Genomic DNA, 111013 nt, shown 5'->3' with positions numbered 1-111013 from the left:
ACAGAGTGCTTGCACTCCACTGGCCCGTCCAAGAGTCTCCCATGGTTCTCCTGATCCTCGGGCTCGTGCTGTTCCTCGGCACGCACGCCTTCTCGATGGCCCGCACCCGGCGCGCCGCGATCGTCGGGCGGATCGGCGAGAACCGCTACAAGCTCGGCTACACCGCCCTCTCGTTGCTGGGCCTCGTGCTGATCGGCATCGGCTTCCACGATTACCGGCTGAACGGCTACATCCAGGTCTGGGATCCGCCGGTCTGGACGCGCCACCTCGCGCTGACGCTGGTGCTGCTGGCCTTCATCTGCCTCGCCGCCGCCTACCTGCCCGGCCATATCCGCGCCAAGGCCAAGCACCCGATGCTGCTCGCCGTGAAGATCTGGGCGACCGCCCATCTCCTGGCCAACGGCGACCTCGGTTCGATGCTGCTGTTCGGCGGCTTCCTGGCCTGGGCGGTGACGGCGCGGATCAGCGCCAAGCGCCGCGCCCTCGCGCCGGGAGCGGTGGCAGCTCAGCATGGCGGTCCCGCGGCGGCGCCCCATGGCTGGCGCAACGACATCCTGGCGGTGGTGATCGGCACCGCGGCGTGGTTCATCTTCGCCCGCTACCTGCACTACCCGGTGATCGGCGTGCCGGTCTGGCCGGGCACGACGGCCTGACTGTCGCCAACCCGGCGCCCGTGTGTTAGGCGCGGGGCCCGATCGCGCTACGAGGTGGGCCGCCGCATGGGCGGCCCGGGATTGAATGGCCGAGAACAACGAGTTCCTTCGCGAAGTCGACGAGGATTACCGCCGCGACCGGATTCTCCAGATCTGGAAGCGCTATAGCGGCGTGATCATCGCGCTCGCCGTGCTTCTCGTGGCGGGGGTCGCGGGCTGGCGCTACTGGCAGGCGCAGCAGCGCGCCGCCGCCGAGACCGCATCCGTCCAGTTTGACGACGCCAACCGCCTCGCCAAGGACGGCAAGGTCGCGGAGGCCGACAAGGCGTTCGACGCCATCGAGGCGCAGGCGCCCGCCGGCTACCGGCTGCTGGCCCGCTTCCGCGCGGCGGCCGAGACCGGCAAGCACGACTCGGCTGCGGGCGCGGCCGAGTTCGACAAGCTCGCCGACGATACCGGCCTCGGCGACGGCCTGCGCGACCTCGCGCGCCTCCGCGCGGCGCTCCTGCGCCTCGACGGGCCCAACCCGGACCCGGCGCTCGCCAACCTCCAGGGTCTGGCCGCCGGCACGCCGTTCCGCCACACCGCCCGCGAGATGCTGGGTCTGGCCGCCCTGAAGAAGGGCGACTACGAGGAGGCCGGCCGCTGGTTCGACCAGATCGTGGCCGATCCCGAGACCCCGCGGGCCCTGCGCGATCGGATCGAGGTCTACGCGGCACTCGTGGCGGGTGGTCCCGTCACGGTGACAGAGGCCAAGCCCGAGCCCGCCGCACCGCCCCCGCCAATCACGCGTTAATTTCCGCACGAACCGTCTAGAGAACCACCATGGACATGCCGACCGTCGCGATCGTCGGACGGCCGAACGTCGGCAAGTCGACCCTGTTCAACCGCCTCGTGGGCAAGAAGCTCGCGCTGGTCGATGACCGCCCGGGCGTCACCCGCGACCGGCGCGAGGGCGACGTGACCTTCGGCGGCCTCCAGTTCCGGGTGATCGACACCGCCGGGTTGGAAGAGGCGGACGAGAAGACCCTCACGGGCCGGATGCGGATGCAGACCGAGGCGGCGATCCTGGCCGCCGACGTGGTGCTGTTCGTGATCGATGCCCGCGCCGGCGTGCTGCCGGCCGACCAGCCCTTCGCCGAGCTGGTGCGCCGGGCCGGCTGCCCGGTGATCCTGATCGCCAACAAGGCCGAGGGCGGCACCGGCCTCGCCGGGGCCTACGAGGCCTTCACCCTCGGGCTCGGCGACCCGATCCCATTCTCGGCCGAGCACGGCGAGGGCCTGGGCGAGTTGCACGAGGCCCTGGTCACCGCCCTGCCCCAGCGCGACGACGAGGAGGACGACGACGCCGACGCCCCCGGCGGCCGCTCCCTCAAGGTCGCGATCGTCGGCCGGCCGAATGCCGGCAAGTCGACGCTGATCAACAACATGCTCGGCGAGGAGCGGCTGCTCGTCGGCCCCGAGGCCGGCATCACCCGCGACTCGATCTCCCTGGATTGGGAGTGGCGCGGGCGGCGGATCAAGCTGCACGACACCGCCGGCATGCGCCGCCGCGCCCGGATCGACGACAAGCTGGAAAAGCTCGCGGTCTCGGACGGGTTGCGCGCCGTGCGCTTCGCCGAGGTGGTGGTGGTGCTGCTCGACGCCACGATCCCGTTCGAGAAGCAGGATCTCACCATCGTCGACCTCGTGGAGAGCGAGGGCCGCGCTTTGGTGATCGGCCTCAACAAGTGGGACCTCGTGGCCGACCAGCCGGGCCTCCTGAAGCAGCTGCGCGAGGATTGCACCCGGCTGCTGCCGCAGGTGCGCGGCGTCTCCGTGGTGCCGCTCTCCGGACTGGCCGGCGACGGCATCGACAAGCTGATGCAGGCGGTGGTGCAGGCCTCGGAGGTCTGGGACACCCGTATCTCGACCTCGCGCATCAACGACTGGCTGAACGAGGCGACCTCGCGCAATCCGCCCCCGGCGGTGTCGGGCCGGCGGATCAAGATCCGCTACGCCACCCAGGTGAAGAGCCGGCCGCCGCATTTCGCGCTGTTCGGCAATCAGCTGAATGCGCTGCCGAAATCCTACACCCGCTACCTCGTGAACGGCCTGCGCGAGGCGTTCGACCTGCCGGGGACGCCGATCCGGCTATCCTTGCGGACCTCGCAGAACCCATTCGACAAGGGGTGATCCGGGATACCGGGCGAACCGCGCCGTCCTTGCGAGCGGAGCGACGCAACCCAGTCGGCGCTACACTCACGGATGTCGCGCAACCTCGGGTCCCTTCGCTGCGCGTGTGATGACGGTGCGGGTCTTCAGCCGAGGTTCCGCAAGCCCCTTCAGCGCGCCGCCCCAGCGATCCAGTCCACCGCCGCCGCCAGCGCGGCGCGCTCGTCCTTTCCATCGGCGAGCGCGCCTTCGTAGGCGGCGAGCTGGCCGTCCGCGCTCGTTCCCTCCGTGACGATGGTCCGGGCACGGGCAATGTCGGTCGCGCAGCCAAGGGCATCCGCATCCTCGGCCACCAGGGCGAGGACAGCCGCCAGCGCCTCCGCAAAGGGCACCGCCTCGCCCCGGGCCTCGTCGATCAGCGTCGCCTGCACGCCGCTATGCTGGGCGCGCCAGAGGTTCTCCGAGGCCAGCGCTCGCGAGACGCCGTCGAGCCCGGCATGCAGATCCGGCCGGCGCACGCACAGGCGCACGAGGCAGCGGAACAGGGCGGCGATGCAGAGCGAATCGTCGAGCCGTGTGCAGGCGTCGGCGATGCGCAGCTCCAGCGTCGGGAACTTGATCGAGGGGCGCAGGGACCACCACAGAAAGCTCGCATCCGCGATGGCACCCGAGCGGGTCATGATGTCGACGAACCGCGCATGGGCGGCGGCGTCCGAAAAAATCTCCGGCAGGCCGGTGCGGGGCAGCTCGCCGAACACGCTGAGCCGGTAGGCCCGCAAGCCCGTCGCCTCCCCCTGCCAGAACGGCGAGGAGGCCGAGAGGGCGAGCAGCACCGGCTGGAACGGCAGCAGCCGGTTCATCAGATCGATGCGGGCGTCCGGGTCCGGCACCTCGACATGGACATGCATGCCACAGATCAGCGCCCGCCGGGCCGCGATGCCGACATCCGACAGGATGCCTTGGTAGCGTTCCCCGTCGGTGGCGGTCTGGCGGGCCCAGCGCGCGAGGGGATGGGTGCCGCAGGCCAGAAGCAGCAGGCCGTTCTCGGCAGCGATCCCGGCGAGCTGCGCCCGCTGGCCGCCGAGATTGTCCCGGGCCGCCGCTGCGTCGGTGAGGGGCGGCGTGCAAACCTCGACCTGCGCGGCGACCAGCTCCCGCCCGGTCTCGGGCAGTTCGGCCTCCACCCGCGCGTGGAAGGTCGCGAGATCGCCGCGCGGCGTGCCGCGGGTCTCGGCATCGGCGAGGAAGTATTCCTCCTCGATGCCGAACCGGTAGCTGGGGGCGCTCATCGTGGTCTCCGCAAACGCGACGCGTGCGCCAACGCGCCGGCCCGCAGGAAGGTGCCGCTCAGCCCGCCCGCAGCGCCCCGCCGACCAGCCAAGCCGGATCGAACCAGCGATCGGCCTCGCCGTCATAGGGCAGGCGCGTGATGTCCCAGTTCTGGATGTACTTGGCGTAGACGTTCCACACCGCGATCCCGCCGCCGACGAAGATCCGCCGGCCCGGATAGCGCTTGAGCACCTGCTCCGGGTCCTCGTGGCTGCGGATCACGTCGATGGTGCGGTCTTGGAAGGCGAATTCGGGGACCGAGGCCACGGTCTTCGGCCCGGCGATCAGCACGTGGCCCATGGTCAGCGCGAAGAAGCGCGTCACGTCCTCAACGAAGAGCGGGTCGGTGTTGCCCTCCCAGGGGAGGTGGCCGTTCAGGCCGAGCTGGCCCCGCAGGCCGATCGCACAGATGCAGCGGACGTCGATCATCGCAAATCCCAAACCCGGCGGGCTCTGCCCGCCACCCGCCGGGGCCTCAGGCCCCGGCCCCCTTTACTCGGGCGCGCGGAAGCGCAGCACCCGGTCGGTGGGGAAATCGTAGAGCGCGCCGGTCTCGGTCCAGTCCGGGCTGGCGAAGCGCACGAAATGAGGCGCGAGGTCCTCCGGTGTCCGCAGCGTCTCCGGATCCTCGCCCGGCATGGCCGAGCGGCGCATCCCCGTGCGCAGGGGACCCGGATTGACGAGCATCGCCCGGATGGCCGTGCTCTCGTTCTCGGCCGCGTAGGTCCGCACCAATGCTTCCAGGGCCGCCTTGGAGACCGAGTAGGGTCCCCAATAGGGCCGGCACTTCGAGGCAGCCCCCGACGAGACGAAGATCGCCCGCCCGGCATCCGACATGCGCAGCAGCGGATCGAGCGAGCGGATCAGGCGCCAATTGGCGGTGACGTTCACGTCCATCACCTGCCCCCAGATCTTCGGGGTGATGTGGCCGATCGGCATGAGCGCGCCGAGGATGCCGGCATTGGCGATCAGGACGTCGAGGCGCTTCCACCGCTCGTTGATCGCCCCGCCGAGGCGGTCGATCGCCTCGTAATCGGCGAGGTCGAAGGGCACGAGGGTCGCGCTGGAGCCCGCGGCGCGGATCGCGTCGTCGAGCTCTTCCAGCGCGCCGACGGTCCGCGCCACTGCGATCACGTGCGCGCCGGCCCCGGCGAGCGCCAGGGCGGCGGCCCGACCGATGCCGCGGGATGCGCCGGTGACGACCGCGACGCGGCCTTCCAAGGGTCTCTGAGACTCAGCCATGCGCAGGACCTAGCGCATTCCGACCGGAAGGGTCGAGGAATCGGTTTCAAAAGGTCTGTGACCTTTTGCGGGTGCAGGGTGGAACCCTGCAAAGACCCAGAGGCGCCGCCCCTGGACCCCGCCAAAGGGCTCGCCCTTTGGAAACCAGGACGCGTCAGTCCGCCTCGGCCAGCATCGCGAAGCGCTTCGGGCCGGCGATGGAAAGGTCCGTCAGGCCGGTCGGGTACTCACCCGTGAAGCAGTGATCGGTGTATTGCGGGCAGGCCGCGTTCCGCTCGTCCTCGCCCATCGCCCGGTAGAGGCCGGGGATCGACAGGAAGGCCAGGGAATCCGCGCCGATATACTTGCGCATGCCCTCAAGGTCGTGGGTCGCAGCGAGCAGCTTCTCGCGCTCCGGCGTGTCGATCCCGTAGAAGTCCGGGTAGGTGATCGGCGGCGAGGCGATCCGGAAATGCACCTCCGCGGCGCCGGCCTCGCGCATCATCCGGACGATCTTCACCGAGGTGGTGCCGCGCACCAGGCTGTCGTCGACGAGGACGATGCTCTTGCCCTCGATCGCCGCGCGGTTGGCCGAGTGCTTCATCCGCACGCCGAGTTCCCGCACCGACTGGGTCGGCTGGATGAAGGTCCGGCCGACATAGTGGTTGCGGATGATCCCCATCTCGAAGGGAATCCCGGTCTCCTGCGCGAAGCCCAACGCGGCCGGCACGCCGGAATCAGGCACCGGCACCACGATGTCGGCGGCGACCCCGGCCTCGCGGGCCAGTTCTCGGCCGATTGCCTTGCGCACCCCGTAGACGCTCTTGCCGTTCACCACGGAATCGGGTCGGGCGAAATAGATGTACTCGAAGATGCAGGGCCGCATCGGCACGGCATCGGCGAAGCGGATCGACTCGATCCCCTCCTCGGAGATCACCACGATCTCGCCGTTCTCGATGTCGCGCACGAACCGGGCGCCGATGATGTCGAGCGCGCAGGTCTCGGAGGCCAGCATGTAGCGGCCGTCGAGTTCGCCCAGCACCAGCGGGCGGATGCCCATCGGGTCGCGGGCGCCGATCAGCTTCTTGTTGGTGAGTGCCACGATCGCGTAGGCGCCCTCGATCGCCTGCAGGGCGTCGATGAACCGCTCGATGATCCGCGGCTTCCGCGAGCGGGCCGCGAGGTGCAGGATCACCTCGGTGTCGGAGGTCGACTGGGTGATCGCGCCGTCGCGCACGAGGTCGCGGCGGATCGACAGGGCGTTGGTCAGGTTGCCGTTATGGGCGACCGCCAGCCCGCCGCTGGCGAGTTCCGCAAACAGCGGCTGCACGTTGCGCAGGATCGTCCCGCCGGTGGTCGAGTAGCGCACGTGGCCGATGGCGGCCCGGCCCTTCAACCGGGCGATGGTCTCGCCGTCCGAGAAGGAATCACCCACGAGGCCGGGGCGCCGCTCGGAATGGAACACCGCGCCGTCGAAGGACACGATACCGGCCGCCTCCTGGCCCCGGTGCTGCAGGGCGTGCAGGCCGAGCGCCACGATGGCCGAGGCCTCCGGATGCCCGAAGATGCCGAAGACGCCGCATTCCTCGCGGAGCGTATCGCCGTCGAGATCGAAATCGGCGCTGGGATTGGTGGCGTGTGACATGAGGCGGTCGATCACTCACGAGTCCCGGCGGCGACGGGCCGGCGCGCCGGTTGTCGCGGATACAATCCGTTCGCGACCGGACCCGCTATCTAGGCGTTCCGCGCGACAGAACCTACGGCGAATACCGCAGATCAGCGTCGCGTCGGGGTCGGCGCGGTCTCGGTACGGCGCTGGGGCGCCGGATCGGTCTCGGCGGGGGCGTCGGCCGCCTCGTTGGGCGGCGTGACGGCCTTCGGCTTCTTGAACTGCTTCAGGAAACCTTCGGGATTCTCGGGCAGCTGCGCCACCAGGGCGTCGCCGGATTTCTCCAGCATCGGCCGCGAGCGCGCCTGCGCGGCCCAGTCCGGCACCTTGCCCTGGACCAGCCAGGACAGGAACACCCAGCCGATCACGCAGATCAGGAAGCCGCGGGCCGCCCCGAACAGGAAGCCGAGCGAGCGGTCGACCGCGCCGATGCGCGAATCGAGCACGACATCCGAGATTTTCACCGTGATGATCGAAACGATGATCAGCGTGCCGAGGAAGATCGCGGCGATCGAGGCGACCAGCGCCACGGTATCGCTGTTCACGTGCTGCTTCACGATGGGAAGCAGCATCGGATAGAGCGTCCAGGCGACCGCGGCCGCCGCCACCCAGGCGACGATCGCCAGCACCTCGCGCGTGACGCCGCGCACGGCCGCCAGCAGCGCGGAAACCGCGACGATGCCGAGCACGACGAGATCCAGGACGGTAAACGGCATCGTTGAGCTTTTTGGTACCCGCGGGGATGGCGCGTCGGCCGTGCGGCTCCCCCGGACCGCGGTCGATTTATACCAAGCCCGACCTCGGCCGTCACCCTGGGCCTCGATCCTCGGCCGGACCCTGTGCCGTCCGTGCATCAGCGGCCGGCTTCAGCCCTGCCCAATCCTGCACGCAAACCAGCCCACAGGTGGCCCGGCTGCACGGAGAACCCGCCCCGGTGGTATGGGTCCGCCTTGTGCTTCCGGAATCCCGGCAGCAAGCGGCAGGAGGCGGTCGGCGTGGGCGAGGCCGGACCAGTGACAGACATCGCCACCCATGGGGCGAAGCTGACGATCGACCTCGGGGCGATCACCGCCAACTGGCGGCTCCTGGCGGACCGGGGGAGCGCCCCCTGCGCGGCCGTCGTGAAGGCCGACGCCTATGGCTGCGGCATCGGCCGGGTCGGGCCGGCCCTCCGGGCGGCGGGGTGCCGGACCTTCTTCGTCGCGCACCTGTCCGAAGGGATCGCGGCCCGCGCCGCCCTGCCCGAGGCGGAGATCTACATCCTGAACGGCCTGCCCCCAGGCGCAGCCGGAGCCTTCGCGGCGCATGGGCTGCGCCCCGTGCTCGGCAGCATCGAGGAGCTTTCGGAGTGGGCAGCCGTTTCGACCGGACGCCTGCCGGCGGCGCTCCACGTCGATACCGGCATGAACCGGCTGGGCCTGCCGGTGCCGGAGGCGTTGGACCTTGCCGGCGACGCACGGATCGCCGCGGCCGGGATCGACCTGATTCTCAGCCACTTCGTCAGCGCCGAGAAACCGGAGGATCCGGTCAACGCACGGCAGATCGCTGATTTCGCCCGCGTGCGGGCCGCTTACCCCGGCATCCGAGCCTCGCTCGCGAACTCCTCGGGCGTCTTTCTCGACGGCGCCCGGCACGACCTGCTGCGGCCGGGCTATGCCCTGTTCGGCGGCAACCCGACCCCGGGGGCGGCGAACCCGATGCGTCCGGTGGTGCGGCTGGAGGCGCTGATCGCACAGGTGCGTGACGTCGAGGCCGGGGCGACCGCGGGCTATAACGGCCGCTGGACCGCGCACCGGCCGAGCCGGCTGGCGACCCTCTCCCTCGGCTACGCCGACGGGTTCCCCCGGGCGATCAGCGGGCGGGGCCAGGCGCTCGTCGGCGGCGTGCCCTGCCCGATCCTGGGCCTCGTTTCGATGGACCTGATCATCCTCGACGTGACCGACGTCCCCGCGGCCCGGCGCGGCGCCGGTGCGGTGCTGATCGGCGACGGCCTCGATATCGATACGGTCGGCCGGTCCGCCGGCACGATCGGCTACGAGATCCTGACCGGGCTGGGTTCTCGTTATGTTCGAACCTATGTAGACTAACGCGATTCCCCCTGAAACGCCGGTCGGCGCCCGGACCCGTATGGCCAAGATTCACCAGACCTTCGTGTGCCAGTCCTGCGGGGCGGTCTACAACCGCTGGCGCGGGCGCTGCGAGGCCTGCAACGGCTGGAACACGATCGTCGAGGAGGCGCCCTCCGCCCCCGGTCAGTCGGGTCCCGCCGCGACGCGGCCGTCGCGCAACCGCGGCCGGGTTTTTCCCCTCGAAGGTCTGACCGGCGAGGCCAAGGAGGCGCCGCGACTGCCCTCGGGGATCGGCGAGCTCGACCGGGTGACCGGCGGGGGATTCGTGCGCGGCTCGGTGATCCTGCTCGGCGGCGATCCCGGCATCGGCAAGTCGACCCTGCTGATGCAGGCCTCGGCCGCCATGGCCGGCACGGGCGAGCGGGTCGCCTACATTTCCGGCGAGGAGGCGGTGGGGCAGGTGCGCCTGCGCGCCGAGCGCCTCGGCCTGAGCGACCGCCCGGTGCAGCTCGCCGCCGAGACCAATGTCGAGGACATCGTCGAGACCCTGAGCCAGGGCCGGCCTCCGGCGCTCGCCATCATCGACTCGATCCAGACGATGTGGACCGAGACGGTGGAATCGGCCCCCGGCACGGTCACGCAGGTGCGCTCCTCCGCCCAGGCCCTGATCCGCTTCGCCAAGACCACCGGCACGGCGGTGATCCTGGTGGGTCACGTCACCAAGGACGGGCAGATCGCCGGCCCCCGGGTGGTGGAGCACATGGTCGATGCGGTCGCCTCCTTCGAAGGCGACCAGGGCCACCATTTCCGCATCCTGCGGGCGGTGAAGAACCGGTTCGGGCCGACCGACGAGATCGGCGTGTTCGAGATGACCGATGCGGGCCTGAGCGAGGTGCCGAACCCCTCGGCTTTGTTCCTGGCGGGGCGCGACCAGCAGGCGGCCGGCACCGCGGTCTTCGCCGGCATGGAGGGCACCCGGCCGCTGCTCGTCGAGATCCAGGCCCTGGTGGCGCCCTCCTCGCTCGGCATGCCCCGCCGCGCGGTGGTGGGCTGGGACCCGAACCGGCTGTCGATGGTGCTGGCCGTGCTGGAGGCCCATGGCGGCATCCGCCTCGGGAGCCACGACGTCTATCTGAATGTCGCCGGCGGCCTGCGCATCACCGAGCCGGCGGCGGACCTCGCGGTGGCAGCCGCGCTGGTCTCGTCCCTGTCGGGGTCGGTGCTGCCGCCGGAGACCGTGTATTTCGGCGAAATCGGCCTGTCGGGGGCGATCCGGCCCGTGGCGCAGGCGGGATCCCGGCTGAAGGAGGCCCAAAAGCTCGGCTTCGCCAAGGCGTTGATCCCGCAGGGCCGCGGCGAGGGCGAGAAGGCGCTGTCCGTCGAGACGCTGCGCCATATCGCTGACCTCGTGGCGGGGATCAGCGCGGGGGCGCCGCGCCGGGGATCCGGCGGGCGCGGGCGGGCGCCGTCGCGCTACGCCGACGAGGAAGTCTAAGCGCCTCGCGGGAAAACCTCGCTCAATGGCACCCGCACGAGCCCGAGCCGCAGCCCCCGCCGCTGCCGCCGCCCTTGACCGGTGCTTGGCGCGCCGTGTCGCGGTCGAGGCCGCGCTCGGCGAGTTCGCTGAGGTAGGTGTTCCAGCGCGTCTCGTACTCGCGGCCCAGCGTGTGCAGGTAGCCCCAGCCGTAGATGCCGGTATCGTGCATGTCATCGAAGCCGAGCTTCACCGCGTAGTTGCCCACCGGCTCCACCGCCAGGATCGCCACGGCGCGCTTGCCGCCGATCACCTTGCGCTCCAGCGGCGAGTGCCCCTGCACCTCGGCCGATGGGCTCGACACCCGCAGGTACTCGGCTGGCAGGGCGTAGCGTACCCCGTCCTCGAAGGCGACGTTGAGACTCCGCCGGTCGGCCGACAGGCGGATCTCGGTCGGCCATAGATCCTCACTCACGAGTCACACTCCTCACGCAATCCGGGGCTGCGGCCAGGGCGCGCTTGCCCGCAACCCTTTGGGGCATCATATGCCGGACAATGCCCGATGACAGCTCCCTGACGCCGCAGACGATCGCCGGCCGCCCGCCCGCCGGGCCTGCGCCCCTGATCGACCCGTTCCAGCGGGCGATCTCGTACCTGCGCATCTCGGTGACGGATCGCTGCGACCTGCGCTGCGCCTACTGCATGTCCGAGCACATGGAGTTCCTGCCCAAGCGCGATCTGCTGACCCTGGAAGAGCTCGACCGGCTCTGCAGCGTGTTCATCGCCCGGGGCGTGCGCAAGCTCCGGATCACGGGCGGCGAGCCGCTGGTGCGCCGGGACATCATGCACCTGTTCCGTCGCCTCTCCCGCCACCTCGATTCGGGGGCGCTGGAGGAGCTGACGCTGACCACCAACGGCACGCAGCTCACCCGCTACGCCGACGAGTTGGCGAGTCTCGGCGTGCGCCGGATCAACGTCTCGCTCGACACGCTCGACCCGCAGAAGTTTCGCGCCATCACCCGCCGGGGCGACCTCAAGGTGGTGCTCGACGGCATCGCGGCGGCCCGGGCCGCCGGGATGAAGGTCAAGATCAACGCGGTGGCGCTGCGCGACCTCAACGCCGACGAGATTCCCGACATGATCGCCTGGGCCCACGGCCTCGCCATGGACATGACGCTGATCGAGGTGATGCCCCTCGGCGAGATCGAGGCGGATCGGACCGACCAGTTCCTGCCCCTCTCGGTCGCCCGGCAGCGGCTGGAAAGCCGCTACACGCTCACCCCCCTGCCCGACCGGACCGGCGGGCCGGCCCGCTACGTGCGCGTCGAGGAGACGGGCGGCCGCCTCGGCTTCATCACGCCGTTGACCCATAATTTCTGCGAGAGCTGCAACCGGGTCCGACTGACCTGCACCGGCCAGCTCTACCTATGCCTCGGCCAGGAGGATTCGGCCGATCTCCGGGCGGTCCTGCGCGCGTCCCAGGACGACGCCGTGCTGGCGGCGGCCGTGGTCGAGGCGATTACCCGCAAGCCCAAGGGGCACGACTTCGTCATCGAGCGCCAGCGCCCGGCTGCCGTGCCGCGGCACATGAGCGTCACGGGCGGGTAGCCGCTCCCCGGTTCCCGCCGGCGGCCCGAACAATGCGAGGCGGCCCTCGTCTGGCGAAGCCCCCGCACCCAGGTTAGGTGTGTGCGGCGCACGCGCCGTGCGGGATCAGCGCACGATAACCGGGAGCCGCCCTTGGCCACGATCATCCCCGTTGCTTCCTTCGACTGCGTCGTGTTCGGCGCGACCGGCGATCTGACCGCACGAAAGCTTCTGCCGGCCCTGTTCTACCGCTTCCGCGACGGCCAGATCCCGGATACCAGCCGAATCATCGGCGCCTCGCGCTCGGAACTGTCGCGCGATGCCTTCCACGAGCACGCCCGCGACGCCCTCAAGCGCTTCGTGCCGGCCTCCGACCTGACCGAGGCCATGCTCCAGCGCTTCCTCGACCACGTCGACTACGTGGCGGTCGACGGCGCCGGCGACAGCGGCTGGGACGACCTCGTGGCCAAGCTCGACGAGCGGCCTGACCAAGTGCGGCCCTACTATCTCGCCACCTCCCCCGACCTCTACGGCTCGATCTGCCGCAACCTCGCCGCCCACGGGCTGGTCGGCGAGAAGTCCCGAGTCGTGCTGGAGAAGCCGATCGGCAAGGATCTGAAATCGGCCCACGCCATCAATGACGCGGTCGGCGAGGTCTTCCCCGAATCGCAGATCTTCCGGATCGACCACTACCTCGGCAAGGAGACGGTCCAGAACCTGCTCAGCTTGCGCTTCGCCAACACCATCTTCGAGCGGCTCTGGACCTCGGACGTGATCGACCACGTCCAGATCACGGTCGCCGAGACCGTCGGTGTCGAGGGCCGGGCCGGCTATTACGACACGTCGGGTGCCATGCGCGACATGCTGCAGAACCACATCCTGCAGCTCCTCTGCCTCACCGCGATGGAGAGTCCGCTCAACCTCGAAGCCAATTCGGTCCGCGACGAGAAGCTGAAGGTGCTCCGCGCCCTCAAGCCGATCACGGCGCACGACATCCAGAGCGTGACGGTGCGCGGCCAGTATGTGGCGGGGGCCGTCGACGGCAAGCCGGTGGAGGGCTACCTCACCGAACTCGGCCACGACAGCCGCACCGAGACCTTCGTGGCCATGAAGGTCGAGATCCAGTCCGGGCGCTGGGCCGGGGTGCCGTTCTACCTGCGCACCGGCAAGCGCCTGCCGCAGAAGCTCTCGGAGATCGTGGTGCAGTTCCGCGCCTCGCCATTCTCGATCTTCCCCGAGGAAGCCTTCGGCCGTGAACCGAACCGCCTCGTGATCCGCCTGCAGCCGCAGGAGGGCATGAAGCTCGAGGTGATGACCAAGGATCCCGGCCCCGGCGGCCTGCGCCTGCGCCCGACCGACCTCGACATCTCCTTCGAGGAGACGTTCAAGCAGCGCTATCCGGATGCCTACGAGCGCCTGCTGATGGATGTGGTCCGCGGCAACGCCACCCTGTTCATGCGCCGCGACGAGGTCGAGGCCGCCTGGGCCTGGGCGGACGGCGTGCTCAAGGCCTGGGCCGACCGGCCGGAGGCACCCCGGCCCTACCCGGCCGGGAGCTGGGGCCCGACCGCCGCGATCGCGCTGATCGAACGCGACGGCCGGACCTGGCACGAGGAGCTGCGCTGAGGCGCCATCCCCAGCTTACGGCCAAGCTGCCATCATACCGTCAAGCGGGCGATGAACTCTGCCGCTGCTGCCGGTCACCGCCCCGCCAGAGGGTGGATACCGCTTTGCACAAGGGATCATCGCATGCTCGACACCTATCGGGACGCCGCCGCCCTGGCCGAGCGCCGCCTGGAGCGCTCGGTCGCCGCAACGCTCCGCATCATCGCGGCCGTCCATGACGAGCGGCAGGCCCCGCCGATCTCCGCGGCCCGGCGCCGCCTGAGCGAGATCTACGGCGCCACCCGCCTCGCCCGGCGCCGGGAGCAGGCGCAGCGTACCGCCTGAGGGCCTGGTCGATCCGGGTTTCCAAAGGGCTCGCCCTTTGGCGGGGTCTCGGGGCGGAGCCCTGAGAGCTTCACCAGGGCTCTGCCCTGGACCCGCGAAAGGTCCCGACCTTTCGAAACCCTGGCTCTACACGGCCGCGTCCCAGGTCTCGCTGAGCGGCACCCCGCCGCGCACGAGGCGGGCCCGGAGGACGACGTCGCCGGCCGGCATCGGCTCCGGCGGGCGCCACTCCACATAGATCCGCCAGCCGCCGGTCTGTGGCACGAAATTCGAGACCGGCTCGTGCAGCGTGCCGGCACTGGCCGAGACCTCGGCGGTCACCGCATCGTCCGGTCCCGCCGGCAGGCTCGGACCCGCGAAGTCGATCACGCAGAGCCGCCGCTCCGGGCGCGGCGGCGTCAGGGGGCGCAGGCGCTCCGCCGAGCCGAAGCGCGTGGAGATCACGCGGGCCAAAGCTGCCTCGGGAATCGCCGGAACCGGCTCGGCCCCGACGGTGGTCAGCCCGTAGGCGAGGTGCAGGGCCGTGCCCGGCTGCGCCGGCGTGTCCGGCACGAAGGCCGCCACGATGTTGTCCATGTACTCCTCGACGGAGGGGATCTCGTAGAGCTGCACCGCGCCCGCCGCGAAGGCCCCCCCGGTGGGATCCGGGCTCACCCACAGGCCGGGCCGTGCCTCCTGGCGGGCCTCGACGTCGAGATAGGCGGCAAAGTTCCGCTCCCGCTGCAGCAGCCCGAACCCCGCAAGCGGCTTGCCCGCGAAGGCCGAGATCTGCGGTTGCCGGCGGCCGTTGACCAGCGGCCGCCAGAGCCGGTCGCGCCGGGCCGGATCGGCGCCCGAGGCGACGCAGAGCCCGTCGGAATCGTGGACCTGCGGTCGGAAATCGTCGAACGGCTTGGCGCCCCGGGCACCGGGCCCGTTCTCGCCGTACAGGAACATGCTGGTGAGCGGCGCGAGCCCCATCCTGCCGATCGGAACCCGCGGATGGAGCGCGGCGGTGACCGCGATCCGGGCCGGGTCCCCGGGGCTGATCGCGAAGCGATAGGCGCCGGCGACGCTCGGGCTGTCGAGGAGCGAGAGCACCGTCAGGGTGTGCGCCCCGGGCTCGGGCTCGCAGAGCCAGTGGGCGACGAAATCGGGAAACTCCTCCCCTTCGGCTGCACCGGTGCCGATAGCGAGGCCCCGCGCCGAGAGCCCGTATTCCTGGCCCGCGGCCCGCAGCCGGAAATAGGAGGCGCCGAGAAAGACCAAAAACTCCTCCTGGAACCCTTTCGGGCGCCAGGCGGGCGTGTCGGGAAAGGCGTAGTGCAGGCGGAACCCCGCGAAGCCGAGATCCGGCGCAAAGCTCTGGCCGGCGAGCCGCGGGCCCAGATCGAACAGCCGGCTCTCGTAGGGGATCGGGCGGGCGGGCCCATCGAGGGGCTGGAGATGGAGGGCCACGCGCTTGCGCTGCAGGAAGCCGCGGTGGAAGAGCTGCGCGCTGAACAGCGGACCGAGGCGCAGGCTCTCGGCGGCCCGGAAGGTGATGGCCCGGTAGCCGTCATAGTCGAGGCCCGCGAGGGCGGGGGGCAGATCCTCGGGCGGGGCCACGTAGGGCGCGGCGGCCCGGCCTGCGGCCTCCGCGGCCAGCGCCTCGAAGGTCATCCGGCTCCCCTTTTGTACGCCCTGCGGCGGAAGCGCCGACCCGGCCCACGTTCTGGACCCATTCAGCTCGGCTACGCTAGGTAGAACCGTGCCGGCAGCTGCGGTCAGGACGGTTCGAAGAACGCGGCGCCGGGAGGGGGGATTGATCCGTTCGACTTCCGGCCCTCCATCGGGCCGGGTCGGCTCCGTGTCCTTGCCCCGTATATCGGTGTCCACGGTCATCGGCTCCCGGCCACAGACGGCGGGGCGGCCGGCGGCCTTCCACGGTCGAGTTCCTCGCGCCATGTCGTCACGCGCCCTTCCTCCTCGCGCCACATCCTCGGGGATCACGGCCTCCGCCGAGCCGTCGCACCGGAACGCGTGTCCGTCCATGCCCGATCCGTCGGAACCGACCATGCCGCGCGAGGTCTGGAGCGGCAGGCGCGCGACGCGGGTCCTGCGCGCCCGGCGCCTCGCCCTGACGGTGCCGAGCCTCGCCAGTGCGGGCGGGATCGCGTGGCTCGCCGCCCTCGCCTACCCGGCGGGCGTGAGCCCGCTCGCCTGGGCGGTGCTCGGGCTGTTCAGCGTCATCATGGCCTGGCAGGCCTATACCGCCTGCCAGTACGCCTACGGGCTCGTCGCCGCCCTCCTGGGGGACCGGGCGAAATCCGTACTGGAGCGCCGATCCGAGCCGGAGGCGGCCAAGGGCGGCCCCATCGGGGCCGGACGCACCGCCGCCGTCATGGCGATCCATGCCGAGGACGCCGTTGCGGTCTTCGCCCGGCTGCGGGTCATGGCCCGCTCGCTCGCCGAGGCGGGGACCGAGGATATCGACATCTTCGTCCTCTCGGACACGCGGGACGGCGCCATCGCCGCCGTGGAGGAGCACGAATACGCGCGGATCCAGGCCTGGGCGTCGGGCGACCCGGCCCTGCCGCGGATCCGCTACCGGCGCCGGACCGAGAATGTCGGCCGCAAGGCCGGCAATATCGGCGAGTTCTGCCGGACCTATGGCGGCGAGTACGCCTTCATGATCGTCCTCGACGCCGACAGCCTCATGACCGGCGCCACGATGGGCCGGCTCGTGCGGCTGATGCAGGAGAGCCCCCGCACCGGCCTGATCCAGACCGTCTCGTACGCCGCCGGCCGGGACACGCTGTTCGCCCGCATCCAGCAATTCGCCGTGCGGCTCTACGCGCCGCTCGCTTTGCGCTGCCTGGAGACCTGGCAGGGGCCGGAGGGCAGCTACTGGGGCCACAACGCGATCCTGCGGATCGAGTCCTTCGCCGCGCATGCGCAGCTCCCCCGGCTGCCGGGCCGGGAGCCGCTCGGCGGCGAGATCCTGTGCCACGACATCGTCGAGGGCGCCCTGATGGTGCGCGCCGGCTGGGAGGTGCGGCTGCTGCCGGAACTCGGCGGCACCTGGGAGGAGATGCCCACCAACCTCGTCGATCTCCTCGGCCGCGAGCGCCGCTGGTGCCAGGGCAACCTCCAGCACCTGCGGGTGCTGCCCTGGACCGGCCTGCACGCCGCGAGCCGCTGGCATCTGCTGGTCGGCATCCTCTCCTACGGGATGCTGCCGCTCTGGATCGCCTTCATCGGCGCCGCCGCGTGGCAGGCGGCCCGGACCGGGGATCTGGGTCTCCTGGCCTACGGGCTGACCGGGCACGGCGCCGCCGCCCACGCGCTCGCCGCCCTGAGCGTCACCGTGCTGGCCCTGCCGAAGCTCCTGAGCCTCGGCTACGTCCTCGCCGCCCCGGAGCGGCGCGCGTCCTTCGGCGGGACGCGTTCGCTGCTCACCAGCGCCGCCCTGGAACAGGCTGCCTGGGTCGTGCTCTGGCCGGTCCTCACCCTGTTCACCGCCGGCGCCGTGGTGGCCACCTTCTTCGGCCGGGTGGTGCGCTGGGAGACCCAGGATCGCGACGACCGGCAGGTCTCCTGGGGCGAGGCATTCCGGCTCCAGGCCGATGCCGTCGTGGTCGGCACGCTGATCGCCTTTGCGCTGGCCCTCGTCGGCAATGCGTGGCTCGCCCTCTGGCTGGCGCCGCTGGCGCTCGCCCTGCTCACCAGCCCGGCCCAGAGCGTCTGGACCAGCCGGGCCGATCTCGGCCGCCTCGCCCGGGCCCGCGGCCTGTTCCTGAACGCGGACGACACCGCGCAGGCGCTGGAACTCGCCGAGCTGGCCCAGATCCGCGGCCTGCCCGCCCCCCAGGCGATGACCCATGGGACAGTTCATGCCCCAACGCGGCCGGCCCCGCGGGAGCCCGCGATCTGGCTCGCCGCCGACGAGGCCTGAACGGGCACGCGGCGCCCGTCATCCCGGGCGCCACGGCCAAGCTGCCACAGTGTTGCCATCGAGTCACGGGTGGTCGGAACCGGCTTCATGAGCCGGTTTCAGACTTGGCTTTGGGGCGCGAGCGTTTACCCCTTGGCGAGGATCGGCACGGCATCGTGCCGCGGTATTCGCCGCGTTCCCGCCAGAGTCCGCGCCTGCCCCGAGAGGCTTTGATGCGTCGTTTCCTTCCCGCCCTGATCGGGTTTTTCGGCGTGGCCGCCTGCGCCGCGCCGGCCCTCGCCTACGAGATCGATCCGCTGACCCGCCAGCCGCTGAACGACGCGCTCACCGTGCGCGTACGTCCGCAGGCCATGGAGACCGTCACGGTGCCGGTGGCCAACGCCGCCCTCAACCCCGCCGACCCGCTGAGCGCCGACGCGGCCGTTCCGCAGATGTCGGCGATCCCGCGGGAAACCGTGGCGTATAACGGCCCGTACGGGGCCGGCACGATCGTCGTGTCCACCGCCGAGCGGCGGCTCTACTACGTGCTGGGCGGCGGTCAGGCCCTGCGCTACGGCGTCGGCGTCGGCCGCCCGGGCTTCACCTGGGGCGGCGTGCAGACCATCACGATGAAGCGCGAATGGCCGGATTGGCGCCCGCCGGCGACCATGCTGAAGCGCCGGCCCGACCTGCCGCGCTACATGAAGGGCGGCCTCGAGAACCCGCTCGGCGCCCGCGCCATGTATCTCGGCGGCTCGATCTACCGGATCCACGGCTCGAACGAGCCGGAGACCATCGGCACCGCCGTCTCCTCGGGCTGCATCCGCATGACCAACGAGGACGTGATGGACCTCTACACGCACGCCAAGGTCGGCACGAAGGTCATCGTCCAGCGCTGATTTTTTTCGCGACTTCTCGAGGAGGGCCGGCCGTCAGGTCGGCCCTTCTGCGTTCAAACCGCTGACAGCGTGACTAAGGCATCGGGGCGCTTCACCTCGATCTCGATGAACGCGATCGGGTGCTCGGACCCGTTCATCACGTCGTGTCGGATGCCCGCCGGGCGCATGTAGGACTGGCCGGCCGCGAGCGCCGTCTCGCTGACCTGCTCGCCGTCGTGGACGCGCAGGATGCCGTCCACCAGCATCACCACGAAATACGGCCAGCCGTGCTCGTGCCAGCCGGTCACCGCGCCCGGCGGGAAGTCCCAGCGGGTGATGCGCACGGTGGCGTCGTCCTGCTGGATTGTGGGCGTTGCGGGTATGGTGCAGGCGAAGGCCATGGCGTCTCCGGGATCACGGGCACACGGATGGTGCCCGCGCCGATCCGATGCAAGCCTCCGGCCGCCCCGTCGGATCAGTTCGCCACGCCGTCATCGCGGGGCGCCCCCCCACGGGGAACGACGACAGCGTGATGAGTGGCGCGAAGTGAGTGCCGCGGCTCACCCCTCCAGAGACCGCTTGAACGCCTCCGCATGATCCGGGTGCCAGCGCGAGAGCGCCGGCCGGTTCTCGATGATGTCGCCGGCAGCCCAGGCGATCCGCTTCTCGTCCTGCGCCCGGGTGGTCTCGTTGTCGGGGCAGAGGATGTAGAAATCGCCCGCCGCCAGCCGCTCCAGCAGGAACGACACGGTCTCCTCCGGCGTCCAGGCGCCGGCCGGCTTCTCGGCGACGCCGCGGGCCTTGGTCAGCCCCGTATAGACGAAGCCCGGGATCAGCAGGTGGGCGGTGGTCTGGCAGCCCTCCCGGTTGCGCACTTCGTGGGCGAGCGCCTCAGTGACCGCCTTCACCCCCGCCTTCGAGACGTTGTAGGGCGCGTTGCCGGGGGGCGTGGTGATGCCCTGCTTCGAGCCGGTCACGATCACGGCGCCGGGCTTGCCCCCCTCGATCATGCCGGGCGCGAAGGCGTGGATGCCGTTGACCACGCCCCAGAGGTTGGTGCCCAGGATCCGCGTCCAGGTCTCGGCGTCCGAGAACAGCTTGCCGCCGGCCTCGATCCCGGCATTCAGCATGACGATGGCGGGCGGTCCGCCCCGCGCGACGGCCCCCGCCAGGGCCTCGACCGCGCCCCGGTCGGAGACGTCGGTCGGCACCGCGCGGACCTCGACGGCGGCGAGTTCGGCCACCGCCGCGCGGGCGGCGTCGAGGGCCGGGCCCGGCAGGTCGGCGAGCCAGACATTCATGCCGGCCCGCGCGAAGGCCTGCGCGGCGGCGAGCCCGATGCCGCTCGCGGCCCCGGTGACGACGGCACTGCGGCCGGGGCTGATGGCGGGATGCTGGCTCATGACGAATCCTCGGCTGGATGGCGCCCTTCAGATGGGGCGAGCCCGGATGAAGGCGAGTTGATCCACCGGATCGGACCACAGGCCCGCCCGCAGACTCAGCGGATCGTAACCTCCGCCGCCGCATGCTTTGATGCCGGTGATCCCACCGAACCCGAGGATGCGGCATGCCGATCGTTCCGAGCCGCCGGTCCCTCCTCGCCGGGCTGGCCTGCGTAGGGCTCGCGCCGGCAGCGCGGGGCGCCGCGCCCGCCGGGTTCGGGCCGCTCGGTCGCCCATCCTGGTCGAGCGACAGCCTTCAGGCCGCCGCCGCCGCCAAGGGCCTGCTCTACGGCTGCGAGGTGCCGTTCCACCGCTTCGATTCCACGCCCGCCTACCGGCAGGCGGTGGCGCGGGAATGCGGGATCCTGGTCTGCGGCACCGAGATGAAGATGGAGGAGGTGCTGCCCGCCCCAGGCCGGACCGATTTCGCCCGGGGCGACGCGATCCTGCGCTTCGCCCGCGCGAACGGCCAGCGCATGCGCGGCCACACCCTGGTCTGGCACGCGGCGCTCCCGCCCTGGGTCGGCCCCCTGCTCGGACGGGCGAGCGCGGCGCAGGGCGAGGACTTCATGCGCCGCTGGATCGAGACCGTGGCGGGCCATTACCGGGGCCAGATCGTCGCCTGGGACGTGGTCAACGAGATTTTGGGCAACGAGGCGGATCCCGACCGCGGCGGGGGCCTGCGCGACTCGCCGTGGCTCGCCTCGATCGGCCACGGCTACATCGACCTCGCCTTCCGCATCCTGCACGAGACCGACCCGGCGGCCGCCGGCACGTGGAACGAGGACGCGGTCGAGCAGGGCGCGCCCTGGATGGAGGCCAAACGCACCAAGGTGCTGCGTCGGCTGGAGGCGATGCGCAGCCGTGGCGTGCCGATCCGGCGCTTCGGCCTGCAATCGCACCTGACCAGCACGATCCCGATCGACCAGGGTCAGCTGCGGCGCTTCCTGCGCGAGATCGGCCAGATGGGCCTCGGGATCGCGATCACCGAACTCGACATCGACGACCGCGTCTTTCCCTCCGACGTGCCGACCCGCGACCGGATGGTGGCCGATTTCGCGCGGCGCTACCTCGACGTGGTTCTGGACGAGCCGGCCGTCCTCGATGTACTGACCTGGGACATCTACGACCCCGACACGTGGCTGAACGACCATCCCTACCGCAAGCGGCCGGACGGCCTGCCCCAGCGCGCCCTGCCGCTGGATTCGCAGTTCCGGCGCAAGCCCCTCTGGCACGCGATGAAGGCCGCCTTCGCGGCGGCGCCGGACCATACAGCCGCCCGGGACAAGCTCAGGCGGGCGTGACCCCGGCCTGACGGCTCTCATCGGCCAGGATCGGCTCGGGCGGGCGATCCGCCAGGAGCCGGCGGCGCAGGCGCGCGCAGGGGCGCTCGACCAGCAGGTACATCCCCCAGCACCAGAGCAGCGTCGGCGGGAAGGCCGCGAGCATCAGCGACAGGCCGTGCAGGCTCGGCTTCGGGTGCAGCACCAGCGCCACCACGGCCATGTGGGCGAGGTAGAAGCTGTACGACCACAGCCCGAGCTGGCGCATCGGCCGGCTGGCCAGCAGCCTCACTACGGGTCCATCCCCGTGCAGCAGGTAGGCGAAGGGCACGAACAGGGCGGCGCTCTGGAGGGTATAGCGCAAGGTCTCGCGGAAGGCGGGTTCCCGCACCGCCAGGGTGCCGAGGATCACCGCGAGGCTCAGGGCCACGTGCCGCGCCTTCGGCCGCCACGCCCGGTCGGCGGGGATCACCGGGTTGTTCCACAAAGCGAGGCAGCAGCCGAACAGGATCGCGTCGATGCGGGTGTGGGTCCAGGAATAGTTCAGGCTGGAATCGGGCAGCCGCCAGACGTTGATGCAGCGGATCGCCAGGACCGCGGCGCAGATCCCCAGGCAGGCGAGCGCGGCCCGGCGCGGCTGCAGACGACCCAGCCACAGGACGTAGGCCAGGGGGAAGACCAGGTAAAAATGCTCCTCGATGGCGAGGCTCCAGAGGGGCACGGGCAGCACCGCCTCGGTTCCGAACAGGCCGGGATAGTTCGTCAGGAACGTCGCCTGCCCCAGGATCGCCGCCGGCTCGACCGGCATCCAGTCGAGCAGCCCCAGCGCGTAGAGCCCGCCCGCGGCGAGCAGGGTGAGGTACATCGGCGGCAGGATGCGCAAGCTCCGCCGCAGGTAGAAGGCGGACAGCGAGACCGCGCCGGTCCGCGCCCGCTCGATCCGCAGCAGGGTGGTGATCAGGTAGCCGCTGAGGAAGAAAAACACCGTGACCCCGAATCCCCCGGGGACGACGTGGCTGTAGCCGCAATGGGCCGCGAACACGATCAGGATGGCGAGCGCCCGCACCCCATCGAGCTGCGGCAGGTACGGCAACACGGCGGGGACCTGTTTCCCGGGATCCGGCATGACGGGTCGGCTCTTCCATCGCGGCGGGGGCAACCCTGACTGGATCACGGTGCGGCATTTTCTGTCACGCCGACATCCGTAGACGCCGCGGTGCTTCCAAAGACGTCGCGGGATGGTGAATCTGCACTGTGAGCCTCCTTTCCGGCAGGAGGAGATTGGTAACCACGCCGCCCCATCATGCCGCCGATCCGCGCCGAGTCGGGCGCCGTCGGGAGTGTTGCGTATGGGCCCGGTCCGTTCCCGCCGTCATGCCCGCCCGGGGGCCGCGCTCGGCGCGGGCCTGTCGCTGTTGACGCTGCTCGCCGCCGTCGACGCGCGGGCGCAGGGCGCGCCGGCGGTCGCGGCACCGGCAAGCGCGAACCCGACTCCCGTTCCGCCGGCCGCCGTCCCGGTCTCCCCGCCACCGGCCGCGCCGGAAGGCGGGGTCCCCAAGGGACAGGAGGCCAAGGCCTTGGAGCTCAAGGCTTCGGAGACCAAGGCTTCGGAGATCAAGGCTTCGGAGTCGAAAGGCGTCGAAGCGCGGGCTGCGGAGCCGAAGCCCACCGCGTCCGGATCGAGCGAACCCAAGCCTGCCGTAGCAGCGGCGCCAGATACAAAGCCGGCTCAGGGCATGCCGCAGGAGGTCGCCAAGCTTCCGCGCGAGGCGGCGCCCCTGGTCTACGCCAAGGTCTCGACCGACCCGAGCCCGACGCTGACCGCGCGCACCTTCCTCGACACGCTGCGGGCTGCCGAACGCTACGCGGCCTTCGCGGAGGCCGGTGGCTGGGAACGGCTGCCCGAAGACCTCGCGCGCCTGAAGCCCGGTGAGCGCAGCCCGGCCATCCCGGCTTTGCGCCACCATCTGACGCTCACCGGCGATCTACCGGCTGACGCGCCCCCGAGCGACCGCCTCGACCCGCCGCTGGTGGCGGCGGTCTCGGCCTTCCAGGCCCGTCACGGGCTGCCCGACAGCGGCATCCTCGGGCGGCTCACCCTCAACGCGCTCAACGTGCCCGCGACCGTGCGCCAGAAGCAGCTCTCGGCGTCAGCGGCCCGGCTGATGGGCTCGAAATTCCCGTTCGGCGAGCGCTACATCGTGGTCAACATCCCCTCGGCCGCCGTCGAGGCGGTGGAGAACGGCACGGTGGTGCGCCGCTACGTCGCCGTCGTCGGCTCCCCCGACAAGGCCACACCCCCGGTGGAGACCCGGATCACCGACATCAACTTCAACCCAACCTGGACCGTGCCGGCCTCGGTGGTGAAGAACGAAATCATCCCGCAGATGCGGAAGAACCCGGGCTATCTCGCCAAGAACCATATCCGGATCCTCGGCCAGACCGGCGAGGTCGACCCGACGAAGATCGATTGGGCCGGCCAGAAGGCGGTCGCCTACACGTTGCGCCAGGATTCGGGCTTCGACAATTCGCTCGGTCAGGTCCGGATCGACATGCCGAACCGCTTCGCCGTCTACATGCATGATACGCCGGCGAAATCCCTGTTCGCCGCGAGCGTGCGCTTCCACAGCCATGGCTGCGTCCGGGTCGGTCAGGTGAAGGAACTGGTCGGCTGGCTGCTGCAGGGCACGGACGGGCCGAACGGGCCGGGCAGCACCTGGGGGCCGATCGAGATCGAGACCGGCATCGCGGATGGCGAGCGCCGCGACATCAAGCTGCCTAAGCCGGTGCCGGTGACGTTCGTGTACCTCACGGGCTACGCCACCCCGGACGGAAAGGCGCATTTCCGGGACGACATCTACAAGCTCGACACGCCGGCCGCCGAGCCGGCGGCCACGGGGGCGATCCCCCCGGCCAGTGCCGGGGCTGCGGTGAAGCCGGCGGCCGGCAATCCCCCAAGCCGGAAGGCCATCCCGTCCGCCGCCCTCGCGAAACCGATCCCGGCGGTCAAGCTCGAGCCGGTCAGGCCCCGGGCAGAGCATCGGCCGTCGGAGCCGGCGACCCGCGTCGACTGACGCCAGTCCGGTCAGACGAGGCGCGGCGAAGCCGGCCGATGGGGCCGGATCAGTCCGCCCCTGCCTCGGCGAGTCGGGCCGCATAGCGGGCGATCAGATCGACCTCCAGGTTGAGCCGGTCCCCCGCGCGGCGCTCGCCCCAAGTAGTGACCTGAAGGGTGTGCGGGATCAGCAGAACCGAGAACAGGTCGTCCTGAACCGAATTTACGGTGAGCGAGGTGCCGTCGAGGCAGACCGAGCCCTTCTCGGCGATGAATTTCTTCACGGCGGCCGGCGCCCGCAGGGTGAAGCGCTCGCTGGCGCCCCAGGCATCGGCCGTCACGGTCTCGCGCTCCACGATCTCGGCGAGCCCGTCGACATGGCCGGTCACCAGATGGCCGCCGAGCTCGTCCCCGATCTTGAGGGAGCGTTCGAGGTTGATCCGCGTGCCCGCGACCCAGGAGCCTACGGTGGTGCGCGCCAGGGTCTCGGCGGCGGCGTCCACCGCGAAGACGCAACCGCCCTCGGCCGGCTCGACCGAGACCGCGGTGAGGCATGGGCCGGAACACGCGATCGAGGCGCCGAGCGCGATGCTGGCGGGGTCGTAGGACGCCTGAATGGTGATCCGGCGCAGGTCGCCTTCGCCTGAGACCGAAAGCACCGCGCCGACATCGCTGACCAACCCCGTGAACATCGCTCAAATCCCGTTGCGTTCGTAGGTTACGGCCGTGTCGGAGCCGAGCTGCAACCGCTCGGCCTCGCGGAAGCGCGCGCCCGCCAGGGTCTCCGCCAGGGTCGGCCCCAGGGCCGGCAGGCCGCCCCCCGGACCCAGTTCGACCGGCCCGGTGACCAGGGTGCAGGTATCGATCAGATCGGCCCGCGCCAGCGCCTCCGCAAGGCGGGGGCCCCCCTCGCTGCACAGGCGGGTCAGGCCGCGCTCGCCCAGATGCGCCAGGGCGGCCGGCAGATCGATGCCGCCGGCCGCGTCCCCCGGGACGGTGGCGACCGCGACCCCCAGGGCCTCCAGGGCCCGGCGGGCATGGGCCGGGGCGGAGCGGGTGGTCAGCACCAGGGTCGGCGTGTCGCGGGCTGTCCGGGCCAGGACGCTGGCGGGCGAAAGCCGCAGATGCGTGTCGAGGACGATCCGCAGGGGCGAGCGCCCGGACAGCCCCGGCAGCCGGACGGTGAGCGACGGATCGTCGGCCCGGGCGGTGCCGATGCCCACCAGGATCGCATCGGCATGGGCCCGCCAGAGATGGACCGCCCCGTCCGCCACCGGCCCGGTGATCCGCAGGCGCTCGGGGCCCGCCGCCGCGCAGAAACCGTCGCGGGTGCGGGCGAGCTTCAGGTGCAGGGCCGGGCGGCCCCGGGTCACCCGGGTGACGTGGCCGCGATGGTCGCGCGCCGCCTCGTCCCGCATCAGCCCGGTCTCGACCGCGACGCCCCCCTGCCGCAGCAGATCGTGGCCGCGCCCGGCCACCCTTGGGTCGGGATCCTCCAGGGCGCTGACCACCCGGGCGATCCCGGCGGCCAGGATCGCGTCCGTGCAGGGCGGCGTGCGGCCGTGATGCGAGCAGGGTTCGAGCGTGACGTAGAGCGTCGCGCCCCGGGCGGCCTCACCGGCGGCGGCGAGCGCCAGGGGCTCCCCGTGCGGTCGGCCAGCCGGCGCCGTCGCCCCGGTCCCGAGGATGCGCCCCGTCCCCGGGTCGACCACGACGGCGCCCACCGACGGGTTCGGCCAGGTGGTGCCGAGGCCCCGCCGGCCCAGCGCCAGAGCGAGGCGCATGAAGTGCGTATCGTCGCTCATGCGCGTCCGGCGCGGCGGCGTGGTGGCTCGGGCTCCGGCTCGACCTCCGGGTCCGGTGCGGCCGCCGTCAGCAGGGGGCCCTCGCCGAGGGTCCCGAGCAGATCCTCGAAATCCTTGGCCTCGCGGAAATTCTTGTAGACGGAGGCGAAGCGTACATACGCCACGTCGTCGAGGCCTTTGAGCGCCGCCATCACCAGCTCACCAATCGCCTCGGAGGTCACCTCGGGCTCGCCCGCGCTCTCGAGCTGCCGCGTGATGCCGCTGATCAGCCGCTCGACCCGCTCCGGATCGACGGAGCGCTTGCGCAGGGCCACGTCGATGGAGCGCTGGAGCTTGTCCCGGTCGAAGGGGACGCGCTTGCCGGAGCGCTTGAGCACCACGACCTCGCGCAGCTGCACGCGCTCGAAGGTGGTGAAGCGGCCGGCGCAATCCGGGCAGACCCGGCGGCGCCGGATCGCGGCGCCGTCCTCGGAGGGCCGCGAGTCCTTCACCTGGGTCTCGGAGCCGCCGCAATAGGGACACCGCATGGATTTCGGTACTCGGACATGGAAACGGCCGCGGATTGATCCGCGGCCGTGTCCTAGACTACGCGTGGCCGGCCCGGAAGGTCGGCCGCTTCAGGCTTCAGCCGTAGATCGGGAACCGGTCGGTCAGCGCGTGGACGCGGCGCTTGACGTCGGCCTCGACCGCGCTGTCGCCCGCCTCGCCCTTGGCGACGAGCCCGTCCAGCACCTCGACGATGAAGCCGCCGATCTGCTTGAACTCGGCGACGCCGAAGCCGCGCGACGTGCCGGCCGGGGTCCCGAGGCGGATGCCCGAGGTGATGGTCGGCTTCTGCGTGTCGAACGGCACGCCGTTCTTGTTGCAGGTGATGTCGGCGCGCGACAGCGCAGCTTCCGCGGCCTTGCCGGTGAGGCCCTTCTTCTGGAGGTCGACCAGCATCAGGTGGTTGTCGGTGCCACCCGAGGTGATGTCGTAGCCGCCCGACATCAGCGTGTCGGCGAGCGCCTTGGCGTTCTCCACGACCTGACGGGCGTAGATCTTGAACTCGGGCTTCAGCGCCTCGCCGAAGGCCACCGCCTTACCGGCGATGACGTGCATCAGCGGGCCGCCCTGGAGGCCGGGGAAGATCGCCGAGTTGAACTTCTTGGCGAGCGCCTCGTCGTTCGTGAGGATCATGCCGCCGCGCGGGCCGCGCAGGGTCTTGTGCGTGGTGGTGGTCACGACATGGGCGTGCGGGAACGGCGACGGATGCACGCCGGCGGCGATCAGCCCGGCGAAGTGGGCGGCATCGACCATGAAGTAGGCGCCGACCGAATCGGCGATCTCGCGGAACTTCGCGAAATCCCAGTGGCGCGGGTAGCCGGAGCCGCCGGCGATGATCACCTTCGGCTTGTGCTCCTGCGCGAGCTGGGCGACCTGATCCATGTCGATCCGCTGGTCGTCGCGGCGCACCGTGTAGGAGACCGGCTTGAACCACTTGCCCGAGACGTTCGGCGGGGCGCCGTGCGTCAGGTGACCGCCGGCGGCGAGGTCGAGGCCGAGGAACGTGTCGCCGGGCTGCATCAGGGCCAGGAACACGCCCTGGTTGGCCTGGGAGCCGGAATTCGGCTGCACGTTGGCAAAGCCGCAATCGAACAGGCGCTTGGCGCGCTCGATGGCGAGATCCTCGGCGATGTCCACGAACTGGCAGCCGCCGTAGTAGCGCCGGCCCGGATAGCCTTCGGCGTACTTGTTGGTCAGCACCGAGCCCTGCGCCTCCAGCACGGCGCGGGAGACGATGTTCTCCGAGGCGATCAGCTCGATCTCGTGCTGCTGCCGGCCGAGTTCCTTGGCCACCGCCTCGGCGATCTCGGGATCGGCCTCGGTCAGCGGGGCGGCGAAGAAGCTGTTGGAGAAGTGCTTGTCGGCGGCGGTACCGGCGCTCATGGTCTGCCTCTGTTCTGGTAGGGGCGATGCCCGGCCTTTCGTCGGCGTGCACGGGCGGGCGTTCGAACGCGGATTTCTACACGGGCCTAACCCTCAGGCCAAGCGCAGGCATTTTGGACCGCGCCCAAGAATAATTTGTCGCAGGCCGGCTTCGCTCGGAGGATCGGAAGGTCCGGATGCGTGCCGTCGCAGGCAACGAGTCGCTTGACGCTGGAAAGATCAGCGTGAGATAGATTTTGGACCAGCACTGCATCGCATCACGTAACTTGCGGTGGCGCGCGACGGCGACTGCCTTGTGGTTTTGATATGAAAGATGATTGAGACCATTATTAGTTCAAATTATTTGATCCATCAAGGACCATACTTTCATGTCTATGGAAGCCATTGCCTTTTGCACGCGACCGCTGTCTGACGTCGCGGAATGGCAGGCCGCCCTGGAAGCGGTCGGTTTCGATATGACGCTCGACGTCGACCGCATTCCTCCCGATTCGACCGGCTACTTGCCGGCGACTTGGCAGGGTCGCGAGGTCGGGTTCGAGTGCTCGGTCATTCCCCTATCCGACCTGACAGAAACTTACCCGGAGATCGACTTCGGGGGACCATGGGCTTGCATTTATGACTTCTACTTCTCCACGTTTCCGGGCTGCGCCGGTGCCTGGATGGCGGTCGCCGCCTGCGTGAACCGATCAGGTGGCATCGCCTTCGATCCGCAGGACAGCAGCTTGATCGTCGCTCAAGATGCGATCCGCTACGCCCAGAAGGCATTGGTCAGCCTCCTTCGGGAGGAGGCGTCGCTTCGCAACCCTCCGGCCGGCTGAGGCCGATCCGGAAGCCGGTCTCCGGGTTTCCATCAGCCTTGGATCGAGAGGTTCGTTTCGATCAGCACCGTCTCGGTCTCGAATGCGGCCGCATGCCACGCCCCGGCGGGGAAGTGGAACACGCTGCCGGCGGAGAACGGCCAGCGACCCTGCTCGGTCTCCAGGGTCCCTGAGCCCGAGACGACCTGCACGAACTGCTCATGATCGTGGCTGTGGCGCGCCGCCGAGACGCCCGCCGGCACCACCACCCGCACGAGGCTCGCGCCCAGGCCCGGGATCGCACGCTTGGCGACACCGTTGGCCGCGACGCTCTCCGCCCGGTCATCCCAGGCAGTCAGGTGGTCGGTCATCGCTGCATTCCCCCGGCGGTAGGAGGTGTCGGTCGGACACCGGCCACGACAGATGCGTGGTCAATCCGCTCGGTCAACGGCCGTTGCGGGCCTGCCGCCTGCGTCAACCGGTCCCGCCCTGGGGCGGACGTCCGCGCTTGGGCTTCGCGGCCTGCGGCTCGTGCGGCGGCGCGGCAGCCGGCGCGCCCCGCGGACCGTCATCGGGCGCCCCTTTCGTCGGCCAGAAAGTCTCGAACAGATCCTGCATCGCCCGGATGTTGTTGCCCTGTACCTCCGCCCCGGTGCGCAGCATCTGCTGGATCATGTCCGAGCCGGACTCGCCCGGCTTCGCCTCCGGCGGTTTGGGGGGCGGTTTAGGCGCCGGGGCCTCGGCGGGCAGGAACGCCCGCGCCATCTCGGCCCAGGCCGGGCCGAAGGGGAACGGCACCGGCGGGGGCGGCGCGCTCGCCCGCGCCTGGGCGGGCGCGGCCTGCGGCTGGTTCAGCAAGACGTGGACGATGCTGGCCACCACGGCGCCCGCCATCATCGGCAGCATCTGGCGCAGCACCTGCGCGCCGACGCCGCTCGTGGCCGAGGCCTGCTGCAGCACCCCCTGCAGCAACTGGGCCGAACCGAACATCTGGCTGAGGGCATCGAGCCCCTGCGGCGCCGCGGGGCGCGACGCGTCGGACAGGCCGAACATCCGGGAGAGGCCGCTCGGATCCATGCCGACGCTGCGCTGGAGGCCGAGGGTCAGGGCCGGCATGAGGGCCTCGAAGGCGCGGGCCGTCTGCTCGGTCGTCAGGCCGAATTGCTGACCCAAAGCCTGGAACCCGGCTTCGCCCTGGGCCTGGAACATCTCGAGCGGGTTGAACATGACGCCTTGATCCTGGCCCGGTCAGACCGGCCGGGGCGAGCATCGTGACCCGTCGCGCGGCGAAATACCAGTTCCCACCCGTTTTACTTGTGCTCAGTGCCGCCCGACCGTCGCCTTCAGCTCGCCGGGCCGGGATGGGCATGGCCCACCGGCAGGGGCGCGGCGCGGTGGGGCGCCTCCGGCGTGCCGGTGGTCGGCAGGAGGTTCGGCCCGGCGCCCTCAAGCCGATCGACGGTGCGGCGCGCGAGCAGAAATCCCAGCACGCCGAAGATCAGTGAGCCGAAGCCCATGCCGGCCACGACGCCCCGGGGGCCGTAGAGCGCCGCCCCGATCAGGCCGGGCGGGATGGTGCCGAGTGTCGCCCGCCCCCAGTTCAGCAGTGTCGAGCGTAACGGGAAGCCGAGATTGTTGAACGCGGCGTTGCCCAGGAACAGGAGGCCGTTGAAGAACCAGATCGCGCCGCCGACCTGGCAGAAGAAGCCGAACAGTTCGGCCGCGACGCCGTGCAGGCCGAACAGGGCGGCGATCGGGCCGCGGGCGAGCGCCAGGACGAGCCAGACCAGGCTGACGTAGGCGAGCGTCACCCCGGCGGCGGCGCGCAGGACGCCGCGCATCCGGTCGAACCGGCCCGCCCCCCAGTTCTGCGCGAGGATCGGCCCGATCGCCCCCGACAGGGCGAACAGGCCACAGAAGGCCACCGGCGTCAGGCGGTCGATCACCGAGGCGGCGGCCACCGCTTCGGTTCCATAGCCGGCATAGAGGTGCGCCAGGAAGGCGCTCGCCGCCGAGGGCGCGAGGTTGGTGAGGATGGCGGGGCCTGCGACGACCGCCAGGGCGACCGCGTCGCCCCGGAGATCGACGCCGCGGGGCCGGCCCAGGAGCCCGTGCCGGGCGACATCGCGCAGGCCCACCACCACGAAGGTCGCCCGCGCCACGCAGACGGTGATGGCCGCGCCCTCGACGCCGAGGCCGGCGGCGAAGATCAGCAGCGGGTCGAGGAACGCGGTGACGACGGCGCCAGACAGCGTGACCAGCATCGCCTGCCGCGCGGCGCCGACTGCCCGAAGCAGCCCGGTGAACAGCATGCCAGCAGCGAGCAGCGGATTCGACAGCAGGGTGATGTGCAGGAACAGGGTGGCCACCCGCAGGGCCTCGCCGCGGGCTCCGATCAGGGTCAGGAGCGGCTCGGCTGAGAGCGCGATCAGAACCGCGATCAGGGTGGACACCAGGGTGCCCAGCGCCAGCGCCGAGGTCGCGAGGCGGCGGGCCGAGGCCCGATCGTGCGCGCCCACGGCTTTGCCCACCAGGGCGCCCGCGGCGATCATCAGTCCGATATTCACCGCGGTGGCGAAGAACTGCACGATCCCCGCGAATCCGACCGCCGCGGTGAGGTTCGGGTCGCCCAGCGTCGAGACGTAGAGCAGCGACAGCAGGTCGACCGCGAAGATCGCCATCAGCCCAACCGAGCCGGTGGCACCCATCACCACCACGTGCCGCAGGATTGATCCCGTGACGAAGCGGCCCCTCTCCGTCGGCGGCAGGCCGTCAGACATCGTGCGCGTCAGGCATCGGGATGATCAAGGATCCTTACGCATCCCGGATGCCACCTTCCGTCTCCAGTTCCGCCTCCGGATCGCCCTCGGCCTCGGCGGCCTCCACCTCCTGCGGGGCCAGCGCCGGCTTCTCGAGCACGCGCTCGGCCGCCTCACGCCGGTCGCTGCCCACGAGGTCGCGGGTCTCGGTGCTGAGCGCCCTTGCGGGCCGGATCGGGACGGTCAGCGGCTCGGGCTTCAGTTCCGCGGCGGCGCCGCGCATCCAGCTGGACCCGTCCGGCAGGGCGCCCGCCTGCTGCAGGACGAGGCGGGCGATGTCGCGCTTGCGCACATCCTCGGTCCGGGCGGAAGCGGCCTCCGGCGACAGGCCGAGCGCCTCCAGCGCCGCGCGCCCGAAGGCGAGCGCCGATTCCGCGGTCTCGCGGATCTGGAAGTCGACGTCCCGGTTCATGAGCTCCACCGCGTGCAGGCGGTCGTAGGCCCGCACATAGGTGCGCACTTCGGAAAATTCCTCGTGCACGATGTCGACGATCTTCAGGGCGCCCTCCCGGTCGTCGACGCAGATGCAGACCAGCTCGACCCGGCCGATCCCGGCGGCGCGCAGCACGTCGAGCCGCGTGCCGTCGCCGTAATAGATGCGGAAGCCGAAACGCGAGGCCGCGCGGAGCTGTTCCACGTCCTTGTCGATGACGGTGGCGTTGATGCCCTCGGCGAGCAGCACCTGGGTCAGCAGCTGCCCGAACCGGCCGAAGCCGATCACCAGGACCCGGGCATCGCCGCTCTCGGCCAGTTCGGTGGAGGGCTCCTCCAGCGCCAGGGTGCTGCGCGCGTTGCGCCGCTCGATCAGCTTGTCGAGACCCTTGGCGGCGATCGGGCCGATCAGCATGGTCAGCGCAGCGAGCGCCACCGCGAAGCGCGTCGCGGTGGCGCCGGTGAGGCCGAGATCCGCCGCCTGCGGCAGCAGCACGAAGGCGAACTCGCCCGCCGGCGCCAGGACGGCCGCGCCCCGCAACGCCCCGAGCGTGTCCGAGCCGAACAGCCGGAACAGGCCGGCCACCAGGGCGACCTTCACCAGGATGGCGGCGAGCGTCGCCCCGAACAAAGCCGGCCAGACCTCGCGCACGAGGGTCCCGTCGATCGACATGCCGACGCTCATGAAGAACAGGCCGAGCAGCATGCCGCGGAACGGCTCGATATCGGCCTCGAGCTGGTGGCGGAAATTCGACTCGGCGAGCAGGATCCCGGCGAGGAACGCGCCCATCGCCATCGAGAGGCCGACCTGCTCCATCAGCAGGGCGGTGCCGAGCACGACGAGCAGCGCCGCCGCGGTCATCACCTCGCGGGCACCGCTGGCCGCGAGCAGCCGGAAGAACGGGTTCAGGCCGTAGCGTCCGACGAGGACCACGGTCAGGATCGCGGCGAGCGCCTTGCCGGTGGAGGTGGCCGCCTCCCCAAGCCAGGATGCGTCGCTCCCCCCGCCCGCCGAGGCCAGCAGCGGCATCAGGGCCAGGATGCCCACCACCGAGAGGTCCTGGAACAGCAGCACCGCGAAGGCGCGGGCGCCATAGGCGCTGTTCAGGTCGCCGCGTTCCTCCAGGAGCTGCAGCGCCACCGCGGTGGCCGAGAGGGCGAGCGCGAGGCCGATCACCGCGGCCGCGCCGAAGCTCAGGCCCGCCAGCATGCCGGCCCCGCCGAGCACCAGGGCGCAGACGACGAGCTGCGCGGTGCCCAGCCCGAAGATGTCGCGCCGCATCGAGACGAGCTGCGTCAGGTGCAGTTCCAGTCCGACGATGAACAGCAGCAGCACCACACCGATCTCGGCGACGCTGGCGGCGGTCTCGGGCTCGGCGATCAGCGACAGGCCGGAGGGCCCGATCAGCACCCCGGCCACGAGGTAGCCGAGCACGGCGCTCTGGCCGATCAGCCGGAAGATCGGCACGCCGATCACCGCCGCCGACAGGAAGGTCAGGACCGGCGGCAGGAAGCTCGCATGTTCGACGGGGCTCGCCATGAAGATCGTCCCGGCGCTTCGTCTACGGTTCGCACGCGCAGCATCGGCTTAGCGCGAGCGGCGCCGGGATGCGAGCCGGAAGCGCGTGCCGTTCGGCACCGACGGGCACCGACGAGCTCCGGCGGGCCGGATCAGCGCGGCAGCCGGGGCCGGGCGGGGCGCGAGCCGTCGATGAACTCCAGGCCGCCGGCCGCGCTCAGCATGTGCAGGCGGGAGCCCGGCCAGGCCGCGCCGGGGCCGAGGCGGGTCTCGACCCGCTGGGCGTAGCCCTCCTCGTCGAGGCGCAGGATCCGCGCCAGGCCGAGCGCCGCGCCGTAGCCGCCGCGGCAATCCTGCACCGGCCGGATCAGGGCACCGTTCCGCGCCACGACCGGCCCGGCGGCCCGGGCCGAGCCGACATCGATCAGCACCGGGTTGCGCCGGTGCGGCGTCCAGGGACCGCGGAAATGCGGCGCGTGCCAGAGATGCAAAGTGTCGGAATAACTGCCGCCCCCGGCCCGGACCGTGGCGAACAGCCACCATCGGCCGCCATGCTGCAGCAGCGTTGCGTCGCTGGCCACGACCCCCTCGACCAGCACCGCCTCGTGGACCCAGCCTCGCGGGAAGGCGGTGGCGCGGTAGAGATCGATCGTTCCGGAGGCGTGGGATTCCGGGATCATCCAGACCTGCCCGTCCGCCTCGAACACGAACGGGTAGGAGAGGTGTGTCTCAAGCTCCAGCACCGGCTCCGGGCGGCCCCGGGGACCGCTGGCCTCGAAGCCGACCGCCGAGATCACCCCCTTGCCCCGGCGGTAGTCGAACTCCTCGACGAACAGGGTCACGGCCCCGTTCCGGGCGATGGCGAACGGGTCGGCGTAGAAGCGGCGCCCGTCATCGGGCAGGTCGTTCCAGCCGCTCTCCGGGTGATGGCGCAGGTCGATCAGGTCCGGGCCGACGACCTGCCGCCAGCCCACCCGCCATTGCGGTCCCTGGAAGCACAGGGTGTAGAGCCGGCGGGCGATCTGTCGGGCGAGGCCCCCGGCGGCGCGCCGCCCGGCCCCGAACCCGTCGAGGTCGAAGGCCCGGCCCGGCTGCAGCGGCGCCTCGGCACCATCGGGAAGCGTCGGCGATGCGGCTCCGTCGAGGGCGGCGGCGATCAGCGTGATCGTCCGGGCGAGGTAATCCTCGAAGGCGGCCAGCATCACGCTGTGGGATTCGGCCCCGAGGCGGCCCACCGCGACCGGCGTCCCATCCGGGCCGCGCAGGGCCGCCACCGGCGCCCGGCGGGCGAACAGGGCGGCGAGCAGGCCCGCCTCGCCCGGCACACCGTCGAAGTCGAGCCGCCAGACCGGCGCCGCGGTCGGGGTGGCGGGTGCGCCCGCGAGGTCGAGGACGACGTCGTCCCCGGCCGTCACAGCCTCGTCCGGCCCGACCTCGTAGGGGGCGAGGGCGACCGGCTCGGCCGCGGTGGCGAGGCCAGGCCGAGGCAGCCCGTGAATCGCGGCCTCCAAGCGGAACAGCAGTTCGGCATTCGCCGGAAGGCCGCCCCCCGGTGTGACCCAGGCGATCCGGACGCGCCGGTCGGGGCGCTGTCCGATCTGGTCGAGGAGGCGGATATGCCAACCGCGCAGGGATCGGCGGTCGAGGCGCACGGTCACGGACCGCACGGCGGAACCTGGGCGGGGCACCTGGAGGCCGGAACTGGCCGGAGCCCGACCGCCGACCGTCGACCGGTCCGAACCGCCGATCACGCGCTCCATCAGCCGAACGACCTCGCGCTCGGCCAGGCGTATTGCGTCACGACGCGCACTTTGAAGGGCCCTGGAAAGCGCCCTCAGACGGCCGTCAATACGGTCGAAGCGGGCTCGGAAGCTGTTGCTTGGTGGCACGATCCAGCAAGACCGATCGGTTGTCCACCAGAACAAGCCAGCCATGCCGTGCGAATCCTGCGGACGTCATCAAAAATTGATGCGTTTCGTCCGGCATCGTAAATCTCTGTTGCAGGCCGTGATACCATGTCACGCGGCTGATCCGGGGCTCGCCCGGGAACCCCCCGTCCGGCTGAGCCGTTCGCTCGGTCAGACGTTTTGGAGACAGGACATGACGCGCAAGACGCTGACGATGCCGCTCGCCGCGATGCTCCTCGTCGCCGCGCCGGGTGCAGCCTTCGCGTTCGGGGGCGGCGGCGGTGGGGGCGGCGACAGCGGCAGCGGGCTTTCGCCCTATGCAGCGCTCAGCGGCAACGACCGCTCGGCGGGCGTGAACAACGGGAATTACCGCGACCCGGCCCTCGATCCCTACATCCGGACCTATGATCCGGAGGCCGCCGCCCGCTACGTCGCCCCGCCGGCCGCGCAGCCGCGGCTGCGCATGCGGCCCTATTACGGCCATCCCTACTGAGTCGGTTTGTTGCCGGCCCCGCTCCGGGGCCGGTGGGGATCAGGAGCGTTCGGATTCCGTCGCGGTCCGAACGCGCGTGAGCGTCCAGGCACCCCCTGAGGGTTTGCACCCGGTGCCGCGTACGAAGCGGTTGCGCTGTGGCCCGACCACCGATGCCAGGAAGTTGCGGCAGATCAGGTCATCCGCCACGTAAGGCAAGCCGGTGGGATTGACCGTGCCGTGCAGGCCCGTCTCGGGGTTGTCCCACTTCACCGGGCGCCCGTTGCCCTGCGGATCCAGCGCGACGGTCAGGGCGGCCCGGGCCCGCCGCCAGTCCTCCTCGGCAAGGTCCTTGCCGAAGCTCAGCGGCCGCTTCTCGATGCTCCCGGTGACGGTGGGCTCCGCGACGATCGGCGGCGCCTCGGTCTCCCCGCGAAAGACCAGCAGCGGCTGGCTGCAGCCGCACAGGACCAGCATCATCGACAGCGACAGTGCAGCCGCGCCGAAGCGTGACCGCCGCCGTGACCCTTTACACACGCATCGCCGCATTACACCTGACTCACGACGGGCTTTCCGCTCGACCGAACATGCCGATGTCGGTGCCCCCTCAGGCCCCAGGACGCGGCAGGCAGGAGTCTTGGCGTGGATCAGTTAAGGACCGATGACCCGCAAGCTGCGGACTTCACGCAGAGCGACGACCCCGTCGCGCTGTTTGCCGCCTGGATGAGGAAGGCCGAGGCCGCAGAGCCCGAGGATCCGAACGCGATGGCGCTCGCCACCGCCGGGGCCGACGGGCTGCCCGATGTCCGCGTGGTGCTTCTGAAGGGTTTTGACGCGCGCGGCTTCGTTTTCTACACCAACGCCCAATCGGCCAAGGGCGAGGAGCTCGCCCAGAATCCACAGGCGGCGCTCGTGCTGCACTGGAAGAGCCTGCGGCGGCAGGTGCGCGCCCGGGGCCAGGTCTCCAAGGTGAGCCCGGAGGAGGCGGATGCCTATTTCGCAAGCCGCCACCCGGAGAGCCGCCTCGGCGCGATCGCCAGCCAGCAATCCCGCCCGCTCGCCGACCGGGCCACGCTGATGGGTGCGGTGGCAGAACTCGCCGAGCGCTACGGGGACGGGCCGATCCCCCGGCCGGAGCACTGGACCGGCTTCCGCATCGCGCCGACGAGCATCGAGTTCTGGCAGAACGGCGATTACCGCCTGCACGACCGGGTTCGCTTCACCCGGGCGGGTGACGGCTGGAGCCGCGCGCGGCTCTATCCCTGAGATCCTGGCCCCGAAACGAAGAGAGCCCCGGCGGGGCCGGGGCTCTCGATCGTGCGGAGCGATGCGACGGGGCTCAGGCCTCCTCGCCGTCCTTCTTCTCGTCCTCGGCGGCTTCGGCCTCGGCCTCGGCCTTCTCCTCGGCAGCCTCGTTCGACTGTGCCTCGGCGATGGCGGCCTCCTCGGCCTCCACCTCGGCGCCCAGCACGGTCGGCGGCACGATGTTGGCGACCGGGTCGGTCTGCTCGCCGGTGTAGGTGCCGGCCGGGATCTTGATGTCGGAGACGTGGATCACGTCGCCGATGGCGCGGCCCGTCAGGTCGACCTCGATCGCATCGGGGATCTGATCGGGGGCGACGTCGAGGCTCAGGGTGTGGGCCACGATGTTGAGGGTGCCGCCGAGCTTCTTGATGCCGGGGGCCTCGTCCTCGTTGACGAAGTGCACCGGCACCTCGACCGTGACGGTCTGGCCCAAGACGACGCGCAGGAAGTCGACGTGCAGCGGCACGCCGCTCACCGGGTCGAGCTGGAAGTCGCGCGGGATCGCACGGATCTTCTTGCCGCCGGCGTTGATCTCGAACAGCGTGGTCTTGAAGCCGCCGGCGTAGATCAGGGTGCGGGTGCGGATGAGGTCGACCGCGATGGATTGCGGCGGCTGGCCGCCCCCGTAGATGACGGCGGGAACTTGGCCCTGGCGACGAACGGCCCGGGCGGCCCCCTTGCCGACCCGGTCGCGTGCCACGGCCTCAAGCGTCTTCACAGCGCTCATGGCGTGATCCTTCTGATGGCTGGAGCCGGAACGCGAAAAAGCCGCCCGATGTGGACGGCTCCCGACCTTCCCGGCGCGCCCCTGCCTCCAAGGGTGTCTCGGGGGCGCGGGGTGCGCTTACACCGATGGGGGTGGATTGGCAACGTTCGGGTGGCGCCGCCATGCGGCTGCGAGCCCTCTCCAGAGGATTATGTCGATGGCTTCCTCCCGGCTTGGCCGCTCCGGCCTCGACAGGCGCCACGCATCGATCGCGCCCAGGACATCGCCGGGGATCGTCGATGCCTCGGCCAGCTGAAGCGCCGACGCGGCCACACCGAATTGGCTCAGGGCGAAAGGCGAGTTGCCACTCGGCGTCAGGTGCAGGGTCACGGAGATCCGCTCGCCGCTCGCGAGGCGATCGACGGTGTCGTGGGCGTCTCGCAAATCCAGTCTTTCTCAAGATCGCCGCACCGATCGCATGCGTCCCTTCTGAATGCACGACACACACTGGATCACAGACCCAGGTGTATGACATAGTCATACACAGCCTTGAGCGAGAGGACGAGAGAGCCATGCGCGCCAGCAAGCCCATCACCGTCACCCTCGGCGATCTACAGGAGCGGGTCGATGCGCGTATTCAATCCGGCGGCTACGCCAGCGTAAGCGAAGTTATCCGCGCCGGTCTCCGAGCCCTCGACCGAGAGGAGGCTGCACTCGACGCCGTCCTGCGGCAGCGCGTCCAAGAGGCATTGGATGATCCGCGTCCGACTATTCCGGCTGAACAGGTCTTCGCGGATTTGCGCGCCCATCATGCCGAGCGTGTAAAAGCGGCGAAGCAAGGTGCGTAGCGTCCGCTTCCATCCGCTGGCACGCACGGATCTATTCAACCTCTACCGTTACATCGAGCGACAGTCCGGCCCCGAGCGAGCTGGGGCCTATCTCGATCGCATCGATCAGTTGTGCGCGAGCTTGGCCGATTTGCCCGAGAGGACCATGCCGCGCGATGACTTGGTGCCAGGCCTGCGGACGATCGCGCTTGAGCGTCGCGTTCTGGTGGCGCTTACCGTGAGCGATACGGCAGTGGTGATCCTGCGCGTGCTCTATGCAGGTCGTGATCTGTCAGCCCAGGATGTACCGCTTTAAGTCCGTCCCGCCAGCGCCCGCCGCGCCCGGCGCTTCTGCAGCCACAGGGTCAAACCGAGTGCCGTCCCGATCACCAGCGCCGACACCGCCGTGGTCACCGTGCCGAGCGCGTAGATCTCCGGCGTCGTCACCGTGGTGGTCAGGCCCTGCAATTCCAGCGGCAAGGTGTTGCGGCCGCCGATCGCCTGGCTGGTCCGGGCCAGTTCGTCGAACGACAGGGTGAAGCCGAACAGCGCGACGCCGACGAGGGCCGGCGCGAGGATCGGCACCACCACGTGGCGCAGCGTCTGCGGGCCGCTGGCGCCGAGGTCGCGGGCGGCCTCCTCGTAGGCCGGGTCGAACCGGTTGAACACCGCGAACATGATCAGCAGGCCGAAGGGCAGCGTCCAGGTGAGATGCGCGCCCAGCGCCGAGCTGTAGAGGCCCATCAGGGTGCCGTGGTCCTGCAGGAATCCCCAGCCGGTGGCGGCGGCCAGCGCCTTGATGGCGTCGTCGAGGAGCCGGAACTCCAGCCCGATCCCGAGGGAGACCACGATGGACGGCACGATCAGGCTCGAAACCGCCAGGGCGAAGACGAGGCCCGACCCCCAGAACCCCTTCCGGAAGGCGAGCCCGGCATAGAAGGCGATCCCGACGGTGAGCGCCATCACCACGAGGCCGAGCGCCAGGGAGCGCCGCAGCGCCGCCCAGATGTCGACCACGCCGACCCCCTCCCACAGCTTGGCGAACCAGTGGGTCGAGACCCCGTTCATCGGGAAGGTCAGGCCGCCGGACGGGCCCTGGAAGCTGAGCGCCAGGATGGTCAGCGTCGGCCCGTAGAGGAACAGGACGTAGAGGGCGAAGACCGCCGCCAGCAGATAGAAGGCGCGGCCGCGGGGCTGGTCCATCGCTTACAGCTCCCGCCGGAGATCGATCATCCGGGTGAGCCCCAGGATCATCAGCAGCACGGCGGCGAGCAGCACCATGGCGTTGGCGGCGGCGGCCGGGAATTGCAGGTAGGCCATCTGCACCTGGATCACCTTGCCGACGCTGGCGATCTGCTGGCCGCCCATGACGCCGACCGTGACGAAGTCGCCCATCACCAGGGTGGTCACGAAGATCGTCCCGATGGCGATGCCGGGCTTGGCGAGCGGCAGGATCACGTTCCAGAGGATCTGCGCGCCGGACGCGCCGCCGTCGCGCGCCGCCTCGATCAGCCGCCGGTCGATCCGCGCGAGGCTGTTGAAGATCGGCACGATCATGAACACCGTGTCGAGGTGCACGAAGGCCAGCACCACCGCGAAATCCGAGTAGAGCAGGCCGTCGATCGGCTGCCGGATCAGCCCGAGCGCTCGGAGCGTGTCGTTGATGAGGCCGTTGCGGCCGAGCAGCGGGATCCACGAGATCATGCGGATCACGTTCGAGGTCCAGAACGGGATCGTGCAGAGCAGGAACAGGCCCATCCGCACCGTGCCGGAGCGGATGTGGAAGGCCAGGAAGTAGGCGATGGCGAAGCCGAGCGGCAGGGTGATCGCCAGGGTCAGGGCAACGAACTTCACCGTCGAGAGATAGGTGCGCAAAGTCGTGCAGAGGTCGGCCGACAGGCAGCCGTCGAACACGTCGACGTAGTTCTGCAGGGTCAGCGCCGGAATGATCTCGTACTCGTTGTACTCCCAGAGCGAGACGATCCCGGTGAGCACCAGCGGGATCACGAGGAAGACGAGGAAGACCAGGGCCAGCGGGGCGGCCTGAAGATAGGCGAGGCTGCGGCGCGGGCGGTGCGCGACGGCGGGCGCGGCGGTCCGCTCAGCAGATGCGGCGGTGGGCAGAGCGAGATCGGTCATGCTGTCCGGCCCTGACACGCACCCTCCCTCCCCCCACTGCGGGGGCGGGAGGGGAAGAAGTAGAGACCGCTCACGCCGCGATGAACTCGTTCCACTTGCGGACCATGTAGGTGTTCTCGTCCATCACGGCGTTCCAGCAGGCGACCGCGCCCATCCGCGCGTCGAAGGAGCCGCCGTCGCGGGTGGCGCCGGCCTTCTCGATCAGGGTGCCGTCGGGGCCCAGAATGTCCTTCTCGGCGGGCTTCCCCTCCATCCAGAAGGCCCACTCGTAGGGCTGCATGTTCGCCTGCGCGGTCTCCAGCACCGCCGAGTAGTAGCCCTGCCGGTTGAGATAGGCCCCGGCCCAGCCCGACAGGAACCAGTTGATGAAGTCGTAGGCCGCGTCGAGCTTCTTGCCGCTCAGGGTCTTGGGGATGCCGAAGCCCGAGGCCCAGGCCCGGTAGCCCTCCTTGAGCGGCTGGTAGGTGCAGGGCACACCCTGCGCCCGCACCTTGGTGACGGCGGGCGACCACATCGACTGGATCACCGTCTCGCCCGAGGCCATCAGGTTCACGGATTCGTTGAAGTCCTGCCAGAAGGCCCGGAACTGGCCGGCGCGCTTGGCCTCGATCAGCACCTTGATGGTCCGGTCGATCTCGGGCTTCGTCATGTTGCCCTTGTCGCCGTAGGTGTAGTCGCCGGTCGCCTCCACCACCATGGCGGCGTCCATGATGCCGATCGACGGGATGTTGAGGATCGAGGCCTTGCCCTTGAAGGCCGGGTTCAGGAGCTCCTTCCAGCTCGTGACCGGCACCTTGATCAGGTCCGGCCGGATGCCCAGCGTGTCGGCGTTGTAGACGGTCGGGATCAGGGAGATCCATTCCGTCTGTTCGCCGGCAAATTTTTTGGAGTCGACGCCCTCCAGGTAGAAGACCTTCCTGGGCGCCGTGCCCTGGTCGCCGATCTTTTTGCCCGCCACCTCGCCCTTGGTAAAAATGGAAGAGATCTTGTCGGCGAGCTTGATCCGCCTGGCGTCCATGCCCTGCAGGTTGCCGGAGGGCAGGATCTTCTTGAGGCTGAAATACTCGGTGTCGATCAGGTCGAAGGAGTTCGGCTGGGTGACCGCGCGCTTGGTCACCTCGTCGGTCACCACCGGTATGTACTCGAGGGTGATGCCGAGATCCTCCTTCACCTTCCTGGCGATATCGGCGGACTGGTTCACCGCGGTGCCGAGGTAGCGCAGGGTCACGGGCTCGGCGGCGTGCACGGCCGGGAAGCCGGTCACCGGCGTGGCGGCCAAAGCGGCGGCGCCCTTCAGGAGCGTGCGGCGGCTGGGGGAAAGGTCCATCGTCGTCTCCGTACGGTTACGCGTCGAGGCGGTGGGCGGCGGAAGCGTCCCAGCCGACCGGGATCGTTTCGCCCAGGCAGAGCGGGCGGACGGCGAAATCCGCGTCGCTGAGGATCGCCGTGAGGGCGGCGGGGCTCTCAGGCGCGCGCTCCAGCCCCTCGGCGTCGAGGCCGACATGGACGCTGGTGCCCTGGTACTCGACCGCCACCACCCGGGCCGGCAGGGCGGCGGGTCCGGCCTCGGCGCCGAGCCGCATCCGGTCGGCCCGCACGGCGACGAGGCCCTCGGGCAGCCGGATGACGTTGTGGCCGCCGATGAACCGGGCCACGAAGGCGGTGGCCGGGCGCTCGAACACGGTGCGCGGGTCGGCGGCCTGCTCGATCCGTCCGGCATTCATCACCACCACGAGGTCGGACAGCGCCATCGCCTCCTCCTGGCTGTGGGTGACGTGGATGAAGGTGAGGCCGAGCTCGGTCTGGATCCGCTTCAGCTCGACCCGCATCCGCACCCGCAGGAACGGGTCGAGGGCCGAGAGCGGCTCGTCGAGCAGGAGCACCTTCGGGCCGGTGACGAGGGCGCGGGCCAGCGCCACGCGCTGCTGCTGGCCGCCGGACAGCTGGGCCGGCAGGCGCCCGGCGAGGTGGCTCATCTGCACGAGATCGAGCATCGCCATCGCCTTGGCGCGGCGCTCCGCCTTGCCGATCCCGCGCATCTTCAGGCTGAAGGCGACGTTGTCGCGCGCGTCGAGATGCGGGAACAGCGCGTAGCTCTGGAACATCATGGCGGTGCCGCGCTCCACCGGGGGCGCATCGCCGACGGCCTTCGGGCCGATCACCACGTCGCCCGCGCTGGCCCGCTCGTGGCCGCCGATCATCCGGAGCGTCGTGGTCTTGCCGCAGCCCGAGGGCCCGAGCAGGCAGCAATAGGCGCCGGACGGCACCTTGAGGTCGATACCATCGACCGCAATGGCCGCGCCGTAGCGCTTGGTCAGGCCGATCAGCTCGACGTCCATGCGGTTCTCCCCCCCGGAGATTGCAGGCAAGCGGCGGGCCAGCGCGGCCGTCAGGCGTCCCGGCGTTCGGCCGGATCGACCGCCCGGTCGAGCACCCGCCCGCGGCCCGGCACGGAGAGAACCTTGCCGTCCTCGGCGATCACCGTACCGCCCGCGATGGTCATGACCGGCCAGCCAGTCACCGCAAAACCCTCCCAGGGCGTGTAGTCGGAGCCGTGGTGGAGGATCTCCTGGCGAATGGTCTCGCGCCTGTTGGGGTCCCACAGGGTCAGGTCGGCGTCGAAGCCCGGGGCGATCGAGCCCTTGCGCGGGTAGAGCCCGTACAGCTTGGCGTGGTTCGTGGCGGTCAGCGCGGCGAACTGGTTCAGGCTGATCCGCCCCTTCGACACGCCCTCCGAGAAGAAAACCGGCAGCCGCGTCTGAATGCCGGGGATGCCGTTCGGGATCCAGCGGAAGGAGGTCTTCCCGCGCGGGTTCAGCTTGCCCTGCGGGTCGTCGTAGCGGAACGGGCAATGGTCGGACGAGACCACGTCGAAGACCCCGCGCCGGATCCCCGACCACACCGCCTCCTGGCTCTCGACGTCCCGCGTCGGCGGCGAGCAGACGTATTTCGAGCCCGCCATGGGGTCGTCATGACCGAGCCCCTTCATGTCCTCGGCCGTGAGGGTCAGGTATTGCGGGCAGGTCTCGGCCCGGATCTTCAGACCCCGCGCCTGCGCCCAGGCGATCTGCTCGGTCGTCTCGCGGCCCGAGACGTGGACGATCACGATCGGCAGGTCGATCAGCTCGGCGTGGCTGATCGCCCGGTGGGCCGCCTCGCGCTCGACCACCTCGGGGCGCGACAGGGCGTGGCCGTAGGGCCTGGTCTCGCCCGCCCGCTCCAACTTTTCGCTGAGATAGCGGATCGCGTCGTAGCCCTCGGCGTGGACCATCACCCGGGCGCCCTGCCGCCGGGCCACGTGGAACACGTCCAGGAGTTGACGGTCGTTCAGGACGAGGTCGTCGTAGGTCATGAAGACCTTGAACGAGGTGTAGCCGTCGGCGACCAAAGCCGGCAGCTCCTGGCCGAGCACGGCTTCCGTCGGGTCCGAGATGATCATGTGGATCGCCACGTCGACGTGGCACTGGCCCTCGGCCTTGGCCCGGTAGGCATCGACCGTCTCGCGCAGCGACGCGCCCCGGGGCTGGAGCGCGAAGGGCATCACGCAGGTGTTGCCGCCGGCCGCCGCCGCCCGGGTGGCGCTGGCGAAGTCGTCCGCCATGACGATGCCGGGACCGGACTCCTGGGCGATGTGGACGTGGCTGTCGATGCCACCGGGCAGGACCAGCAGGCCGGAGGCGTCGATCACCCGGGCGGCATCCGCGATGCCCTCGGCCACCGCGACGATGCGGCCGCCGCGCACGCCGATATCGGCCCGGACCGTGTCGCTCGCCGTGACGACGGTGCCGCCGCGGATCGCCAGATCGTATTCGGGCATGCCGGTCGCTCCTCCACGCCACGGGGCGATGCATGGTCCGCGCCGATTCGGGCGGAAGCCGTTGCGGTGGGAGGAGGTCACAGCCAATCGTCTGGGTCCAGCGTCTCCCCGTCATGGGTTTCCAAAGGGCTCAGCCCTTTGGCGGGGAAGCGGGGCGGAGCCCCGTTATCGGGCTTTGCCCGAGCCCATCAGGGCTCCGCCCTGAACCCGCGAAAGGGCACGCCCTTTCGGATCCGGGACTTTGGCGCGGAGCATCGACGGCGCTGTCGCGTGGAACTGCGCCCACACCCGCCGCATGTGACGGGCCGAGGCGAAGCCCGCCCGTTCGGCGACCTGTTCGAGGCCGAGATCGGTCTGCGCGATCAGGTCCCCGGCCCGCGCGATCCGGGCGCGGTTGACCGCCTCCGTCACGGTCATCCCGGCGTGGAGCCGGAACAGCCGCGCGAGGTTGCGCGGGCTCGCCCCGACCAACGTGCCGAGCATGGCGGGTGACCAGTCCCGCACCGGGTCGGCCGCGATCGCGTCCTGCGCGCGATGGACCACCGGGTGCAGGTGGCTGCGGCCCTCCAACCAGGGGGAGAGCTGCGGATCGTCCGGGCCGCGGCGCATGTAGACGACCAGCGTGCGGGCCACCGCGACCGCCGTCGCCGGGCCGGCCCATTCGGCCACGAGATGCAGCATCAAATCGATGCCGGCGGTGACGCCGGCGCTGCTGAACCGGTCATGGTCCTGCACGAACAGCCGGTTCTCCAGCACGTTTGCCCGTGGCGCCACCGCGGCGAGGCGGGCGCAGCTGCCGTGATGGGTGGTGCAGGCGTAGCCGTCGAGCAGGCCGGCCCGCGCTGCCAGCAACGCGCCCTCGCAGACCGTCACGACCGTGTGGCCCGGACGGATCGCCGTGCGCAGCCACGCCACGATCTGCGCCTCCGCGGCGGCCTCCGCGGCCTGGTCCCGCTCGGGGCCGAGCGGGTGCTCGGTCGCGCCGGGCAGGAGCACCACCGTCCCGGGCGCGATGTCCGACGGCAACGGGCCGGCGCCGCCGAGATCGAGCCCGATCGAGCTGCGGGTCGATCCCTGCGGAGCCGCGTAGCGGAGATCGAAGGCGATCCGGTCCTGGACCGCCCCGGCGATCCGCAGCACCTCCATCGGGCCGGCGAGATCGAGCAGCAGGGCCCGGGGCGGCAGCACCACAAGGACCGGGATGCGGCGCCCCGGCCCGGTCATGCGGCGGCGGCCAGCGCCCGGCCGGCCAGCGCCTGCTCCACCGTGGCGATGCGGGCGAAGCGTTCGGTCAGGACCAGCTCGGTCCGGGCCTTGATGTCGCCGGCCTCGAAGCGGCGGCCATCCGGATGGGTCATGGCGAAGGTCAGGGTCGCCTCGGTGACGAAATCCACCTGCCAGCCTCTGTCGGAGGCGTGGCGCGTGGTGGTCTCGCAGCATTGCTCGGTCCGGATCCCCGACACGATCAGGCGGCGGATGCCGTGCTGCGTCAGCCAGCCCGCGAGGCCGCTATCGACCAGGGCGCTGTGCCGGCGCTTGTGGAACACGGCCGCGGGCGCGATCACGATGGGAGCGAGGGTGCGGACATGGCCCGATTCCAGGGAGAACGGACCCGTGTCGGCGAGGTGGAACACCTGCAGCACCGGGATGCCGCGCGCCACGGCGCCGTCGATGAGCGCCTGCTGACGCTCCGTGAAGTGCGGGAGTTCGGCGTCGGTCCAGAACGGCCTGTGCCGGAAGGATTCCTGGACATCGATGACCAGCAGCGCAACATCGGACATGTCCTGCCTCCGCAAGGGTGGGTGCAGGACCAGCATCCGTCCCTCGGCCTGGGCGCGAAAGCAACCGCGTGGCCAACGAGCGGACATTTTCGGCCATCCGGGGCACAGGCATGACGCGGCATCCCGAAAAGATCTTCGTGCTGACCGGCGCCGGCGTCTCGGCCGAAAGCGGGCTCGGCACGTTCCGGGACCGCGGCGGGATCTGGGCGCGGTTCGATCCCATGAAGCTCGCCACCCCGGAGGCCTATGCGGCCGACCCCGACACGGTGCTCGACTTCTACGACCATCGCCGCCGGGGCGTGATCGCGGCCGAGCCGAATGCCGCGCATATCGCCCTGGCGCAGGCCGAAGCCCGGCTCGCCGCGCGGGGCGGGCGGCTGTTCCTGTGCACCCAGAACGTCGATGACCTGCACGAGCGGGCGGGTTCCCAAGCGGTCACCCACATGCACGGCGAATTGCTCAAGGCCCGCTGCTGCGCCTGCGGAACGGTCACGCCCTGGCGCGTCGACCTCAGCCGTACGGACGCCTGTCCGGCCTGCGGCGTCGCGGGCCGGATGCGGCCGGACGTGGTCTGGTTCGGCGAGATGCCGATGCACCTCGACGCGATCGAGGCGGCGCTGGCGGAGGCCGATCTGTTCGTAGCGGCGGGTACGTCGGGGGCGGTCTACCCGGCGGCCGGCTACGTGCGGCAGGCCCGGGCGCTCGGAATTCCGACCTGCGAGATCAACCTCGAACCCTCCGACAACGCCGACGCGTTCGACACGGCGCGGTACGGGCCGGCCAGCGAGGCGCTGCCGCGCTATCTCGCCGATCTGGGTCTGTGACCGTACCTAAGCCGGCAACGCACTGAAATGCCTGTGTATTTCGGCGTAAAAAGCATTGCGGTTGTCGAGGATCATGATCCTAATTTTCGCGAATCACTTCGTTGCGAGCTGTCAAGAACTGTTCGGATAGTTGCCGACCGGTTACAACGGCCAAGCTCGGGCTCGGCGTCGCGGCCCTCCCGAGCGTTCGTTGAAGCCATAGGGGAAGCTACGACCCATGCAGCACTTCACCGTAACCGACCGCGAGCGTGACACCGTCCTGGCGGCTTTGCGCTATTATCAATTCTACCGGATGCAGGGACATCCCTTCGACCCACGCCAGGACCACCTGATCGACACCATCGCCGGCCAGACCGGTGATGCCCTGAACCTCACGGAGATCGACGATCTCTGCGCTGGCTTGAACGGCCACCGCCACGCCCTCGCGGCCGCCGCAGCCTGAGGCTGCAACGCGGGGCGGCTTGTCCGCCCCGGTTATCCCGCGCGTGGGATATCGCTGGAAGATCCTCTCCGAGATGAGCGCAAGCGCCGCCGGAGCCGGTTCCTTCCCGGTCCGGGAGGCTTCAGATGCCTCCCGCCTCCCCCGAAAGGCCGGTTTTACCGAGCCTGGAAACATGCCCTAACGATCCCGCGGGGCCCTCCGGCCGCGTGAGGTCCGGGGATACCCATGCCGAGCATGCGGACGGGTTCGGGATGGCTGTGCCGCGGCGCGCTGCGGGCGGCCGCCCTGATCTTCGGCCTGAGCCCCGCCGTCGCGGCCGACGGCGTCGCCACCGCGCTGGTGGTCTCCGTCGATGTCTCGCAATCCGTCGACGACACCCGGTTCCGGTTGCAGATGGAGGGCATCGCCGAGGCCCTGGAGGATCCCTCTGTCGTCGGCGCCATCACGGGCAACCCAGGCGGCATCCTGTTCGCCATGGTCACCTGGGCGGACCGGGCGAACCTCGCGGTCGGCTGGCGGCGGATCGCCAGCCGGGCCGACGCCACCGCCACCGCCGCGCTGGTGCGCGCCACGCCCCGGCAGGCGGGCGAGTTCACCTGCCTCGGCCAGATGTTCCGCACGGTCACCGCAGGGGTGCTGCCGGCGCTGCCGATGCCGGCCGAGCGCGTGGTGATCGACGTCTCGGGCGACGGCATCGACAACTGCACCGACGCCGACAGCCTGAGCGATGCTCAGGAGGCGCTGCTCGCCACCGGCGCGACGATCAACGGCCTGCCGATCCTGGTTCCGGGCGAGAACGACGTGGTCGGGGCCGGCGCCTACCGCGCCCCGGGCTACGGGTTGCGGGCGACCCCGCTGCCGCAGGAGCGCACGAGCCTGGAGCAATGGTACCGCGCCCACGTCATCGGCGGACCGGGCGCGTTCCTGCTGGCTGCGGCGGGCTATGGCGACTTCTCGCGGGCCCTGCGACGGAAATTCGTGATCGAGATCAGCGCGCTAAGGCGGTAGGGGCGGCGGGGCGACCACATCGCGGCGCCCCTTCCCGCCCGCCCAGCGTCAGCGGACTGCGACCCGGAGGTGTCGACCCTCAACCCTCGCCGTCGCGGAGCTTGCGCAAGCCGGCGAGCGGACCCGCATCCTCCCCAACCACCACCGGCTCGAAGCTGAGGCCGGGCTTGCGCGGATAGGGATCGAGCCCCAGCGCCAGGAACTCGGCGGTGAGCGCGCCGAAATCGATACGCCCGCCGACCAGCGGATCGGGGATGTCGGCCTCCTCGGCGTCGGTGCCGGCGAGCTGGTCGGTGTCGGTGAACACCACCTCCACCGGCTCGTGGACCGGCGCCTCGAACGGCTCGAGGCTCACGGTGCAGACCTGCGTCACCAGGGCGTCGACGGTGCCGGTCACGGTCAGGCGGCTGGTGGAGCCCGAGATCTCGAAGCGCCCGACCAGGTCGCGGATTCCGGGAATCTTGAAATCGACGGCCAGCGCCGCGCACTCGGCCGGGCTCGCCTCGACGGTGACGGCACCCCGCCCCTGGGGCAGGCGCTCGACATTGACCCAGCGCGCGAGCGGAAAGCTGTCGTTCGGGTTCTCCCGGCGCCTGTCCTGGCTCATGCGATGGCTCCTTCTGCTTCTCTGTCCGACGCGAAGCCGTCCGGCTCCGGAAAGGGCGGCCCGGCGCCAAGCAGCAGATCGAGATCCGCGCCGGCGAGCGCCGCGTCGGCGGCCTGCACGTAGGCGGCGAGCCCCACCCCGTCCCCCGCCCCGCCGAGCACATTGCGGACGAGCACCGCGCGCAGCGCCCCCGTGTCGCCCGCGTCCAGGGCCGCGTCGTAGCCCGTGGCCCGGCCGTAGAAGGCGGCACCGAGCTTCTTCATCCGCTTCCCCACGCCCATGTCGCCGACACCCAGCTCGCGCAGGGACGCGTCGAGCTGGGTGAAGACGGAATTCACGAGATCCTGCGCCACCTCGGCGGCCGGGGCCGGCAGGCGGTTCAGCCGGCGCAGGACCAGGATGGCGTGCAGGCACAGGGCCTCGAACCGGCCCTCGACGGTGTCGGGCACGTCGAGGCCGGTATAAAGGCCGGGGCGGCGGGCCGCCATGCTGAGCGCCACATGCAGGCCCTCGACGGCCTGCCGCCGCGCATTTGCCTGCCGGAACAGCCGACCGATCATCGATGCCACGCCCTTGCGAAGTGTGGCCAAGCTTGCCTTGTCAAAGCCATAACCCCGCGGTACGGCAACCCACGCCCAGGGCGCAAGCGTCGCCGGAATTCCGAACCGGCGGCATCGGTTGCGCCCTGTCCGTCCACACGCTTCCTGGGGGCCCGATGCGGCGCCGTCTCGTCCAGTCCTTCGCGCGCCTTGCCCTGCTCGGCCTCGCGGGCGCCGGCCTGTCCGGCTGCATCGGCGAGGAGCTGCGCCACGGCTATCAAGTCGATCAGGCGGCGCTCGCTACGATCAAGCCCGGCATGAGCCCCGAGCAGGTGCTGCAGATCCTCGGCACGCCCTCCACGGTCTCCACCGTGGGCAACAAGTCCTGGTACTACATCTCCCAGAACACCCGCCGCACGATCATGTTCATGGGCGAGCAGGTGGAGGACCAGAAGGTCACGGCCGTCTACTTCACCCCCGCCTTCAAGGTCGAGCGCGTGGCGCTCTACGGCCTGCAGGACGGGCGGGTGTTCGACTTCATCGAGCGCACCACGCCGACGAGCGGCGCCGACCGGGCCTTCCTCAGCCAGCTGTTCCGCGGCCTGACCCGCTACGAGCCGTTCGGCAGCGGCAGCGGCGCCAGCGTCGTGCCGGGCGCCAACCGCGGCATGTGAGCCGGGGCGCCCGCCAGCAGGCGGGCGATCTCTCCGGGATTGGAGAACAGGTAGTCCGGCTCCTGCGCGGCCAGCGCCTTGGGGTCCGTATAGCCCCACGCCACCGCGCCGAACGGGCAGCCGAGGGCGCGCGCCGCCTCCAGATCGCGGATCTCGTCGCCGATGCACAGGGCCCGGGCCGGCGTCACGCCCCGGCGCGCGAGGAGCTTGCGCAGGCGCCGCGCCTTGCCGAACAGCGAAGCCCCGCAGGCATAGGCGTCGATGCGGGCGGCATTGTCCGGCCCAAGCACCCTCCGAACCGTGTCGGCGCGATTCGACGACAGGATCGCCATCGGCACGCCGGCCTGCGCGAGGCCGGCCAGCATCTGGGGTATGCCCGGAAACAGCGCGATCTGCGCCGCGTCGCGGGCCGCGAGCCGGTGCATATGGCGGGCGATCAGCGGCAGCTTCCAGCGCGGGATGCCGAGATGGGCCACGATCGCGCGGGCACCCTGGAGGCGCAAGCCTTCGACCTCGTGCGCCTCGACCTTCCGGAAGCGGTAGCGCGCGGCGACGCCGTTCATCACCGCGCAGAACCAGTCGAAGCTGTCGGCCAGGGTCCCGTCGAAGTCGAGCACGACGAGGCGCAGCCCGGCGGCCTCATTCTGGCGGATCATCTCAGGCCCGGAGGTTCTCGATCGGCACGCTGAGCCGCATCAGGAGGCCCCCGGGCGTCCAATCGTGCTCCAGCACGCCGTCGAGCTGGCCTGCGACGCTGCGCTCGGCCAGAACCGTGCCGAATCCCTTCCGGGTCGGGATGCCGGTGACCGGAGGGCCGCCGGCCTCCCGCCAGGTCAGGGTGTAGCGCCCCGCCTGCCGCAGCCCGCTCAGGGAGACGCCGCCCTCCTTGGTGGAGAGGCCGCCATACTTCATCGCGTTGGTGGCCTGCTCGTGCATGATTAGCGCCAGCGCGGTCGCGGTGCGTTCGCCGATTGCGGCGTCGTCGCCCGAGATGGCGACCCGCGCCTGGCCGCCTTCCTCGTAGGCCGCCATGATCAGGCGCATCAGGCCCAGCACGGTCTGCCCCGCCACCGCGGGGGCGCTGTCGGGAGAATGCGGCCGGACGTACTCGTGGGCCTGCGCCAGGGCACCGAGCCGCTCGCGGAACGCCTTGGCGAAGGGCTGGGCCGCAGGGTCGCTCCGGGCAGTGAGCGCGGCGAGCCCGCCGACCACCGCGAAGATGTTCTTGATCCGGTGGGACAGCTCGCGGATCAGCAGGTCCCGGGCCTCCTCGGCGCGCTTGGCGTCCCGCAGGTCGCGGGTGACCGTGGCGTAGCCGATCTCGGCCCCGGTCGGATCCTTCACCGGGAAGATGTTGTAGAGCACCGCCACCGGCTCGCCCGTGACGAAGTGCCGGAACGCCAATTCGCCCTCCCAGAACCCGTCCCGGCGCATCGCCGGCATCGCGGTCTCCTCCAGGATCCGGCGACTGCCCTCGGTGAAGAAGTCGGGAATCCGGTGCCGGCGGGCGGCGGCGAGGTCGGGCAGGCCGACGAGGGCCAGGGCCGCCTCGTTGAGATGGGTGATGGCGCCGTCGAGGGTGCAGAGGCCGATGAAGTCCTTCGAGGTCTCCACGATGGCGGCGAGCTTGCGCGCCTCGGTCTCGGCCTGCTTCAGGTCGTCGATGTCGGTGCAGGTGCCGAACCAGCGCTCGATCCGCCCCTCCGCATCGCGGATCGGCATGGCGCGGCCCAGCGTCCAGCGATACGCGCCGTCGCGATGGCGCAGGCGGTACTCGATCTCGTAGGGCTCGCCGGTGGCCAGCGAGTGGCGCCAGCGCGCCCAGGCCCGCTCCTGATCGTCGCGATGGAATACGTCGTTCCAGCCCTCACCGTCGGTGGAGCCGTAGGGCACGCCGGTGAACTCGTACCAGCGGTCGTTGTAGTAATCGTGGAACCCGTCCGGCCGGGTGGTCCAGACCATCTGGGGCATCGCCGACGTCATCACCCGGAACCGGCGCTCGCTGGCGGCGAGTTCCGCCTCGCGGCTCGCCACCTGCGCCAGGGTCCGGCGGTGCTCCAGCAGGCTGGAGATCTGGCGCGCCAGGGCGACGAGGGTGGCGGTCTGCTCCGAATCGAGCCCTCCGGGCCGCGTCGCCCGGTCGAGCACGCAGAGGGCGCCGAGCGGGATGTCCTGTCCGCCCCGGATCACTGCGCCCGCGTAGAAACGGAAGCCCTCGGGCCCGGTCACCAGCGGGTTCTCGACCGTCCGGGGATCCGCGGTCAGGTCGGGGATGACGAGCAGCGCCCCCGCCTCGATCGTGTGGGCGCAGACCGAGCAGGTGATCGGCAACTCGCGCTTGCCGAGCCCGACCTCCGACTTGAACCATTGCCGCTCGGCATCCACGAGGCTGACGAGGGCGACGGGCGCGCGGCACACATAGGCGGCGACCCGGACGAGATCGTCGTAGAGCGGCTCGGGTTCTGTATCGAGGATCGCGAGGTCGCGCAGTTCCGCGATCCGATCCGCGGTGCTCCAGGCGCCGCCGGTCGGTTGGGAAGCCGCGAGCGCGTGAGGGGACGGCACATCCATGGTCTAGCCGTCACATAGGCCTGTTGCGTTCCGATGCCTAGGGCGCTCAGTGCGGAAGTGCACACCGGTCCGGTGTCGGAGAACGCGGCATCGTAAAGACTTAAGGTTGCGCCTGTGGTTCAATCGCAGGCACAACCCCGTGTGACCGCGCCCATACGGGGCGCGGCGGTCGATTGGGCTGGCGCCCTACGCGGCGCGGGCTTGCCCAAGGGTCGGGTAATCGATGTAACCCTTCGGCCCCTGGCTGTACCACGTGGCGGCCTCGTCCTTGTTGAGGGGCGCGCCCTTGGCGATCCGCTCGACGAGATCGGGATTGGCGATGAAGGTGCGCCCGAACGCGATCGCGTCGGCCTCGCCGGCATCCAGTACCTTCTGGCCGCTGATGCCGTCATAGTCGGCGTTGAGGATCATCGGGTTGCGGAACACGCGCCGCATCGCCGGGGCGATCGGCGGATGATCGGCCTTGCCGAAGGTGCCGTCCGGACCCGGCTCGCGCATCTCCAGGAAGGCGATGTCGAGATCGGCCAGCGCCTGGGCGGCGGCCACGAACAGCGGCTCGGGGTTCGAATCGTTGCAGCCCTGGATCGCACCGTTCGGCGACAGGCGCACGCCGGTGCGCTCGGCCCCTGCGACCTTGGACACCGCCTCAGTCACCTCGCGCAGCAGCCGCACCCGGTTCTCGATCGAACCGCCGTACGGGTCGGTGCGGTGGTTGGTGCCGTCGCGCAGGAATTCGTCGATCAGGTAGCCGTTCGCCGCGTGGATCTGCACGCCGTCGAAGCCGGCGGCCAGGGCGTTGGCGGTGGCGCGCTCGTAATCGGCGAGCAGCCGCGGGATCTCGGCGAGTTCCAGGGCCCGGGCCTCGCCGTAGGGCTTCTTGCCCTCATAGGTGTGGGCCTGATCGGGCGCCGTGGTCGCAGAGGCGGAGACGGGCTTCGCGCCGGCGAGGAAGTCCGGATGGACCATCCGGCCCATGTGCCAGATCTGGCACACGATCTTGCCGCCCTTGTCGTGGACCGCCTTCACGATCGGCCGCCACGCATCGACCTGCGCGTCCGACCAGATGCCCGGGGCGTAGGGCCAGCCGAGGCCCTCCTGGGAGATACCGGTGGCCTCGGTGAGGATCAGGCCGGCGCCGGCGCGCTGGGCGTAGTACTCGGCCATAATCGGGGTCGGCACGTGCTCGCGGGTGCCGCGGCCGCGGGTGAGCGGGGCCATGAAGATCCGGTTCTTCGCCTCGATGGCGCCGATGCGGATCGGGTCGAGCAGGGACGGCATGGGATACCTCGTGCTGGTGCGGCCGCGCCGCATCCGGTTCATTCCGGCGCCGAGGTGGCGCTGCGGCGCGGCGATGCCAAGGTGCAGCGCACCAGGGACGGCGGCGGCGTGCGGAGGCGCACATGGCGGGCTGCCGCTGAACCGGACGTTATCCGGACGGATCGAAGGGCAGCGCACAGTCCGCTGCGAGCCATGCCAGCCGACGCATCATCTCACGCCGCTCAGGCACACGATCAGGCATGCGCGGCAGACGGGTTGCCATCAGGCCGAGATCGAAGAGGCCGGATCGCAGGCCCGACGTGAGCCACGCTCTGTCCTTCTCCCGCCAAGCCACCATCTTGGCGAGAGCGATATCCGCGGGATCGGCGACGATGGCCGTGATGCCGGGGCAGCCCGGGCTCTCGTACGCCACGGCGCGCGCCTGCCAGTCGGCGGGCATCACGGCCGTTCCCGCGGAGACGCCATCGCAATAACAGCCGTACTGTTGGTGGACGCTCGATCCCTGGCCGATATTGGCCCCGATGGCATCCGACAGATCCTCCGCGTTCGGGACCTCGGGAACGGAGAGATCCGCCTCGGGGGTCAGCAGCAGATCGCCGGGGATGTCTTTGCAACGCATGAGGATGGCGGCCGACCCGACGAGCACGAAGCACCGGTGGCCTGTGACGGTGCTGGCCGCCCGCAGGAGGTGATCGAGCTTCTCGCGACGCATCATCCGATGCGATCCGCGGTGCGGTTCCTCAACGCTGCGCCGTCTTCCGGCTCTGCGAGCGCTCCTCGGGCGGAATCACCACGAAGACCGGCTGGGTATCCCGCAGAAGGTCCCCCTGCGAGGTATTCGCCAGCATCCGCCGAACGATCTGCCGGACGTCCTGGCGGAGAAGATTCATCCAGAGCTCGTAATATTGAGCCTGCGCGGGGTCGGGACGCACGTGCCGTTCCAGAAAGGCCCTGCCGTTGTCCACCAGTCCGGGATCATCGATGAGATGAGCCGCGACGCGCCGCGTCACAGGAGCGGCGCTTGCTACGATCGTGAAAGTTCATCTTCGCAGGCAGACTGCTGACGAAGCGCTCTCCCTCGGTCATGACAGGATCCCGACACACAGGACATGGCAATGACGGAGCACAGCGCGATTTTCGAAGGTCCCGAAGCCGGATCGTGATCCATCACCTCTGGCCGTCGCGAGATCGACGTCTCGGACAGGAGCCGCGGCCAGCCGTGGGGCTCGCCGCAGCCAGCACCGTCCCTCAGCTATGCGCCAGCACCGCCAGCAATAGCAGGGCGATGATGTTGGTGATCTTGATCGCCGGGTTCACGGCGGGGCCGGCCGTGTCCTTGTAGGGGTCGCCCACGGTGTCGCCGGTCACCGCCGCCTTGTGGGCGTCCGAGCCCTTGCCGCCGTGATGCCCGTCCTCGATGTACTTCTTGGCGTTGTCCCAGGCGCCGCCGCCCGAGGTCATCGAGATCGCCACGTAGAGCCCGGTCAGGATCACGCCGAGCAGGCTCGCCCCCACGGTGGCGAAGGCTTGGCTCTTGCCCGCGATGAGCTGGATCACGAAGAACAGCACCACCGGCGACAGCACCGGCAGCAGCGAGGGGACGATCATCTCCTTGATGGCCGCGCGGGTGAGCATATCCACCGCCCGCCCGTAATCCGGCCGGTCGGTGCCCTGCATGATCCCGGGCTTGGCCCGGAACTGCCGCCGCACCTCCTCCACCACCGCGCCTGCCGCGCGCCCCACCGCCGTCATGGCGATGCCGGCGAACAGGAACGGGATCAGGCCGCCGAGGAGCAGGCCCACCACTACGTAGGGGTTGGAGAGCGAGAAATCGACGCTGACGCCCTGGAAGAAGCGGTACTGCGTCGGGCTGGCATTGGCGATGAAGTAGTTCAGGTCCGACGTATAGGCGGCAAACAGAACCAGCGCGCCGAGGCCCGCCGAGCCGATCGCGTAGCCCTTGGTGACCGCCTTGGTGGTGTTGCCGACCGCATCGAGGGCATCGGTCGACTTCCGGACCTCCGCGGGCAGGCCGGCCATCTCGGCGATGCCGCCCGCGTTGTCGGTGACCGGCCCGAAGGCGTCGAGCGCCACGATGAAGCCCGCGAGCGCCAGCATGGCGGTGACCGCGATGGCGATGCCGAACAGGCCGGCGAGCGCGTAGGTGCTGATGATGCCGGCCACGATCACGAGGGCGGGGAGCGCCGTCGATTCGAGCGAGATCGCCAGCCCCTGGATCACGTTGGTGCCGTGGCCTGTGACCGAGGAATCGGCGATCGACTTCACCGGGCGGAAGTTGGTGCCGGTGTAATACTCGGTGATCACCACGATCAGCGCCGTGATGGCGAGCCCGATCACCGCGCAGCCGAACAGGCCGCCCGACGTGAAGGTGACGCCGGTCGAGGTGGTGAAGGTGGTCGCGAACCCGCCGAGCAGGGTCATGTTGACGGCCGCGATCGCCACGATCGACAGCACGCCCGCGGTGACCAGGCCCTTGTAGAGCGCACCCATGATCGACTGGTTGGCACCGAGCCGCACCGCGTAGGTGCCGGCGATCGAGGTGAGGATGCAGGCCGAGCCGATGGCCAGCGGGTACAGCATCATCGGCTCGAGGACGTCGCGGCCGCTCCCGGTCGGGCCTGAGAAGAAGATCGCGGCCAGCACCATCGTGGCGACGACCGTCACCGCGTAGGTTTCGAACAGGTCGGCCGCCATGCCGGCGCAGTCGCCGACATTGTCGCCCACGTTGTCGGCGATGGTGGCGGGGTTGCGCGGATCGTCCTCCGGGATGCCGGCCTCGACCTTGCCGACGAGGTCGCCGCCGACATCCGCCCCCTTGGTGAAGATGCCGCCGCCGAGACGGGCGAAGATCGAGATCAGCGAGGCGCCGAAGCCGAGCGCCACCAGCGCGTCGATCACCTCACGGCTCGACGGGTCGAGATGGGCGCCGCGGGTGAGGAACAGGTAGTAGAGGGCAACGCCGAGCAGCGCGAGGCCGGCCACCAGCATCCCGGTCACCGCGCCCGACTTGAACGCCACGTCGAGGCCGCCGCCGAGCGAGGTCGAGGCGGCCTGGGCGGTGCGCACGTTGGCCCGGACCGAGACGTTCATGCCGATGAAGCCCGCCGCGCCCGAAAGCACGGCGCCGATCAGGAAGCCGATGGCGACCTTGATCCCGAGGAACACGGCGAGCAGAACGAACAGCACCACGCCGACGAGGCCGATGGTCGTGTATTGCCGCCGGAGATAGGCCTGCGCGCCCTCCGCGATGGCGGCGGCGATCTCCTGCATGCGCTCCGTGCCGGCATCGCGCCGCATCACGTCGAGAATCGTCACGATGCCGTAGGCGACGGCGCAGAGCCCGCCCACGATGATCAGAAGCAAGGGAATCATGCGACCGTCCTTGTTATTATCCTGCCTGGCGTGGGCTTGTGTTTGTCGAGCTTGACCGTCGGGAAACGGCCATGGGACGTGGTGCTCGGATTCGGGGCTTTCCTTCCCAGAACAACACCTTGATTGCCAAACTTCGCCGCAGAGCGCAAACGCCGCGTTCCGGTTTATCGCGACGCAGCCTCCGGACATGCGTCGTATCCGGCGCAGAATTCTGCATCATTTTGCAGGTTTCAGGACGCGTGTTCTCGCCGCGGGTGCGTTCCAGCCTTCGAGAAACGGACTCAGAAGTGGCTGAAGGCCCCGGCGGCGAACACGCGCGTCGTCCCATCCGCGAGCGTGAAGTCGGGCGGACCTTCGTCGGCGGTGATGTGACCGAGGCCGGTCAGCCTCACCCCGGCCGCCGCTGCCTCGACCCGAAAAGCCTCGAACGCCTCCGGCGCCACCGTGCACAGGATCTCGTAATCGTCGCCGCCGGTCAGCACCGCCTCGATCAGATCAGGATCCATGGCGCAGGCCCGCCGTGCGGCCTCCGAGAGCGGCACGGCGGGCAGGTCGATCCGCGCTGAGCGGCCCGTACCCAGCATCTTGGCGAGGTCACCCGCGAGCCCGTCGGACACGTCCATGGACGCGGTGGCGTGGCGGCGGATCGCCTGCGCGGCGGCGAGGCGCGGACGCGGGTGCAGGTAGCGGTCGGCCAGCACAGCCCGCAAAGCCGGTTCGAGGCCAGCCGCCCAGGGCGCCTCCGGTTCGAGGCGCAGCTGCAGGCCGAGCGCCGCGTCGCCGATCGTGCCGGTGACACAGATCCGGTCGCCGATCCGCGCCGTGTTGCGGCGGACAATCGTCCCGGCCGGCACCTCGCCCATCAGCGTGACGCCGATCAGCGCCGGCCCGCCGGAGCGCACCGTGTCGCCGCCGAGCAAGGGGCAGCCCGCCTCCGCGGCGGCCGCGCCGAGCCCGGCCGAGAACCCGGCGAGCCACTCCTCGGTCCAGTCGTCGGGCAGCGCCAGGGTCAATAGAAAACCGCGCGGCACCGCCCCCTTGGCGGCGATGTCGGACAGATTCACGCCGAGCGCCTTGCGGGCGATCGAGGCCGGCGGATCGTCCGGGAAGTAGTGGACCCCCGCCACGATCGCGTCCGTGGTGAGGACGAGGTCGTGGCCGGGCGACGGGGTGAGGGTCGCGGCATCGTCCCGGAGCCCGTCGGCGCCGGGCCCGGCCAGCGGGGCGAAGTAGCGGGCGATCAGCCCCTCCTCGGAGGCGCGGACCGGCCCGGCCACGGGTCAGGCCTTCCCGGGGGCCGGCTTCGCGGGCAGCGGCTTGGACGAGCCCGGCTTGTTCGACCCCTTGGCCGGCCCGACCTCGCCGGGACGGACCTCCCGGGCGACCCGGTCCAGAACCGCGTTGACGAGGCCCGGCTCGTCGCCCGGATAGAAGCTGTGGGCCACGTCGACATATTCCGAGATCGCCGCCGCCGCCGGCACGTCCGGCCGGAACATCAGCTCGTAGGCGCCCGCCCGCAGGATCGCCCGGAGCACGATCTCGATCCGCCGAAGCGGCCAGCCCTGGGCCAGGGCCTGATCGAGCTTCGGGTCGATCGCCCGCTGCTCCTCGACGGTGCCGCGCAGCAGGTCGCGGAAGAAGGCGGTCTCGGCCTGGGGATGCGCGATCCCGTCGACCTCCTGGCCGATCCAGAACGCCTCGAACTCGGCGAGCGCGTCGAGGACGCCCTTGCCGGAGACATCCATCTCGTAGAGCGCCTGCACCACGGCGAGGCGGGCCCCGGTGCGCGGGCTGATCGCCTTGGCCGCCTCCGGTTTCGTGTCGGTGGTCCCGGTCATCTGGCTATCCGTCATCGGGGGCGGGCGGCCTCGGCGGCGCGCTTGAGGGCGAGCACCCCGAGCGCGGCCTCCGCGGCACCGCCGCCCTTGTTCATCTCGGCCACGCGGGCGCGGGCCAGCGCCTGCGCCTCGGTCTCGACGGTGAGGATGCCGTTGCCGAGGGGAATCCGGCGATTCACCGACAGATCCATCAGCGCCCGGGCGCTCTCGCCGGCCACGATATCGTAATGGCCGGTCTCGCCCCGGATGACGCAGCCCAAAGCCACCACGGCATCGTAGGCCTCCACGTCGAGCAGGATCGCCACGGTGGCGGGGATCTCCAGGGCGCCCGCCACCGTCACCACGGTCGCATGCGCGCCGGCCGCCTCGATCGCCGCGCGGGCGCCGGCCAGCAGCTCGTCGGCGAGGGCCTCGTAGTAGCGCGCCTCGACCACGAGGACGCGGGCCCCGGCAAGCGCCGGGTCCTGGGGCTTCGACGCCGAATCGGCGCGGGTATGGGCGACCATGGCTCTCGTCCGGCCGGGTTTTCGGGGGTTGGCGGGCGGCACGGGGCGCCCGCGAGGGGAGGACGGTTAGACCGAAGCGGCCGGCGCCACAAGCGGCGTGATCCGCTTCGCCGCCGAACAGGCTTGAGCTTGGACCCGTGAGCCGGCAAGATCGCCCGATCCGTCGGACCGCCGCCGAACGAAACGCCCATGCCGCCAGCCCTCGCCGCCCAGCACACCCCCGAAGCCGGCGAGAAGAGCGCCTACGCGTTCCGCACGATCAGCGAGGTCGCCGAGGAGCTCGACGTGCCCCAGCACGTGCTGCGATTCTGGGAGACCCGCTTCGGTCAGATCCGCCCCGTCAAGCGCGCGGGCGGGCGGCGCTATTACCGGCCCCAGGATATCGAGCTCGTCGCCGGCATCCGCCAGCTCCTGCACGTGCAGCGCTACACCATCGCGGGGGCGCAGCGGGTGCTCAAGGAGAACGGCGTCCGCTTCGTCCAGGCGGTGGGCCGCGGCGATGTGGTGGCGGCCGAGCCCCTGGTCCAGGATGCCGAGTCGGAGACCAGCACCTTCGCGGATCCGGAGCGCGCGGCCCTGGCGGCGGCCCTGGAGGAGATGCGCGCCTGCCGCGCCCTGCTCGACCGCCTGCACACGCCCCCGGACGCCTGACACCCCGGTCCTGGCGGCACGGCAGAGCCCTTGCAAGGGACGGGCGAACTTTCACCCGGACCCCGCGTTGTCGCCCGCATGGCCACATCCCGATCCAAGCTGTCGCCCAGCCAGGAACTGATGGCCCGTATCATGCGGATCGTCCGCACCTGTCCGGAGGCGGCCGGGGAGATGCTGGAACTGATGTTCCTCGTCAGCCAGATCGAGGCCGCCACCAGCGTCGACCGGGAGTACCGCGACGCGAAGCGCGTGATCAGCCGCCTGCGCAATCCACTCTGGGACATGGGGCCGGCCGACCGGGAGAAGCTGCTCTCGGCCGCGGAGGCGATCCGCCGCGTCTGCCGCCTCGCCGAGGACGAGATCCCCTCTGCGCCGATCGCCGATGCCGGCGAACGTGCCCGCGTCGAAGCTCGCCTCAATGCCGCCCTGGCGGGTGAACTCGATGCCGCGCAGATCGCCCGCGTCACCGGGATCGTGGCGGCGGTGCTGCAGAATTAAGCGGGGCTCATCGGCGTCCCCTGGCTCTCGACGCCCGTGCCGGGCGTCCCCACATGCGTCTCACCGCTGGAAGGGGCACCCGGAAGGTCTCCGGAGATCGCACCCGCCTCGGCACCGGAGAGACGCTGCCATGATCGCCCTTCGTCCGCTCGCCGCGCTGCTCGCAGGGAGTCTGGCCCTGGCCGGACCGGCGCTGGCCCAAAGTCCGGCGAGCCGATCCAAGACCGTCGCCCCCGGCAAGACGGTGCGACTTGAGATCGCCCCCAACCTCAAGAAGGATTGCTCGCCCGGCCCGATGCCCGAGTTCAAGATCTCCGGCCCGCCCAAGAACGGCTCGGTGATCACCAAGGTCGGCAAGCTGAAGACGCCGGCGAGCTACCGCTGCCCCAACAAGGAGGCCGCGGTCCAGGCCCTGTTCTACCAACCCAATGCCGGCTTCACCGGCACCGACGAAGTGACCTTCGAGGTGAAAGCCTCCGACGGGCAAGTCCAAACCCAGACCGTGAAAATCACGGTTGGTGGAAACGGCACCAAATCCGGAGACGATGCCAAGAAAGAGGGCACGGATTTGTGAGACGCGGCGAACATCCGCGGCCTTTGCGCAGTTTTTCAGCTCTCGACACACGCCATGAGGCGGCTCAGACTCTCGTTTGCGCCGCCCTCAGAGGTGAGGAGTGTTGCATGCAATCGACATGCCGGGCGACTTGCTCGCCGCACTGCGACAAAAGCGGGCCTGTCGGTTGCATCCGAGCCGAGACAGGATGAAGCTGTCACGGTCTGAGAGGGTTATCGAATGCCGATGCATGCGACGAACGACCTTTTCCAGAGCTTCGCCCGAGGCTACGAGGCCCGCCGCGACACGGAGATGACGCTCTCCGAGTATCTCGAAGCCTGTCGCGACGAGCCCCTGATGTACGCCTCGGCCGCCGAGCGCATCCTGGCGGCGATCGGCGAGCCCGAATTCGTCGACACCTCGAAGGATTCGCGCCTCGGCCGGATCTTCATGAACCGGACGATCCGGACCTATCCGGCCTTCCGCGAGTTCTACGGGATGGAAGAGACGATCGAGCGGATCGTCTCGTTCTTCCGCCACGCCGCGCAAGGATTGGAGGAGCGCAAGCAGATCCTCTACCTGCTCGGACCCGTGGGCGGCGGCAAGTCGTCGCTCGCCGAGCGGCTGAAGCTCCTGATGGAGGTTCACCCGGTCTACGTCCTCAAGGCCGGGGACGAGGTCTCGCCGGTCTTCGAGAGTCCGCTGGGCCTGTTCGACCCCGACACGATGGGCGAGGAGATCCAGAAGCGCTACGGCATCCCGCGCCGCCGCCTCACCGGCCTGATGAGCCCCTGGGCGCTCAAGCGCCTCGACGAGTTCAACGGCGACATCTCGCGTTTCAAGGTGATCAAGGTCCGGCCGTCGCGGCTGCGCCAGATCGCCATCGCCAAGACCGAGCCGGGCGACGAGAACAACCAGGACATCTCCTCGCTGGTCGGCAAGGTCGACATCCGCCGCCTGGAGACCCTGTCGCAGGCCGATCCCGATGCCTACTCCTACTCGGGCGGCCTGAACCGGGCGAACCAGGGCATCCTCGAATTCGTCGAGATGTTCAAGGCGCCGATCAAGATGCTGCACCCCCTGCTCACCGCGACGCAGGAGGGCAATTACGTCGGCACCGAGAATATCGGCGCGATCCCCTTCACCGGCGTGATCCTGGCTCACTCGAACGAGGCCGAGTGGCAGACCTTCAAAACCAACAAGAACAACGAGGCGTTCATCGACCGGATCTACGTGATCAAGGTCCCGTACTGCCTGCGCGTCACCGAGGAGCAGCGGATCTACGAGAAGCTGATCTCCGGCTCGGAACTGTCGGACGCGGCCTGCGCGCCCGGCACGCTGGAGATGCTGGCGCGGTTCTCGGTGCTGTCGCGGTTGCGCGAGCACGCCAACTCGAACGCCTTCTCGAAGATGCGGGTCTATGACGGCGAGAGCTTGCGCGAGGTCGATCCCCGGGCCCGCTCGATGCAGGAATACAAGGACACGGCCGGCGTCGACGAGGGCATGGACGGGGTCTCCACCCGTTTCGCCTTCAAGGTGCTGGCCGCGACCTTCAATCACGACACCACCGAGGTCTCGGCCGACCCGGTGCACCTGATGTACGTGCTGGAGCAGTCGCTCAAGCGCGAGCAGCTGCCGCCGGAGACCGAAAAGAAGTACCTGGAATTCATCAAGACCGAGCTGGCCCCACGCTACGCGGAGTTCATCGGTCACGAGATCCAGAAAGCCTATCTCGAATCGTACCACGATTACGGACAGAACCTGTTCGATCGGTATATCGACTATGCCGATGCCTGGATCGAGGACCAGGATTTCAAGGACGCCGAGACCGGCCAGCTCATGAACCGGGAGCTCCTGAACCAGGAGCTGACCAAGATCGAGAAGCCCGCCGGGATCGCCAACCCGAAGGATTTTCGCAACGAGGTGGTGAAGTTCGCCCTGCGCTCCCGGGCCCAGCATGGCGGCCGCAACCCGAGCTGGACCAGCTACGAGAAGCTGCGAGAGGTGATCGAGCGGCGGATGTTCTCCCAGGTGGAGGAACTGCTTCCGGTGATCTCCTTCGGCTCCAAGAAGGACGGGGACACCGAGAAGAAGCACGGTGAGTTCGTCGAGCGCATGGTGGCGCGCGGCTACACCGAGCGGCAGGTCCGCCGCCTGGTGGAATGGTACATGCGGGTGAAGCAGGCCGGCTGAGGGACGACGGGGTCCGGTTCGGCCGGACCCCGCACCGACCCTCCGCCGCCACAGTTTCGGACGACCGGCCGGTGAGGATGTCGGCCCTGCTGCCAAGACGGGATCCATTCCCTCTGCAACAGCATGGTACGACAGGGTCGAGACCCGGCCGGCACACGCGGACGAGGGTTTTCGCAGCGGATGCACATCGTCGACCGACGTTTGAACCCGGGCGGCAAGAGCCTCCCGAACCGCCAGCGCTTCCTGCGCCGCGTCAAGGACGTGGCCCAGCGAGCGGTGCGCGAATCCGCCCGCGAAAAGGACATCAAGGATCTGGGCAAGGATGGCCGGGTCACCGTGCCGGCCGACGGCGTGCGCGAGCCGCGCTTCTCCCGCCAGCCCGGCACCGGCCTGCAGGACCACATCCTGCCCGGCAACAAGACCTACGTGGAGGGCGACACGATCGAGCGTCCGCCGGGCGGCGGCGGTGGGCGCGGCTCCGGCGAGGGTGGGGACGGTGGCGAGAACAGCGAGGACGCGTTCCGCTTCGTGCTGACCCGCGAGGAGTTTCTGGAACTCTTCCTGGAGGATCTGGAACTGCCGGACCTCGCCAAGCGGCGGCTGGCGGTGGTGGAGACCGAGGGGCTGCGTCGGGCCGGCTACACGGTCACCGGCTCGCCCGCGAACCTCGCACTCACCCGCACCCTCCGCAATTCGATGTCCCGGCGGATCGCCCTCAAGCGGCCGAAGCCCGAAGACGTCGCGGCCCTGGAGGCGAAGCTCGACGCCCTGCCGGAGGGTGACCCCGAGCGCGCGGAACTGGAGCAGGCGCTGCTGAAGCTGCGCGAGCGGGCCAAGCGCATCCCGTATGTCGATCCGCTCGACCTGCGCTTCCGCCGGTTCGAGCCCTATCCGCGGCCGATCGCGCAGGCCGTGATGTTCTGCCTGATGGACGTGTCCGGCTCGATGACCGAGCACATGAAGGACCTCGCCAAAAGGTTCTACATCCTGCTGCACATCTTCCTGACGCGCCGCTACCGCCACGTCGAGATCGTGTTCATCCGCCACACCGACCGGGCGACCGAGGTGGACGAGGAGACGTTCTTCGGCTCCCGCGAAACCGGCGGCACGCTGGTCTCGTCGGCGCTGGTGGAGATGAAGCGCATCATCGCCGAGCGCTACGACCCCAACGACTGGAACATCTACGCCGCCCAGGCCTCGGACGGCGACAACGTCTCCTCGGACGGGCCGACCTCGACGGAGTTGCTGCGGTCGCACATCCTGCCGGCCTGCCAGCACTTCGCCTATCTGGAGGTGGGCGACGAGAACGGCCCCCGGGCCGGTTTCGTGGAGCACCGCACCACCCTGTGGCGGACCTACGAGGCGATCGCCAAGGCGGGCGGCCCGATCGCGATGCGCAAGGTCAACCACCGCCGAGAGATCTATCCGGTCTTCCGCGAGCTGTTCGGCCGCAAGGATGCGCGGGCGGAGGCAGAGGCGTGATGGCGGCGCGCACATCAATCGATCGGGAGGCCGCATGACGCTCGTCAAGGCACGCACGCCCCAGATCATCTCGGGGAACCAGAAACCCCTGTTCACCGGCAACGACTGGGATTTCGACACGATCCGGCGCATCCACGACGCCTGCGAGGCGGTGGCCGGACCGCAGCTCGGCCTGTCGTGGTACCCGAACCAGATCGAGATCATCACGGCTGAGCAGATGCTCGACGCCTACGCGTCGATCGGCATGCCGCTGTTCTACAAGCACTGGTCGTTCGGCAAGCACTTCGCCCAGCACGAGGCCGGCTACCGCCGCGGCCTGATGGGGCTCGCCTACGAGATCGTCATCAACTCGGATCCGTGCATCTCCTACGTGATGGAGGAGAACACGGCGACCATGCAGACGCTGGTCATCGCGCACGCCGCCTTCGGCCATAACCACTTCTTCAAGAACAATTACCTGTTCCGGCAGTGGACCGACGCCGAAGGGATTCTGGACTACCTGGATTTCGCGAAGGGCTTCATCACCCGCTGCGAGGAGCGCTACGGCCACCAGGCGGTGGAGCAGGTGCTCGACGCCGCGCATGCGCTGATGAGCCAGGGCGTCCATCGCTACCCGCGCAAGAAGCGGCCGGACCTCGCCTCCGAACAGCGGCGCGAGCGCGAGCGGATCGAGCACGGCGAGCAGATCTACAACGACCTCTGGCGGACCCTGCCGCAGAAGATCGGCACGGCGCGTCCGGATGCGGCCGTCGAGCGGCGCAAGGCCCTGCTCGAACTGCCCCAGGAAAATATCCTGTACTTCCTGGAAAAGGCCGCGCCCCGTCTGCGCCCCTGGCAGCGGGAAATTCTGCGTATCGTCCGCTTGGTCGCCCAGTATTTCTATCCCCAGCGCCAGACCAAGGTGATGAACGAGGGCTGCGCCACCTACTGCCACTACCGGATCATGAACGCCCTGTCGGAATCCGGGCAGATCACCGAGGCGGCCTACCTCGAATTCCTGCAGTCGCACACCAACGTCATCCGGCAGCCGACCTACGACGACCGCTCCTATGGCGGCCACAACCCCTACGCGATCGGATTCGCGATGATGCAGGACATCGCCCGCATCACCGAGCAGCCGACCGCGGAGGACCGGGACTGGTTCCCCGACATCGCCGGCACCGGCGACGCCATGGCGGTGCTGCGCGACTGCTGGGAGAATTACCGGGACGAGAGCTTCATCCAGCAATTCCTGTCGCCCAAGCTGATGCGCGATCTGCGCCTGTTCCACGTGGTCGACGACCCGGAGGAGCCGGAGCTGCGGGTCGAGGCGATCCACGACGAGCGCGGCTACCGCAAGCTGCGCCGCTCCTTCGCGCGCCAGTACGATGTGGCGTGGCTCGATCCCGACATCGAGGTGGTGGACGTCGATCTGGAGGGCGACCGGCGCCTGATCCTGCACCACAAGGCGATCAACAAGATCACCCTGCAGAAGGACGACGCCAAGCGGGTGCTCCAGCACCTCGCCGACCTCTGGGGCTACGACGTGGTTCTCAAGGAGGTCGAGCCGGCCACCGGCACGGTGCTGGGCGAGATCACCGCCAGCGCACGACCGATCTTTTTCTGATGGGCGCTGCGGGAAGGTCGCGCCCGGCCGCTTCCCCGCCCTGATGCGACGTCTGGTCAGAACCCGCGATGGAGGCGGCCCGCCGTCATCACGAGCGCAGCGAAGTGACCCAGGGCAGTGCGACATCCGTGAACGGAGCGCCGACTGGATGGCTTCGCTCCGCTCGCGCAGACGACACCGGCGGATCGACCGGGAGATTTCGATGAGGCAGGCGGTTCGAACGGCCTCGTGATTGCCTTGACGGTACCGCCGTGCTGCATGAGGCGATGGCCGCCACGATCCTCACCCTCGCCGAAACGCAGGACTTCCTCGACCGTGAATTCCCGCAGATGCAGGCGGGGGGCCGCGCCTATCACCTCGAGGAGGTCGGCCCGCTCTCGGCCCGGATGCGGCTCGAAGCCCACGAGCGGTTCCTACGCCCCGGCGCGACCGTGTCGGGTCCGGCCATGATGGCGCTGGCCGATTACGCCCTCTACGCGGCGATCCTCGCCAATATCGGCCCGGTGGCGCTCGCCGTGACCACGAGCTTGAGTTTCAACTTCCTGCGCAAGCCCGCCCCGGGGGATCTCCTGGCGGCGTGCCGGTTGCTCAAGCTCGGCCGGCGGCTCGCGGTGGGCGAGGTGCTGATCACCGCCGTGGGCAGCGCGGATCTCGTCTGCCACGCCACCGGGACCTACTCGATCCCGCCGCGCTGAGGCCGCGCCCCGCTCCGGTGGAGGGCCTGACCCGGCCCCGGTCATCCACCCGCAAGCTGCAGCTGCACCTTGATCAGACCCGGATCCTCCGGGTCGCGCCCCTGCGTGAAGCCCAGGCGCCGGCAGACCGCCAGCATCGGTCGATTCTCGGCCAGCACCGAGCCCTCGACCCGCCCGATTCCCTCGGAGCGCGCCCAGTCGATCATCAGGCGCATCAGCGCGAAGGCGAGCCCCGTACCCCGGACGTCGCGCCCCACGGCGATGGCGTATTCGCCGCTCTCGTGATTGGCGTCGGCATGCAGGCGGACCGCGCCAAGCATGTGCTCGCCGCCGCCCGCATCCACCTCGGTGGCCACGAACGCGATGGCGCGGGCGTAGTCGAGCTGCGTCAGGCGGGCCAGGAAGGCGTGGCTGAAGGCGCGCACCGGCCCGAAGAAGCGCAGGCGCAGATCCTCCGGGTCGAGCCCCTGGAAGAAGCCAAGGAACAACCCCTCGTCCTCCGGGCGCACGGGTCGCACGCGGATGGTGCGGTCCTTGAGGTTGAGGGTCCGCACCCATTCCGCCGGATAGGGCCGGATCGCGAAGCGCGGATGGCCCCGTCCCTGCCGCCCCCGCTCCCAGCGCCCGATCCGCACCCGTGCGTCGAGGGCGAGCACGCCGGTCTCATCGGCGAGCAGCGGGTTGATGTCGAGTTCGCGAACCTGCGGCAGGTCGGCGGCGAGCTGGGACAGCTTCACCAGCGTCAGCGCGATCGCCGGGATGTCGGCCGCCGGCACGTCGCGATAGCCCTCGAGCCGACGGGCGACCCGGGTCCGGCCGATCAGATCGCGGGCGAGGATCAGGTCCAGCGGCGGCAGGCCGAGCGCCCGGTCGTCGATCACCTCCACCGCCGTGCCGCCCCGCCCGAACACCACCACAGGACCGAAGACGGGATCCTCGGCGAGGCCGGCGATCAGCTCCCGGCGCTGGCCCCGGCGCACCATCGGCTGCACGGCGAAGCCGGTGACGCGGGCATCCGGCCGCTCCCGGCGCGCCCGGGTCAGGATGCTGCGTGCGGCCTCGCGGACGTCGGCCTCGCTGGTGAGATCGAGGTGGACGCCGCCGATATCGGATTTGTGCACGATGTCGGGGGAGACGACCTTGAGCGCCACCGCGCCCCCCGCCGCGATGATCGGCCAAGCGGCCGCCGCGGCGGCGTCCTTGTCGGGGGCCAGCGTGATCGGCACGGTCGGGATGCCGTAGGCTTCGAGCAGGCCGTTCACCGCGATCGGATCGAGCCACGACGCCCCATGACGCAGGGCGCCCGCGATGATCGAGCGGGCGCGGGCCGGGTCGGGGGAGAAGTCGCGCGGCAGCGAGTCCGGCGTGCGCATCAGGTCGTCCTGCGCCTCGCGGTAACGCACGAGGTGCAGGAAGCCCTCGATCGCCTCGGAATCGGTGGCGAAATGCGGCAGGCCCGCGCGCGCGAACGCCTCCCGCGCCGCCTCGGCATCCCCCAGGGAGACCGCGAAGAGCGGCTTCTTGCGCGTCTGGCCGGCGCGGACGCGCTTGACCGTATCGGCGATGGCGTCGGCAACCTCGCCCGCGTCCGAGCGGACGGTGGGGACATGGATCGCCAGCACGGCGTCGCTGACGCGGTCCGTGAGGATCGGCTCCAGGGCGGCCGCGAAGGCCGGGCCCGCCGCATCGATGCCGAGATCGAGGGGATTGCCGGCCGGGCGCCCTTCCGCCTCGGCGGCTTCGGCCATGGTGCCCGCCCGCTCGATCAGCCGGTCGGCCGCCAGCAGGCCGATGCCGCGGCCGTTCGACAGGATCGCGAGCCGATCGCCGGGGAACGGGCGCTGGCGCCCCAAAGTCTCGACCGCGGAAAACATCTCGTCGAGATCCTGCACGGCCAGGAGGCCGGCCCGCCGGAACGCCGCGGCGTAGACCGCGTCCGGCCGGGCCAGCGCCCCCGTGTGGGTCTCGGGCGCGCGGGTGTCGGGCCGGTGCCGGCCGGCGCGCAGGACCACCACGGGCTTGGCGCGGGCCGCCGCCCGGGCCGCCGACATGAACCGCCGGGCATCCGCCACCCGGTCGAGGCAGAGCAGGATCGCCCGGGTGCGGTAATCGGCGGCGAAATGGTCGAGGCAGTCGGCCACGCCGATATCGAGCACGCTGCCGAGGGAGAGTACCGCCGAGAAGCCGGTCCCGTGACGGGCGCCCCACTCGACGATGGCGGCCGCGACCGTTCCGGATTGCGACACGAGGGCGAGGTCGCCCGCTGCGGGCGCGTGGGCGAACAGGCTGGCATTGAGCTTGGCCGCCGGCACGGCGAGGCCGGCGCTGTCGGGGCCAAGCAGGCGCAGGCCATGCGCGCGGGCGATCCGGTGCGCGGTCGGCCCCGGATCGTCCGGCCCGGAGCCGAGCCGGGCCGTCAGGATCACCGCCGCCCCCGCGCCGGCCTCGGCGGCCTGCGCGACGACCTCGGGAACCCGGGCCGGCGGCACCGCGATCAGGACGAGGTCGGGGGCGGTTGGCAGATCCGAGATCTGCGGGACGCATGGCAGGCCGTCCACCATCGCGTGGTCGGGCTGCACGGGCAGGATCGCGCCGGGGAAGCCGGAGGCCCGCAATCCGCCCAGCACGCTGCGCGCCACCGAGCCCTCACGCGCCACGGACCCGACCAGCGCGACCGCCCGGGGCGCCAGCAGCTTGTCGAACCGATAGGTACTCACGGGGTCGCCGTCACGGAATCCGGGCCCGCGGGCCAATCGCGCCGGCATGCATGGGGTGGTGCATGGGGTCGTGCATGGGATGCCCCTCGCTCAGGTCGGGATCAGGCGCGCGATCCCCGGCGCCCACCGTCCGCCCATCCGGTCCTACCACATGGCGCGGGCGGCCGCTCGGGCAACGTCGATCCGCCTCGGCTCCGCCGCGATGCGCGCAAAACTCGCCCGGCAGGCTGACAGGCAACCCGATCGACCAAATATCCGCCATCTTTTATCATCGTCAAAACGACCGCTATGGCCACAGGCAATTTGTTCTTGCCATGAAAGTCCCACCACAATAGTAACTGCGCCACATATGCCTGTATCAGGCGAGCCGGAAACAGGTTCCGATCATCCTGCCGAGTGACGGCGCGAGCCCGGAATCGCCAGGAGGTTCAGGGAATGGATTCCACGGTCGAAGGACAACCGGATTTTCTCACGCTCTCGGTCGACATCGTATCGGCCTTCGTGAGCAACAATCCGGTCCCCCCGCCGGAGCTGCCTGGGCTGATCGCCGCGGTTCACGCCACCCTGCACGGGCTCAGCCAATCCAGCTCCGCGCCGGCCGAGGATCTGCGGCCGGCGGTTTCGGTCCGGCGCTCGGTCCAGCCCGACTTCATCGTCTGCCTGGAGGACGGGAAGAAGTTCAAATCCCTCAAGCGCCACCTGCGCACGCACTACAACCTGACGCCGGATGAGTACCGCCAGAAATGGGGCCTGCCCGCGGATTATCCGATGGTCGCGCCGAACTACGCGGCGGCCCGATCGAGCCTCGCCAAGAGCATGGGCCTCGGCCACCAGCGCCGGAAGGGCTGAGGACGCCCCGCGTCCACAGGTTTCCGGCGGCTCTTAGGCATCGGGCAAGGGGCGCTTGCGAGGGTTCGGAGCTCGTCCACCCCCAAGAGACCCGATGCACGGCAAGCCCAGCCCCGTCGCCCGCCTGTTCTGGACGGCCGTGATCAGCGGCCCGTTCGCACTCTGGTACGGCCCGCCCGCCCTCGGGGCCACGGGGGTGGCGTTGCTGTGCGTGTGGCTGCGCCATCTCGGCCGGCCCCGCCGGTTCCGCGCCCGGGTCCGCCGCATCGCCCGGGCGCATGGCGAGACGCTGGCCCTGCGGCGGCGGCAGGAGAGTTTTCGGGACGCCTACGGCAACTGGATCGAGGACGGCTGGCTGCGCGAGCGCGACTACTTCCTCGACCGCACGGTGCTGCCGCAGATAAACCCGCGCGACGCCGACCTGTTCGCGACGGAACGCGACCGGATGCTGGCGATCGTCGAGGCGGAGGCGTCGGCTGTCGACCTGCCCGAGGAGGAGGACGCCCCGGAGGACGGGCTCGACTACGAGCGCTACTGCGCCGAGCGCCTCGCCCGGGCGGGATGGCGGGCGCACCGGACCCCGGCGAGCGGCGACCAGGGCGCCGATATCGTGGCGGACCGCGACGGCCTGCGCCTCGTCGTCCAGTGCAAGCGCCTGACCAAGCCCGTGGGCAACGCCGCGGTTCAGGAGGCGGCCGCGGCCCAGCGCTACTGGGCCGGCGACCGGGCCGCGGTGGTCTCGAACGCGGGCTTCACGCCGGCCGCCCGCCGGCTCGCGGCGGCGACCGGCGTGCTGCTGCTGCATCATGACGGGCTCGAGGCCCTCGACCTCGCGCAGGTGTAGCTTCGGCCCGCTGGGCGAGCCGGGACGCCCCGCTCAGAGCACCTTGAGCAGTGCCTCGGCCCCGGAAGCCTCGGCCTTCGAGGGCGTCTCCTCGACGTTCAGGATCTTCACGACCCCGTCCTCCACCAGCATGGAGTAGCGCTTCGAACGGATCCCGAGACCGAAGCCCGTGCCGTCCATCTCCAGGCCGATCGCCTTGGCGAAGTCGGCGTTGCCATCGGCCAGGAATTCCAGGCCCTCGGCGCCGCTCGCCTTCGACCACGCATCGAGCACGAACACGTCGTTGACGCTCGTGACCGCGATGGCGTCGATGCCGCGACCGAGGATCTCGTCCTTGTGGGTGACGAAGCCCGGCAGATGGTTGCGGTGGCAGCTGGGCGTGAAGGCGCCCGGGACGCCGATCAGCACCACGCGGCGGCCCTTGAACACGTCGTCGGTGGTGCGGGCGATCGGACCCTCGGGGCCGCTCACCCGGAAGGTGGCCTGGGGCAGATGGTCGCCGACCTGGATCATCGCGGGTCCCTCGTTGCTGCGCAGATGCGTTTGCGCGCCTGACCTAGCGTGGTCGGTGGGGCCTGTCGAGCAAGCGGTCTTCTGCCGAACGCTCTGTCCAAGGGCCAAAACAGTGATCCATGGCCGACGTTGCGGGACACTTCTTTGTCCCTCCGCTTCGGCCGACATCCCGGGACGCGCGATCGCCTCGGTGCGACGCGCACAAGCTGGGCGGAAGCTTGCTGCGTCCCTATTGCCCGCTGGACAATGGGAGGGGGCGGCGTAGCATGGCGCCATGGCGTCTCCTCCGCATCGCAAATCGGATCCTTCGCCTTCGGCTCCCCGGGGGAAATCCGCCGCGCCCGAGGATTCCGGGACGGCAACGCCGCGGCAGACGTCGCTCCTGGGCCCGGACTTCCTCGACGGGCAGTTCCTCGTGGCGATGCCCGGCATGGCCGATGAGCGCTTCGCCCGCTCGGTGATCTATATCTGCGCCCATTCCGCCGACGGGGCGATGGGCATCATCGTCAACAAGGCGGCCACCGACATCAGCATGCCGGACCTGCTGGTCCAGCTCGACGTGGCCCCCGAGGCGGATGCGATTCGCCTGCGCGAGCGGGTCGGGCATATGCCGGTCCTGATGGGCGGGCCCGTAGAGGGGCGGCGCGGCTTCGTGCTGCACACCGACGATTTCCACATCCAGCAATCGACGCTGATCATCGACGACGGCATCTGCCTCACCGCGACCGTCGAGATCCTGCGCGCCATCGCCAGCGGCGAGGGCCCGGCGAGCGCCGTGCTGGCGCTCGGCTACGCGGGCTGGCAGGCGGGGCAGCTCGAGAGCGAGATCATGGCCAATGGCTGGCTCAACTGCCCGGCCGATCCCGAACTGATCTTCAACACGGATCTCGACGCCAAGTACGAGCGGGCGCTCCGGGCCAACGGCATCGATCCCGCCATGCTGTCCATGACGGCTGGCCGGGCCTGATCGGATCCGCTGGCGGTCACTCCGGAACGACGTCGCCGCCGGCCGCGTCCGGGTTCAGGCCCTCCACCGCCGGCTTGGGCCGGGGCCGGCTGCGCGGCGCCACCGAAGCGGTGGGCACCGCCGTGTTGGCGCCCAGCCGGGTCGCCAGGGCAAGCGCCCGGTTCTCGGTGAAGCGCAGGTGGCAGAAGCCGTGCGTGCCCTCCCGGGCGTAGCCGCGGCAGAACTGCTCCCGGTCCGACGAGAAGGCCGCCTGCTCGGTCACGATCGGCCGCACATCCTCGCGCCGGGCCCGCTGGGTCATCAGCTTGTAATTGTCGCGCACCGCCTTGTCGGCGACGCCCCGGGCCGTGTCGAACTCGCCGGCCCGCGGGATCAGGGTGGCGGGGGCCGGGCCCCAGAGGCCGGTCGGCGTCGTCGCGCAATCCGCGGCCGAGAAGGTGCAGACCGGGCCCGAGCCCAGCGTCGAGACGAGGACGCCGCCCTCGGTCACGTCGAGGCGCAGCGGGCACTCCGCCCCGGCCGCCTCATAGCGCGGCACCCCGTCGGGCTTTCCCTCGGAACTCAGCGTGACGGGGCTGCCCCCGCCGAGCGGCACCGTGCAGGATTCCGTGGGCTGCGAGATCTTGGTTCCCGGCAGGCTGATCCGGGCCGTGACGGCGTTGGCCGACCGTTCGAGCTTCAGGGAGCCCGACATTCCGTTGAGCTGGAGATCCTGCCCGATCACGCCGTCCTCGGAAGGCGCCTTGAGCACCACCGGACGGGCTGGGGCCGGGGGCGCCCGGGGCACCTCGGGGGCCGGCGGCTGGCCGGGCTCTCCGGGGGCCCCGGGCGGCGGGGCCGGCGGTGCCTCGGGCAGGCCACGGGGCGGCACCGGCGGCCGCTCGGGCTTGATGCCGAACAGGCGCTCGAAGAAGTTCTGCGCGTGCGCCGGCGGGGCGGCGAGCAGGGCGGGAGCCGCGATGGCCAGCGCCAGGGTGGATAGCAGGAGGCTGCGGGTCGGGCGCATCGGGCTCTACGACGGGGACACGAAGTGGCGGGGCCACGCGCAACCCCTTGTCGAAGTGTTAACACGCTCTCGATGGCGCAGACGTGGCAGCGGCGCAACAAAATGCAACCACGCCATCCGGGCCACCCGCGTTCTGCGAAAGGATTATTCAGGCCGCGGAACGCGTTAGCGCGAAAGCGGCCTACCGGCCCGGACAGGCAGGCTTCGCCTTGCGGGCCCGTTGAGGGCTTCTTATATCGCCCTCGACGCGGGATTGCGCGCTGGGTTTCAGCCGTTCACGGCCCTTGATCCGGCCCGGGTCCCATACTCACATCACCTTCGTACACCGCCATGGGCCGAGCTGCTTCGGGGCTCGGCGGTCTGCTTGAACGCGACACAAAGAGGGATCCCACCATGGGTAAAGTTATCGGTATCGACCTCGGCACCACCAATTCCTGCGTGGCCGTGATGGATGGCGCGCAGCCCAAGGTCATCGAGAATTCGGAAGGCGCGCGCACCACGCCGTCCATCGTTGCCTTCACGGATGACGGCGAGCGGCTCGTCGGCCAGCCGGCCAAGCGCCAGGCGGTCACGAACCCCGAGCGCACGTTCTTCGCCATCAAGCGGCTGATCGGCCGGACCTACGACGATCCGCTGACCCAGAAGGACAAGGGTCTTGTCCCCTACACCATCGCCCGCGGCGACAACGGCGACGCCTGGGTCGAGGCGGACGGCAAGAAATATTCGCCCTCGCAGATCTCCGCCTTCACGCTGCAGAAGATGAAGGAGACCGCGGAGGCCCATCTCGGCCAGCCCGTGACGCAGGCCGTCATCACCGTCCCGGCCTACTTCAACGACGCCCAGCGTCAGGCCACCAAGGATGCCGGCAAGATCGCGGGCCTCGAGGTGCTGCGCATCATCAACGAGCCGACCGCGGCGGCGCTGGCCTACGGCCTCGACAAGAAGAAGGCCGGCACGATCGCGGTCTACGACCTCGGCGGCGGCACCTTCGACGTCTCAATCCTCGAGATCGGCGACGGCGTGTTCGAGGTGAAGTCCACGAACGGCGACACCTTCCTGGGCGGTGAGGATTTCGACAACCGGATCGTCGAGTACCTGACCTCCGAGTTCAAGAAGGAGCAGGGCATCGACCTGACCAAGGACAAGCTCGCCCTCCAGCGCCTCAAGGAGGCCGCCGAGAAGGCCAAGATCGAGCTGTCCTCGGCGACCCAGACCGAGATCAACCTGCCCTACATCACCGCCGATCAGACCGGCCCGAAGCACCTCGCGCTGAAGCTCAGCCGGGCGAAGTTCGAGTCGCTCGTCGACGACCTGGTGCAGCGCACGATCGAGCCCTGCCGCAAGGCGCTCAAGGATGCCGGCGTCTCGGCCTCCGAGATCGACGAGGTGGTGCTGGTCGGCGGCATGATCCGCATGCCCAAGATCCAGGAGGTGGTGAAGTCCTTCTTCGGCAAGGAGCCGCATAAGGGCGTGAACCCCGACGAGGTCGTGGCGATCGGCGCCGCCGTGCAGGCGGGCGTGCTCCAGGGCGACGTCAAGGACGTGCTGCTGCTGGACGTGACCCCGCTTTCGCTGGGCATCGAGACCCTGGGCGGCGTGTTCACCCGGCTCATCGACCGCAACACCACGATCCCGACCAAGAAGTCCCAGACCTTCTCGACGGCCGAGGACAACCAGAACGCCGTCACGATCCGGGTCTTCCAGGGCGAGCGCGAGATGGCGGCCGACAACAAGCTGCTCGGCCAGTTCGACCTCGTCGGCATCCCGCCGGCGCCCCGCGGCATGCCGCAGATCGAGGTGACCTTCGACATCGACGCCAACGGCATCGTGAACGTGACCGCCAAGGACAAGGCGACCAACAAGGAGCACCAGATCCGCATCCAGGCTTCGGGCGGCCTCTCGGACGCCGACATCGAGCGCATGGTCAAGGACGCCGAGGCGAATGCCGAGGCCGACAAGAAGCGGCGTGAGCTCGTCGAAGTGAAGAACCAGGGCGAGAGCCTGATCCACGCCACCGAGAAGTCGGTGACCGAGTACGGCGACAAGGTCCCGGCCGCCGACAAGGGCGCGATCGAGACCGCGATGACCGCGCTCAAGACGGCCCTCGAGGGCGAGGATGTCGAGGCGATCAAGGCCCGCACCACGGACCTGATGCAGGCCTCGATGAAGCTCGGCGAGGCGATGTACGCCGCCAACCAGGCGGCGGGTCCCGAGGCCGGCGCCGAGGCGCAGGCCGGCGAGAAGAAGGACGACGTCATCGACGCCGACTTCCAGGAAGTCGACGACAAGGACCAGAAGAAGCGCGCATAAGGGCACGCGTGGTTCGTGAGCGAGGCCGGAGCGATCCGGCCTCGTTCGCTGTCGTGCGGTCATGGGTTTCGAAGGGGATCAGTCCCTTTCGCGGGTGCAGGGCGGAGCCCTGCTGTCGGGGTGGAGCCCCGGTACGTCGGGATTTCACCCCGACACCCCACCAGAGGGCTCAGCCCTTTGGAAACCCGAATGACGTGCGGGTCGGGTTGTCCGGAGACGGGGTCGGATGTCGAAGCGGGACTATTACGAGATCCTGGGGGTCACCAAGACCGCCACGGAAAGCGAGATGAAGGTCGCCTTCCGCAAACTCGCGATGACCTATCATCCCGACCGCAATCCCGGCGACAAGGACGCCGAGATCAAGTTCAAGGAAATCAACGAGGCCTATCAGTGCCTCTCCGACGGCCAGAAGCGCGCCGCCTACGACCGGTTCGGCCATGCGGCCTTCAGCCAGGGCGGGGGCGGCCCCGGATTCGGCAACGAGTTCGGCGACTTCATGTCGGACATCTTCGACAATTTCTTCGGCGACGGCCGCGGCGGCGGCGGACCGGCCCGGGGCCGGGGCGGCGCGCCCGGCCGCGAGCGCGGGGCCGACCTGCGCTACAACCTGGAGATCACGCTGGAGGAGGCCTTCAACGGCAAGGCCGAGACCATCCGGATCCCGACCTCGGTGACCTGCGAGGCCTGCGACGGCTCCGGCGCCAAGCCGGGCTCGAAGCCCAGGACCTGCCAGACCTGCGCGGGCTACGGACGGGTGCGGGCTGCCCAGGGCTTCTTCGCGATCGAGCGGACCTGCCCGAACTGCCACGGCCGCGGCGAGATCGTGGACGATCCCTGCACCGCCTGCCAGGGCGCGGGCCGGGTCAACCGCGAGCGCACCCTCTCGATCAACGTGCCGGCCGGCGTCGATGACGGATTGCGGATCCGGCTGTCCGGCGAGGGCGAGAGCGGATTGCGCGGCGGCCCGCCGGGGGACCTCTACGTCTTCCTGTCGATCAAGCAGCACGAGTTCTTCCAGCGGGACGGCGCCGACCTGTTCTGCCGGGTGCCGATCTCGATGGTCACCGCGGCGCTTGCGGGCGAGATCACCGTGCCGGTGATCGACGGATCGCAGACGCAGGTGCGGATCCCCGCCGGCACGCAGACCGCCAAGCAGTTCCGCATCAAGGGCAAGGGCATGCCGGTGCTCCGCTCGCGGGAAGTCGGCGATCTCTACATCCAGGTCTTCGTCGAGACCCCGCAGAACCTGACCAAGCGCCAGCGCGAGCTGCTTCAGGAGTTCGATCAATCGGCCTCGCCGGAGAACCATCCGGAATCCGCGGGCTTCTTTTCGAAGGTGCGGGACTTCTTCGGGGGCGCGGTCCGTCCCTAGGGTCCTGCGCGATCGCGCCGATCGGACAGGGTTCCAGGCTGTTGTCTTGACGCGCGTTCCGCCGAACCAAGTGCATTTCGGCGGTGCGTGCTCCGGGGCCGGATCCGAAACCCCGGCGGCCCGTTATGCATGCGGCCCCAGCGTGGCACGCGTACCCTATGCGCCGCCGTGGCTTGGCTGTAAGACAGCGCGTTCCCCTAGCCTTTCATTCTCATTCGGCATCAAGGAATTCGAGACTTGCCGCCGCTGCGCCGTCCCACCGCGAAGGCTCCTGCCACCCGGAGCGCGATTTTCGGGCCGCGGCGCGACCCCCTGGAGGACGAGGCGCGATTTCTGCGCTCCTGGCTGGAGCGCCCGCTCGTCACCGGCGCGGTGACGCCGTCCGGCAAGATGCTGGCCCGCACGATGGCGTCCTACGTCGATCCGCGCCGTGAGGGCCCGGTGGTCGAGCTCGGCCCCGGCACCGGTCCGGTCACCGAGGCGCTGATCCGGCGCGGCATCGCCCCCGAGCGGCTGATCCTGGTCGAGTTCAACCCCGATTTCTGCAAGCTCCTGACCCGCCGCTTCCCCGGCGTGACCGTGATCCGGGGCGACGCCTACGACATGCAGGCGAGCCTGCGGGACGTGCTGACGCAGCCCGCCGCCGCCACGATCTCCAGCCTTCCGCTGTTCACCAAGCCCCTCGAGCAGCGGCTCGAGCTGCTCAACATGGCCCACGACCTGATGCAGCCGGGCGCGCCGTTCGTGCAGTTCACCTACGCGGTGGTGCCGCCGATCCCGGCCCGCTGCGAGGCCGGCAGCTACACGGCCGACCGCTCCAACCGGGTCTGGTTGAACCTGCCGCCCGCCCGGGTCTGGGTCTATCGCCGACCCTGAGCTGAACACGGCCTGAGCGAACGGCTCACATTCGCGTCAACTGTTAGGTGTCACACCGGGGACATCGCCGGTCGCAGCATCGCGGTCGGCCTGGAGCAGGAGGACGCCGATGTTCACCAAGACCGCTCGCCTGGGCCTAGCGGCCGCTCTGGCTGTCGGGGGATTGTCCCTCGCAGTTCCGGCCATGGCCGCGCCCCTCGGGGTCGATGCCGGATTGCGTCAGGGCGCCGGCGATGTCGTGACCGTCCAGTACGGTTATGGTTACGGCCCGCGCCATCACGGCGGCTGGCGCGGCCATGGCGGCTTCGGCCCTCCGCGCCATCACGGCTGGGGCCGCGGTCACCATTACGGCTGGGGGCCCCGCGGCTTCGGCCCGCGCCACCACCATCATGGCGGCTGGGGACACCGACACGGCTACGGCCGCTGGTAGATCGCCGCGCCCGTTCGAGAACAGTCTGACCGACGCCGCACGCGGCCCCTCCCCCCTTGCGGGGGAGGGAGATGGGCAACCCTTCAAGCGCCTCATCTCGTCCCGGGGTCCAGCCTTCGACCCCGTACCCTAAAGCGCAATCTGCTCCCGGACCGGAACATCCGGGTTCGACGCCCCGCAGGTCGGCAGGCTCTCGACCGGGCCATGGACCGCCGAGGTCGTCGCCGACAGGTCGTGGTAGCAGACGCAGCCCTCGGCGAAGTAGTGGTGCACGAGCGCCTTGCGGGACCGCTCGATATCGGCCCGCGCCGAGCCGCCATGCAGCAGGTTCGCATGCCAGAACAGGACGTCCCCCTTGCGGGCCGTAAAGTATTCCGGCTTCGCCCCGTGGTCCCGGATCTCCCGCTGGATCGCCGGCTCGTAGTGATCGACATAGGCGCCGTAGCCGCGCTGCTTAAAATCCACCGGCGAGATGCCGACATCGTGGCTGAACAGGTACGGCAGGCGGTGCGTGCCCGGGTAGTAGACCAGCGGGCCTGACTCCGCGTGGATATCCTCCATGGCGATCCAGCAGGCGGCGAGATAGCCGACCGGGTAGGTCGTCATGTGGATCGAATCCGAATGCTCGGCCTGCTGGCTGCCCTTGTGGGAGGCGATGGCCTGGAATGGAATCGCCGGGCGGCCCAGCACCATGCTGCTGAAGTTGACCAGCACCGGGTGCTTCAGCAGCCGCTCAAGCTCCTCGACCTTCAGATGGGGGTTGAGATAGCGGCCGGGATGCGGATCGTCCTCGGTGGCCTTCTCGGGGGCGAGGGTCACGTCGCCCTGGGCGATCGCCGCCTCGTAGGCTCCCCAGGCCTCGTCGATCGTGTCGGGATCGATGGCCCCGCGCAGGACATAATAGCCGTGCGCCTCCCAGGACCGGCAGATCTCGGCCTGCCGGGGGGTGATCTCTCGCCGCGCCACGCGCCGGGCGATGATCTCCTGCGCGTCCGGCTGGTCGAGCCACGGGCTCGGCCCGGATTCCGGAAAGTTCTCGGCCCGGAAGATCTTGATGCAGCCGATATCGACCGGGACATCGGCATCGACCACGAAGGGGGCGGGCGGGGGTGGCGCGTTACGATCGTGTCCGGGATCGCGGTTTGATCGCGTCAGCGCGCGCGCAAGGTCCGCAACACGGCGGAACGGTTGAGCCATCACATCCTCCGCCCGAGGGCTTTGCCGCAGCGTCTGCGGCGCGGGATCTGCGCGACGCGTGCGGCTTACGGACGGACCTCGCAGCGCTTCGCGGCGATCGTAAGACCGCCTGCGCAGAATTCTGCCGCGGCCGACGCGTCAGGGTGCAGGCGCCCCCTCGCCGCGCACGGATCCGAGAATAGCCGGCCGTTCGGCGGGCGCCTCGCCCATCCGGTAGGCCGCCTGCAGGGCCGCCTCCGCCCGATCGGCGGCGGCCTCGTCAGCCGCGTGGATGATCCCGAGCAGCCCCCCGGACGATCCCGGTCCGGCGAGATCGGTGAAGCCGACCCGGGGGTCGATGGCATCCTCCGGACGGGTACGTCCCCCGCCGAGCCCGATCACCGCGAGGCCGATATCCCGGGTGGCGATGGCCGCCACCGTCCCGGCCTGATGGACCGCCCGCCGCACCGGCGCGGCGGGCAGATGCGTCTCGGGCTCGTTCAGGAGATCGGCCGGTCCACCGAGCGCCGACACCATCTCCGCAAAGATCTCGGCCGCCCGACCCGTGGCCAGGGCGGTTTCGAGCCGCTCGCAGGCGCCGGCCATGTGCCGGGCGAGCCCCCCGGCCACGAGCATCTCGGAGGCCAACGCCAGCGTGACGGCGTGGAAGCGCGGCTCCCGGCGCAGGCCCTTCAGGTAGTCGATCGCATACGCGACCTCGACGGCGTTGCCGGCGGCGCTCGCCAGCGGCGCGTCCATGTCGGTGATCAGCGCGGTCGTCCGCAGGCCGGCCCCCTGCGCCACCGTGACGATGCTCTCGGCGAGCGCCTGCGCCTGTGCCAAGCTCTCCATGAAGGCGCCGGAGCCCTGCTTGACGTCCATCACCAGTCCGTCGAGCCCGGCGGCGAGTTTCTTCGAGAGGATCGATGCGGTGATGAGATCGAGGGATTCGACCGTACCGGTGACGTCGCGGATGGCGTAGAGGCGCCGGTCGGCCGGGGCGAGGTCGGCGGTCTGGCCGATAATCGCGCAGCCGACGTCTCGGACGACCCTGCGGAACCGGTCGAGCCCCGGGGTCGCGTCGTAGCCCGGGATGCTGCCGAGCTTGTCGAGCGTCCCGCCGGTATGGCCGAGGCCGCGGCCTGAGATCATCGGCACGTAGCCGCCGCAGGCTGCCACCATCGGGGCCAGCACGAGGCTCACCGTGTCGCCGATGCCGCCGGTGGAATGCTTGTCGAGCACCGGACCCGGCAGCGCCCAGGTCAGCACCGTGCCCGAGTCGGCCATGGCCCGGGTCAGCGCCACCCGCTCGGGCAGCGCGAGGCCGCGGAAGAACACCGCCATCGCGAAGGAAGCCGCCTGTCCCTCGCCGACGGCGCCATTCGTGAGGCCCTCGATGAAGGCCCCGATGTCTTCCGGATCGAGCGGCAGGCCGTCGCGCTTGGCCCGGATGATCTCCTGCGGCAGCCGCATGCTCACAATTCCCGGGCCTGCATCAGGGCGCCGTACAGGCTGCTCGCCCCGAGGCGGAAGGTTTTTGGCGTCACCCAACCGGCTCCCATGATCCGATCGGCGAGCGCCAGATAGAGGGCGGCGTCGGCGACGCTGCGCAGGCCGCCCGACACCTTCAGGCCGGCGGGGCGGCCACTCGCGTGAATCTCGCTCAGCATCGCCCCGGCGGCCTCCGGGGTCGCCGAGATCGGGCTCTTGCCGGTCGAGGTCTTCAGGAAATCGGCGCCCGCCTCCAGGGCGAGCCGGCTCGCCGCCCGGATCGACCCTGGATCGCCGAGCTCGCCCGTTTCCAGGATCACCTTGAGGGTCGCGGTGCCGCAGACATCGCGCACGGCCTCGACCATGTCGCGGGCGAGCGCCGCATCGCCCCGCATCAGGGCGCGGTAGGGCAGGACGAGGTCGATCTCGTCGGCACCGTCGCGCAGGGCCTCGGCGGTGTCGTCGGTGGCCCGGGCGCAATCCTCGCCGCCTTCGGGGAAGTTGATCACCGTGGCGATCCGGATGCCGGTGCCGGCGAGCGCCCGGGCACCCTGCGTGATGAAGCGCGGCCAGATGCAGATCGCCGCCACGGAACCGGCCTTCGCGTCCCGGCACAGGGCGTCGATCTTCGTCTCGGTGCAGGTCTCGCCGAGGTCGGTGAGGTCGAGGAGCGGCAGCGCCCGGCGGGCGACTGCGCCCGGGTCCGAATCCGTCATGGCGCATCTCCGTCTGGCAGATCGGCCACGAAGGCCCGGATCAGGCGGCCGAGATCCTCCGCGGCCCGGGCGGCCACCGCCTTGGTCTCCGCATGGTGCGGGGCGCCCCCGGCGATCCCGGCGGCGCGGTTGGTCACCACCGAGACCGCCGCCACCGGCAGGCCGAGGAAGCGGGCGAGAATGACCTCGGGCACCGTCGACATGCCGACGAGGTCGGCCCCCAGGATGCCGGCCATCCGGACCTCGGCGGGCGTCTCGAAGCTGGGGCCGGAGAACCACGCGTAGACCCCCTCCTCGAGCGGGATACCGCAGGTCCCCGCCGCCGCATGCAGTCGCGCGCGCAGGTCCGGATCGTAGGCGTCGGTCATCGGCACGAAGCGGGCGTCGCTCGCCTCCCCGATCAGCGGGTTGAGGCCGGACAGGTTGATGTGGTCGGCGAGCAGGACAAGGCGGCCGGGACCCACCTCCGGCCGCAGCGACCCGGAGGCGTTGGTGAGCAGCAGGCGCCGGGCCCCGAGTTGTCGCGCGCAGGCAAGCGGTACGCGCATCACCGCCGCGTCGCCCCGCTCGTAGGCATGCGCCCGCCCCTCGAAGATGAGGACGGGCCGCCCCGCCAGGGATCCGCGGTGCAGCCGTCCGGCATGGCCGCTGACCCCCGCCCCCGGGAAGCCGGGAATCGCCGCGTAGGCGAGGGAGACGGCCTCCTCCAGGGTCCCCGCGATCCCGCCGAGGCCGGTGCCGGTTACGAGGGCGCAGGCGTAATCCCCCGCGAAGCCGGCGGCGCGCAGCGCCTCGAGGGCGGCCTCACTCACCGAGCGTCTCCGGGCCGAAGGATTCGGGCAGCAGCTCGGCGAGCGTGAAGCTCTTCGCAATGCCGTCCGGCGTGGCGGCATGGATCGGCGTGTCCGCCCGAGCGAATTCCCGGATGCGCTGGCGGCAGGCGCCGCAGGGCGTCACGAGGCCCGCGCCATCGCCGCAGACGAGGATTTCCATGATGCGCCGTCCCCCGCCCGCCACCATGGCGGCGATTGCTCCGGCCTCGGCGCAGGTCCCCACCGGATAGGCGGCGTTCTCGACGTTGCAGCCGGCATGGATGGCGCCGTGCTCGTCCCGAAGCGCCGCCCCGACGCGGAAGCGGGAATAGGGCGCGTGCGCCCGCTCGCGAACCGCTCGGGCGGCCGCCAGCAGGGTCACCCCGTCATCTGTTCGTGCCGAATCTGCAGCCTGCATGGCTGATCTTTGGCACCCGCCGGGGCGGGATGTCGAGGGTCCTGGCAAGTCGGGGCAGCGCCGTCCTCCGGAAGGCCTTCGCCGTGGAATCGGAACGCACGTGGGATTCAAGCGACTTTCGCAGATCGACCCGTATTCTATAGATAACAACTTGCGGATCGAGAAGAAAATAGATCAATCAATATCCAAATTTTCAAGACAATTACTATCAGAAAGTCACACGCCCTGTGAATGTGGATGAGTCCCCCAGCTTGTGCCGCCCGTCACCGCGCCCTCAGAAAGATATGCTACGCCCCTAAACAGTTCGGCGCGCGAGCATGCAGCGCAGATCTGCTTAAATCTTGCGCGTCTCAAGAAGGGGTGGTTCCATGAAGACTCTGGTCGCCGCCGCCGCGTTGCTTGGCTCTCATGTCGGCGCCCTGGCGGTCGAGTCGTACGGGGATTATCGTAACTACTTCGATGCGAAACCCGCTGTCGTGGAGCATGCCCCGCGCAGCGCTTCCCGGAAGAGGTACGGCATCGACCCGCGCCGCCACGGCACAGGTGACCGCGTCGAGATGTACCGCTACGACGATGGGGCCTTCGGGAGGACACCCGACCTGAGGCCCCGCAGTTGGGACGGCGGGTACGTTCCCATGCATCCGCGGAGTGCGTCGCCCGACGGCTTCTGGAGCCCGATCGACCAGTCCTCCGAAGGCCGGGAACTGCGTCAGCAACGTTTCAGGTGATGCGGTCTCCTGACCGCGAGGCGACCTTCAAAGGCCGCCCGATCGGAACGCGGCGGACATAGGGCGTTCCACGATCCCGCGCGGAGCGACGGGGACGTCGGAGCTATCCCGTGCCGCCACCCTGACGGAAAGCTGGAGCTGATGCGGTCCGCGCCGTTCAGCGCGCCGCCGGCCCCGCGCCGAGGAGCCCCGCCACCTGCCGGAGCGCCCGATCGTCCCGGGGACCGATCAGCGCATAGGCGGTGTCGCCCGCGTTCCACGAGACGATGTCGCCGTCCTCGGACCCGGTGAGTGTCGCAGGGCCGCCGCGGATGCCGCGGGTGGCGAACAGCGACGCCTCACCATATCCCCCAGCCTCCAGCGCGACCTCGATGCCGGTGCCGTGGCGGGCCGGGAAGATCTGGATGTCGCGCACCCGCCAGCCCTCCGGCAGCGCCGGCAGATCGATGCCGGTCACCGAGCGCAGGCGCGCCCGGTCGTAGACCGCCCCGTCGGCTTCGCCGCTGATGCTCTTGCGCAGCTGCGCCACCGCCCGGGCCTGCCGGGCATCGGCAATCAGCGCCGGATCCGGCGTCGCCGCCAGGGTGTCGGGCACGCCGAACCGGCCGATCTCGTCATGGGCGAGCCAGCCCGCGCCGACCAGCACCGCGATGGCGGCAGCCCGCTTGAGGCGCGAGGCGACCCGGCGCCAGCGCTGGTTCCGGTCGAACCGGCGGGCGAGCGCGATCGTGCGGTCGGGCCCGGGGCCCGGAACCCGCTCGAAGCAAGCCCGCAGGGCGTCGCGATCGTGCATCTCGGCCATCACCCGGGCGGCGGCGGCCGGATCGGCGGCCAGATGGGCCTCCACATCCAGGCGGCGCATCGGGTCGATCTGCCCGTCGACGAAGGCGATGAGATCGTCGTCTGTGATCGGATCAATCATCGTGAAGTCCTCGGTGCCAGCGTGCCCCGGATCGCGCCGCCCAACAACGACGGCGGCCCCGGGCCTGTGTTACCGCATGGGAAATTGGGAAAACCGGATGCCGCGTTCCCGCACCATGCCGCAGAGCGATCCGCCGGTCGCTGCAGTCAGTCCGCGCCGGCGCCGGGGACTGACCGATTGTCTGAATCGGGCCCTAGTTCTCCCCGGCCGCCCGCCGCAGGGGCCATGTGGACCGGCCCGGCGGCGTGTCGGACACGACGAGCCGGAGGGTTGAGGGCGACCCGCGCCGCGACTCGGATGTCTGGTCGGAGGCTCTGGTGCCCGCCTCCTCGCCGGAGGCCCGGTCGGTCCGCGCCCCTTCCTCGAAGGCCCGCAGGGCGGCCCGGCCGCGGCCGAGGCGGGACATCAGGGTCCCGATCGGAATGCCGAGCACGGCCGCCGCGTCGGCATAGGCCATGCCCTCCAGGGTCACGAGGTGCAGGGCGGCGCGCTGCTCCTCGGGCAGGGTGAGGAACGCCTTGCGGATCTGGGCGAGGCGCACCTGCCCCTCCTGGGCCGGGGGCGCCATGTCCTCGGCCATCCGCACCAGCGTGTCGGCGTGGCGCGCCTCGACCTGCCGGCGGCGCTGCTCGTCGATGAAGGCGTTGTGCAGCACCGTCATCATCCAGGTGCGCAGATTGGTGTTCGGGCGAAGCGTGCCCTGCATCTCCAGGGCGCGCACCAGCGTGTCGTGCACGAGATCGTCGGCCCGCAGCGCGTCGCGGGTGAGCGACCGGGCGTAGCGCCGCAGGGGCACCAGCAGGTCGAGGAGGTCAGCGCGCTTCTGCTTGTCTGATGCCATGAAGCGTGAACGCATCGTCCCGGCGCTTTAATCCCGCCCGGCGGAGCGGCACGGTTCAGGCCTGATCGAGGGCCGCGGCGATCCCCGAAATAACCCGCGGGTCGGTGGGCTCGACCTGTGTGGCGAAGGCAGCCGCGAGGGTGCCGTCCCGGGCGATCAGGTATTTGTGGAAGTTCCAGCGCGGCGTCTCGGCCGGGCGCTCGGCGGCGGCCCACCGGTAGAACGGATGGGCGCCCGGCATCTTCACGTGGGTCTTCGCGGTGAGCGGGAAGGTGACGCCGTGGTTCTTCCGGGCGGCCTCCGCGATGGCGGGACCGTCGAGCGGCTCCTGGTTGCCGAAATCCGGGGACGGCACGCCGATCACCGTCAGCCCCCGATCGCCGAAACGGGTCCACAGGGTCTGGAGACCCGAGAGCTGCCCAGCATAGCCGCAGGCCGTGGCGGTGTTGACCACGAGGATCGGCTTGCCGGCATAGGCCGAGAGCGGCATCGGCCCGCCCTCCGGCGTCTCGAAGGCGAAGTCGGTGGCCCGCACGGACTCGGCGGCGCGGGCGCCGCCGGCCAAGCCGGTACCGATCAGGATCAGGACCTCGCGGCGCAGCAGTGTCATGGCGTCAGCCTCCCCGAACGCTGTCGCGGAACGCAGCAGCGGGCCCCACGTTTCGTCCGCCGGGGCGGTCGATTCGCCGCAGGGCCGCGCATCGTCGTCTGCCAGAAGCTGCGCCTCGGAACGAGGCCCTAAGCCGCGCGGACCGTATCGAGGAAGCGGCGGACCTCTGCGTCGAGGCGCTGGGCTTGGTCCGAGAGACCCGAGGCGGAACCCAGAACCTGCGCGGCCGCGGCCCCGGCCCCCTCGGCCGCGCGGCTGACGCCCACGATGTTGGTCGTAACCTCGCTCGTGCCCTGCGCCGCCTGCCCGACGTTGCGCACGATCTCCTGCGTCGCCGCCCCCTGCTCCTCGACCGCCGCAGCGATCCCGCCGGCCAGCACGCTGATTTCGCTGATGCGGCTCACGACCACCGCGATCGCGTCCGACGCATCCCCGGTCCAGGACCGGATCTCCCCGATCTGCCGGGCGACGTCTTCGGTCGCCTTGGCGGTCTGGCTGGCCAGTTCCTTGACCTCCGTCGCCACCACGGCGAAGCCCCGGCCGGCCTCCCCGGCGCGCGCGGCCTCGATCGTGGCGTTGAGCGCCAGGAGGTTGGTCTGGGCCGCGATGCCCGAGATGAGGCTGACCACGTCGCCGATCCGGATCGCGCCCGCGCGCAGCGTCTGCATCAGGTCGGCGGACTTTTCAGCCTCCGCGACGGCAGCGGTGGCGAAGCTCGCCGAGCCCTGCACCTGGCGGCCGATCTCCGACACGGAGGTGCCGAGTTGCTCGGCCGCCGCCGCCACTGTGCCGACGTTCGTGGCCGCCTGCTCGGCCGCCGAGGCCACGGTGACCGATTGCTGCGCGGTCTGCGTGGCGGCCGCGCTCATGTTTCCGGCGGCCGATTGCAGCTGGGTCGCCGCCGCCGCGACGGCGCGCACGACGCCGCCGACCGCCGCCTCGAACCGATCGGCCAATTCGTGCATGGCGGCCTTCCGCTGCCTCTCGACCGCTGTCCGGGCCTCGGCCGCCTCCGCTTCCAGCACCTGGGCCCGCGCGAGCTTATCCCGGAAGACCTGCACGGCGCCGGCCATGGCCCCGACCTCGTCGCGGCGGCCCACGCCCGGCACCGCGACCGACAGGTCGTCGGCGGCAAGCCGGGTCATCGTGCCGGTTATGGCGTGGATCGGCCGGGCGATGCCGAGCTGCAGGAGGACCAACCCTCCAAGCGCCGCCAACGCCACCGATCCAAGCCCGGCGTAGCTGGCCGAGCGCGACGACGCGACCGCCGCCGCGGAGCTCGCCGCGCGCGTCTTCAGGAGGTCCTGTTCCGTCTTCGTCAGCTCGGCCGCCTTGGCACGCAGGCCGTCCATCGCCGTCTTGCCGGCCACCGAACCGGCGAGGCGGCGCGCCTCCTCCCCGGCCGCGGGGTCCTGCATCAGGGCGATCGCGCGGTCCGCGACGGTCCGGCTCCACTCCTCGGCCAACCCCAACAGCTCCGTGAGCCGCGCCTGCTGGGCGGCGTTGGCACGGGTCAGGCTTTGCGCCGCCTCCCAGGCCGCCGCGAAGGTCTTCCGGCCGGTCTGCTCGGGTTCGAGAAAGGCGGGATCCGCGGAGATCAGGTAGCCGCGCAACCCCGTCTCCCGATTGATCATCGCGGCGACCATCTGGTCGATCTGGGACAGGACCTCGTGGGTGTGGACGGTCCAGTCTTCCGTCTCCTCGATCACGCCAATGTTCCGAAGGGAGATCGCCGAGACGCCGACCGTGATCGCCAGCATCACCGCCATGATCAGCGCGATCTTCGCGCTGATCCTCAGATCGACCAATCGAATCGTCATGGACCGCCCCCGCTCGCGAACGACGGCGCCCGCGTGAGGCCCATGCCATCGGCCGCAAGCAGAGGAAAGCGATCGAGACGCCATTCAACGCAACAAAAAACTTACATCTCCGACATAACCCAACAACATTTTTCGATCTGTCGCGAATTCATGCCCGGATATTTGCGCCGACATTCTGTTTTATGAGCCGGCGACCATCATCAAACCGCGATGCAGCTTTGAGATCACGGACCTATTGATACGCTTGTTGCAGATCGACTGTGCAATCCCGGCCGACGCGCTCGTAATTCTCCGCAAGCCAAGCCTGTGCCGCGGCCCGGCCCTTGTCGCGCAGGCGCTTGAACACGGTCCAGCGCGCGTCGAGCTTCGAGGCGGCGTTGTAATCCTCGAGCGCATCGGTGCCATCGATCCGATGAACCAGCACGCGCCGGTACTGCCCCTGGCCCAGCGTCCCCTCCTCGATCAGCCCGTCCAGGAAGTCGATGGCGCGCAGTTCCCGCATCAGGTTGGCGTTGAAGGTGATCTCGTTGAGGCGGTCGCGGATCTCGCTCTCCGTGCGCGGGGTCTCGCGGCGCTCCACCGGATTGATCTGCACGAGCAGGATGTCGCGGGTCTGGGCGCCCCGGTGCAGGGGATAGAGCGGCGGATTGCCGAGATAGCCGCCGTCCCAATAGGGCACGCCGTCGATCTCCACCGCCTGGAACACGGTGGGCAGGCAGGCCGAGGCCATCAGGTGATCGACGGTCAGGCGCTCGCGCTCGAACACCGCGAGCTTGCCGGTCCAGACATTGGTGGCCGAGACGAACAGGCCCGCCGTCTCGGCCCCGCGCAGGCGCTCGAAATCGACCTGCTCGGCCAGCGCCTTGCGCAGCGGGTTGATGTTGAGCGGGTTCGACACGTAGGGGCTGGGCGACAGCATCTTGGCCCAGAACTCGGCCACCGGGTTGCCCTTCCACAGGCTGAACAGCCCGCTGACGACATGGCGCTGGGTCGGGCCGAGGTCGCCGTCGAGGCTGACCTCCCGCCAGAAACGCTCCAGCCCCTCCCGGGCGCCGTCGGGACCGCCCTTGAGCCAGCCATCCACCAGGACGACGGCGTTCATCGCCCCCGCGCTCGCCCCGGTGACCGCCTCGAAGCCGAGCCGCCCGTCCTCGATCAGCGCATCGAGCACACCCCAGGTGAAGGCCCCATGCGCGCCGCCACCCTGGAGCGCCAGGGCGACCGGCTTCTCGGCCCGGGGGCCGGCCAGCATATGGCTCGGCGCCGCCGCCGGCTGCGCGTCGATCGCGTCGGAGACGGGGGTCTCCGGCACCGCGGTGACGGGATTGTGCGGCTCAGCGCCACCGAACTGCTCGCTCATCTCGGCCTCCTGTATCGGACCGACAAGATGGGCATGCTGCGGTGCAGCATCAACGGCACGACCCGGCGGAGATCCGCGCCGGCCGCGGATCGGCGCGGTGGATGGGCAACAGCCGCCGACGAAAACCCTGCTGGCCGCACGGCAAACTCGACATCTGCGCGCAGATACGACATGAGAGCCGCGTATGCTGTCCAGCGCGATGCTGTCCCGCGTGGCGCCGGCTTGACGCCGCCCCGGGTCGTCCGCAACTCACCTGCGGCAGCCCCGAAGTTCCGGTGCGGCGTGTCCCCGGGACAGGCCGGACGGCCCTGACGGGCGCCGGCGCCTCGCGAGGCGCGCACCGAAGGTCCACGATGGAAGTCATGGAAGCCACCACCCGCTCCGACATTCCCGCCGAGAACCCGCTGGCCAGCGGCGGACCGGAGATCGCCGGCCCCGCCCCCCGCCACCGCACGGTCGGCGTCACGGTCGGCGAGGGTGCGGGCGCGGTCACGGTGGGCGGCGGCGCGCCGATCGTCGTGCAGTCGATGACCAACACCGACACGGCCGACATCGACGCCACGGTGGCCCAGGTCGCCCAGCTCGCCCGGGTCGGCTCGGAGCTGGTGCGCATCACGGTCGACCGCGACGAGGCGGCCGCCGCGGTGCCGAAGATCCGCGAGCGCCTCGACCGGATCGGCGTCAACGTCCCGCTGGTGGGCGACTTCCACTATATCGGCCACAAGCTGCTCGCCGACCATCCGGCCTGCGCCGAGGCGCTGGCCAAGTACCGGATCAACCCGGGCAATGTCGGCTTCAAGGACAAGAAGGACACGCAGTTCTCGGCGATCATCGAGCAGGCGATCAAGCACAACAAGACCGTGCGGATCGGCGCCAACTGGGGCTCCCTCGACGGGGAACTCCTCACCCACCTGATGGACGAGAACGCCAAGGCGCCGCGGCCGATCGATGCCCGGGCGGTGATGCGCGAGGCGATGGTCCGCTCGGCGATCGGCTCGGCCGACCGCGCGGTCGAACTCGGCCTGCCGCAGAACAAGATCATCCTGTCGGCCAAGGTCTCGGCGGTGCAGGATCTGATCGCCGTCTACCGCGAGGTGGCGCGCCGCTCGGATTACGCGATCCATCTGGGTCTGACCGAGGCCGGGATGGGCTCGAAGGGCATCGTGGCCGCCTCGGCCGCCATCGGCGTGCTGCTGCAGGAGGGGATCGGCGACACGATCCGCTACTCGCTGACCCCCGAGCCCGGCGGCGACCGGAGCGTCGAGGTGAAGGCGAGCCAGGAACTCCTGCAGACCATGGGGTTCCGCACCTTCGTGCCGATGGTGGCGGCCTGCCCGGGCTGCGGCCGCACGACCTCCACGACCTTCCAGGAGCTCGCCCGCGACATCCAGAACTGGATCGTCACCTCCATGCCCGAGTGGAAGAAGACCTATCCGGGCGTCGAGGGGCTGAACGTCGCCGTGATGGGCTGCATCGTGAACGGCCCGGGCGAATCGAAGCACGCCGATATCGGCATCTCCCTGCCCGGCACCGGCGAGACCCCCACCGCACCGGTCTTCATCGACGGCAAGAAGGCGATGACGCTGCGCGGCCCGACCCTCGCCAAGGATTTCGAGGGCATCGTGATCGACTACATCCAGCGCCGATTCGGCCAGGGCGGGACGCGCACGGCCGCGGAGTGAGGATCGGCGCCCGGGATACGGCCGTCCCGCGTCGATCGACCTCCCCGCGCCGTGCCCCAGCCCCCCGGACTTCGCAGGTGCACACGGTTTCCGCCCGCGCGCGACCGTGGTAGCAAGGCGCCACGATCCCGTGAGCGGTCGGCCCGGTGGCCGGCCCGCGCGGTTCGGCGGAGTCTTCGCGTGTTCTGCCCGGCCCCGACTGGCCCCTGAGCCGAACCGCGAAGCGCCGGCCACGCCCGAGCTTCCGACAATCGCATGAGCCAAACCTTCGCACCCGGCGTAGCAGCCCAGCCCGCGTCCGCGGCAACCGACACCGCGCGCGGGGCCGCCCCGGCGGCCGAGGGCGAGGGTCCCGTTCAGGGCCCGGCGACCTCCGGCACCCTCGATTCCCCCGAGAAGGCCGAGACGCGCCATGGCCATGCCGGCTTCTGGACGCTGCTGGTCGGCTCGGTGGGCGTCGTCTACGGCGACATCGGCACGAGCCCGCTCTACGCGTTCCGCGAGGCCCTGGTCCCGGCCCGGACCGACGGCATCCTGCTGCCCGAGGAGGTGATCGGCACCGTTTCGCTGATCCTCTGGGCACTGTTCATGATCGTGACGGTGAAGTACGTCGCGATCCTGCTGCGCATGGACAACAACGGCGAGGGCGGCATCCTCTCGTTGATGGCGCTGGCCCGGAAGGCACTCGGCGGCTCGCGCATCGTGTTCATGCTGGGGCTGCTCGGCGCCTCTCTGTTCTACGGCGACGCCGTGATCACACCGGCGATCTCGGTGCTCTCGGCGGTGGAGGGCCTGAAGCTCGTCACCCCCGCCTTCGACGATTACGTCCTGCCGATCACCGTGGTGATCATCGTCGCCCTGTTCCTCGTGCAGAACCGCGGCACCGCCAAGGTCGCAGCCTTCTTCGGGCCGATGACGATCGTGTGGTTCCTCGCCATGGCGCTCGCCGCGCTGCCGCACATCACCCTCCATCCGGAGGTCTTTCGCGCGGTCAACCCGGCGCACGCCGTGTTCTACCTGCTGGGCCACGGCACCGGCGCACTGGTGGCGCTGGGCGCGGTGTTCCTGGCGGTGACCGGCGCCGAGGCGCTGTTCGCCGATCTCGGGCATTTCGGCCGCAAGCCGATCCAGGTGGCGTGGGTCTGCCTCGTCTTCCCGGCGCTCGCCCTCAACTATCTCGGGCAAGCCGCCCTGGTGCTGGAGAAGCCCGACACGGCCGATCCGTTCTTCCAGCTCGTCCCGGCCTGGGGCCTGCTGCCGATGGTGGTGCTGGCCACGTTGGCCACAGTCGTGGCAAGCCAAGCGGTGATCACCGGGGCCTTCTCCCTGTCCCGGCAGGCGATCCAGCTCGGCCTGCTGCCGCGTCTGGAAATCCGCCATACCTCCGAATCGCATGCCGGCCAGATCTACCTGCCGCAGATCAATTCGCTCCTGATGATCGGCGTCGTGCTGCTGGCGGTGCTGTTCAAGAGCTCCTCGTCGCTGGCCTCGGCCTACGGCATCGCGGTGACCGGCACGATGCTGCTCACGGCCTCCATGACGTTCCTGGTGATCTGGCGGATGTGGGGCTGGTCGCCGGTGGCGGCCGCCGCCGTGATGCTGCCCTTCATCGTGCTCGAGTTCCTGTTCCTCCTGTCCAACCTGATCAAGGTGGTGGAGGGGGGCTACGTGCCGCTGCTGCTGGCCGGCGCCCTGGTCATCGTGATGTGGACCTGGGTGCGCGGGGTCACGATCCTGTTCAACAAGACCCGCAAGACCGACGTGCCCCTCGTGGAGTTGGTCGGCATGCTGGAGAAGAGCCCACCGCACCACGTGCGCGGCACCGCGGTGTTCCTGACGAGCGATCCCGAGATCGCCCCGGCGGCGCTCCTGCACAACCTCAAGCACAATAAGGTGCTGCACGAGAAGAACGTGATCCTCACCGTCGAGACGGTGGACACGCCCCGCTCGAACGAGGCCGACAAGGTGCGGATCGAGCCGGTGGGCCCGCATTTCTACAAGGTCGTGATGAAGTTCGGCTACATGGAGACGCCGAACATCCCGAAGACCCTGGTGCTGCTGCGCCGCCAGGGCTTCAAGTTCGACATCATGGCGACGTCGTTCTTCCTGTCCCGCCGCTCGATCCGGCCGGCGGCGCATTCGGGCATGCCGCTCTGGCAGGACCGGATTTTTATTACCCTTGCTAAGAACGCCAATGATGCGACGGACTTCTTCCAGATCCCCACGGGGCGGGTGGTGGAGGTTGGCACGCAGGTGACGGTGTAAAAAAATGGACACGGATTGAATTGGCACGCTCGAACTAAGGCTCAATACTGTAAATATTATCTAGCGCTCTTCCAGATTATTGTTTTCGATTTCAGAGGTGACAACTCATCGTAGAGGGCCATCGTCCAGCACGCGCAATCGTTCATAGGCTTTTTTTCATTGATTTTTTGATAAAAAACCTATACATGGTTTGGGCCATTAGGAGGACGCAATGCGGACCGGCCCTGGGATCGACAGTGCTATTGCTGCACGGCGCGCAGAACTAAACCATCTCCAGTACGTCGTCGATGAGCTCAGAATTGCGCTTCATATAAAGGAATACGATCCTAATCAACCCCGCATTCCCGCTCATCAAACTGGTGCGGGGCGCTGGACAAAAGACCGAAGCTCTGAAGGAATAGATGTTACAAAAACTGATCGATTTAAGAAACAACTCTACGCTGCATCAAGGCGGCTAGAGGAATGCGCAGAAATGAATCGGCGCGATTTGATCGTTTGCAAATTTACTGGCCTTCAGTCTTGCTATGCGCAAGCAATGGTCCGCTTGGTCGCATGCGAGAATGGTCACCCAATCCCTCCATTGAATTTTTAATGGTGAGATCATGATTATTGCAGAGCGATCACTCTCAATCCAAACTGGCACGGAAGCTAAGGAGTGCAAGATATCTATAAGCGCTCCGGAAATTTTCGATGGCATGTGGATTTGCCGCTACACTATCGGGTGGCCAGATGCCGTGCGAGATAGTTTTGGTGCAGGCGTTGATTCTGTGCAGGCTATTCATCTAACTTTGCAGAAAATCGGCATTGAGCTTTACGGCAGCGCTTATCACAAAGCCGGTATCTTAGTGTTCGAGAAGCCGGGCGATGGATACGGCTTTCCTATCCCGAAAAACGGCCGCTATCTCTTGGTTGGAGCGGACAAAACTTTCGAGGGGTGAGCAGACGGCAGGATCCGCTTATCTCGCTGATTGACTTGGCATGGGGCGTCTCCGGGAGGGGCGCCTTGAATAACAGCAGTACCATCGACACACCCAGAGCGCTCCCCGCCTCGGCGCGCTTGCGATCGAGGGTTGCAATGCCCAAGCCGGCCTCGAACGCGATAGCAAGGTGCAGCGCGTCGCCAGCTCGCACTCCGAGCGGGGCTTGGTTGGCGAACCGAGCTGCAACCCGGTAATCCTGATCGGAGAGACCGCAAGCACATGAAACGACTCCGACGTGATCCGGGAGAAGGCTGACAGGGCCGCTGCCCGATGTTCCAGCCCGAGGTGGCCGGACCGGATCTTCATCGAGAGAGCGGCCGAGAACTCAGTCACAACCCAAGGACTGATCGCGAGGTCGCCTGGATTCTAACGCGCCATCCAGGCTTGCACATCCGCAGTCCGGGTCTCTTTGGTCAGCGCCGAGACCAAGACCGAGATGTCGACATACGACCTCAATAGCGGTCTTCATCCTGCATGGTGCGGGTGAGGAATTCGGCACTCTCACCCTGCTCCGGCATGGCGGCAGTCACCGCCCGAAGGGCGTCAAGGCTGATGGGCTGCAACGGGCTGTCGGTGCGAGTCAGAAGCGCAACCGGACGGCCGTTACGGGTGATCGCGACCGAACCGCCCACCGCGCGACACAGTCGATCAGGACGCCAAGCTGTGTCTCCGCATCCGCGAGGCTGATCGTGTCCATCAATCGAAATCCGAGGTGTGGGACCGCGGAATTGATTTTATACCGCGTCGCGGCGCGGTGGACCAGCGAGCGCCGCGGGCCGGAGCACGATCACCGAGCGTTGCTCGATCGACTCATGTGCGCCACCGCACGTGTCATGCCCTGAGCGCAGCTACGTAGGGATGACCCGCCTCACCCCCGCGTTGCACCCGGCCCGCCGCCTGCCTTAGAATACTTATTATTCTGAGCTTGAGCGTTCGCCCGGCGGCGTGCCCGCATCGGTGAACGTGAGCCGGCAAAGCCGGTATTGGCGCAAGGCCCGGCTCGGACCCGACTGAACGCCGCTCCGGCGCCGCCAGACAGGACGCAACGATGATCAAACTCACCGTGAACGGGGCTGCGCGCAGCTTCGACGGCGACCCCGACATGCCGCTGCTGTGGTACCTGCGGGACGAGCTCGGCCTCACCGGCACCAAGTTCGGCTGCGGCGTCTCGCTCTGCGGGGCCTGCACGATCCATCTGGGCGGCGCGGCGACCCGCGCCTGCATCACCCCGGTCTCGGCGGCGGCCGGCCAGGAGGTCGTCACCATCGAGGGGCTGTCGCCGGACGGCAACCACCCCGTGCAGGTGGCGTGGCGCGAGCAGAACGTTGCGCAGTGCGGCTTCTGCCAGTGCGGCCAGATCATGCAGGCGGCGGCGCTCCTGAAGGATACGCCGAAGCCGACCGACGAGGACATCGACACCACGATGAGCGGCAACATCTGCCGCTGCGGCACCTATCCGCGCATCCGCACCGCGATCCATCAGGCCGCCGGTCAGACGGCGCCCGCCACCAAGGGAGAGCGCCTGTGATCCATGACGCCAAGCTGAGCGCTGAGCTCGCCGCCGGCACCAAGCCGACCCTCGACAACGTCAGCCGCCGCGGCATCCTCGGTGGCGCCGGCGCCCTCGTGCTGGCCCTCTCGCTGCGCCCCGCCCGGGCCGACGAGACCCAGACCAAGGAGCAGAAGGAGCAGAAGTTCGGCGCCGACGGCATGCCGCACGGCTGGCGCGATGACCCGAAGGTCTTCGTTGCGATCGCGCCGGACGGCACCGTCACGGTGACCAACCACCGCTCCGACATGGGCCAGGGCATCCGCACCTCGGTGGCCTTCACGGTGGCCGACGAGCTGGAGGCCGACTGGTCGAAGGTGAAGGTGGTCCAGGCCTGGGGCGACGAGACCCGCTTCGGCAACCAGGACACCGACGGCTCGCGCTCGACCCGCCACTTCTTCCAGCATTTCCGCCACGCCGGCGCCGCCGCGCGGCTGATGCTGATCCAGGCCGCTGCCAAGCAATGGGGCGTGCCGGTCACCGAGGTGACGGCCGTCAACCACACCCTGACCCACGCCAAGTCGGGCCGCACCCTCGGCTACGGCGCGGTCGCGCAGGCGGCGGCCGAGTTGCCGGTGCCCACCGACGTCAAGCTGAAGGACCCCAAGGACTTCCGCTATATCGGCACCGGCAAGATCGGGCTGATCGACAATGTCGACATCACCACCGGCAAGGCGATCTACGGCCTCGACACCAAGCTCGACGGGATGCTGTACGCGGTCGTCGCGCGGCCGGCCGTCTATGGCGGCACGGTGAAGTCCTTCGACGACAGCGAGGCCAAGAAGGTCCCGGGCGTCGTGAAGATCTTCAAGATCGACGCCACGCCGATTCCCACGGAGTTCATGCCGCTCGGCGGCGTCGCGGTGGTCGCCAAGAACACCTGGGCGGCCCTGAAGGCGCGCGACGCCCTCAAGATCACCTGGGATGACGGCCCGAACGCCGGCTACGACACCGACGCGTTCCGCAAGGAGCTGGAGGCCGCCGCCCGCAAGCCCGGCAAGGTCGTGCGCACCCAGGGCGACGTCGACGGCGCGCTCGCCAAGGCCAAGACCAAGGTGCAGGCCGAGTATTTCGTGCCTCACCTTGCCCAGGCGCCGATGGAGCCCCCGGCGGCGGTGGCCCGGGTGAAGGACGGGTTCTGCGAGGCCTGGGCCTGCGTCCAGGGTCCGCAGGCGGCCAACGACCGCCTGATGAAGGCGCTCAAGCTGCCCGACGACAAGGTCAAGGTGAACGTGACGCTGCTCGGCGGCGGCTTCGGCCGCAAGTCTAAGCCCGACTACGTGGTCGAGGCGGCGCTGTGCTCGCAGGCCGTCGGCGGCGCGCCGGTGAAGCTCGCCTGGACCCGCGAGGACGACCTCCACCACGGCTTCTACCACACGATCTCGGTGGAGCATCTGGAGGCCGGCCTCGACGAGAAGGGCATGCCGGTGGCGTGGCTGCACCGCTCGGTGGCGCCGACGATCGGCTCGATCTTCGCGCCCGATCCGAAGCACGAGCTGCCGTTCGAGCTCGGGATGGGTCTGGTCAACACGCCGCTCAACATCCCGAACATGCGGCTGGAGAACCCGGAAGCCGCCGCCCATGTCCGGGTCGGCTGGTTCCGCTCGGTGTCGAACATCCCGCACGCCTTCGCGATCCAGTCCTTCGTGTCGGAGCTGGCGCACGCCGCCGGCCGCGAGCCGAAGGAGTACCTGCTCGACCTCATCGGCCCCGATCGCAAGATCAGCCCGACCGAGATCGGCGACGTCTGGAACTACGGCGAGGACCCGAAGCGCTACCCGATCGAGACCGGCCGCCTGCGCGGCGTGATCGAGGCGGCCGCCAAGGGCGCGGGCTGGGGTCGCGAGATGCCCAAGGGCAGCGGCCTCGGCGTCGCCGGCCACTACAGCTTCGTCACCTACACGGCGGTGGCGGCCGAGGTGGAGGTCGACGACAAGGGTCAGGTGAAGGTGAAGGCGATCGACATCGCGGTCGATTGCGGTCCGCAGGTGAACCCGGAGCGCATCCGCTCGCAGATGGAGGGCGCCGTGGTCATGGGGATGGGGCTCGCCCTGACCTCCGAGATCACCTTCAAGCAGGGTCGGGCGGTGCAGAACAACTTCGACGGCTACGAGGTCCTCCGGATCGACGCCGCCCCGAAGGTGGTCCGCGTGCACCTCGTGCCCAGCGGCAACTGGGACGGCCCGCTCGGCGGCGTCGGCGAACCCGGCGTGCCGCCGGTGGCGCCGGCGATTGCCAACGCGATCTTCGCGGCCACCGGCCGCCGGGTCCGGCAATTGCCGATCCGCGATCAGCTGAGCGCCTGAACCGTCACCCGTCGCGAGACGTTGGGGCCGTGGGGGAACCCGCGGCCCCTTCTTTGTGGAAAGAGACCCGATCCGATGATGCGTTGCGCCCTGACCGCCTGCCTGATCCTGACGGCGGCCCCCGCCCTCGCCTCACCGTGCGGCGACCGGATCGACAGCCTCTCGAACCGCGTCAAGTCCGAGGTCAGCCAGTCGATCTCGGCGAATACCAGCGGCCAGGGCAACGCCGCCAAGCGCGCTGGCGAAGGCGTCACCGGCACCGAGGGCCAGCGGGCGAACGAATCTCCGGAGGCCCCCCCGGAGAAGTCGGCCCAGGCCGGCCAGGGGGCCGACGCCGCCCAGCAGGCGAAGGTCGCCCTCGATGAGGCCCGCACGGCGGATTCGAAGGGCGACGCCAAGGGCTGCGAGGCGGCCGTCACCCGGGCCGAGCAGCAGTTGAAGAAGGCGCCCTGAGGCGCCGACGCCCGACCGGGGCGAAACCATGGCTTCGGAAGGTTCGTAACCCGCCCTGTGGCGGCGTTCCCCGCGCGCAGCGACGCCACCCCGGGTCGCCCGGCGGGCGGGGAAAAGAGGCGCCGGGCGGAGAACGGAACCGTCCCGCGCCCGATTTCATTTGCCCGCCGGGCCGGTATCGCTATGGTCCGCCGCGCCCGGCGGGACCTCTCCCGCCTGATCCCCCGCCGAGACCCGCGACCCGTTACCGACATGTCCCAACGCGTGTGCATCTCGCTCGACGCCATGGGCGGCGACCACGGGCCCTCCACGGTCGTGCCCGGCGCTGCCCTGGCCCGGGAGCGCCATCCCGACACCACGTTCCTGATGTTCGGCGACGAGGCGGTGATCGCCCCGCTCGTCGCCAAGGAGCCCCGGCTCAAGGACTGCGTCGAGATCCGCCACACCAGCGTGGCGATAGCGATGGACGACAAGCCGAGCCAGGCGGTGCGCCAGGGCCGGGGCAAGTCGTCCATGTGGCAGGCCATCCAGGCGGTGCGCGACGGGCAGGCCCAGGCCTGCGTGTCGGCCGGCAACACCGGCGCCCTGATGGCCATGTCGAAGATCTGCCTGAAGACCATGTCGGGCATCGAGCGGCCGGCCATCGCCTGCCTGTGGCCGACCGTGCGGGGCGAGAGCATCGTGCTCGATGTCGGCGCCACCATCGGCACCGATGCCGAGCACCTCGTCGAGATGGCCGTGATGGGTTCGGCCATGGCGCGCATCGTGTTCGACCTTGAGCGCCCCACTGTCGGCCTGCTCAACGTCGGCACCGAGGAGATGAAGGGCAACGAGGCGGTCAAGGAGGCCGCCCGGCTGCTGCGCGAGATGGAGAACCCCGGGCTCGCCTATCACGGCTTCGTCGAGGGCACGGATCTTGGCCGCGGCACGGTCGACGTGGTGGTGACCGAGGGTTTCACGGGCAACATTGCCCTCAAGACCGCCGAGGGCACCGCCAAGCAGATCGGCACCTATCTGCGCGCCGCCATGACCCGGACGCTGTCCGCCAAGATCGGCGCGCTGTTCGCCCGGCAGGCCTTCAAGGCCCTGCGGGACAAGATGAACCCGAGCCGGGCCAATGGCGGCGTGTTCCTCGGTCTCGAAGGCATCGTCATCAAGAGCCACGGCTCGGAGAACGCGCAGGGCTTCGCCGCCGCGGTCGATCTGGCGCACGACATGGCCCGCCACGACATGATCCGCACGATCCGCGAGATGCTCGACCAGACGGCGGCCCTGGCGCCGGCCTGATGCCGTTCAGGATGGAAAACGGATTGTTCCGGTACCACACCTGACGGTTGTGATGTTGGAGCAGTCCGGGAAGGACAAAGATGGCAACCCTCCGCACTGACCCCGACCAGAGCCGGCGCGCGCCTCAGCTGCGCTCGGTGGTGGTGGGAACCGGCTCGTGCCTGCCCGAACAGGTGGTGACCAACGCCGATCTCGCCGAGCGGGTCGACACCTCCGATGAATGGATCGTCCAGCGCACCGGGATCCGCCAGCGGCACATCGCGTCAGCTGGCGAGACCACCTCGGTGCTCGGAGCCCGCGCCGCCCGGGCGGCGCTCGACGATGCCGGGCTGACGGGAGACGACATCGACCTCGTGATCTGCGCGACCTCGACGCCGGACCACACCTTCCCGGCGACCGCCACCCAGATTCAGGCGGCTTTGGGCATCCACCAGGGGGCGGCCTTCGATCTGCAGGCGGTCTGCGCCGGCTTCGTGTTCGGGGTCTCGACCGCCGACAAGTTCCTGACCACCGGGGCGGCCCGCCGGGCGCTGGTGATCGGCGCCGAGACGTTTTCGCGGATCCTCGACTGGGAGGACCGCACCACCTGCGTGCTGTTCGGCGACGGGGCCGGCGCCATCGTGCTGGAGGCGCGGGACGATGCGGAGGGCCGGGGCGTCCTCAGCAGCAGCCTGCGCTCGGACGGGCGGCACCGCGAGAAGCTCTACGTCAACGGCGGACCGGGCTCGACCGGCACCGTGGGCCATCTCCGCATGGAGGGGCGCGACGTGTTCCGCTTCGCCGTGGGGCAGGTCACCGACGTGATCGTCGAGGCCTTCGCGCAGGCCGGCCTCGCGGCCGACGACCTCACGTGGTTCGTGCCGCATCAGGCCAACCGGCGGATCATCGAGGCCTCGGCCGACAAGCTCGGGATTGCGCGAGAAAAGATCGTGCTGACGGTGGATCGCCACGGCAACACCTCGGCGGCCTCGATCCCGCTGGCCCTCGACGTGGCCCGCCGGGACGGGCGCATCCGAACGGGCGATCTGGTGATGATCGAGGCGATCGGCGGCGGCTTCAGCTGGGGGGCGGCGCTGATCCGCTGGTAACGGGCCCGAAACAATTCGTTGCGCCCGCGCGGTTGACCAGGGACCGAGCGCCGATTAGCGTGCCGGATCATAGGGATACGTCTTCAGCATCCGGTGCGGCCAGGTTCGCCGCACCCGACGCCATGGGACGAGAGACGCGGGCGGGGGGAGACGGCATGGCAGGCAAGACGGTGACGCGCGCCGACTTGAGCGAGGCCGTTTACCATCAGGTGGGCCTGTCGCGGACCGAGTCGGCCGCCCTCGTCGAGACGGTGCTGTCGGAGATCTGCAGCTGTCTGGCGAGCGGCGAGACGGTGAAGCTGTCCTCGTTCGGCTCCTTCGTGGTGCGCAGCAAGGGCAAGCGTGTCGGCCGCAACCCCAAGACCGGCGTCGAGGTGGCGATCGAGCCGCGCCAGGTGATGGTGTTCAAGCCTTCGAACGTGCTGAAGGCGAAGATCAACGGCCTGAACGGCGCGGACGGTCACGACGACGACGAGTGAGTTTCTTTTGGCGCGGACCGGCATGGTGCCACGTCCTGCGACAGCGATGCCGTCTGGTCCGAATGAGGCGCGTATCCCCTCTCCCCGCACGCGGGGAGAGGCCCGCACGGACCGCGTCGTCCGTACGGGAAGCGGAGGCGAAGCCGCAGCGGCGGTGAGGGGGCGATTCCGGACGAGACTCTCCTGAGCCGCCCCCTCACCTTCGGCTGCCGCCTCGCCGCGCTCCCCGACATGGGGGAGACGCGGCCCTCTCCCCGCAAGCGGGGCGAGGGGGAACTGCGGCCATCCGTCGGCCGCAGGATCCGCGAAACCTATCCCACCAGCGGTGGCAGCGGCGCGGAGGCCCCCTCCGGCACCGCCGTGCGGCCGACGTTCATCGTCATGGCCAGCAACGCGTAGTAGCCGTTGATCCCGGTGAGATCGATCACCCCCTGCTCGCCGAAGCGCGCCACCGCCGCGGCATAGGTGGCATCGCTCACCGCGCGATTGTGCGTGAGTTCGCTCGAGAAATCATAGGCCAGCGTCTCGTCGGCGCTCATCGTGTCGGGGCGGCGCCCCTCGGCCAGCGCCTGCGCGGTCTCAGGGGCGACGCCTGCCTTGAGGGCGATCGGCTGATGGATCGCCCACTCGACCGGCTGGCTCCAGGCCCGGGCGACGATCAGGATCGTGAATTCACTGATCCGCAGCGGCAGGACGCTGCCGTAGCGCAAGTAGAGACCCATCCGGCTTGCACAGAGCATCAGTTCGGGGCTGCGCAGGAGCGGCACGAACGGGCCGAAGACCGGGACGCCGCGCTCGGCCTCGAAGGCCGCGGCGGCCTCGGCCTGTGCCGGGGTCAGCCTGTCGGACGGGATCGCCGGCAAGCGGTCCATGATGTCGCGTTCCCCAGCCATCGCCGCCTTCACTTTCCGCGCCGCAGCACGCTCTGGATTTCCGACCGCACTGCGCCTAGACCATTCAGGCTCACCGGCACGACCTGCGACCGGGTCGCGATCCCGACACGCCAGCGAGGCTTACGGCTTTGGCCCTCCCCGTCAACGATCGCCGGCGCATCATGCTGCTCACGGGCGCGAGCCGGGGCATCGGCCACGCCACCGTGAAGCGCTTCTCGGCCGCGGGCTGGCGCGTGATCACCTGCTCGCGCCACGCTTTTCCGGAAAATTGTCCCTGGGAGATGGGCCCCGAGGACCATCTCCAGGTCGATCTCGCGGACGCGCAGGACACGATGCGTGCCGTCGAGGAGGTGCGGGGCCGCCTCGCCGCCGAGGGCGGGGTGCTGCACGCGCTGGTCAACAATGCCGGGATTTCGCCCAAGGGCTCCGAGGGCGAGCGCCTGGGCGCCCTGGCCACCGAATTCGACACGTGGCAGCGGGTGTTCCAGGTCAACCTCTTCGCCACGATCCTGCTGGCCCGCGGCCTGCGCGAGGAACTCGCCCGGGCCAAGGGCTCGGTCGTCAACGTGACGTCGATCGCGGGCTCGCGGGTCCACCCCTTCGCGGGCGCCGCTTACGGCACCTCCAAGGCCGCCCTCGCCGGCCTGACCCGGGAAATGGCGGCCGATTTCGGCCCCCTCGGCGTGCGGGTGAACGCGATCTCGCCCGGCGAGATCGACACCTCGATCCTGTCGCCGGGCACCGAGAAGCTCGTGGAAGCGATCCCGCAGCGCCGGCTCGGCACGCCGGACGAGGTCGCCAAGGCGATCTACTTCCTGTGCACCGAGGCCTCCTCCTACGTGAACGGGGCCGAACTCCACATCAACGGCGGCCAGCACGTTTGACCGGCGCCTGTTTTCCCTTGGATGCGGCTCACGCTGCGCGATCGGGCGGGCGGAGCTGGGCGCTCCTCCTGCTCGGGCTCCTGTGCGTGGCCCCCGCGGGTGCCCGGGCGGAGCCCGGGGTCCGGGTCCTCGATCTGCCCTTCACGGTGCGCGCCCTCCGGGGCCCCCGCAGCGAGATCGCGGTCTCGGTCGCGACCTCCGGGCTGCTGCCGATCGCCGGCGCGAAGGCCGGCCATGAGGCCGGCGACGAGGAGAGTGCGCCGGTCGCCGTGGTCTGGGGCGACGAGGGCGGCGCCGTGCTCACGCTGGCGAATGGCACGGTCGCGGTGAAGCCGATCGGGCGCGAGGCCGTGGAGGGTCTGGGCGCCGCCGAGACGCCGCGCGGCGCCCTACCGGGCACGCGGCGGGCCCTCTCCGGGCCACTCAGTGCTTATCTCACCGGCCGCACCCGGTCCGCGGCCGGCGGCGAGGCCGCCGCCGTCCTGACCATCCGCGAGCGCCAGCCCATGGCGGTCAGCACCGATCCGAAGCCGGTCCCGGTGGCCACCGCGACGGTGCCGGCGGGGGGCGAAGCGGTGTTCGCCCCGCTCCGGCCGCGCCTGCTGCGCCTCGCCGGCCGGCCGGCCCTGCTGGCAACGACTCTGTCGGGGCCCGATTTGGGGGGGCTCGCGCTGATCACGCATGCGAGTTCGGACGGAAGCTGGGGCGTCGCGGCGCGCACGCCGCCGCAGCCCGGCCCGCCCCTGAAGATCGCCGGCATCGCCGACTTGTCCGGATCCGGGACGCTCCAGGCCGCGACGGTCAGCGCGAAAGGCCGTCTCCAGCTCTGGACGCTGCAACCCGACAGGATCGAGGCCGCCGGGGAGGCCGCGGGCTACGCAGCCGGCGAGGGTGATGCGGATCTTGCCGTCACCGCTCCAGCCGGCGGTGCGCCGCCCGAGCTGGTGCTGCCGGTGGCGGGTCGCCCCGAGATCGCCCTTGTCTCGGCGAAGGGCGCCCTGCACGAGCGCCTGCGCGTGACCTTGCCCGCGCCCGTCACGACCGGCATCGTCGTCCTCGGTGAGGGCAATGCGGCGCGGCTGCTGGTGGGCCTCGCCGACGGACGGGTGGCGGTCGTCGCACCGGACGGGGGAACGCCGTGAGCGCGGAAGCCGACAGCCGTCTGTTCCCGGCGCGACCCTTCGTGGGCGCCTCGATCGCGGTGATCCGGGACGAACGGGTCCTGCTGGCGGCGCGGGCCAACGAGCCGATGCGGGGCGTCTGGACCCTGCCGGGCGGCCTCGTGGAGGCCGGCGAATCCCTGGCCGAGGCGGCGTTGCGCGAATTGTCCGAGGAGGTCGGCCTGGGTGCCGAAGTGGTCGGCGTGCTCTCGCCCACCGAGATCATCGTGCGCGACGAGGCCGGCCGCGCCCGGCACCACTACGTGGTCCATCCGCATGCCGCCCTGTGGCGCGGCGGCGAGCCCGTGGCCGGTCCGGAGGCGCTCGGCACCCGCTGGGCGACGCTGGACGAAGTCGCCACCCTGCCGACCACGCCGGGCCTGATCGACACGCTGCACGAGGCGTTTGCGCGGATCGCGCGGGACCGGGAGGCGACCGCGTGAGGCGACCGGCCGCGATCCTGTGCCTGCTCGCGCTCCTCGCCGGGACGATTGCCGCGCCGGCTCTGGCTCAGCAGCGCCCGGGGCGGGCGGCTCCGGCCGCCAAGGAAGCCGCCAAGGACGCCGCAAAGGAGGCCCCCAAGGAATCCAACGCCTCCACCGACATCCCCGCCCCCTACGACCGCGACCTGATGCGCATGTCCGAGATCATCGGGGCGCTCGCCTTCCTGCGCGGCCTCTGCGCGGCGCCGGACGCTGCGGACTGGCCGGCCCGCATGAAGACGCTGATCGAGTCCGAGGGCGTGACGCCCGCCCGCCGCGACCGGCTGGCCGGCGCCTACAACCGCGGCTACCGCGGCTATGCGCTCACATATCGGGTCTGCACGCCGGCCGCCCACGAGGCCGCCGCCCGCTACGTCGCCGAGGGCGACAGGCTGTCGCATGCCCTGGCGGGGCGTTTCGGGGGGTGATGCCGATGGGTGATGCGCCCGCGACACACCCCGCCGCGATGCCGGCGAAGCATCGGATTTGAGTCCTCGCGTTAACCGATTCGAAATTCCCGGCTGGCCGAGCCGCCGGGACCCGCCTATCATTCGTTGGTCCACCGGGTCCTGGGCCCGGCGCAACGGAAGTATCGGGTCATGCAGCACATCTCTCAGACCGCTCCTCTTGAGGTCGATGTCGAGGAGAAGCGCGTCGCGCTGAGTTACGTCTCGGAAGCCTTCGCGGAAGGCTGTCTGGACGGGCTCGACGGAGACTGCATGGCTCAGGCCGCCCTGTTCGCGGCCTTCCAGGAACTGGTGATGACCTACGGTGAGGAAGCCACGGCCCGCTACGCGGAGGGATTCCCCGAGCGCATCCGCGGAGGTGCCTTCACCACGGCGCTCCAGCATTGAGGTCCTGATCGCGCACGGTTGAGGCGCGGGCGGGGAGCGCCTACCTCCCGGCTCGCCCGCTCCACCCCGTCGCGTGAGGAATCGCCTGTCATGCCCGTCGCCCTGCTGCCGGACCGCGCCCTCGTCACCGTCACCGGGCCGGACGCCGCCGCGCTGCTCCAGGGCGTCCTGACCTGCAATGTCGAGACGCTCCAGCCCGCCGAGGCGCGCCTCGGCGCCCTGCTGACGCCGCAGGGCAAAATCCTGTTCGACTTCCTCGTGTCGCGGGCGCCGGACGGCTTCCGGTTCGACGTGCAGGTGGATCGCGCCGCTGATCTCGCCAAGCGCCTGACGCTCTACCGCCTGCGCGCGCAGGCGACGATCGCCGCCGATCCGACCGTGGCGGTCGCCGCCGCCTGGGACGGTGCGGTCCCACCCGCCGCCGAGGCGGTTGCCGATTCCCGCCACGTCGATCTCGGCGCCCGGCTCTACGCCGCCGAGGGCGCCTTCTCGGCCGACGCCGCGGAGGCGGATTACCACGCCCACCGGATCGCGCTGGGTATCCCCGAGGGCGGGCGCGACTACGCGTTCGGCGACGCCTTCCCGCACGAGGCGCTGATGGACCAGCTGGGCGGCGTCGACTTCAAGAAGGGCTGCTATGTCGGCCAGGAGGTGGTCTCGCGGATGCAGCACCGGGGCACCGCCCGGACCCGCATCCTGGCGGCCACCTACCCGGAGAGCACAACCGCCCCGGGCACCGAGATCACCGCCGGCGGCAAGGTGCTGGGAACCACGGGCAGCGTCGCGGGAGGGCGCGGCCTCGCCCTGGTGCGGATCGACCGCCTCGGTGACGCGCTGGCCGCCGGCGAGACGCCGCGCGCGGGCGAATTCCCGGTGCGGCTCGAGCGGCCGGGCTACGCGACCTTCGCGATGCCGGAGGGTGCGGCGAGCGCGGCCGGGTGAGGTCATAAGGCCGCCGCTCGCGCGGCGCGTCTTGCGCTGGGTCCCGGGTCGCATTCCGCTTGCGCTGCATGCGCCCGGGAAAGGGCGTCGCGCTCGGTTCTACGACGCCCCTTCTCCCGGACAGGTGGAGCGACAGCGGACCCTGATCCGGGATCCAGCGCACAGAGCGCTGCGAAGCGGCTCCGCAACCCCACACCGATGATGGCGTTCCGCACCTGTTCTCGTTAAACCGGTCGCATGTCCGAGACCGGCCTGATCGCGCATCCCGATGGCTGCCCCCGCTGCTGGTGGGCGGGCCTCGACCCGCTCTACGTCGCCTATCACGACACCGAATGGGGCGTGCCCGAGCATGACGGCCGGGCGCTTTACGAAAAACTGATCCTCGACGGCTTCCAGGCCGGGCTCTCGTGGATCACCATCCTGCGGCGCCGCGACGGGTTTCGCGAGGCCTTCGCGGGCTTCGATCCCGCGCGGATCGCCCGCTTTACCGAGGACGACGTCGTCCGGCTGATGCAGGACACCCGGATCATCCGCAACCGCGCCAAGATCGCCGGGACCATCGCGGGGGCTCGCGCCTGGCTGCGGATCGAGGAGCGTGGCCCAGGCTTTTCACGCTTCCTCTGGGACTTCGTGGACGGGCAGCCGATCCAGGGCAGCGCCCGGAGCCGGGCCGAGATCCAGACCGAGACGCCGGTCTCGCGGGCGATCGGCAAGGCCCTGAAGGCAGAGGGGTTCTCCTTCTGCGGGCCAACCATCGTCCACGCCTTCATGCAGGCGGTCGGCCTGGTCAACGACCACCTCGTCGGCTGCCACCGGCACGGGCCCTGCGCCGAACTGGGAGGGCCGCGGTGAACGCCCCGGCCCCGCGCGCGTGGCAGCGGATGCTCTCCGGCCGCCGCCTCGATCTCCTCGATCCCGCCCCCGGCGACATCGAGATCGCCGATATTGCCCACGGCCTCGCCCGGGTCGCCCGCTGGAACGGCCAGACCCAGGGGCCGCACGTCTTCTCGGTGGCCCAGCACAGCCTCCTGGTCGAGGCGGTGGGCCGACACCTCGCCCCCGGCTGCAGCGGGACCGACAGCCTGGAGCTGATGCTCCACGACGCCCCGGAATACGTCGTCGGCGATATCATTTCGCCCCTGAAGGCCGTGATCGGCGATGCCTATCGGGGCGTCGAGCTGCGCCTGCTCGACGCCATGCGCCGCCGCTTCGATCTGCCCGCCCCCTCTCCCGCCCTGGCCGGCCTCGTGAAACAGGCCGACCGGGCCGCCGCCCATCTGGAGGCCGTGCGGCTCGCCGGCTTCGCGCCGGAGGAGGCCGAACTTTATTTCGGCCCCCCCGCGGACCTGCCCGGGGCGGTCGCGGCCCTCGCCGAGCCCTGGCCCACCGCCGAGGCCGAGGCGCGGTTCCTGGCGCGGTTTTGCGCGCTGCACCCGAGCTGACGGCCGCCCTCGATCCGTCACGATCGCACGGCAGAGGCGCCGTCACGATGTCGACCCTGCATGTCTGCCCCCTCTCGCGCCTGCCCGAGACCGTCGCCGCCACCGGCGCGAGCCATGTGCTCACGCTGATCAATGTCGGGACGCCGCTCGAACGGCCCGCCGTGATCGCGGCCGACAACCACGCCATCATCGGGGTGAGCGACATCGCCGAGCCGCGGGACGGCCACGTTTTGCCGGCTGAGGAACACGTCGCCGGCATTCTGGCTTTCATCCGGTCCTGGCCGCGAGAGAAGCCGCTGGTCATCCATTGCTATGCCGGGATCAGCCGCTCGACCGCGGCGGCCTACATCGCGGCCTGTGCCCTGGCGCCGGAGCGCGACGAGGACGCGATCGCCGATGCCCTGCGGGCGGCCTCCCCCTCGGCGACGCCCAATCCCCTGTTCGTGGCCATCGCCGACCGGATGCTCGGACGCGACGGCCGCATGGTCGCGGCGGTCGCGCGGATCGGCCGCGGCGCAGAGGCCTTCGAGGGCGAGCCGTTCAGCCTCGCGCTGACGTGAATGCGATTTCGGTGTGGCGGAAAGGCCGCCGCACCGCTTCAAAACGGCCGGCGGCAGCCCGGCGCTCTGGTCCCCAGGGTTGTGGCCGCAGGGGCTGGCACCGTAGAACCGGTTCAAAGGACGGATCTGGAATGAGTGCGAGCAGACCCGAGGCGGCCCCCGCCGCCAGCGAACTGCCCTTCGAGAAGGCCCTGGAGCAGCTCGAGGAAATCGTGCGCCGGCTCGAACGGGGCGACGTGGCGCTCGACGAGTCGGTGGCGATCTACGAGCGCGGCGAACTTCTGAAGAAGCATTGTGAAGCGCTTTTGAAGCGGGCCGAGGCGCGGATCCAGCGGATCACCCTCGGCTCCGACGGGCGGCCCGAGGGCGTGGCCCCGCTCGATATGTCCTGAGGCTCGGGCGTCGCACCGATCCTGTCCGATAGAGGTTGAAGCCGTGGCGATTACCCCCGAGCAGAGTGCGCTTCTCGACCGTGTCCCGACCCCGTCGGCGTTGCGCCGTCTGCCCGAGTCGGAACTGCCGGCGGTGGCGGACGCGGTGCGCGCCGAGATGATCGACGCCGTCTCGATCACCGGCGGCCATCTCGGCTCGGGGCTCGGCGTCGTCGAGCTGACCGTCGCGCTCCACCACGTGTTCGACACCCCCGACGACCGCATC

At 70.0% G+C, this 111013-nt stretch carries 111 protein-coding genes; 56 read left to right on the top strand and 55 right to left on the bottom strand.

The window, feature by feature from the left end:
• Positions 1-41: 41 nt before the first annotated feature.
• From MKK88_RS22685 to der, 3 genes are all read left to right on the top strand, one after another.
• Entirely contained in the window at positions 42-653 is a 612-nt protein-coding gene (locus MKK88_RS22685) for an NnrU family protein (RefSeq protein ID WP_244003732.1), read from the top strand.
• A gap of 85 nt (positions 654-738) precedes the next feature.
• On the top strand, positions 739-1449 hold the full coding sequence (locus tag MKK88_RS22680; RefSeq protein WP_244003730.1) for a tetratricopeptide repeat protein: 711 nt from the start codon (positions 739-741) through the stop codon (positions 1447-1449).
• Between the two features lie 29 nt (positions 1450-1478).
• A complete protein-coding gene (der, locus tag MKK88_RS22675) occupies positions 1479-2828 on the top strand; it encodes a ribosome biogenesis GTPase Der (protein ID WP_244003728.1) in 1350 nt (449 codons plus the stop codon).
• A 149-nt stretch (positions 2829-2977) separates the two neighbouring features.
• Here the strand turns inward: der and MKK88_RS22670 are convergent, their stop codons facing one another.
• The 5 genes from MKK88_RS22670 to MKK88_RS22650 form a co-directional block, all read right to left on the bottom strand.
• A complete protein-coding gene (locus MKK88_RS22670) occupies positions 2978-4096 on the bottom strand; it encodes a carboxylate-amine ligase (protein ID WP_244003726.1) in 1119 nt (372 codons plus the stop codon).
• Positions 4097-4154: 58 nt separating this feature from the next.
• A complete protein-coding gene (locus MKK88_RS22665) occupies positions 4155-4565 on the bottom strand; it encodes a dihydrofolate reductase (protein ID WP_244003724.1) in 411 nt (136 codons plus the stop codon).
• Positions 4566-4628: 63 nt separating this feature from the next.
• Complete coding sequence (locus MKK88_RS22660; RefSeq protein WP_244003722.1) at positions 4629-5378, bottom strand: SDR family NAD(P)-dependent oxidoreductase; 750 nt, start codon at positions 5376-5378, stop codon at positions 4629-4631.
• A 154-nt stretch (positions 5379-5532) separates the two neighbouring features.
• Complete coding sequence (gene purF / locus MKK88_RS22655) at positions 5533-7002, bottom strand: amidophosphoribosyltransferase (RefSeq protein WP_244003759.1); 1470 nt, start codon at positions 7000-7002, stop codon at positions 5533-5535.
• A gap of 131 nt (positions 7003-7133) precedes the next feature.
• Positions 7134-7742, bottom strand: coding sequence for a CvpA family protein (locus tag MKK88_RS22650; RefSeq protein ID WP_244003720.1), 609 nt, complete (start codon positions 7740-7742; stop codon positions 7134-7136).
• Between the two features lie 279 nt (positions 7743-8021).
• Here MKK88_RS22650 and alr point away from each other — a divergent pair, with 279 nt between their 5' ends.
• Complete coding sequence (alr, locus tag MKK88_RS22645; RefSeq protein WP_409566696.1) at positions 8022-9113, top strand: alanine racemase; 1092 nt, start codon at positions 8022-8024, stop codon at positions 9111-9113.
• Between the two features lie 40 nt (positions 9114-9153).
• Positions 9154-10590: a DNA repair protein RadA gene (gene radA, locus MKK88_RS22640; protein WP_244003716.1), complete on the top strand. Its 1437-nt coding sequence runs from the start codon at positions 9154-9156 to the stop codon at positions 10588-10590.
• 22 nt (positions 10591-10612) lie between these two features.
• On the opposite strand, the gene MKK88_RS22635 is transcribed toward radA, so the two are convergent.
• On the bottom strand, positions 10613-11044 hold the full coding sequence (locus MKK88_RS22635) for a gamma-butyrobetaine hydroxylase-like domain-containing protein (RefSeq protein ID WP_244003714.1): 432 nt from the start codon (positions 11042-11044) through the stop codon (positions 10613-10615).
• A gap of 80 nt (positions 11045-11124) precedes the next feature.
• On the opposite strand from MKK88_RS22635, the gene moaA reads away from it, so the two are divergent.
• The 3 genes from moaA (at position 11125) to MKK88_RS22620 (ending at position 14106) form a co-directional block, all read left to right on the top strand.
• Positions 11125-12177: a GTP 3',8-cyclase MoaA gene (gene moaA, locus MKK88_RS22630; protein WP_244003711.1), complete on the top strand. Its 1053-nt coding sequence runs from the start codon at positions 11125-11127 to the stop codon at positions 12175-12177.
• A gap of 132 nt (positions 12178-12309) precedes the next feature.
• Positions 12310-13782 carry a glucose-6-phosphate dehydrogenase gene (zwf, locus tag MKK88_RS22625; RefSeq protein WP_244003709.1) on the top strand — a complete coding sequence of 491 codons (1473 nt, stop codon included), beginning with the start codon at positions 12310-12312 and terminating at the stop codon, positions 13780-13782.
• 123 nt (positions 13783-13905) lie between these two features.
• Positions 13906-14106 (top strand): hypothetical protein, encoded by a 201-nt coding sequence (locus MKK88_RS22620; RefSeq protein WP_244003708.1) that lies wholly within the window; start codon positions 13906-13908, stop codon positions 14104-14106.
• Positions 14107-14232: 126 nt separating this feature from the next.
• Here the strand turns inward: MKK88_RS22620 and MKK88_RS22615 are convergent, their stop codons facing one another.
• A complete protein-coding gene (locus MKK88_RS22615; protein WP_244003706.1) occupies positions 14233-15747 on the bottom strand; it encodes a glucan biosynthesis protein in 1515 nt (504 codons plus the stop codon).
• A gap of 283 nt (positions 15748-16030) precedes the next feature.
• Between MKK88_RS22615 and mdoH the strand changes: the two genes are divergently transcribed.
• The gene (gene mdoH, locus MKK88_RS22610; RefSeq protein WP_244003704.1) at positions 16031-18022 is read left to right on the top strand and encodes a glucans biosynthesis glucosyltransferase MdoH; all 1992 of its coding nucleotides are present in this window, start codon (positions 16031-16033) and stop codon (positions 18020-18022) included.
• Between the two features lie 212 nt (positions 18023-18234).
• Entirely contained in the window at positions 18235-18900 is a 666-nt protein-coding gene (locus MKK88_RS22605; RefSeq protein ID WP_244003702.1) for a L,D-transpeptidase, read from the top strand.
• Positions 18901-18953: 53 nt separating this feature from the next.
• On the opposite strand, the gene MKK88_RS22600 is transcribed toward MKK88_RS22605, so the two are convergent.
• A complete protein-coding gene (locus tag MKK88_RS22600; RefSeq protein WP_244003700.1) occupies positions 18954-19280 on the bottom strand; it encodes a cupin domain-containing protein in 327 nt (108 codons plus the stop codon).
• Positions 19281-19439: 159 nt separating this feature from the next.
• Positions 19440-20282, bottom strand: a complete 843-nt coding sequence (locus MKK88_RS22595) for an SDR family NAD(P)-dependent oxidoreductase (RefSeq protein WP_244003698.1) — start codon at positions 20280-20282, stop codon at positions 19440-19442.
• Between the two features lie 164 nt (positions 20283-20446).
• Between MKK88_RS22595 and MKK88_RS22590 the strand changes: the two genes are divergently transcribed.
• Positions 20447-21625: an endo-1,4-beta-xylanase gene (locus MKK88_RS22590; RefSeq protein WP_244003696.1), complete on the top strand. Its 1179-nt coding sequence runs from the start codon at positions 20447-20449 to the stop codon at positions 21623-21625.
• Here the strand turns inward: MKK88_RS22590 and MKK88_RS22585 are convergent.
• A complete protein-coding gene (locus MKK88_RS22585; protein WP_244003694.1) occupies positions 21612-22730 on the bottom strand; it encodes an acyltransferase family protein in 1119 nt (372 codons plus the stop codon). The two genes, MKK88_RS22590 and MKK88_RS22585, sit on opposite strands and share 14 nt — an antisense overlap.
• A gap of 223 nt (positions 22731-22953) precedes the next feature.
• On the opposite strand from MKK88_RS22585, the gene MKK88_RS22580 reads away from it, so the two are divergent.
• Entirely contained in the window at positions 22954-24678 is a 1725-nt protein-coding gene (locus tag MKK88_RS22580; protein ID WP_244003692.1) for a murein L,D-transpeptidase, read from the top strand.
• A gap of 49 nt (positions 24679-24727) precedes the next feature.
• On the opposite strand, the gene MKK88_RS22575 is transcribed toward MKK88_RS22580, so the two are convergent.
• The 4 genes from MKK88_RS22575 to glyA all read right to left on the bottom strand — a co-directional run bounded on the left by MKK88_RS22575 (position 24728) and on the right by glyA (position 28393).
• Entirely contained in the window at positions 24728-25351 is a 624-nt protein-coding gene (locus MKK88_RS22575; RefSeq protein WP_244003690.1) for a riboflavin synthase, read from the bottom strand.
• A 3-nt stretch (positions 25352-25354) separates the two neighbouring features.
• Positions 25355-26464, bottom strand: coding sequence for a bifunctional diaminohydroxyphosphoribosylaminopyrimidine deaminase/5-amino-6-(5-phosphoribosylamino)uracil reductase RibD (gene ribD, locus MKK88_RS22570; protein WP_244003688.1), 1110 nt, complete (start codon positions 26462-26464; stop codon positions 25355-25357).
• Positions 26461-26991: a transcriptional regulator NrdR gene (gene nrdR / locus MKK88_RS22565; protein WP_244003686.1), complete on the bottom strand. Its 531-nt coding sequence runs from the start codon at positions 26989-26991 to the stop codon at positions 26461-26463. Before nrdR ends, ribD begins: the two co-directional genes overlap by 4 nt.
• Before the next feature lie 97 nt (positions 26992-27088).
• Positions 27089-28393 carry a serine hydroxymethyltransferase gene (glyA, locus tag MKK88_RS22560; protein ID WP_244003684.1) on the bottom strand — a complete coding sequence of 435 codons (1305 nt, stop codon included), beginning with the start codon at positions 28391-28393 and terminating at the stop codon, positions 27089-27091.
• 368 nt (positions 28394-28761) lie between these two features.
• Here glyA and MKK88_RS22555 point away from each other — a divergent pair, with 368 nt between their 5' ends.
• On the top strand, positions 28762-29211 hold the full coding sequence (locus MKK88_RS22555) for a hypothetical protein (protein ID WP_244003682.1): 450 nt from the start codon (positions 28762-28764) through the stop codon (positions 29209-29211).
• A gap of 32 nt (positions 29212-29243) precedes the next feature.
• On the opposite strand, the gene MKK88_RS22550 is transcribed toward MKK88_RS22555, so the two are convergent.
• The 5 genes from MKK88_RS22550 to MKK88_RS22530 all read right to left on the bottom strand — a co-directional run bounded on the left by MKK88_RS22550 (position 29244) and on the right by MKK88_RS22530 (position 35720).
• Positions 29244-29561 carry a cupin domain-containing protein gene (locus MKK88_RS22550; protein ID WP_244003680.1) on the bottom strand — a complete coding sequence of 106 codons (318 nt, stop codon included), beginning with the start codon at positions 29559-29561 and terminating at the stop codon, positions 29244-29246.
• 103 nt (positions 29562-29664) lie between these two features.
• Positions 29665-30417, bottom strand: coding sequence for a DUF937 domain-containing protein (locus MKK88_RS22545; protein ID WP_244003678.1), 753 nt, complete (start codon positions 30415-30417; stop codon positions 29665-29667).
• A 116-nt stretch (positions 30418-30533) separates the two neighbouring features.
• Positions 30534-31970, bottom strand: coding sequence for an MATE family efflux transporter (locus MKK88_RS22540; RefSeq protein ID WP_244003676.1), 1437 nt, complete (start codon positions 31968-31970; stop codon positions 30534-30536).
• Positions 31971-32004: 34 nt separating this feature from the next.
• On the bottom strand, positions 32005-33981 hold the full coding sequence (locus MKK88_RS22535; protein WP_244003674.1) for a monovalent cation:proton antiporter-2 (CPA2) family protein: 1977 nt from the start codon (positions 33979-33981) through the stop codon (positions 32005-32007).
• Between the two features lie 131 nt (positions 33982-34112).
• Entirely contained in the window at positions 34113-35720 is a 1608-nt protein-coding gene (locus tag MKK88_RS22530; RefSeq protein WP_244003671.1) for a formyl transferase, read from the bottom strand.
• Between the two features lie 340 nt (positions 35721-36060).
• On the opposite strand from MKK88_RS22530, the gene MKK88_RS22525 reads away from it, so the two are divergent.
• Entirely contained in the window at positions 36061-36360 is a 300-nt protein-coding gene (locus tag MKK88_RS22525) for a hypothetical protein (RefSeq protein WP_244003669.1), read from the top strand.
• A gap of 39 nt (positions 36361-36399) precedes the next feature.
• On the opposite strand, the gene MKK88_RS22520 is transcribed toward MKK88_RS22525, so the two are convergent.
• Positions 36400-36888 carry an RT0821/Lpp0805 family surface protein gene (locus MKK88_RS22520; RefSeq protein ID WP_244003667.1) on the bottom strand — a complete coding sequence of 163 codons (489 nt, stop codon included), beginning with the start codon at positions 36886-36888 and terminating at the stop codon, positions 36400-36402.
• Positions 36889-36981: 93 nt separating this feature from the next.
• Between MKK88_RS22520 and pdxH the strand changes: the two genes are divergently transcribed.
• Positions 36982-37605 carry a pyridoxamine 5'-phosphate oxidase gene (gene pdxH, locus MKK88_RS22515; RefSeq protein ID WP_313902342.1) on the top strand — a complete coding sequence of 208 codons (624 nt, stop codon included), beginning with the start codon at positions 36982-36984 and terminating at the stop codon, positions 37603-37605.
• Positions 37606-37678: 73 nt separating this feature from the next.
• Here the strand turns inward: pdxH and MKK88_RS22510 are convergent, their stop codons facing one another.
• Both MKK88_RS22510 and MKK88_RS22505 read right to left on the bottom strand, forming a co-directional pair.
• Complete coding sequence (locus MKK88_RS22510; RefSeq protein WP_244003665.1) at positions 37679-38371, bottom strand: 50S ribosomal protein L25/general stress protein Ctc; 693 nt, start codon at positions 38369-38371, stop codon at positions 37679-37681.
• Between the two features lie 117 nt (positions 38372-38488).
• A complete protein-coding gene (locus tag MKK88_RS22505) occupies positions 38489-38794 on the bottom strand; it encodes a hypothetical protein (protein ID WP_244003663.1) in 306 nt (101 codons plus the stop codon).
• Positions 38795-38922: 128 nt separating this feature from the next.
• On the opposite strand from MKK88_RS22505, the gene MKK88_RS22500 reads away from it, so the two are divergent.
• Both MKK88_RS22500 and MKK88_RS22495 read left to right on the top strand, forming a co-directional pair.
• Positions 38923-39198, top strand: a complete 276-nt coding sequence (locus MKK88_RS22500) for a type II toxin-antitoxin system ParD family antitoxin (protein WP_244003661.1) — start codon at positions 38923-38925, stop codon at positions 39196-39198.
• Positions 39191-39493 (top strand): type II toxin-antitoxin system RelE/ParE family toxin, encoded by a 303-nt coding sequence (locus MKK88_RS22495; RefSeq protein ID WP_244003660.1) that lies wholly within the window; start codon positions 39191-39193, stop codon positions 39491-39493. Before MKK88_RS22500 ends, MKK88_RS22495 begins: the two co-directional genes overlap by 8 nt.
• Here the strand turns inward: MKK88_RS22495 and MKK88_RS22490 are convergent.
• The 7 genes from MKK88_RS22490 to MKK88_RS22460 form a co-directional block, all read right to left on the bottom strand.
• On the bottom strand, positions 39490-40380 hold the full coding sequence (locus MKK88_RS22490; protein ID WP_244003658.1) for an ABC transporter permease: 891 nt from the start codon (positions 40378-40380) through the stop codon (positions 39490-39492). The genes MKK88_RS22495 and MKK88_RS22490 overlap by 4 nt on opposite strands.
• A gap of 3 nt (positions 40381-40383) precedes the next feature.
• The gene (locus tag MKK88_RS22485; RefSeq protein ID WP_244003656.1) at positions 40384-41316 is read right to left on the bottom strand and encodes an ABC transporter permease; all 933 of its coding nucleotides are present in this window, start codon (positions 41314-41316) and stop codon (positions 40384-40386) included.
• A gap of 70 nt (positions 41317-41386) precedes the next feature.
• Positions 41387-42643 carry a PotD/PotF family extracellular solute-binding protein gene (locus MKK88_RS22480; protein WP_244003654.1) on the bottom strand — a complete coding sequence of 419 codons (1257 nt, stop codon included), beginning with the start codon at positions 42641-42643 and terminating at the stop codon, positions 41387-41389.
• 16 nt (positions 42644-42659) lie between these two features.
• Complete coding sequence (locus MKK88_RS22475) at positions 42660-43655, bottom strand: ABC transporter ATP-binding protein (RefSeq protein WP_244003652.1); 996 nt, start codon at positions 43653-43655, stop codon at positions 42660-42662.
• A gap of 50 nt (positions 43656-43705) precedes the next feature.
• On the bottom strand, positions 43706-45133 hold the full coding sequence (gene hydA / locus MKK88_RS22470) for a dihydropyrimidinase (RefSeq protein ID WP_244003650.1): 1428 nt from the start codon (positions 45131-45133) through the stop codon (positions 43706-43708).
• A 165-nt stretch (positions 45134-45298) separates the two neighbouring features.
• Positions 45299-46357 (bottom strand): GlxA family transcriptional regulator, encoded by a 1059-nt coding sequence (locus tag MKK88_RS22465; RefSeq protein ID WP_244003648.1) that lies wholly within the window; start codon positions 46355-46357, stop codon positions 45299-45301.
• Positions 46354-46914 (bottom strand): isochorismatase family protein, encoded by a 561-nt coding sequence (locus MKK88_RS22460; protein ID WP_244003647.1) that lies wholly within the window; start codon positions 46912-46914, stop codon positions 46354-46356. Before MKK88_RS22460 ends, MKK88_RS22465 begins: the two co-directional genes overlap by 4 nt.
• A gap of 110 nt (positions 46915-47024) precedes the next feature.
• Between MKK88_RS22460 and MKK88_RS22455 the strand changes: the two genes are divergently transcribed.
• From MKK88_RS22455 to MKK88_RS22445, 3 genes are all read left to right on the top strand, one after another.
• Positions 47025-47738 carry an SIR2 family NAD-dependent protein deacylase gene (locus MKK88_RS22455; protein WP_244003645.1) on the top strand — a complete coding sequence of 238 codons (714 nt, stop codon included), beginning with the start codon at positions 47025-47027 and terminating at the stop codon, positions 47736-47738.
• A 217-nt stretch (positions 47739-47955) separates the two neighbouring features.
• A complete protein-coding gene (locus MKK88_RS22450; RefSeq protein WP_244003643.1) occupies positions 47956-48180 on the top strand; it encodes a hypothetical protein in 225 nt (74 codons plus the stop codon).
• A gap of 234 nt (positions 48181-48414) precedes the next feature.
• Positions 48415-49188 (top strand): DUF1194 domain-containing protein, encoded by a 774-nt coding sequence (locus MKK88_RS22445; protein ID WP_244003755.1) that lies wholly within the window; start codon positions 48415-48417, stop codon positions 49186-49188.
• A 79-nt stretch (positions 49189-49267) separates the two neighbouring features.
• On the opposite strand, the gene MKK88_RS22440 is transcribed toward MKK88_RS22445, so the two are convergent.
• Both MKK88_RS22440 and MKK88_RS22435 read right to left on the bottom strand, forming a co-directional pair.
• Positions 49268-49795 carry a YceD family protein gene (locus tag MKK88_RS22440; RefSeq protein WP_244003641.1) on the bottom strand — a complete coding sequence of 176 codons (528 nt, stop codon included), beginning with the start codon at positions 49793-49795 and terminating at the stop codon, positions 49268-49270.
• A complete protein-coding gene (locus MKK88_RS22435; RefSeq protein WP_244003753.1) occupies positions 49792-50355 on the bottom strand; it encodes a ubiquinol-cytochrome C chaperone family protein in 564 nt (187 codons plus the stop codon). Before MKK88_RS22435 ends, MKK88_RS22440 begins: the two co-directional genes overlap by 4 nt.
• Before the next feature lie 155 nt (positions 50356-50510).
• Between MKK88_RS22435 and MKK88_RS22430 the strand changes: the two genes are divergently transcribed.
• Complete coding sequence (locus MKK88_RS22430) at positions 50511-51008, top strand: outer membrane protein assembly factor BamE (protein ID WP_244003639.1); 498 nt, start codon at positions 50511-50513, stop codon at positions 51006-51008.
• Here MKK88_RS22430 and MKK88_RS22425 read toward each other — a convergent pair.
• The 9 genes from MKK88_RS22425 to ribH all read right to left on the bottom strand — a co-directional run bounded on the left by MKK88_RS22425 (position 50945) and on the right by ribH (position 60594).
• Positions 50945-51664 carry an HAD hydrolase-like protein gene (locus MKK88_RS22425; protein WP_244003637.1) on the bottom strand — a complete coding sequence of 240 codons (720 nt, stop codon included), beginning with the start codon at positions 51662-51664 and terminating at the stop codon, positions 50945-50947. The genes MKK88_RS22430 and MKK88_RS22425 overlap by 64 nt on opposite strands.
• 1 nt (position 51665) lies before the next feature.
• Entirely contained in the window at positions 51666-53579 is a 1914-nt protein-coding gene (locus MKK88_RS22420) for a PAS domain S-box protein (protein ID WP_244003635.1), read from the bottom strand.
• A gap of 186 nt (positions 53580-53765) precedes the next feature.
• Positions 53766-54857: an alkene reductase gene (locus tag MKK88_RS22415; RefSeq protein ID WP_244003633.1), complete on the bottom strand. Its 1092-nt coding sequence runs from the start codon at positions 54855-54857 to the stop codon at positions 53766-53768.
• A 148-nt stretch (positions 54858-55005) separates the two neighbouring features.
• Positions 55006-55572: a DUF6036 family nucleotidyltransferase gene (locus tag MKK88_RS22410; protein WP_244003632.1), complete on the bottom strand. Its 567-nt coding sequence runs from the start codon at positions 55570-55572 to the stop codon at positions 55006-55008.
• Between the two features lie 25 nt (positions 55573-55597).
• Positions 55598-55747, bottom strand: coding sequence for a hypothetical protein (locus tag MKK88_RS22405; RefSeq protein ID WP_244003630.1), 150 nt, complete (start codon positions 55745-55747; stop codon positions 55598-55600).
• A gap of 358 nt (positions 55748-56105) precedes the next feature.
• Positions 56106-58250 carry a sodium-translocating pyrophosphatase gene (locus MKK88_RS22400; protein ID WP_244003628.1) on the bottom strand — a complete coding sequence of 715 codons (2145 nt, stop codon included), beginning with the start codon at positions 58248-58250 and terminating at the stop codon, positions 56106-56108.
• Between the two features lie 281 nt (positions 58251-58531).
• Complete coding sequence (gene thiL / locus MKK88_RS22395; RefSeq protein WP_244003626.1) at positions 58532-59527, bottom strand: thiamine-phosphate kinase; 996 nt, start codon at positions 59525-59527, stop codon at positions 58532-58534.
• A gap of 3 nt (positions 59528-59530) precedes the next feature.
• Positions 59531-60088 (bottom strand): transcription antitermination factor NusB, encoded by a 558-nt coding sequence (nusB, locus tag MKK88_RS22390; RefSeq protein WP_244003624.1) that lies wholly within the window; start codon positions 60086-60088, stop codon positions 59531-59533.
• 11 nt (positions 60089-60099) lie between these two features.
• Entirely contained in the window at positions 60100-60594 is a 495-nt protein-coding gene (gene ribH / locus MKK88_RS22385) for a 6,7-dimethyl-8-ribityllumazine synthase (protein WP_244003622.1), read from the bottom strand.
• Positions 60595-60783: 189 nt separating this feature from the next.
• Here ribH and MKK88_RS22380 point away from each other — a divergent pair, with 189 nt between their 5' ends.
• The 7 genes from MKK88_RS22380 to MKK88_RS22350 all read left to right on the top strand — a co-directional run bounded on the left by MKK88_RS22380 (position 60784) and on the right by MKK88_RS22350 (position 68272).
• Positions 60784-61245, top strand: coding sequence for a MerR family transcriptional regulator (locus tag MKK88_RS22380; protein ID WP_244003620.1), 462 nt, complete (start codon positions 60784-60786; stop codon positions 61243-61245).
• A gap of 78 nt (positions 61246-61323) precedes the next feature.
• A complete protein-coding gene (locus MKK88_RS22375; protein ID WP_244003618.1) occupies positions 61324-61743 on the top strand; it encodes a hypothetical protein in 420 nt (139 codons plus the stop codon).
• A gap of 130 nt (positions 61744-61873) precedes the next feature.
• Positions 61874-62317, top strand: coding sequence for a cadherin-like domain-containing protein (locus tag MKK88_RS22370; protein WP_244003616.1), 444 nt, complete (start codon positions 61874-61876; stop codon positions 62315-62317).
• Positions 62318-62536: 219 nt separating this feature from the next.
• Positions 62537-64489, top strand: coding sequence for a PrkA family serine protein kinase (locus tag MKK88_RS22365; protein WP_244003614.1), 1953 nt, complete (start codon positions 62537-62539; stop codon positions 64487-64489).
• Between the two features lie 180 nt (positions 64490-64669).
• Entirely contained in the window at positions 64670-65971 is a 1302-nt protein-coding gene (locus MKK88_RS22360) for a YeaH/YhbH family protein (protein WP_244003612.1), read from the top strand.
• Between the two features lie 34 nt (positions 65972-66005).
• A complete protein-coding gene (locus MKK88_RS22355; protein WP_244003610.1) occupies positions 66006-67577 on the top strand; it encodes a SpoVR family protein in 1572 nt (523 codons plus the stop codon).
• Between the two features lie 266 nt (positions 67578-67843).
• Positions 67844-68272 (top strand): PaaI family thioesterase, encoded by a 429-nt coding sequence (locus MKK88_RS22350; RefSeq protein WP_244003608.1) that lies wholly within the window; start codon positions 67844-67846, stop codon positions 68270-68272.
• A gap of 41 nt (positions 68273-68313) precedes the next feature.
• Here MKK88_RS22350 and MKK88_RS22345 read toward each other — a convergent pair whose 3' ends face one another.
• Complete coding sequence (locus MKK88_RS22345; RefSeq protein WP_244003607.1) at positions 68314-70989, bottom strand: bifunctional acetate--CoA ligase family protein/GNAT family N-acetyltransferase; 2676 nt, start codon at positions 70987-70989, stop codon at positions 68314-68316.
• Between the two features lie 435 nt (positions 70990-71424).
• On the opposite strand from MKK88_RS22345, the gene MKK88_RS22340 reads away from it, so the two are divergent.
• Both MKK88_RS22340 and MKK88_RS22335 read left to right on the top strand, forming a co-directional pair.
• Complete coding sequence (locus MKK88_RS22340) at positions 71425-71838, top strand: MucR family transcriptional regulator (protein ID WP_244003605.1); 414 nt, start codon at positions 71425-71427, stop codon at positions 71836-71838.
• Positions 71839-71932: 94 nt separating this feature from the next.
• Positions 71933-72682: a restriction endonuclease gene (locus MKK88_RS22335; RefSeq protein WP_244003603.1), complete on the top strand. Its 750-nt coding sequence runs from the start codon at positions 71933-71935 to the stop codon at positions 72680-72682.
• A gap of 33 nt (positions 72683-72715) precedes the next feature.
• Here the strand turns inward: MKK88_RS22335 and MKK88_RS22330 are convergent, their stop codons facing one another.
• Positions 72716-73195 carry a peroxiredoxin gene (locus MKK88_RS22330; protein ID WP_244003600.1) on the bottom strand — a complete coding sequence of 160 codons (480 nt, stop codon included), beginning with the start codon at positions 73193-73195 and terminating at the stop codon, positions 72716-72718.
• A 274-nt stretch (positions 73196-73469) separates the two neighbouring features.
• Between MKK88_RS22330 and MKK88_RS22325 the strand changes: the two genes are divergently transcribed.
• Positions 73470-74162, top strand: coding sequence for a YqgE/AlgH family protein (locus MKK88_RS22325; protein WP_244003598.1), 693 nt, complete (start codon positions 73470-73472; stop codon positions 74160-74162).
• 16 nt (positions 74163-74178) lie between these two features.
• Here MKK88_RS22325 and MKK88_RS22320 read toward each other — a convergent pair whose 3' ends face one another.
• Entirely contained in the window at positions 74179-75168 is a 990-nt protein-coding gene (locus tag MKK88_RS22320) for a hypothetical protein (protein WP_244003596.1), read from the bottom strand.
• A 393-nt stretch (positions 75169-75561) separates the two neighbouring features.
• Between MKK88_RS22320 and dnaK the strand changes: the two genes are divergently transcribed.
• The 4 genes from dnaK (at position 75562) to MKK88_RS22300 (ending at position 80156) form a co-directional block, all read left to right on the top strand.
• Entirely contained in the window at positions 75562-77478 is a 1917-nt protein-coding gene (dnaK, locus tag MKK88_RS22315; protein ID WP_244003594.1) for a molecular chaperone DnaK, read from the top strand.
• 226 nt (positions 77479-77704) lie between these two features.
• Positions 77705-78850 (top strand): molecular chaperone DnaJ, encoded by a 1146-nt coding sequence (gene dnaJ, locus MKK88_RS22310; RefSeq protein ID WP_244003592.1) that lies wholly within the window; start codon positions 77705-77707, stop codon positions 78848-78850.
• 237 nt (positions 78851-79087) lie between these two features.
• Entirely contained in the window at positions 79088-79726 is a 639-nt protein-coding gene (locus MKK88_RS22305) for a class I SAM-dependent methyltransferase (RefSeq protein ID WP_244003590.1), read from the top strand.
• 109 nt (positions 79727-79835) lie between these two features.
• Positions 79836-80156 (top strand): hypothetical protein, encoded by a 321-nt coding sequence (locus MKK88_RS22300; protein WP_244003588.1) that lies wholly within the window; start codon positions 79836-79838, stop codon positions 80154-80156.
• Positions 80157-80285: 129 nt separating this feature from the next.
• Here MKK88_RS22300 and MKK88_RS22295 read toward each other — a convergent pair whose 3' ends face one another.
• From MKK88_RS22295 to cdd, 5 genes are all read right to left on the bottom strand, one after another.
• Positions 80286-81353, bottom strand: coding sequence for a phytanoyl-CoA dioxygenase family protein (locus MKK88_RS22295; RefSeq protein ID WP_244003587.1), 1068 nt, complete (start codon positions 81351-81353; stop codon positions 80286-80288).
• Positions 81354-81491: 138 nt separating this feature from the next.
• The gene (gene deoA, locus MKK88_RS22290) at positions 81492-82805 is read right to left on the bottom strand and encodes a thymidine phosphorylase (RefSeq protein WP_244003585.1); all 1314 of its coding nucleotides are present in this window, start codon (positions 82803-82805) and stop codon (positions 81492-81494) included.
• 2 nt (positions 82806-82807) lie between these two features.
• Positions 82808-83539, bottom strand: coding sequence for a deoxyribose-phosphate aldolase (gene deoC, locus MKK88_RS22285; RefSeq protein WP_244003583.1), 732 nt, complete (start codon positions 83537-83539; stop codon positions 82808-82810).
• On the bottom strand, positions 83536-84351 hold the full coding sequence (locus tag MKK88_RS22280; RefSeq protein WP_244003581.1) for a purine-nucleoside phosphorylase: 816 nt from the start codon (positions 84349-84351) through the stop codon (positions 83536-83538). The genes deoC and MKK88_RS22280 overlap by 4 nt, the downstream gene beginning before the upstream one ends.
• On the bottom strand, positions 84344-84769 hold the full coding sequence (gene cdd / locus MKK88_RS22275) for a cytidine deaminase (RefSeq protein WP_244003579.1): 426 nt from the start codon (positions 84767-84769) through the stop codon (positions 84344-84346). The genes MKK88_RS22280 and cdd overlap by 8 nt, the downstream gene beginning before the upstream one ends.
• Before the next feature lie 368 nt (positions 84770-85137).
• Here cdd and MKK88_RS22270 point away from each other — a divergent pair, with 368 nt between their 5' ends.
• Positions 85138-85497 carry a hypothetical protein gene (locus MKK88_RS22270; RefSeq protein ID WP_244003577.1) on the top strand — a complete coding sequence of 120 codons (360 nt, stop codon included), beginning with the start codon at positions 85138-85140 and terminating at the stop codon, positions 85495-85497.
• Between the two features lie 157 nt (positions 85498-85654).
• Here MKK88_RS22270 and MKK88_RS22265 read toward each other — a convergent pair whose 3' ends face one another.
• The 5 genes from MKK88_RS22265 to MKK88_RS22245 all read right to left on the bottom strand — a co-directional run bounded on the left by MKK88_RS22265 (position 85655) and on the right by MKK88_RS22245 (position 91050).
• A complete protein-coding gene (locus MKK88_RS22265) occupies positions 85655-86419 on the bottom strand; it encodes an anti-sigma factor family protein (protein WP_244003575.1) in 765 nt (254 codons plus the stop codon).
• A 193-nt stretch (positions 86420-86612) separates the two neighbouring features.
• Complete coding sequence (locus MKK88_RS22260) at positions 86613-87260, bottom strand: sigma-70 family RNA polymerase sigma factor (protein WP_244003574.1); 648 nt, start codon at positions 87258-87260, stop codon at positions 86613-86615.
• Between the two features lie 55 nt (positions 87261-87315).
• A complete protein-coding gene (locus MKK88_RS22255) occupies positions 87316-87870 on the bottom strand; it encodes a glutathione peroxidase (protein ID WP_244003572.1) in 555 nt (184 codons plus the stop codon).
• A gap of 128 nt (positions 87871-87998) precedes the next feature.
• Positions 87999-89690, bottom strand: coding sequence for a methyl-accepting chemotaxis protein (locus MKK88_RS22250; RefSeq protein WP_244003570.1), 1692 nt, complete (start codon positions 89688-89690; stop codon positions 87999-88001).
• A 232-nt stretch (positions 89691-89922) separates the two neighbouring features.
• Entirely contained in the window at positions 89923-91050 is a 1128-nt protein-coding gene (locus MKK88_RS22245; protein ID WP_244003568.1) for a patatin-like phospholipase family protein, read from the bottom strand.
• A 353-nt stretch (positions 91051-91403) separates the two neighbouring features.
• Between MKK88_RS22245 and ispG the strand changes: the two genes are divergently transcribed.
• From ispG to MKK88_RS22230, 3 genes are all read left to right on the top strand, one after another.
• Complete coding sequence (gene ispG / locus MKK88_RS22240; RefSeq protein WP_244003566.1) at positions 91404-92732, top strand: flavodoxin-dependent (E)-4-hydroxy-3-methylbut-2-enyl-diphosphate synthase; 1329 nt, start codon at positions 91404-91406, stop codon at positions 92730-92732.
• A gap of 255 nt (positions 92733-92987) precedes the next feature.
• Positions 92988-94997, top strand: coding sequence for a potassium transporter Kup (locus tag MKK88_RS22235; RefSeq protein ID WP_244003564.1), 2010 nt, complete (start codon positions 92988-92990; stop codon positions 94995-94997).
• A gap of 602 nt (positions 94998-95599) precedes the next feature.
• Positions 95600-95935 carry a DUF6968 family protein gene (locus tag MKK88_RS22230; RefSeq protein WP_244003562.1) on the top strand — a complete coding sequence of 112 codons (336 nt, stop codon included), beginning with the start codon at positions 95600-95602 and terminating at the stop codon, positions 95933-95935.
• 494 nt (positions 95936-96429) lie between these two features.
• Here the strand turns inward: MKK88_RS22230 and MKK88_RS22225 are convergent, their stop codons facing one another.
• On the bottom strand, positions 96430-96609 hold the full coding sequence (locus MKK88_RS22225; RefSeq protein ID WP_244003560.1) for a type II toxin-antitoxin system prevent-host-death family antitoxin: 180 nt from the start codon (positions 96607-96609) through the stop codon (positions 96430-96432).
• 416 nt (positions 96610-97025) lie between these two features.
• Here MKK88_RS22225 and MKK88_RS22220 point away from each other — a divergent pair, with 416 nt between their 5' ends.
• The 6 genes from MKK88_RS22220 (at position 97026) to MKK88_RS22195 (ending at position 103139) form a co-directional block, all read left to right on the top strand.
• Complete coding sequence (locus MKK88_RS22220; protein ID WP_244003559.1) at positions 97026-97505, top strand: (2Fe-2S)-binding protein; 480 nt, start codon at positions 97026-97028, stop codon at positions 97503-97505.
• Positions 97502-99832, top strand: coding sequence for a xanthine dehydrogenase family protein molybdopterin-binding subunit (locus tag MKK88_RS22215; protein WP_244003557.1), 2331 nt, complete (start codon positions 97502-97504; stop codon positions 99830-99832). Before MKK88_RS22220 ends, MKK88_RS22215 begins: the two co-directional genes overlap by 4 nt.
• Positions 99833-99907: 75 nt before the next feature.
• The gene (locus tag MKK88_RS22210) at positions 99908-100285 is read left to right on the top strand and encodes a hypothetical protein (protein WP_244003555.1); all 378 of its coding nucleotides are present in this window, start codon (positions 99908-99910) and stop codon (positions 100283-100285) included.
• Positions 100286-100537: 252 nt separating this feature from the next.
• On the top strand, positions 100538-101572 hold the full coding sequence (gene plsX / locus MKK88_RS22205; RefSeq protein ID WP_244003553.1) for a phosphate acyltransferase PlsX: 1035 nt from the start codon (positions 100538-100540) through the stop codon (positions 101570-101572).
• An 80-nt stretch (positions 101573-101652) separates the two neighbouring features.
• Entirely contained in the window at positions 101653-102660 is a 1008-nt protein-coding gene (locus MKK88_RS22200) for a beta-ketoacyl-ACP synthase III (protein WP_244003551.1), read from the top strand.
• Positions 102661-102815: 155 nt separating this feature from the next.
• A complete protein-coding gene (locus tag MKK88_RS22195) occupies positions 102816-103139 on the top strand; it encodes an integration host factor subunit alpha (RefSeq protein ID WP_244003550.1) in 324 nt (107 codons plus the stop codon).
• 311 nt (positions 103140-103450) lie between these two features.
• Here the strand turns inward: MKK88_RS22195 and MKK88_RS22190 are convergent, their stop codons facing one another.
• The gene (locus MKK88_RS22190) at positions 103451-104011 is read right to left on the bottom strand and encodes a carboxymuconolactone decarboxylase family protein (protein ID WP_244003548.1); all 561 of its coding nucleotides are present in this window, start codon (positions 104009-104011) and stop codon (positions 103451-103453) included.
• A gap of 182 nt (positions 104012-104193) precedes the next feature.
• Here MKK88_RS22190 and MKK88_RS22185 point away from each other — a divergent pair, with 182 nt between their 5' ends.
• The 11 genes from MKK88_RS22185 to MKK88_RS22135 all read left to right on the top strand — a co-directional run.
• On the top strand, positions 104194-104916 hold the full coding sequence (locus tag MKK88_RS22185; RefSeq protein WP_244003546.1) for an SDR family NAD(P)-dependent oxidoreductase: 723 nt from the start codon (positions 104194-104196) through the stop codon (positions 104914-104916).
• A 17-nt stretch (positions 104917-104933) separates the two neighbouring features.
• A complete protein-coding gene (locus MKK88_RS22180) occupies positions 104934-106058 on the top strand; it encodes a hypothetical protein (RefSeq protein ID WP_244003544.1) in 1125 nt (374 codons plus the stop codon).
• Positions 106055-106519, top strand: coding sequence for an NUDIX hydrolase (locus MKK88_RS22175; protein WP_244003542.1), 465 nt, complete (start codon positions 106055-106057; stop codon positions 106517-106519). The genes MKK88_RS22180 and MKK88_RS22175 overlap by 4 nt, the downstream gene beginning before the upstream one ends.
• Complete coding sequence (locus tag MKK88_RS22170; RefSeq protein ID WP_244003540.1) at positions 106516-106986, top strand: TIGR02301 family protein; 471 nt, start codon at positions 106516-106518, stop codon at positions 106984-106986. The genes MKK88_RS22175 and MKK88_RS22170 overlap by 4 nt, the downstream gene beginning before the upstream one ends.
• Before the next feature lie 171 nt (positions 106987-107157).
• Positions 107158-107412 (top strand): hypothetical protein, encoded by a 255-nt coding sequence (locus MKK88_RS22165; RefSeq protein ID WP_244003538.1) that lies wholly within the window; start codon positions 107158-107160, stop codon positions 107410-107412.
• A gap of 90 nt (positions 107413-107502) precedes the next feature.
• Positions 107503-108354 carry a YgfZ/GcvT domain-containing protein gene (locus tag MKK88_RS22160; protein ID WP_244003536.1) on the top strand — a complete coding sequence of 284 codons (852 nt, stop codon included), beginning with the start codon at positions 107503-107505 and terminating at the stop codon, positions 108352-108354.
• Positions 108355-108591: 237 nt separating this feature from the next.
• On the top strand, positions 108592-109206 hold the full coding sequence (locus MKK88_RS22155) for a DNA-3-methyladenine glycosylase I (RefSeq protein WP_244003534.1): 615 nt from the start codon (positions 108592-108594) through the stop codon (positions 109204-109206).
• A gap of 29 nt (positions 109207-109235) precedes the next feature.
• Positions 109236-109796 carry a hydrolase gene (locus MKK88_RS22150; RefSeq protein WP_244003751.1) on the top strand — a complete coding sequence of 187 codons (561 nt, stop codon included), beginning with the start codon at positions 109236-109238 and terminating at the stop codon, positions 109794-109796.
• Positions 109797-109843: 47 nt separating this feature from the next.
• Positions 109844-110356: a tyrosine phosphatase family protein gene (locus MKK88_RS22145; RefSeq protein ID WP_244003532.1), complete on the top strand. Its 513-nt coding sequence runs from the start codon at positions 109844-109846 to the stop codon at positions 110354-110356.
• A gap of 131 nt (positions 110357-110487) precedes the next feature.
• Complete coding sequence (locus MKK88_RS22140) at positions 110488-110748, top strand: exodeoxyribonuclease VII small subunit (protein WP_244003530.1); 261 nt, start codon at positions 110488-110490, stop codon at positions 110746-110748.
• Positions 110749-110791: 43 nt separating this feature from the next.
• The coding region (locus MKK88_RS22135; RefSeq protein WP_313902341.1) for a 1-deoxy-D-xylulose-5-phosphate synthase N-terminal domain-containing protein at positions 110792-111013 on the top strand (222 nt) is incomplete at its 3' end.

It is taken from the genome of Methylobacterium sp. E-005 (genome assembly GCF_022829725.1).
GTDB lineage: Bacteria > Pseudomonadota > Alphaproteobacteria > Rhizobiales > Beijerinckiaceae > Methylobacterium.
The sequence above is the reverse complement of the archived record's forward strand: the minus strand, read 5'-3'. Positions and strand labels throughout refer to the sequence as shown.

What these genes read in the sequence shown, in the direction of transcription:
- MKK88_RS22200 (WP_244003551.1), top strand. Translation starts at nt 101,653, where the DNA reads ATGGCAACCCTCCGCACTGACCCCGACCAGAGCCGGCGCGCGCCTCAG.
- MKK88_RS22650 (WP_244003720.1), bottom strand. Translation starts at nt 7,742, where the DNA reads ATGCCGTTTACCGTCCTGGATCTCGTCGTGCTCGGCATCGTCGCGGTT.
- MKK88_RS22550 (WP_244003680.1), bottom strand. Translation starts at nt 29,561, where the DNA reads ATGACCGACCACCTGACTGCCTGGGATGACCGGGCGGAGAGCGTCGCG.
- cdd (WP_244003579.1), bottom strand. Translation starts at nt 84,769, where the DNA reads ATGCAGGCTGCAGATTCGGCACGAACAGATGACGGGGTGACCCTGCTG.
- purF (WP_244003759.1), bottom strand. Translation starts at nt 7,002, where the DNA reads ATGTCACACGCCACCAATCCCAGCGCCGATTTCGATCTCGACGGCGAT.
- MKK88_RS22490 (WP_244003658.1), bottom strand. Translation starts at nt 40,380, where the DNA reads ATGGACCAGCCCCGCGGCCGCGCCTTCTATCTGCTGGCGGCGGTCTTC.
- MKK88_RS22415 (WP_244003633.1), bottom strand. Translation starts at nt 54,857, where the DNA reads ATGCCGTCCCTGCTCGACCCGATCCGCATCGGCGCCATCGAGGCGAAG.
- plsX (WP_244003553.1), top strand. Translation starts at nt 100,538, where the DNA reads ATGTCCCAACGCGTGTGCATCTCGCTCGACGCCATGGGCGGCGACCAC.
- MKK88_RS22430 (WP_244003639.1), top strand. Translation starts at nt 50,511, where the DNA reads ATGCGGCGCCGTCTCGTCCAGTCCTTCGCGCGCCTTGCCCTGCTCGGC.
- MKK88_RS22605 (WP_244003702.1), top strand. Translation starts at nt 18,235, where the DNA reads ATGCGTCGTTTCCTTCCCGCCCTGATCGGGTTTTTCGGCGTGGCCGCC.
- MKK88_RS22325 (WP_244003598.1), top strand. Translation starts at nt 73,470, where the DNA reads ATGGCGTCTCCTCCGCATCGCAAATCGGATCCTTCGCCTTCGGCTCCC.
- MKK88_RS22185 (WP_244003546.1), top strand. Translation starts at nt 104,194, where the DNA reads ATGCTGCTCACGGGCGCGAGCCGGGGCATCGGCCACGCCACCGTGAAG.
- MKK88_RS22320 (WP_244003596.1), bottom strand. Translation starts at nt 75,168, where the DNA reads ATGCGCCCGACCCGCAGCCTCCTGCTATCCACCCTGGCGCTGGCCATC.
- MKK88_RS22575 (WP_244003690.1), bottom strand. Translation starts at nt 25,351, where the DNA reads ATGTTCACGGGGTTGGTCAGCGATGTCGGCGCGGTGCTTTCGGTCTCA.
- MKK88_RS22445 (WP_244003755.1), top strand. Translation starts at nt 48,415, where the DNA reads ATGCGGACGGGTTCGGGATGGCTGTGCCGCGGCGCGCTGCGGGCGGCC.
- MKK88_RS22360 (WP_244003612.1), top strand. Translation starts at nt 64,670, where the DNA reads ATGCACATCGTCGACCGACGTTTGAACCCGGGCGGCAAGAGCCTCCCG.
- moaA (WP_244003711.1), top strand. Translation starts at nt 11,125, where the DNA reads ATGCCCGATGACAGCTCCCTGACGCCGCAGACGATCGCCGGCCGCCCG.
- MKK88_RS22475 (WP_244003652.1), bottom strand. Translation starts at nt 43,655, where the DNA reads ATGGACGTCGAGCTGATCGGCCTGACCAAGCGCTACGGCGCGGCCATT.
- MKK88_RS22685 (WP_244003732.1), top strand. Translation starts at nt 42, where the DNA reads ATGGTTCTCCTGATCCTCGGGCTCGTGCTGTTCCTCGGCACGCACGCC.
- MKK88_RS22195 (WP_244003550.1), top strand. Translation starts at nt 102,816, where the DNA reads ATGGCAGGCAAGACGGTGACGCGCGCCGACTTGAGCGAGGCCGTTTAC.
- MKK88_RS22665 (WP_244003724.1), bottom strand. Translation starts at nt 4,565, where the DNA reads ATGATCGACGTCCGCTGCATCTGTGCGATCGGCCTGCGGGGCCAGCTC.
- MKK88_RS22465 (WP_244003648.1), bottom strand. Translation starts at nt 46,357, where the DNA reads ATGACCGGGCCGGGGCGCCGCATCCCGGTCCTTGTGGTGCTGCCGCCC.
- MKK88_RS22260 (WP_244003574.1), bottom strand. Translation starts at nt 87,260, where the DNA reads ATGGCATCAGACAAGCAGAAGCGCGCTGACCTCCTCGACCTGCTGGTG.
- der (WP_244003728.1), top strand. Translation starts at nt 1,479, where the DNA reads ATGGACATGCCGACCGTCGCGATCGTCGGACGGCCGAACGTCGGCAAG.
- deoA (WP_244003585.1), bottom strand. Translation starts at nt 82,805, where the DNA reads ATGCGGCTGCCGCAGGAGATCATCCGGGCCAAGCGCGACGGCCTGCCG.
- MKK88_RS22265 (WP_244003575.1), bottom strand. Translation starts at nt 86,419, where the DNA reads ATGATTGATCCGATCACAGACGACGATCTCATCGCCTTCGTCGACGGG.
- MKK88_RS22455 (WP_244003645.1), top strand. Translation starts at nt 47,025, where the DNA reads ATGACGCGGCATCCCGAAAAGATCTTCGTGCTGACCGGCGCCGGCGTC.
- MKK88_RS22355 (WP_244003610.1), top strand. Translation starts at nt 66,006, where the DNA reads ATGACGCTCGTCAAGGCACGCACGCCCCAGATCATCTCGGGGAACCAG.
- MKK88_RS22510 (WP_244003665.1), bottom strand. Translation starts at nt 38,371, where the DNA reads ATGAGCGCTGTGAAGACGCTTGAGGCCGTGGCACGCGACCGGGTCGGC.
- glyA (WP_244003684.1), bottom strand. Translation starts at nt 28,393, where the DNA reads ATGAGCGCCGGTACCGCCGCCGACAAGCACTTCTCCAACAGCTTCTTC.
- MKK88_RS22425 (WP_244003637.1), bottom strand. Translation starts at nt 51,664, where the DNA reads ATGATCCGCCAGAATGAGGCCGCCGGGCTGCGCCTCGTCGTGCTCGAC.
- mdoH (WP_244003704.1), top strand. Translation starts at nt 16,031, where the DNA reads ATGTCGTCACGCGCCCTTCCTCCTCGCGCCACATCCTCGGGGATCACG.
- MKK88_RS22220 (WP_244003559.1), top strand. Translation starts at nt 97,026, where the DNA reads ATGATCAAACTCACCGTGAACGGGGCTGCGCGCAGCTTCGACGGCGAC.
- MKK88_RS22150 (WP_244003751.1), top strand. Translation starts at nt 109,236, where the DNA reads ATGCTCTCCGGCCGCCGCCTCGATCTCCTCGATCCCGCCCCCGGCGAC.
- MKK88_RS22245 (WP_244003568.1), bottom strand. Translation starts at nt 91,050, where the DNA reads ATGAGCGAGCAGTTCGGTGGCGCTGAGCCGCACAATCCCGTCACCGCG.
- MKK88_RS22300 (WP_244003588.1), top strand. Translation starts at nt 79,836, where the DNA reads ATGTTCACCAAGACCGCTCGCCTGGGCCTAGCGGCCGCTCTGGCTGTC.
- MKK88_RS22435 (WP_244003753.1), bottom strand. Translation starts at nt 50,355, where the DNA reads ATGATCGGTCGGCTGTTCCGGCAGGCAAATGCGCGGCGGCAGGCCGTC.
- MKK88_RS22160 (WP_244003536.1), top strand. Translation starts at nt 107,503, where the DNA reads ATGCCCGTCGCCCTGCTGCCGGACCGCGCCCTCGTCACCGTCACCGGG.
- MKK88_RS22680 (WP_244003730.1), top strand. Translation starts at nt 739, where the DNA reads ATGGCCGAGAACAACGAGTTCCTTCGCGAAGTCGACGAGGATTACCGC.
- MKK88_RS22600 (WP_244003700.1), bottom strand. Translation starts at nt 19,280, where the DNA reads ATGGCCTTCGCCTGCACCATACCCGCAACGCCCACAATCCAGCAGGAC.
- MKK88_RS22230 (WP_244003562.1), top strand. Translation starts at nt 95,600, where the DNA reads ATGATTATTGCAGAGCGATCACTCTCAATCCAAACTGGCACGGAAGCT.
- ribD (WP_244003688.1), bottom strand. Translation starts at nt 26,464, where the DNA reads ATGAGCGACGATACGCACTTCATGCGCCTCGCTCTGGCGCTGGGCCGG.
- dnaJ (WP_244003592.1), top strand. Translation starts at nt 77,705, where the DNA reads ATGTCGAAGCGGGACTATTACGAGATCCTGGGGGTCACCAAGACCGCC.
- deoC (WP_244003583.1), bottom strand. Translation starts at nt 83,539, where the DNA reads ATGACGGATTCGGACCCGGGCGCAGTCGCCCGCCGGGCGCTGCCGCTC.
- MKK88_RS22235 (WP_244003564.1), top strand. Translation starts at nt 92,988, where the DNA reads ATGAGCCAAACCTTCGCACCCGGCGTAGCAGCCCAGCCCGCGTCCGCG.
- MKK88_RS22540 (WP_244003676.1), bottom strand. Translation starts at nt 31,970, where the DNA reads ATGTCTGACGGCCTGCCGCCGACGGAGAGGGGCCGCTTCGTCACGGGA.
- hydA (WP_244003650.1), bottom strand. Translation starts at nt 45,133, where the DNA reads ATGCCCGAATACGATCTGGCGATCCGCGGCGGCACCGTCGTCACGGCG.
- MKK88_RS22620 (WP_244003708.1), top strand. Translation starts at nt 13,906, where the DNA reads ATGCTCGACACCTATCGGGACGCCGCCGCCCTGGCCGAGCGCCGCCTG.
- MKK88_RS22525 (WP_244003669.1), top strand. Translation starts at nt 36,061, where the DNA reads ATGACGCGCAAGACGCTGACGATGCCGCTCGCCGCGATGCTCCTCGTC.
- nrdR (WP_244003686.1), bottom strand. Translation starts at nt 26,991, where the DNA reads ATGCGGTGTCCCTATTGCGGCGGCTCCGAGACCCAGGTGAAGGACTCG.
- MKK88_RS22585 (WP_244003694.1), bottom strand. Translation starts at nt 22,730, where the DNA reads ATGCCGGATCCCGGGAAACAGGTCCCCGCCGTGTTGCCGTACCTGCCG.
- MKK88_RS22545 (WP_244003678.1), bottom strand. Translation starts at nt 30,417, where the DNA reads ATGTTCAACCCGCTCGAGATGTTCCAGGCCCAGGGCGAAGCCGGGTTC.
- MKK88_RS22375 (WP_244003618.1), top strand. Translation starts at nt 61,324, where the DNA reads ATGGCCACATCCCGATCCAAGCTGTCGCCCAGCCAGGAACTGATGGCC.
- MKK88_RS22255 (WP_244003572.1), bottom strand. Translation starts at nt 87,870, where the DNA reads ATGACACTGCTGCGCCGCGAGGTCCTGATCCTGATCGGTACCGGCTTG.
- MKK88_RS22400 (WP_244003628.1), bottom strand. Translation starts at nt 58,250, where the DNA reads ATGATTCCCTTGCTTCTGATCATCGTGGGCGGGCTCTGCGCCGTCGCC.
- MKK88_RS22670 (WP_244003726.1), bottom strand. Translation starts at nt 4,096, where the DNA reads ATGAGCGCCCCCAGCTACCGGTTCGGCATCGAGGAGGAATACTTCCTC.
- MKK88_RS22460 (WP_244003647.1), bottom strand. Translation starts at nt 46,914, where the DNA reads ATGTCCGATGTTGCGCTGCTGGTCATCGATGTCCAGGAATCCTTCCGG.
- MKK88_RS22350 (WP_244003608.1), top strand. Translation starts at nt 67,844, where the DNA reads ATGGCCGCCACGATCCTCACCCTCGCCGAAACGCAGGACTTCCTCGAC.
- MKK88_RS22595 (WP_244003698.1), bottom strand. Translation starts at nt 20,282, where the DNA reads ATGAGCCAGCATCCCGCCATCAGCCCCGGCCGCAGTGCCGTCGTCACC.
- MKK88_RS22330 (WP_244003600.1), bottom strand. Translation starts at nt 73,195, where the DNA reads ATGATCCAGGTCGGCGACCATCTGCCCCAGGCCACCTTCCGGGTGAGC.
- MKK88_RS22480 (WP_244003654.1), bottom strand. Translation starts at nt 42,643, where the DNA reads ATGGACCTTTCCCCCAGCCGCCGCACGCTCCTGAAGGGCGCCGCCGCT.
- nusB (WP_244003624.1), bottom strand. Translation starts at nt 60,088, where the DNA reads ATGACCGGGACCACCGACACGAAACCGGAGGCGGCCAAGGCGATCAGC.
- radA (WP_244003716.1), top strand. Translation starts at nt 9,154, where the DNA reads ATGGCCAAGATTCACCAGACCTTCGTGTGCCAGTCCTGCGGGGCGGTC.
- MKK88_RS22520 (WP_244003667.1), bottom strand. Translation starts at nt 36,888, where the DNA reads ATGCGGCGATGCGTGTGTAAAGGGTCACGGCGGCGGTCACGCTTCGGC.
- MKK88_RS22615 (WP_244003706.1), bottom strand. Translation starts at nt 15,747, where the DNA reads ATGACCTTCGAGGCGCTGGCCGCGGAGGCCGCAGGCCGGGCCGCCGCG.
- MKK88_RS22335 (WP_244003603.1), top strand. Translation starts at nt 71,933, where the DNA reads ATGCACGGCAAGCCCAGCCCCGTCGCCCGCCTGTTCTGGACGGCCGTG.
- MKK88_RS22420 (WP_244003635.1), bottom strand. Translation starts at nt 53,579, where the DNA reads ATGGATGTGCCGTCCCCTCACGCGCTCGCGGCTTCCCAACCGACCGGC.
- MKK88_RS22370 (WP_244003616.1), top strand. Translation starts at nt 61,874, where the DNA reads ATGATCGCCCTTCGTCCGCTCGCCGCGCTGCTCGCAGGGAGTCTGGCC.
- MKK88_RS22405 (WP_244003630.1), bottom strand. Translation starts at nt 55,747, where the DNA reads ATGAATCTTCTCCGCCAGGACGTCCGGCAGATCGTTCGGCGGATGCTG.
- MKK88_RS22535 (WP_244003674.1), bottom strand. Translation starts at nt 33,981, where the DNA reads ATGGCGAGCCCCGTCGAACATGCGAGCTTCCTGCCGCCGGTCCTGACC.
- MKK88_RS22250 (WP_244003570.1), bottom strand. Translation starts at nt 89,690, where the DNA reads ATGACGATTCGATTGGTCGATCTGAGGATCAGCGCGAAGATCGCGCTG.
- MKK88_RS22440 (WP_244003641.1), bottom strand. Translation starts at nt 49,795, where the DNA reads ATGAGCCAGGACAGGCGCCGGGAGAACCCGAACGACAGCTTTCCGCTC.
- MKK88_RS22380 (WP_244003620.1), top strand. Translation starts at nt 60,784, where the DNA reads ATGCCGCCAGCCCTCGCCGCCCAGCACACCCCCGAAGCCGGCGAGAAG.
- MKK88_RS22580 (WP_244003692.1), top strand. Translation starts at nt 22,954, where the DNA reads ATGGGCCCGGTCCGTTCCCGCCGTCATGCCCGCCCGGGGGCCGCGCTC.
- MKK88_RS22590 (WP_244003696.1), top strand. Translation starts at nt 20,447, where the DNA reads ATGCCGATCGTTCCGAGCCGCCGGTCCCTCCTCGCCGGGCTGGCCTGC.
- MKK88_RS22190 (WP_244003548.1), bottom strand. Translation starts at nt 104,011, where the DNA reads ATGGACCGCTTGCCGGCGATCCCGTCCGACAGGCTGACCCCGGCACAG.
- MKK88_RS22500 (WP_244003661.1), top strand. Translation starts at nt 38,923, where the DNA reads ATGCGCGCCAGCAAGCCCATCACCGTCACCCTCGGCGATCTACAGGAG.
- ispG (WP_244003566.1), top strand. Translation starts at nt 91,404, where the DNA reads ATGGAAGTCATGGAAGCCACCACCCGCTCCGACATTCCCGCCGAGAAC.
- MKK88_RS22450 (WP_244003643.1), top strand. Translation starts at nt 47,956, where the DNA reads ATGCAGCACTTCACCGTAACCGACCGCGAGCGTGACACCGTCCTGGCG.
- MKK88_RS22485 (WP_244003656.1), bottom strand. Translation starts at nt 41,316, where the DNA reads ATGACCGATCTCGCTCTGCCCACCGCCGCATCTGCTGAGCGGACCGCC.
- MKK88_RS22155 (WP_244003534.1), top strand. Translation starts at nt 108,592, where the DNA reads ATGTCCGAGACCGGCCTGATCGCGCATCCCGATGGCTGCCCCCGCTGC.
- MKK88_RS22165 (WP_244003538.1), top strand. Translation starts at nt 107,158, where the DNA reads ATGCAGCACATCTCTCAGACCGCTCCTCTTGAGGTCGATGTCGAGGAG.
- dnaK (WP_244003594.1), top strand. Translation starts at nt 75,562, where the DNA reads ATGGGTAAAGTTATCGGTATCGACCTCGGCACCACCAATTCCTGCGTG.
- MKK88_RS22270 (WP_244003577.1), top strand. Translation starts at nt 85,138, where the DNA reads ATGAAGACTCTGGTCGCCGCCGCCGCGTTGCTTGGCTCTCATGTCGGC.
- MKK88_RS22140 (WP_244003530.1), top strand. Translation starts at nt 110,488, where the DNA reads ATGAGTGCGAGCAGACCCGAGGCGGCCCCCGCCGCCAGCGAACTGCCC.
- MKK88_RS22555 (WP_244003682.1), top strand. Translation starts at nt 28,762, where the DNA reads ATGTCTATGGAAGCCATTGCCTTTTGCACGCGACCGCTGTCTGACGTC.
- MKK88_RS22410 (WP_244003632.1), bottom strand. Translation starts at nt 55,572, where the DNA reads ATGATGCGTCGCGAGAAGCTCGATCACCTCCTGCGGGCGGCCAGCACC.
- MKK88_RS22660 (WP_244003722.1), bottom strand. Translation starts at nt 5,378, where the DNA reads ATGGCTGAGTCTCAGAGACCCTTGGAAGGCCGCGTCGCGGTCGTCACC.
- ribH (WP_244003622.1), bottom strand. Translation starts at nt 60,594, where the DNA reads ATGGTCGCCCATACCCGCGCCGATTCGGCGTCGAAGCCCCAGGACCCG.
- MKK88_RS22210 (WP_244003555.1), top strand. Translation starts at nt 99,908, where the DNA reads ATGATGCGTTGCGCCCTGACCGCCTGCCTGATCCTGACGGCGGCCCCC.
- MKK88_RS22365 (WP_244003614.1), top strand. Translation starts at nt 62,537, where the DNA reads ATGCCGATGCATGCGACGAACGACCTTTTCCAGAGCTTCGCCCGAGGC.
- MKK88_RS22530 (WP_244003671.1), bottom strand. Translation starts at nt 35,720, where the DNA reads ATGGAGCGCGTGATCGGCGGTTCGGACCGGTCGACGGTCGGCGGTCGG.
- MKK88_RS22145 (WP_244003532.1), top strand. Translation starts at nt 109,844, where the DNA reads ATGTCGACCCTGCATGTCTGCCCCCTCTCGCGCCTGCCCGAGACCGTC.
- MKK88_RS22295 (WP_244003587.1), bottom strand. Translation starts at nt 81,353, where the DNA reads ATGGCTCAACCGTTCCGCCGTGTTGCGGACCTTGCGCGCGCGCTGACG.
- MKK88_RS22340 (WP_244003605.1), top strand. Translation starts at nt 71,425, where the DNA reads ATGGATTCCACGGTCGAAGGACAACCGGATTTTCTCACGCTCTCGGTC.